This window comes from Hydrogenophaga sp. Root209 (genome assembly GCF_001428625.1).
In the GTDB taxonomy this organism is placed as follows: Bacteria; Pseudomonadota; Gammaproteobacteria; order Burkholderiales; family Burkholderiaceae_C; genus Hydrogenophaga.
Genome location: NZ_LMIE01000029.1, coordinates 320,381 through 433,760, shown reverse-complemented (window position 1 = coordinate 433,760; position 113,380 = coordinate 320,381). Strand labels below are relative to the sequence as shown.

The 113,380-nt window shown below is 62.5% G+C and carries 108 protein-coding genes, 4 tRNA genes and 1 other annotated feature; of the genes, 78 read left to right on the top strand and 34 right to left on the bottom strand.

Annotated elements, in window-relative coordinates; all coding sequences use genetic code 11:
* Positions 1-139: 139 nt before the first annotated feature.
* From ASE11_RS15585 to earP, 4 genes are all read right to left on the bottom strand, one after another.
* Entirely contained in the window at positions 140-1,009 is an 870-nt protein-coding gene (locus ASE11_RS15585; protein WP_056273389.1) for a TIGR00730 family Rossman fold protein, read from the bottom strand.
* 40 nt (positions 1,010-1,049) lie between these two features.
* Entirely contained in the window at positions 1,050-1,928 is an 879-nt protein-coding gene (locus ASE11_RS15580; protein ID WP_056273387.1) for an AEC family transporter, read from the bottom strand.
* A gap of 74 nt (positions 1,929-2,002) precedes the next feature.
* Positions 2,003-2,557, bottom strand: coding sequence for an elongation factor P (gene efp / locus ASE11_RS15575; RefSeq protein ID WP_056273384.1), 555 nt, complete (start codon positions 2,555-2,557; stop codon positions 2,003-2,005).
* A 164-nt stretch (positions 2,558-2,721) separates the two neighbouring features.
* Positions 2,722-3,786 carry an elongation factor P maturation arginine rhamnosyltransferase EarP gene (gene earP / locus ASE11_RS15570; protein ID WP_082585795.1) on the bottom strand — a complete coding sequence of 355 codons (1,065 nt, stop codon included), beginning with the start codon at positions 3,784-3,786 and terminating at the stop codon, positions 2,722-2,724.
* Between the two features lie 50 nt (positions 3,787-3,836).
* Between earP and uvrC the strand changes: the two genes are divergently transcribed.
* Genes uvrC through ASE11_RS15555 form a run of 3 tightly spaced genes read left to right on the top strand, consistent with a single transcriptional unit; the run spans position 3,837 to position 7,401 of the window.
* Positions 3,837-5,882: an excinuclease ABC subunit UvrC gene (uvrC, locus tag ASE11_RS15565; protein ID WP_056273379.1), complete on the top strand. Its 2,046-nt coding sequence runs from the start codon at positions 3,837-3,839 to the stop codon at positions 5,880-5,882.
* A gap of 48 nt (positions 5,883-5,930) precedes the next feature.
* Positions 5,931-6,500 (top strand): CDP-diacylglycerol--glycerol-3-phosphate 3-phosphatidyltransferase, encoded by a 570-nt coding sequence (gene pgsA, locus ASE11_RS15560; RefSeq protein ID WP_056273377.1) that lies wholly within the window; start codon positions 5,931-5,933, stop codon positions 6,498-6,500.
* A 10-nt stretch (positions 6,501-6,510) separates the two neighbouring features.
* Positions 6,511-7,401 (top strand): DMT family transporter, encoded by an 891-nt coding sequence (locus ASE11_RS15555; protein WP_056273374.1) that lies wholly within the window; start codon positions 6,511-6,513, stop codon positions 7,399-7,401.
* 31 nt (positions 7,402-7,432) lie between these two features.
* On the opposite strand, the gene ASE11_RS15550 is transcribed toward ASE11_RS15555, so the two are convergent.
* From ASE11_RS15550 to ASE11_RS15540, 3 genes are all read right to left on the bottom strand, one after another.
* Entirely contained in the window at positions 7,433-10,096 is a 2,664-nt protein-coding gene (locus ASE11_RS15550; RefSeq protein ID WP_056273371.1) for a GNAT family N-acetyltransferase, read from the bottom strand.
* A 25-nt stretch (positions 10,097-10,121) separates the two neighbouring features.
* A complete protein-coding gene (locus ASE11_RS15545; RefSeq protein ID WP_056273368.1) occupies positions 10,122-10,520 on the bottom strand; it encodes a hypothetical protein in 399 nt (132 codons plus the stop codon).
* A gap of 140 nt (positions 10,521-10,660) precedes the next feature.
* Positions 10,661-11,626 carry a LysR family transcriptional regulator gene (locus ASE11_RS15540; protein ID WP_056273364.1) on the bottom strand — a complete coding sequence of 322 codons (966 nt, stop codon included), beginning with the start codon at positions 11,624-11,626 and terminating at the stop codon, positions 10,661-10,663.
* 92 nt (positions 11,627-11,718) lie between these two features.
* On the opposite strand from ASE11_RS15540, the gene ASE11_RS15535 reads away from it, so the two are divergent.
* The 5 genes from ASE11_RS15535 to ASE11_RS15515 all read left to right on the top strand — a co-directional run bounded on the left by ASE11_RS15535 (position 11,719) and on the right by ASE11_RS15515 (position 15,587).
* Positions 11,719-12,810: a tartrate dehydrogenase gene (locus tag ASE11_RS15535; RefSeq protein WP_056274255.1), complete on the top strand. Its 1,092-nt coding sequence runs from the start codon at positions 11,719-11,721 to the stop codon at positions 12,808-12,810.
* Positions 12,811-13,045: 235 nt separating this feature from the next.
* Entirely contained in the window at positions 13,046-13,336 is a 291-nt protein-coding gene (locus tag ASE11_RS15530) for an HU family DNA-binding protein (RefSeq protein WP_268766309.1), read from the top strand.
* Positions 13,337-13,358: 22 nt separating this feature from the next.
* Positions 13,359-13,434: transfer RNA gene (locus tag ASE11_RS15525), tRNA-Val, on the top strand.
* 87 nt (positions 13,435-13,521) lie between these two features.
* A complete protein-coding gene (locus ASE11_RS15520) occupies positions 13,522-15,450 on the top strand; it encodes a SurA N-terminal domain-containing protein (protein ID WP_056273359.1) in 1,929 nt (642 codons plus the stop codon).
* A gap of 61 nt (positions 15,451-15,511) precedes the next feature.
* Positions 15,512-15,587, top strand: a tRNA-His gene (locus ASE11_RS15515).
* Between the two features lie 95 nt (positions 15,588-15,682).
* On the opposite strand, the gene ASE11_RS15510 is transcribed toward ASE11_RS15515, so the two are convergent.
* On the bottom strand, positions 15,683-16,027 hold the full coding sequence (locus tag ASE11_RS15510; protein ID WP_056273356.1) for a hypothetical protein: 345 nt from the start codon (positions 16,025-16,027) through the stop codon (positions 15,683-15,685).
* A 414-nt stretch (positions 16,028-16,441) separates the two neighbouring features.
* Between ASE11_RS15510 and ASE11_RS25945 the strand changes: the two genes are divergently transcribed.
* A complete protein-coding gene (locus ASE11_RS25945; protein ID WP_156406373.1) occupies positions 16,442-16,786 on the top strand; it encodes a hypothetical protein in 345 nt (114 codons plus the stop codon).
* Between the two features lie 134 nt (positions 16,787-16,920).
* On the opposite strand, the gene ASE11_RS25440 is transcribed toward ASE11_RS25945, so the two are convergent.
* Positions 16,921-18,152, bottom strand: a protein-coding gene (locus ASE11_RS25440; protein WP_156406372.1) for an IS3 family transposase whose coding sequence is annotated in 2 segments (ribosomal slippage) — positions 16,921-17,864 and positions 17,864-18,152 — 1,233 coding nt in all. Because the reading frame shifts where the segments join, the coding sequence is not laid out codon by codon here.
* Positions 17,755-17,874: a sequence feature (AL1L pseudoknot), on the bottom strand. (Overlaps the previous gene by 120 nt.)
* A gap of 1,554 nt (positions 18,153-19,706) precedes the next feature.
* On the opposite strand from ASE11_RS25440, the gene ASE11_RS15485 reads away from it, so the two are divergent.
* The 6 genes from ASE11_RS15485 (at position 19,707) to ASE11_RS15470 (ending at position 28,981) form a co-directional block, all read left to right on the top strand.
* Positions 19,707-20,789, top strand: coding sequence for an alpha/beta fold hydrolase (locus ASE11_RS15485; protein WP_056273340.1), 1,083 nt, complete (start codon positions 19,707-19,709; stop codon positions 20,787-20,789).
* Entirely contained in the window at positions 20,786-22,741 is a 1,956-nt protein-coding gene (locus tag ASE11_RS15480; protein ID WP_056273337.1) for a hypothetical protein, read from the top strand. The genes ASE11_RS15485 and ASE11_RS15480 overlap by 4 nt, the downstream gene beginning before the upstream one ends.
* Positions 22,742-23,068: 327 nt before the next feature.
* Positions 23,069-23,962 (top strand): DUF2272 domain-containing protein, encoded by an 894-nt coding sequence (locus ASE11_RS25435; protein WP_162258054.1) that lies wholly within the window; start codon positions 23,069-23,071, stop codon positions 23,960-23,962.
* Between the two features lie 369 nt (positions 23,963-24,331).
* Positions 24,332-24,964, top strand: coding sequence for a hypothetical protein (locus tag ASE11_RS15475; RefSeq protein ID WP_056273334.1), 633 nt, complete (start codon positions 24,332-24,334; stop codon positions 24,962-24,964).
* A 97-nt stretch (positions 24,965-25,061) separates the two neighbouring features.
* Entirely contained in the window at positions 25,062-26,501 is a 1,440-nt protein-coding gene (locus ASE11_RS25940; protein WP_156406371.1) for a hypothetical protein, read from the top strand.
* Positions 26,502-27,244: 743 nt separating this feature from the next.
* On the top strand, positions 27,245-28,981 hold the full coding sequence (locus ASE11_RS15470) for a 7TM diverse intracellular signaling domain-containing protein (RefSeq protein WP_056273331.1): 1,737 nt from the start codon (positions 27,245-27,247) through the stop codon (positions 28,979-28,981).
* An 18-nt stretch (positions 28,982-28,999) separates the two neighbouring features.
* Here ASE11_RS15470 and ASE11_RS15465 read toward each other — a convergent pair whose 3' ends face one another.
* The 3 genes from ASE11_RS15465 to metK all read right to left on the bottom strand — a co-directional run bounded on the left by ASE11_RS15465 (position 29,000) and on the right by metK (position 33,239).
* Positions 29,000-29,782 (bottom strand): SDR family oxidoreductase, encoded by a 783-nt coding sequence (locus ASE11_RS15465; RefSeq protein ID WP_414842457.1) that lies wholly within the window; start codon positions 29,780-29,782, stop codon positions 29,000-29,002.
* Between the two features lie 43 nt (positions 29,783-29,825).
* On the bottom strand, positions 29,826-31,874 hold the full coding sequence (locus ASE11_RS15460) for a PAS domain S-box protein (RefSeq protein ID WP_056273326.1): 2,049 nt from the start codon (positions 31,872-31,874) through the stop codon (positions 29,826-29,828).
* A gap of 183 nt (positions 31,875-32,057) precedes the next feature.
* Positions 32,058-33,239 (bottom strand): methionine adenosyltransferase, encoded by a 1,182-nt coding sequence (gene metK, locus ASE11_RS15455; protein ID WP_056273324.1) that lies wholly within the window; start codon positions 33,237-33,239, stop codon positions 32,058-32,060.
* Between the two features lie 159 nt (positions 33,240-33,398).
* On the opposite strand from metK, the gene ASE11_RS15450 reads away from it, so the two are divergent.
* Both ASE11_RS15450 and ASE11_RS15445 read left to right on the top strand, forming a co-directional pair.
* Complete coding sequence (locus ASE11_RS15450; protein WP_056273321.1) at positions 33,399-34,235, top strand: lysophospholipid acyltransferase family protein; 837 nt, start codon at positions 33,399-33,401, stop codon at positions 34,233-34,235.
* Positions 34,235-35,158: a lysophospholipid acyltransferase family protein gene (locus tag ASE11_RS15445; RefSeq protein WP_235501315.1), complete on the top strand. Its 924-nt coding sequence runs from the start codon at positions 34,235-34,237 to the stop codon at positions 35,156-35,158. Before ASE11_RS15450 ends, ASE11_RS15445 begins: the two co-directional genes overlap by 1 nt.
* A 10-nt stretch (positions 35,159-35,168) precedes the next feature.
* On the opposite strand, the gene ASE11_RS15440 is transcribed toward ASE11_RS15445, so the two are convergent.
* Together ASE11_RS15440 and yihA are read right to left on the bottom strand one after the other, a co-directional pair.
* The gene (locus ASE11_RS15440; protein ID WP_056273318.1) at positions 35,169-36,089 is read right to left on the bottom strand and encodes an alpha/beta fold hydrolase; all 921 of its coding nucleotides are present in this window, start codon (positions 36,087-36,089) and stop codon (positions 35,169-35,171) included.
* 30 nt (positions 36,090-36,119) lie between these two features.
* Positions 36,120-36,920: a ribosome biogenesis GTP-binding protein YihA/YsxC gene (gene yihA, locus ASE11_RS15435; protein ID WP_082585764.1), complete on the bottom strand. Its 801-nt coding sequence runs from the start codon at positions 36,918-36,920 to the stop codon at positions 36,120-36,122.
* Between the two features lie 103 nt (positions 36,921-37,023).
* Between yihA and ASE11_RS15430 the strand changes: the two genes are divergently transcribed.
* The 5 genes from ASE11_RS15430 (at position 37,024) to ASE11_RS15410 (ending at position 43,160) form a co-directional block, all read left to right on the top strand.
* Complete coding sequence (locus ASE11_RS15430; RefSeq protein WP_056273315.1) at positions 37,024-37,638, top strand: c-type cytochrome; 615 nt, start codon at positions 37,024-37,026, stop codon at positions 37,636-37,638.
* A 182-nt stretch (positions 37,639-37,820) separates the two neighbouring features.
* Positions 37,821-39,980, top strand: a complete 2,160-nt coding sequence (locus tag ASE11_RS15425) for a cytochrome c biogenesis protein ResB (RefSeq protein WP_056273313.1) — start codon at positions 37,821-37,823, stop codon at positions 39,978-39,980.
* Entirely contained in the window at positions 39,977-41,344 is a 1,368-nt protein-coding gene (gene ccsB / locus ASE11_RS15420; RefSeq protein WP_056273310.1) for a c-type cytochrome biogenesis protein CcsB, read from the top strand. Before ASE11_RS15425 ends, ccsB begins: the two co-directional genes overlap by 4 nt.
* Before the next feature lie 137 nt (positions 41,345-41,481).
* Positions 41,482-42,495, top strand: coding sequence for a protein-methionine-sulfoxide reductase catalytic subunit MsrP (msrP, locus tag ASE11_RS15415; protein ID WP_056273305.1), 1,014 nt, complete (start codon positions 41,482-41,484; stop codon positions 42,493-42,495).
* Positions 42,495-43,160: a sulfite oxidase heme-binding subunit YedZ gene (locus ASE11_RS15410; protein WP_056273301.1), complete on the top strand. Its 666-nt coding sequence runs from the start codon at positions 42,495-42,497 to the stop codon at positions 43,158-43,160. The genes msrP and ASE11_RS15410 overlap by 1 nt, the downstream gene beginning before the upstream one ends.
* A gap of 9 nt (positions 43,161-43,169) precedes the next feature.
* Here the strand turns inward: ASE11_RS15410 and lysA are convergent, their stop codons facing one another.
* Both lysA and lptM read right to left on the bottom strand, forming a co-directional pair.
* Positions 43,170-44,465 carry a diaminopimelate decarboxylase gene (gene lysA, locus ASE11_RS15405; protein WP_056273298.1) on the bottom strand — a complete coding sequence of 432 codons (1,296 nt, stop codon included), beginning with the start codon at positions 44,463-44,465 and terminating at the stop codon, positions 43,170-43,172.
* A 63-nt stretch (positions 44,466-44,528) separates the two neighbouring features.
* Positions 44,529-44,729 (bottom strand): LPS translocon maturation chaperone LptM, encoded by a 201-nt coding sequence (lptM, locus tag ASE11_RS27130; protein WP_082585763.1) that lies wholly within the window; start codon positions 44,727-44,729, stop codon positions 44,529-44,531.
* A 12-nt stretch (positions 44,730-44,741) separates the two neighbouring features.
* Between lptM and cyaY the strand changes: the two genes are divergently transcribed.
* Positions 44,742-45,071: an iron donor protein CyaY gene (cyaY, locus tag ASE11_RS15400; protein WP_056273295.1), complete on the top strand. Its 330-nt coding sequence runs from the start codon at positions 44,742-44,744 to the stop codon at positions 45,069-45,071.
* On the opposite strand, the gene ASE11_RS15395 is transcribed toward cyaY, so the two are convergent.
* A complete protein-coding gene (locus tag ASE11_RS15395) occupies positions 45,061-47,475 on the bottom strand; it encodes a penicillin-binding protein 1A (protein ID WP_056274246.1) in 2,415 nt (804 codons plus the stop codon). The two genes, cyaY and ASE11_RS15395, sit on opposite strands and share 11 nt — an antisense overlap.
* A gap of 268 nt (positions 47,476-47,743) precedes the next feature.
* On the opposite strand from ASE11_RS15395, the gene ASE11_RS15390 reads away from it, so the two are divergent.
* From ASE11_RS15390 to hisF, 29 genes are all read left to right on the top strand, one after another.
* Complete coding sequence (locus ASE11_RS15390) at positions 47,744-48,823, top strand: pilus assembly protein PilM (RefSeq protein ID WP_056273293.1); 1,080 nt, start codon at positions 47,744-47,746, stop codon at positions 48,821-48,823.
* Positions 48,820-49,431: a PilN domain-containing protein gene (locus ASE11_RS15385; RefSeq protein WP_056273288.1), complete on the top strand. Its 612-nt coding sequence runs from the start codon at positions 48,820-48,822 to the stop codon at positions 49,429-49,431. Before ASE11_RS15390 ends, ASE11_RS15385 begins: the two co-directional genes overlap by 4 nt.
* Before the next feature lie 15 nt (positions 49,432-49,446).
* Positions 49,447-50,118: a type 4a pilus biogenesis protein PilO gene (locus ASE11_RS15380; RefSeq protein ID WP_056273284.1), complete on the top strand. Its 672-nt coding sequence runs from the start codon at positions 49,447-49,449 to the stop codon at positions 50,116-50,118.
* 50 nt (positions 50,119-50,168) lie between these two features.
* Positions 50,169-50,669, top strand: a complete 501-nt coding sequence (locus ASE11_RS15375; RefSeq protein WP_056273281.1) for a pilus assembly protein PilP — start codon at positions 50,169-50,171, stop codon at positions 50,667-50,669.
* Entirely contained in the window at positions 50,666-52,798 is a 2,133-nt protein-coding gene (gene pilQ / locus ASE11_RS15370; RefSeq protein WP_056273277.1) for a type IV pilus secretin PilQ, read from the top strand. The genes ASE11_RS15375 and pilQ overlap by 4 nt, the downstream gene beginning before the upstream one ends.
* A gap of 20 nt (positions 52,799-52,818) precedes the next feature.
* Positions 52,819-53,370, top strand: coding sequence for a shikimate kinase (locus ASE11_RS15365; RefSeq protein WP_082585793.1), 552 nt, complete (start codon positions 52,819-52,821; stop codon positions 53,368-53,370).
* Positions 53,371-53,416: 46 nt separating this feature from the next.
* Positions 53,417-54,538 carry a 3-dehydroquinate synthase gene (aroB, locus tag ASE11_RS15360; RefSeq protein ID WP_056273272.1) on the top strand — a complete coding sequence of 374 codons (1,122 nt, stop codon included), beginning with the start codon at positions 53,417-53,419 and terminating at the stop codon, positions 54,536-54,538.
* Positions 54,538-55,722 carry a deoxyguanosinetriphosphate triphosphohydrolase gene (locus ASE11_RS15355; protein ID WP_056273269.1) on the top strand — a complete coding sequence of 395 codons (1,185 nt, stop codon included), beginning with the start codon at positions 54,538-54,540 and terminating at the stop codon, positions 55,720-55,722. Before aroB ends, ASE11_RS15355 begins: the two co-directional genes overlap by 1 nt.
* Positions 55,723-55,750: 28 nt before the next feature.
* A complete protein-coding gene (locus ASE11_RS15350) occupies positions 55,751-56,962 on the top strand; it encodes a CynX/NimT family MFS transporter (protein WP_056273266.1) in 1,212 nt (403 codons plus the stop codon).
* A gap of 64 nt (positions 56,963-57,026) precedes the next feature.
* Positions 57,027-57,728: a transposase gene (locus ASE11_RS15345; RefSeq protein WP_056273263.1), complete on the top strand. Its 702-nt coding sequence runs from the start codon at positions 57,027-57,029 to the stop codon at positions 57,726-57,728.
* Positions 57,729-57,915: 187 nt separating this feature from the next.
* Positions 57,916-62,694 (top strand): glutamate synthase-related protein, encoded by a 4,779-nt coding sequence (locus ASE11_RS15340; protein ID WP_056273259.1) that lies wholly within the window; start codon positions 57,916-57,918, stop codon positions 62,692-62,694.
* A 26-nt stretch (positions 62,695-62,720) separates the two neighbouring features.
* Positions 62,721-64,187, top strand: a complete 1,467-nt coding sequence (locus tag ASE11_RS15335; protein WP_056273255.1) for a glutamate synthase subunit beta — start codon at positions 62,721-62,723, stop codon at positions 64,185-64,187.
* Positions 64,188-64,274: 87 nt separating this feature from the next.
* Complete coding sequence (locus ASE11_RS15330) at positions 64,275-65,111, top strand: ABC transporter ATP-binding protein (RefSeq protein WP_056273252.1); 837 nt, start codon at positions 64,275-64,277, stop codon at positions 65,109-65,111.
* Positions 65,108-65,890: a lipid asymmetry maintenance ABC transporter permease subunit MlaE gene (mlaE, locus tag ASE11_RS15325; protein WP_056273250.1), complete on the top strand. Its 783-nt coding sequence runs from the start codon at positions 65,108-65,110 to the stop codon at positions 65,888-65,890. The genes ASE11_RS15330 and mlaE overlap by 4 nt, the downstream gene beginning before the upstream one ends.
* A 27-nt stretch (positions 65,891-65,917) precedes the next feature.
* Entirely contained in the window at positions 65,918-66,397 is a 480-nt protein-coding gene (mlaD, locus tag ASE11_RS15320; protein ID WP_056273247.1) for an outer membrane lipid asymmetry maintenance protein MlaD, read from the top strand.
* A 108-nt stretch (positions 66,398-66,505) separates the two neighbouring features.
* Positions 66,506-67,243: a VacJ family lipoprotein gene (locus ASE11_RS15315; protein ID WP_056273244.1), complete on the top strand. Its 738-nt coding sequence runs from the start codon at positions 66,506-66,508 to the stop codon at positions 67,241-67,243.
* A 118-nt stretch (positions 67,244-67,361) separates the two neighbouring features.
* Positions 67,362-67,985 carry a phospholipid-binding protein MlaC gene (locus tag ASE11_RS15310; RefSeq protein WP_056274244.1) on the top strand — a complete coding sequence of 208 codons (624 nt, stop codon included), beginning with the start codon at positions 67,362-67,364 and terminating at the stop codon, positions 67,983-67,985.
* Positions 67,986-68,001: 16 nt separating this feature from the next.
* Entirely contained in the window at positions 68,002-68,286 is a 285-nt protein-coding gene (locus ASE11_RS15305; protein WP_056273241.1) for a lipid asymmetry maintenance protein MlaB, read from the top strand.
* Between the two features lie 137 nt (positions 68,287-68,423).
* Complete coding sequence (locus ASE11_RS15300; RefSeq protein WP_056273238.1) at positions 68,424-69,362, top strand: ABC transporter ATP-binding protein; 939 nt, start codon at positions 68,424-68,426, stop codon at positions 69,360-69,362.
* The gene (locus ASE11_RS15295; RefSeq protein WP_056273235.1) at positions 69,359-70,114 is read left to right on the top strand and encodes an ABC transporter permease; all 756 of its coding nucleotides are present in this window, start codon (positions 69,359-69,361) and stop codon (positions 70,112-70,114) included. Before ASE11_RS15300 ends, ASE11_RS15295 begins: the two co-directional genes overlap by 4 nt.
* A 2-nt stretch (positions 70,115-70,116) precedes the next feature.
* Positions 70,117-70,356 carry a BolA family protein gene (locus ASE11_RS15290; RefSeq protein WP_056273231.1) on the top strand — a complete coding sequence of 80 codons (240 nt, stop codon included), beginning with the start codon at positions 70,117-70,119 and terminating at the stop codon, positions 70,354-70,356.
* Between the two features lie 14 nt (positions 70,357-70,370).
* Positions 70,371-71,651 (top strand): UDP-N-acetylglucosamine 1-carboxyvinyltransferase, encoded by a 1,281-nt coding sequence (murA, locus tag ASE11_RS15285; protein ID WP_056273229.1) that lies wholly within the window; start codon positions 70,371-70,373, stop codon positions 71,649-71,651.
* Positions 71,648-72,298: an ATP phosphoribosyltransferase gene (gene hisG / locus ASE11_RS15280; RefSeq protein WP_056273226.1), complete on the top strand. Its 651-nt coding sequence runs from the start codon at positions 71,648-71,650 to the stop codon at positions 72,296-72,298. The genes murA and hisG overlap by 4 nt, the downstream gene beginning before the upstream one ends.
* Positions 72,295-73,686, top strand: coding sequence for a histidinol dehydrogenase (gene hisD / locus ASE11_RS15275; RefSeq protein WP_056273223.1), 1,392 nt, complete (start codon positions 72,295-72,297; stop codon positions 73,684-73,686). Before hisG ends, hisD begins: the two co-directional genes overlap by 4 nt.
* Positions 73,683-74,771 (top strand): histidinol-phosphate transaminase, encoded by a 1,089-nt coding sequence (gene hisC / locus ASE11_RS15270; RefSeq protein WP_056273220.1) that lies wholly within the window; start codon positions 73,683-73,685, stop codon positions 74,769-74,771. Before hisD ends, hisC begins: the two co-directional genes overlap by 4 nt.
* On the top strand, positions 74,768-75,397 hold the full coding sequence (gene hisB, locus ASE11_RS15265) for an imidazoleglycerol-phosphate dehydratase HisB (protein WP_056273217.1): 630 nt from the start codon (positions 74,768-74,770) through the stop codon (positions 75,395-75,397). The genes hisC and hisB overlap by 4 nt, the downstream gene beginning before the upstream one ends.
* Positions 75,398-75,410: 13 nt before the next feature.
* Entirely contained in the window at positions 75,411-76,070 is a 660-nt protein-coding gene (gene hisH / locus ASE11_RS15260; RefSeq protein WP_056273215.1) for an imidazole glycerol phosphate synthase subunit HisH, read from the top strand.
* A gap of 18 nt (positions 76,071-76,088) precedes the next feature.
* On the top strand, positions 76,089-76,829 hold the full coding sequence (hisA, locus tag ASE11_RS15255; protein ID WP_056273212.1) for a 1-(5-phosphoribosyl)-5-[(5-phosphoribosylamino)methylideneamino]imidazole-4-carboxamide isomerase: 741 nt from the start codon (positions 76,089-76,091) through the stop codon (positions 76,827-76,829).
* Positions 76,830-76,837: 8 nt separating this feature from the next.
* A complete protein-coding gene (gene hisF, locus ASE11_RS15250) occupies positions 76,838-77,617 on the top strand; it encodes an imidazole glycerol phosphate synthase subunit HisF (RefSeq protein WP_056273210.1) in 780 nt (259 codons plus the stop codon).
* Positions 77,618-77,626: 9 nt separating this feature from the next.
* On the opposite strand, the gene ASE11_RS15245 is transcribed toward hisF, so the two are convergent.
* Complete coding sequence (locus ASE11_RS15245; protein ID WP_056273207.1) at positions 77,627-78,121, bottom strand: LapA family protein; 495 nt, start codon at positions 78,119-78,121, stop codon at positions 77,627-77,629.
* 121 nt (positions 78,122-78,242) lie between these two features.
* On the opposite strand from ASE11_RS15245, the gene hisI reads away from it, so the two are divergent.
* From hisI to tatC, 7 genes are all read left to right on the top strand, one after another.
* The gene (gene hisI, locus ASE11_RS15240) at positions 78,243-78,641 is read left to right on the top strand and encodes a phosphoribosyl-AMP cyclohydrolase (protein ID WP_200959373.1); all 399 of its coding nucleotides are present in this window, start codon (positions 78,243-78,245) and stop codon (positions 78,639-78,641) included.
* Positions 78,642-78,648: 7 nt separating this feature from the next.
* Complete coding sequence (locus tag ASE11_RS15235) at positions 78,649-79,029, top strand: phosphoribosyl-ATP diphosphatase (RefSeq protein ID WP_056273201.1); 381 nt, start codon at positions 78,649-78,651, stop codon at positions 79,027-79,029.
* A 12-nt stretch (positions 79,030-79,041) separates the two neighbouring features.
* Positions 79,042-79,431, top strand: coding sequence for a DUF4870 family protein (locus ASE11_RS15230; protein ID WP_056273199.1), 390 nt, complete (start codon positions 79,042-79,044; stop codon positions 79,429-79,431).
* Positions 79,432-79,452: 21 nt separating this feature from the next.
* Positions 79,453-79,815, top strand: a complete 363-nt coding sequence (locus tag ASE11_RS15225; RefSeq protein WP_056273196.1) for a histidine triad nucleotide-binding protein — start codon at positions 79,453-79,455, stop codon at positions 79,813-79,815.
* 134 nt (positions 79,816-79,949) lie between these two features.
* Complete coding sequence (gene tatA / locus ASE11_RS15220) at positions 79,950-80,192, top strand: Sec-independent protein translocase subunit TatA (RefSeq protein WP_056273193.1); 243 nt, start codon at positions 79,950-79,952, stop codon at positions 80,190-80,192.
* Between the two features lie 94 nt (positions 80,193-80,286).
* The gene (gene tatB, locus ASE11_RS15215; protein WP_056273191.1) at positions 80,287-80,781 is read left to right on the top strand and encodes a Sec-independent protein translocase protein TatB; all 495 of its coding nucleotides are present in this window, start codon (positions 80,287-80,289) and stop codon (positions 80,779-80,781) included.
* Positions 80,781-81,578 (top strand): twin-arginine translocase subunit TatC, encoded by a 798-nt coding sequence (gene tatC / locus ASE11_RS15210; protein ID WP_056273188.1) that lies wholly within the window; start codon positions 80,781-80,783, stop codon positions 81,576-81,578. Before tatB ends, tatC begins: the two co-directional genes overlap by 1 nt.
* A gap of 6 nt (positions 81,579-81,584) precedes the next feature.
* Here the strand turns inward: tatC and ASE11_RS15205 are convergent, their stop codons facing one another.
* Positions 81,585-82,742 (bottom strand): trypsin-like peptidase domain-containing protein, encoded by a 1,158-nt coding sequence (locus ASE11_RS15205; protein WP_056273186.1) that lies wholly within the window; start codon positions 82,740-82,742, stop codon positions 81,585-81,587.
* A gap of 183 nt (positions 82,743-82,925) precedes the next feature.
* Between ASE11_RS15205 and ASE11_RS15200 the strand changes: the two genes are divergently transcribed.
* The gene (locus ASE11_RS15200) at positions 82,926-83,711 is read left to right on the top strand and encodes a Nif3-like dinuclear metal center hexameric protein (RefSeq protein WP_056273184.1); all 786 of its coding nucleotides are present in this window, start codon (positions 82,926-82,928) and stop codon (positions 83,709-83,711) included.
* A 6-nt stretch (positions 83,712-83,717) separates the two neighbouring features.
* Positions 83,718-84,767, top strand: a complete 1,050-nt coding sequence (pdxA, locus tag ASE11_RS15195) for a 4-hydroxythreonine-4-phosphate dehydrogenase PdxA (RefSeq protein WP_056273182.1) — start codon at positions 83,718-83,720, stop codon at positions 84,765-84,767.
* Here pdxA and mscL read toward each other — a convergent pair.
* Positions 84,757-85,185: a large conductance mechanosensitive channel protein MscL gene (gene mscL / locus ASE11_RS15190; protein ID WP_056274241.1), complete on the bottom strand. Its 429-nt coding sequence runs from the start codon at positions 85,183-85,185 to the stop codon at positions 84,757-84,759. The genes pdxA and mscL overlap by 11 nt on opposite strands.
* 250 nt (positions 85,186-85,435) lie before the next feature.
* Here mscL and petA point away from each other — a divergent pair, with 250 nt between their 5' ends.
* From petA to ASE11_RS15130, 11 genes are all read left to right on the top strand, one after another.
* The gene (petA, locus tag ASE11_RS15185) at positions 85,436-86,044 is read left to right on the top strand and encodes a ubiquinol-cytochrome c reductase iron-sulfur subunit (protein WP_056273180.1); all 609 of its coding nucleotides are present in this window, start codon (positions 85,436-85,438) and stop codon (positions 86,042-86,044) included.
* A gap of 37 nt (positions 86,045-86,081) precedes the next feature.
* Complete coding sequence (locus ASE11_RS15180) at positions 86,082-87,482, top strand: cytochrome b (RefSeq protein WP_056273177.1); 1,401 nt, start codon at positions 86,082-86,084, stop codon at positions 87,480-87,482.
* Between the two features lie 31 nt (positions 87,483-87,513).
* Complete coding sequence (locus ASE11_RS15175; protein ID WP_056273174.1) at positions 87,514-88,269, top strand: cytochrome c1; 756 nt, start codon at positions 87,514-87,516, stop codon at positions 88,267-88,269.
* A gap of 115 nt (positions 88,270-88,384) precedes the next feature.
* Positions 88,385-88,996 (top strand): glutathione S-transferase N-terminal domain-containing protein, encoded by a 612-nt coding sequence (locus ASE11_RS15170; protein ID WP_056273171.1) that lies wholly within the window; start codon positions 88,385-88,387, stop codon positions 88,994-88,996.
* 52 nt (positions 88,997-89,048) lie between these two features.
* On the top strand, positions 89,049-89,570 hold the full coding sequence (locus ASE11_RS15165) for a ClpXP protease specificity-enhancing factor (protein WP_056273170.1): 522 nt from the start codon (positions 89,049-89,051) through the stop codon (positions 89,568-89,570).
* Positions 89,571-89,588: 18 nt separating this feature from the next.
* Positions 89,589-89,664: transfer RNA gene (locus tag ASE11_RS15160), tRNA-Thr, on the top strand.
* A gap of 408 nt (positions 89,665-90,072) precedes the next feature.
* On the top strand, positions 90,073-91,023 hold the full coding sequence (locus ASE11_RS15150; protein ID WP_200959372.1) for a M23 family metallopeptidase: 951 nt from the start codon (positions 90,073-90,075) through the stop codon (positions 91,021-91,023).
* Between the two features lie 164 nt (positions 91,024-91,187).
* Complete coding sequence (gene secA / locus ASE11_RS15145) at positions 91,188-93,944, top strand: preprotein translocase subunit SecA (RefSeq protein ID WP_056273161.1); 2,757 nt, start codon at positions 91,188-91,190, stop codon at positions 93,942-93,944.
* A gap of 65 nt (positions 93,945-94,009) precedes the next feature.
* Positions 94,010-95,257: a bifunctional glutamate N-acetyltransferase/amino-acid acetyltransferase ArgJ gene (gene argJ, locus ASE11_RS15140; RefSeq protein WP_056273157.1), complete on the top strand. Its 1,248-nt coding sequence runs from the start codon at positions 94,010-94,012 to the stop codon at positions 95,255-95,257.
* 10 nt (positions 95,258-95,267) lie between these two features.
* A complete protein-coding gene (locus ASE11_RS15135; RefSeq protein ID WP_056273154.1) occupies positions 95,268-96,146 on the top strand; it encodes an ATP-binding protein in 879 nt (292 codons plus the stop codon).
* The gene (locus ASE11_RS15130; RefSeq protein ID WP_056273150.1) at positions 96,143-96,604 is read left to right on the top strand and encodes an NUDIX domain-containing protein; all 462 of its coding nucleotides are present in this window, start codon (positions 96,143-96,145) and stop codon (positions 96,602-96,604) included. The genes ASE11_RS15135 and ASE11_RS15130 overlap by 4 nt, the downstream gene beginning before the upstream one ends.
* Before the next feature lie 15 nt (positions 96,605-96,619).
* Here the strand turns inward: ASE11_RS15130 and ASE11_RS15125 are convergent, their stop codons facing one another.
* From ASE11_RS15125 to ASE11_RS15090, 8 genes are all read right to left on the bottom strand, one after another.
* Entirely contained in the window at positions 96,620-96,823 is a 204-nt protein-coding gene (locus tag ASE11_RS15125) for a DNA gyrase inhibitor YacG (RefSeq protein WP_056273147.1), read from the bottom strand.
* 19 nt (positions 96,824-96,842) lie between these two features.
* The gene (zapD, locus tag ASE11_RS15120; RefSeq protein ID WP_056273144.1) at positions 96,843-97,598 is read right to left on the bottom strand and encodes a cell division protein ZapD; all 756 of its coding nucleotides are present in this window, start codon (positions 97,596-97,598) and stop codon (positions 96,843-96,845) included.
* Positions 97,599-97,640: 42 nt separating this feature from the next.
* Entirely contained in the window at positions 97,641-98,246 is a 606-nt protein-coding gene (gene coaE, locus ASE11_RS15115) for a dephospho-CoA kinase (RefSeq protein WP_235501312.1), read from the bottom strand.
* An 8-nt stretch (positions 98,247-98,254) separates the two neighbouring features.
* Positions 98,255-99,115, bottom strand: a complete 861-nt coding sequence (locus ASE11_RS15110) for a prepilin peptidase (protein WP_056273137.1) — start codon at positions 99,113-99,115, stop codon at positions 98,255-98,257.
* Positions 99,115-100,332, bottom strand: a complete 1,218-nt coding sequence (locus ASE11_RS15105) for a type II secretion system F family protein (RefSeq protein WP_056273134.1) — start codon at positions 100,330-100,332, stop codon at positions 99,115-99,117. The genes ASE11_RS15110 and ASE11_RS15105 overlap by 1 nt, the downstream gene beginning before the upstream one ends.
* A gap of 32 nt (positions 100,333-100,364) precedes the next feature.
* Positions 100,365-102,098 (bottom strand): type IV-A pilus assembly ATPase PilB, encoded by a 1,734-nt coding sequence (gene pilB, locus ASE11_RS15100; protein ID WP_056273128.1) that lies wholly within the window; start codon positions 102,096-102,098, stop codon positions 100,365-100,367.
* A gap of 171 nt (positions 102,099-102,269) precedes the next feature.
* Positions 102,270-102,346 (bottom strand) — tRNA-Pro (locus ASE11_RS15095).
* A gap of 49 nt (positions 102,347-102,395) precedes the next feature.
* Positions 102,396-103,325 carry a polyprenyl synthetase family protein gene (locus ASE11_RS15090; RefSeq protein ID WP_056273125.1) on the bottom strand — a complete coding sequence of 310 codons (930 nt, stop codon included), beginning with the start codon at positions 103,323-103,325 and terminating at the stop codon, positions 102,396-102,398.
* A 274-nt stretch (positions 103,326-103,599) separates the two neighbouring features.
* On the opposite strand from ASE11_RS15090, the gene rplU reads away from it, so the two are divergent.
* The 4 genes from rplU to proB all read left to right on the top strand — a co-directional run bounded on the left by rplU (position 103,600) and on the right by proB (position 106,578).
* Positions 103,600-103,911, top strand: coding sequence for a 50S ribosomal protein L21 (gene rplU, locus ASE11_RS15085; protein WP_056273123.1), 312 nt, complete (start codon positions 103,600-103,602; stop codon positions 103,909-103,911).
* A 13-nt stretch (positions 103,912-103,924) separates the two neighbouring features.
* Positions 103,925-104,182 carry a 50S ribosomal protein L27 gene (gene rpmA, locus ASE11_RS15080; protein WP_056273119.1) on the top strand — a complete coding sequence of 86 codons (258 nt, stop codon included), beginning with the start codon at positions 103,925-103,927 and terminating at the stop codon, positions 104,180-104,182.
* 140 nt (positions 104,183-104,322) lie between these two features.
* Positions 104,323-105,393 carry an Obg family GTPase CgtA gene (gene cgtA, locus ASE11_RS15075; RefSeq protein WP_056273116.1) on the top strand — a complete coding sequence of 357 codons (1,071 nt, stop codon included), beginning with the start codon at positions 104,323-104,325 and terminating at the stop codon, positions 105,391-105,393.
* Between the two features lie 21 nt (positions 105,394-105,414).
* Entirely contained in the window at positions 105,415-106,578 is a 1,164-nt protein-coding gene (gene proB, locus ASE11_RS15070) for a glutamate 5-kinase (RefSeq protein WP_056274238.1), read from the top strand.
* A 21-nt stretch (positions 106,579-106,599) separates the two neighbouring features.
* Here proB and ASE11_RS15065 read toward each other — a convergent pair whose 3' ends face one another.
* Both ASE11_RS15065 and ASE11_RS15060 read right to left on the bottom strand, forming a co-directional pair.
* A complete protein-coding gene (locus ASE11_RS15065) occupies positions 106,600-107,097 on the bottom strand; it encodes a CNP1-like family protein (RefSeq protein ID WP_162258053.1) in 498 nt (165 codons plus the stop codon).
* A 29-nt stretch (positions 107,098-107,126) separates the two neighbouring features.
* The gene (locus tag ASE11_RS15060; RefSeq protein ID WP_056273108.1) at positions 107,127-107,771 is read right to left on the bottom strand and encodes an RNA pyrophosphohydrolase; all 645 of its coding nucleotides are present in this window, start codon (positions 107,769-107,771) and stop codon (positions 107,127-107,129) included.
* A gap of 196 nt (positions 107,772-107,967) precedes the next feature.
* On the opposite strand from ASE11_RS15060, the gene ASE11_RS15055 reads away from it, so the two are divergent.
* Both ASE11_RS15055 and ASE11_RS15050 read left to right on the top strand, forming a co-directional pair.
* On the top strand, positions 107,968-109,713 hold the full coding sequence (locus ASE11_RS15055; RefSeq protein ID WP_056273105.1) for a proline--tRNA ligase: 1,746 nt from the start codon (positions 107,968-107,970) through the stop codon (positions 109,711-109,713).
* Entirely contained in the window at positions 109,710-110,339 is a 630-nt protein-coding gene (locus ASE11_RS15050) for a lytic transglycosylase domain-containing protein (RefSeq protein WP_056273101.1), read from the top strand. Before ASE11_RS15055 ends, ASE11_RS15050 begins: the two co-directional genes overlap by 4 nt.
* Positions 110,340-110,434: 95 nt before the next feature.
* On the opposite strand, the gene ASE11_RS15045 is transcribed toward ASE11_RS15050, so the two are convergent.
* The 4 genes from ASE11_RS15045 to ASE11_RS26710 all read right to left on the bottom strand — a co-directional run.
* Complete coding sequence (locus tag ASE11_RS15045; RefSeq protein WP_056273099.1) at positions 110,435-111,439, bottom strand: AAA family ATPase; 1,005 nt, start codon at positions 111,437-111,439, stop codon at positions 110,435-110,437.
* A gap of 189 nt (positions 111,440-111,628) precedes the next feature.
* Positions 111,629-111,952, bottom strand: a complete 324-nt coding sequence (gene grxD / locus ASE11_RS15040) for a Grx4 family monothiol glutaredoxin (RefSeq protein ID WP_056273096.1) — start codon at positions 111,950-111,952, stop codon at positions 111,629-111,631.
* Positions 111,953-112,005: 53 nt separating this feature from the next.
* Complete coding sequence (prmC, locus tag ASE11_RS15035; protein WP_056273092.1) at positions 112,006-112,842, bottom strand: peptide chain release factor N(5)-glutamine methyltransferase; 837 nt, start codon at positions 112,840-112,842, stop codon at positions 112,006-112,008.
* A partial coding sequence (locus tag ASE11_RS26710) for a peptide chain release factor-like protein (RefSeq protein ID WP_235501311.1) occupies positions 112,839-113,380 on the bottom strand: 542 nt, incomplete at its 5' end. The genes prmC and ASE11_RS26710, both read right to left, overlap by 4 nt.

Genomic DNA, 113,380 nt, shown 5'->3' with positions numbered 1-113,380 from the left:
GGGGGGCGCGCCGGAAGCACGCCGGCTAAAGGTCACGTTCCGAAGCGCTGTGTCTTGTCCAGGGCTCCCGAGGATCCGGCTTTGCCGGCCCCAGGGTGCGCCCCCCTCCAAGGGGGGACGCGCGAAGCACGGCGGGGGGTCAAGTCGTCAAGTCGTAGAACTTGACGATGTGCTCCCAGGCCACCTGCGGATCGTCCACGTACTGGAACAGCTTCAGGTCTTCGGGCGAGATCGCGCCTTCTTCCACCAGCACATCCAGATTGACCAGGCGCTTCCAGTAGTCCGATCCGAACAGCAGGATGGGTACCGGCTTGGCCTTCTTGCATTGCACCAGCGTGATCACCTCGAACAGCTCGTCGAGCGTGCCGAAGCCGCCGGGGAACGCCAGCAGTGCCTTGGCGCGCATCATGAAATGCATCTTGCGCAGCGCGAAGTAGTGGAACTTGAAACTCAGCTCGGGTGACACATACGGGTTGGCCGCCTGCTCGTGCGGCAGCGCGATGTTCAGACCCACGTTGAGCGCGCCTTCGTCGTGCGCACCGCGGCTGGCAGCTTCCATGATGCCGGGGCCTCCGCCGGTGCAGATGAAGAGCTGGTCGGCCTTGGGACAGCTTGCGCTGTAGCGTGCCACCATGCGTGCAAACGCGCGTGCATGGTCGTAGTAGGGCGCGTTGCGCACCATGGCCTTGGCGCGCACGATGTCCGCGACCTCACCGCTGCGCTCGGCGCGCACCAGCATTTCCTGGGCTTCGCTGGCCTCGCGAAAACGCGCGCTGCCGAACACCACGACAGTGTTCTCGATGCCGGCGTCGCGTTGGGCCAGATCGGGCTTGAGCATCTCGAGCTGGAAACGGATGCCGCGCGTTTCGCGGCGCAGCAGAAACTCCGGGTCGGCAAAAGCCAGCCGGTAGGCGTCGGCATGCAGGGCATTGCCTTCGTTGGCGTGGGTCTGCAGCTCGGCCCACGCGTCCGCCAGACGGCGCTCGTTGATGTTCTGTGTGGTTTCCATGAGGGGCTCCTTGAGACTTCAGTGTCTTCGAATTGTGTGGCTACAAACCCAGCGCAAGAGCCAATGGCACGAACAGGATCGCCAGCGCATTGCCCAGCATGATCATGGCGCCGACCTTGTCGGGTTCCTGGTGGTATCGCTCGGCGAGCATGAACTGCATCACGGCCGGTGGCAGGGCGGCAAACAACAGCAGCTGGCCGCGCGCCGCGCCCTCCAGGCCCAGTGCCCAGGCCAGCGGAATGCCGATGGCCAGACCGATCATGGGTCGGGCGAGGGCGCCCAACATGCCCAGCGCCAGGCCTGGGCGGGTCAGGGCGGTGAGCCGCACCCCCAGGGCAAACAGCATCAAGGGCAGCAACGCGTCGCCCAGCAGCTTCAGGCCGGAGAGCACCACGTCGGGTGGACGCACATCGCTCAGCGCGCTGATGAAGCCCAGGGCGGTGCCGATCATGAGCGGGCTGGTGAGCAGGTCGCGCGTGCGCGCCATGCGGCTGGTGATGCGCGCGCCCAGCGAAAAATGCAGCAGGTTGCTCACCGAAAACAACGCCACCGCCGCGCCAAAATGGGCCGGGCCGAAAGCCAGCAGGGCCAGCGGCAGCCCCATGTTGCCGCAGTTGTTGAACATGACCACCGGCACCAGCGTGCGCGGCTGCGCGCCAAAGGCCCTGGCCAGCGGCCAGGCCAGCAGACCACTGAGCAGGATGAGCACCGTGCCCCCGATCAGCAGCGCGGTGTGCTCGGCCATGCGGAAATCGCGCGAGGCCAGCGCCGAATACACCAGCAGCGGCGCCAGCACATCGAGCGCGATGCGGTTGAACGTCGACATGTCGGGCACACCGCGGCGCGCGTAGCCGTAGCCGATGGCCACGATCAGGAAGACCGGGATGATGACGTCGGTGATGCGGCTGATCAGGTCCATGGCGGCAGGTGTTGGATGCAAAAAACGCAAGAGGCTCCCGCAGGAGCCTCTTGAGCCAAACGATCAGTGTCTGATCAGACCCGTTTGCGGTACTCGCCGGTGCGGGTGTCGATCTCGATCTTGTCGTCCTGTGCCACGAACAGCGGCACGGCCACTTCGAAGCCGGTGGCGATCTTGGCGGGCTTGAGCACCTTGCCGGACGTGTCGCCCTTGACGGCGGGCTCGGTCCAGGTGATCACGCGCTCGACGCTGGTGGGCAGTTCGACCGAGATGGCCTTGCCGTCGTAGAACACCACTTCAACGGTCATGCCGTCTTCCAGGTAGTTCAGGGCGTCGCCCATGTTCTCGGCTTCCACCTCGTACTGGTTGAAGTCGCTGTCCATGCACACGTACATCGGGTCGGCGAAGTAGGAGTAGGTGCACTCCTTCTTGTCCAGGATGATCTGGTCCATCTTGTCGTCGGCCTTGCAGACGACTTCGGTGGCCATGTTGTTGAGCAGGGCCTTGAGCTTCAGGCGCACGGTGGCGGCACCACGGCCACCACGGCTGTATTCGGTTTTCAGGACGATCATCGGGTCCTTGCCGTGCATGATGACGTTGCCGGCGCGGAGTTCTTGAGCGATTTTCATAAGGGTTCCAACGGTTGGGCCGCGCGTTCCCGGCGTGGGCTGGACACCCGGGAACCGATCTGATGGCTGCGATCTGTGCGGCGAGACAGATGGCTGGCAGGAATGGAGCGCCAGGTTGAGCCTGAGCCGATTTCTGCAAAGCCTCGCATTTTATCGCTTTTCGCTCACTGCTTCTGCGCCACGAAGTCGACCAGCTGGCTGCACAGGTCGGGCTGAGCCAGCAGCCTCGCGCGGGCGGCCTGCACGCACGTGCGCCAGTCGTCGAGATCGTTCGGCCCTGGCCAGACCGCGGGCTGGCCGCCGATGCCGTTCCAGGCGCGGTGAAATGCCCGCAGGGAGGCGGGCGCTTGCAGCCAGTCGAGGAAGGCCTCGAGCTTGGCGTGGTGGGCGTCGTCGAGCTGCGGGTAGATCTGCCAGACGAAGGGCTGACCGGCCCACAGCGAGCGCACCAGCGAGTCTTCGCCACGCACGAAATTGAGGTCGCAGGCCCACAGCAGGTGGTCGAAGTCAGGCTGACTGAACAAGGGCAGGGCGTGCAACCGGCCGGCCGGTGCGGCCTGCGCCGCTTGCCACGCGCGTCCGGGCGTCACCAGCCAGTCGGTGCCCAGCGGGTCGCTGGCGGCCTGCCGCAGCACATCGGGCAAGGCGGTGGGCTCATAACAAAACAGGCTCACCCGGCGCTGTGCGGGGGGCAGCCCCAGGGCCTGCAGCCACGCGGCAGTGTCGAACCTGGCCTGTCGCTGCAGCAGGTCAGGCTCGCGCAGCAGCCCGCCCGTGCGCTCGGTGAAGCCGGGGTAGAAGAACCACTTGGTGAGGCCACGCAGCGGCCCGCTCATGACCGGCGAGGGCAGGCGGTGTGAGCGCTCCACGTAGGGTTCGGCGCTCAGGTATTCGAGGTTGATCCACACCGGCGCGGGCTGCCCTGCGGCCACGCGGCTGGCCAGAGCGTCGATGCACTCGGCGGGCGGTTCGCAGCCGAAAGCCTCGATCCACACATCCGCAGGCGGCAGACTGCCCAGCCTGGCGGCCAGCGGGGTGGTCCAGTGCAACACATCGATGCCGGGCCAACCGCCTTCCAGAGCGCCGGGCGCCATCCAGGTCAGTGCCTGTGGGTCGTCCAGCCACAGGCGCACCTGTTCGCCGCGGCGGGCGAGCTGCGCGCAGAGCCGCCAGCACACGCCGACGTCACCGAAGTTGTCGATCACCCTGCAGAAAATGTCCCATCGCATGGGCGCCATTGTCGTGGCAAGGGTTTCAAGGCCGCGCACAATACGCGCCCATGTCCGACACGCATTCCGATCAACTGCTCAGCGAAGTGGCCGCGTTGCCCTCGCTGCCAGGCGTCTACCGTTATTTCGACGCGCAGGGCCAGCTGCTCTACGTGGGCAAGGCGCGCAATCTCAAGAAGCGCGTGTCGAGCTATTTCCAGAAGAGCCACGACGGCACGCGCATCGGCCACATGATCGGCAAGATCGTGCGCATGGAAACCACGGTGGTGCGCTCCGAGGCAGAGGCCTTGCTGCTGGAAAACAACCTGATAAAGACCTTGAACCCGCGGTTCAACATCCTGTTTCGCGACGACAAGAGTTACCCCTACCTCAAGATCACCGGCACGCGCGAGACCTTCCGCACTTCGGCAAAGATGCCGTCGCCCTCGCTGGCGTTTCCGCGCATGGCGTACTACCGCGGCGTGGTGGATCGGCGCCACAGTTACTACGGGCCTTACCCCAGCGCCTGGGCGGTGAAGGAATCCATCACGCTGCTGCAGAAGGTCTTTCACCTGCGCACCTGCGAAGACTCGGTGTTTGCCAACCGCACGCGGCCCTGTCTGCTGTACCAGATCAAGCGTTGCAGCGGTCCGTGTGTGGACCTGATCGACACCGAGGATTACGCGCGCGACGTGCAGGACGCCGAGCGTTTCCTGCGCGGTGAAACGCAGGCGGTGCTCGACGCGCTGGAGCAGCGCATGATGGCGCACGCCGAGAAGCTGGAGTTCGAGCAGGCCGCCGAGCTGCGCAACCAGATGACCGCGCTCTCGCGCGTGCTGCATCAGCAGGCCATCGACAACGTGTCCGACAAGGACGTGGATGTGCTCGCCGTCAAGGTGCACGGTGGGCGCGCCTGCGTGAACCTGGCCATGGTGCGCGGTGGTCGGCACCTGGGCGACCGACCGTACTTCCCGGCCCATGTGGACGACGCCACCGCCATCGACAACGCGCTCTCCGAAGAAGGTGATGCCCCCACCGGCGACCCGGTCGAGCGGGTGGCCGTGCAGGTGCTCGAAGCCTTCATCGCCCAGCATTACCTGGGCATCGCCATGCCCCACATACTGGTCACCAGCCACCCGGTGGGCAAGCCGCTGCTGGACGCGCTCTCGGAGCAAACGGGTGTCAAGGTGAATGCGGTGCACAACCCGCGCGAACACCGTCGCATCTGGCTGGAGATGGCGCAGAAGAACGCCGACATCGCGCTGGCGCGCCTGCTGGCCGAAGAAGGCAGCCAGCAAGCCCGCACCCGCGCGTTGGCCGATGCCCTGCAGCTGCCGGACGACCAGCTTGACGCCCTGCGCATCGAATGCTTCGACATCTCGCACACGGCTGGTGAATCCACCCAGGCGTCGTGTGTGGTGTTCGAAGGCCACAAGATGCAGAACAGCCAGTACCGACGCTACAAGATCGAGGGCATCACCCCGGGCGACGACTACGCAGCGATGAAGCAGGTGCTGCTTCGGCGCTACGGGAAGATTGCCGAGGCGATGCGCTCGGACGACACGCCACCGGCAGCGCCCGCCGCAGTGGCGGTGTTGGTCGGTGTCGCTGCGGAGCCGCTCGATGACGCCGCCACCGAACCCACCGCCGAATCCATCGCCGGCCCGCGCATGCCCGACCTGGTGCTCGTCGACGGCGGCAAGGGCCAGGTGAGCATGGCGCGCGATGTCTTCCAGCAACTGGGCCTGGACCTCTCGCTTATCGTGGGTGTGGAGAAGGGGGAGGGTCGCAAGGTGGGCCTGGAGGAACTCGTTTTCGCCGATGGCCGCGAGAAAGTCTATCTCGGCCACGATTCCGCCGCGCTGATGCTGGTGGCGCAGATCCGCGATGAAGCCCACCGCTTTGCCATCACCGGCATGCGTGCCCAGCGCGCGAAAGTGCGCACCGGTGGCAGCAAGATCGAAGACATTCCCGGTGTGGGGCCGAAGAAGCGCGCGCGCCTGCTGCAGCGCTTTGGCGGTGTGCGCGGCGTGGCCTCGGCGAGCGTTGAGGACCTCTGCACGGTGGAGGGAATTTCGGCCGAGCTGGCCGATGCCATTTACAGGGCCCTGCACTGATGGCCCCGCGCCGGACCGAGTCTGCGGTGGTCAACGCATAATCAGCCCATGTTTTTCAACATCCCCACCCTGCTCACCTGGGCCCGCATCGTGGCCATCCCGTTGATCGTGGGGGTGTTCTATCTGGAAGACATGAGCGTGGCGCAGCAGAACCTGATCGCCACGGTCATGTTCATCGTGTTCGCGCTGACCGACTGGGCCGACGGGTATCTGGCCCGCAAGCTCAACCAGACCTCGGCCTTCGGCGCCTTCCTGGACCCGGTGGCCGACAAATTCCTGGTGTGTGCCGCGCTGCTGGTGCTGGTGCACCTGGAGCGCGCCGACGTGTTCGTCGCGCTCATCATCATCGGCCGCGAAATCGCGATCTCGTCGCTGCGCGAATGGATGGCCATCATCGGTGCCACCAAGAGCGTGGCGGTGCACATGATCGGCAAGGTCAAGACCACCGTGCAGATGGTGGCCATTCCGTTCCTGCTGTTCGACGGGGTGCTGTTCAAGGTGATCGACACGCAGCTCTGGGGCACCTGGCTGATCTGGATCTCGGCGGTGCTGACGGTGTGGTCGATGGTGTACTACCTGCAGAAGGCCATCCCCGAGATCCGTGCCAAGTCGCGCTGAAGGCTTGGCCATGCATTCACCGACGCAAGACAACGCGTGGCTGCGCGCCATGCCCTGGGTGTTCGTGCTCATCTGGAGCACCGGTTTCATCGTGGCGCGCTACGGCATGCCTTACGCGCCGCCCATGAAGTTCCTCGCCGTGCGCTATGCGCTGTCCATCGCCTGCTTCCTGCCCTGGATTCTTCTGGCCGGCGTGAAGTGGCCCACGAACCGAACGCAGTGGATTCACCTGGCCGTCACGGGCGTCTTCATGCACGCGGGTTATCTGGGCGGGGTGTGGGTGGCGGTCAAGGCCGGCATGGGTTCGGGCTTGTCCTCGCTCATCGTCGGCCTGCAGCCGGTGCTCACCGCCATCTGGCTGTCGGGCACCGGCTCCAAGGTGTCCAGGCGCCAGTGGCTCGGTCTGGTGCTGGGCTTTGCCGGGCTGGTGCTGGTGGTTTCGCGCAAGTTCGGCGCGGGTGGCCCGGGCGATCAAGCCACCTGGTTCAACCTGTCGCTGGCGGTCATGGCGCTGTTCTCGATCACGATCGGCACGCTCTACCAGAAGCGCTTTGTGGCGGCATGCGACGTGCGTACCGCCAACGCGGTTCAACTGCTGGCCGCGCTGCTGGTCACATTGCCGCTGACCTTGCTGGAGGCCGAAACCATGCAATGGAATGCCCAGCTCATGGGTGCCATGGCGTGGTCGGTGCTGGGTCTCACGCTGGGCGGCAGTTCGCTGCTGTACATGTTGATCCAGCGCGGTGCGGCGGCCTCGGTCACCAGCCTGATGTACCTGGTGCCGCCGTGCACCGCGCTGATCGCCTGGGTGCTGTTCGCCGAGCCCATCACCGCCGTCACGCTGGCCGGCACCGCGCTCACCGCTTTTGGCGTGAGCCTGGTGGTGCGCGCGGCGCGATGAAGGCGCGCCGCGCGTTGCGGCCGATTCAGACCTACTTCCTGGGCCAGGCCGAACTGAGGTGGAGGTGCGTGGCTTCCAGCAGATGGCTGGCGCCATCGGTTTCTGGCAACGCCATCTCGACCAGGACCTCATTCTTGAACTGAGCTTTGATCACCGGTTTTCCAAGGGCGTCAAGCAGCTTTTTCGTGCCCACGTTTGTGCTGTCGTACTTCAGTTTCATCAGACGCACACCGCGGTTGCGTGCCCGGCACATCGCCCATTGCATGGCCAGCTTGGCCACACCTTTCTGCCGGTATGCCGGCAGCACGCTCAGGCCGACGTCCAGGGACGCCACCTCGGCTGCCACCGCGAAGCGAGCCAGGCCAAGGCCCACCATAGTCTTGCCGGTCGGATCGAACACGCCGAAGTGGCCTGACTTGGCCGAGAGCAGCTGGGACAGGGCCGCCTGGAGGTTCGATACCTCAAAGCGCAGGTAGCGGTCGTCGTCGCTCAGGGCGGCCAGATGTGCTTCGATCAACGCCTTGTCGTGGTCGAGAGAGAGCTCGCGAACCACCCAGGCGGGTGCCGGGAGCGGTGCCGGCTTGGCCCCGAGCTGGTCAAGGAAGGTCTGCTCGTTCTTTCGAATGGTCTCGGCCAGCTTGGTGTCACCGTCCTGGCGGGCCTTGATTTCGGCAGCCGCGTCCTTGGGCGGGTGGCGGTCCACGTCGGGCGGGTAGGTGCCCGGTGTGCCTGGCGCGGCGTTCGACCATCCGCTCAGCTGGCCCAGCGCCAGGAACGATGCCGGATGCCGCTCGACGCGCTGCTTGTCCTTGTTGTACACGCTGCCTGCGCGGCGCATGCGGTCCAGCACTTCCGGGTCGGTGTTGGGCATGAGCCCCGCCTTCAACAGGATGCCCGCCACGTCGACCAGGTCCATTGCCTCGCTGTAGTTCACGCCCTGCAGCGCTGGCGCACGTCCCGCCAGCAGCGCCAGGATGGTCATGCGACCACAGTTGTTGGTGTAGAGCCCCGGGGTGAAATCACCTTTGGCGCCGGGTGGAGGCAGCTTGGGGTGGTGCGTCGGCGCACGGTCGCAGCGCAGCATGGCCAGTTTCAAGGGCGTGAGCTGCAGCTTGCCGGACTTGACGTCGGTCGCCAACTGGGCCAGCGTCTGGTTGGGGTCCACCCCATACAGCCACTGCCGCCCGAGGGGCCCTTGCCCCTGTGCCGCCATTTGCACATTGAATGTCTCGAACGCCGCAAAGTCGTTGAGCAGCGTGAACGTCACCATGGGTGGCCCCGACGCGGTGTACGACTTGACGATGGGCAAGTCCGTCGGAGCGATGTGCTTGTCCGGTGCGCGGTTTTGCAGGTGGTTGTGCAGATCGGCCGTGTTGTAGCTGGCCGAGGGGATGCCCAGCGTGCCGATCGCCAGACCGTCGACCATCGCGGGTTTGTCGCTGATGGGAATGGACTCGTGGTGCGAGATGGACACCGCGCCTTTGCCGGAGAAGCCGATGACGGACACGTGTGTGATGCGTCCGGGATAGGTGTCGCGGTGGTATGACACCGCGGCCACGCCCTGCTGATCGGAGCAACCAGACAGACGCTCGCCCAGCCCCTTGAAGAACGTCGTGCCCCAGGCCAGATCGGCGGGCGATGCAAAGATGCTGTCGAAGATGGAAGCGTCTTCATGCAGCGCTTTCGCGATGGCATCGAAGACCTCGGGCTTGCCACCAAAGGCCTTGGCAAAGCTTGCGTAGTTGGCCGTCTTGCGCAACGCGTCCCCCTTGTCGTTGACCAGTTTGGCGTCTCGTGTTTCTACCGCTGCTGCAAAGGAGGCCCAGGCTTCTTCTTCCTGGCTCAACTCGCGTTCTGGCTCCGGTGGCTTCGGTGGCTTGGGCGCAGGCGCTGAAAACGACAGGAAGCCCTCGCTGTCCGGCTTGAAGTAGGCGATGGCCAGTTCGCTCAGGTCCTGGGGTTGCGTGGCGAACCCGAGCTGGTACAGAAAAGCTTGCAGGCCCGGGCTGTCGGGGGCCTCGTAGCGCGCCAGTGCCACCAGGCAACGCTTGATGAAGTCGACGCAGTTGTCCTTTCCCGCGGGTGCGATACCCGTCATGAAGAAGTCGGTGAACTCTTCCAGCGTCCAGAGGCCTTCCGGAGGGGGCTTGTCCCTGCCGCCCAGCGAGTAGTCGCGCTGCAACTGTTCCCGGCAGATTTTGTACAGCAGCGCGAGGTGGGCGGCCCGAAGATTGCCGAGATCGTTCGACTTGAGACCCTTGGTGTCTGTGCCGAAGTAGTCGGTGTACCAGGGAAGCGCCTTGAATTCCATGTTGTTGTATTCGACGCCCATGCTGCCCATGGTCCTGAAAGTGCGCTTCAGATGTTCGGGCGCGGTTTCCGGCATGTGTCCCATGGTCAGCTTGTCGTCGATGCCCAGCCTCGCCAAGACCTCGGACAACTTGGGATGGTCTTTCAGGTCGGGGTCGAAGTCGGTCCTGGCGAGGGCGAGGTCCGGCGCCGACAGGCTGACTTCGACGTGGCCTGGCAAGAAGGACACGACCTCGCCGGAGCCCCCGCGCCCTATTTGTGTGGGCGCGTGGCGCAGGAAGATGGGGCGCTTGAACGTCACAGGTGGAAGCGCGAACTTTTCCTTGGTGAAATTCGTGAGCTTGGAGGCGTCGATGACTCTCCGGAGGACGGGATTTTTGTACATGGTGTGCTCCTGTGTCCCGTGGCGGTTATTGCGTGGCCAGTTGCAGCTGTGCCTTGGCCACGGCCACCGTGCGCACGATCGCGGTAGCGAGGTCGGCGCCCTTCATGGGCGCCGCGCCCACATGCAGGTGGGAGCGGTAGGCCACCGTGCCGCTGTCCTTCCACTTGCAGAAGCAGCCCAGGCCATCGGCCTCGGCGGGCAGGGCGGCATTGGCCCAGAGCAATTGGCGGTCGATGCCCAGCGATGCTGCGCCCAGGTCGACATAGATGAACAACGTGTCGGGGGCCTGTGCTTCGTCGAACAGCACACCCACGGTGTGTCCTTCGATGTCGACATGGTTCGCCAAGTCATCGGGTTTTTGGTTCTGGATGCCGACGGATTTATAGAAGTCGGTGACGAGATTGAGGTAGTCCTGTTTTTTCATGCTGTGCTCCGTAGGAATCGTTGCCCCGAGATGGGGAGATGGCGCCATTGCCCAGGTGCTGTCGGCACTCGGCGATGACGGGATTCAGTCTAGGAACGCAGGCGCGGTCAGGCCATACGGTCTGGGCCGCAGGATGGCTGTCAGCCTGGCTTGCGAGCAGTTGATGTGCGGCGCGTGCGCACAGGTTTCCAGGGCTCGTGGCGGAACCGTTCCACCAGAAAGTCCACCAGCAGGCGGATGCGCCGCGGCGCCTGAGACCGGTAGGGCGCGAGCCAGTGGATGTCGGCGTCCTGCATGGCGTGATCTGGCAGCACGCGCACCAGTTCGCCGCTGGCCAGTTGCGGAGCGATGTCCCACAGGCTGCGCAGCATGATGCCGTGGCCGGCCAGACACCAGTCGCGCACCATCTCGCCCGAGTTGCTGGAGAGCGGGCCGCTCACCGGCACGTGTTTCACCTGCGCGTGGCCCGAGAGCTGCAGACGCCAATGGTCGAAGCGCTGGCCCGGTCCGCCACCGTTTTCGCGCACCACCAGGCAACTGTGCCCGACCAGTTCCTCCAACGTGCGTGGTGTGCCGTGCTGCCGCAGATAGCCAGGTGCGGCCACCAGCACACGCTGGTTGGCCGCGAGTCGGCGTGACACCCATTCGGCCGCGCGTTCACTCGGCGCGTTCCAGAGCCAGACGGCGCCGTCGAAGCCCTCCACAGCAAGATCGGGCAAATGCTCGGTGAGCTGCAGCTGGACCTGTATGCCGGGATGCCGGGTCTGGAAATCGGCCAGTGCGGGCCCCACCCACCGTCGGCCAAAGCCGAGCGTGGCCGCCAGGCGCACCGGCCCGGCCGGCTCGGCCTGGCGTTCGCGCAGCTCGGCTTCCACCTCGTCGAATGCGCGCAACAGGTGCACCGCGCGCTCGCACAGCGTGTCGCCCTCGGCCGTGGGACTCACGCGCCGCGTGGTGCGCTGGAACAGGCGAAGACCCAGGCGCGCCTCCAGCGCGGCCAGGCGCTTGGTCACGGCCGAGGGTGCCACGCGCAGCGCGCGAGCGGCCATCACCAGGCTGCCATGCTGACGCACAGCGAGCACGAGTTCCAGATCGGGGCGGTCCAATTGTTTCCTTTTGAGAATGAATCAATTGCCGGATTATTGCCGCAATGCGGGCTATGCTGGCGGCCTTTCCAGTCCGTTCCGAAGGAGCCACCATGAGCAAACACCGCATCGCAGTCATCGCCGGAGACGGTATCGGCACCGAAGTCATGCCCGAGGGCCTGCGCGTGCTCGAAGCCGCCGCCACGAAGTTCGGCATCGACCTGCAGTTCGATCACTTCGACTTTTCCAGTTGCGATTACTTCGAGCGCCACGGCAAGATGCTGCCCGACAACTGGAAGGACCAGATCGGCGGCCACGACGCGATCTATTTTGGTGCGGTGGGCTGGCCCGACAAGGTGCCCGACCACATCTCGCTGTGGGGCTCACTGCTGCTGTTCCGCCGCGAGTTCGACCAGTATGTGAACGTGCGGCCCGCGCGCCTCATGCCTGGCGTGATCGCCCCGGTGGTGCGGCGCGACGGCAGCGCGCGTGCGCCCGGCGAGATCGACATGGTGATCGTGCGTGAGAACACCGAAGGCGAGTACTCCAGCATCGGTGGGCGCATGTACCCGGGCACCGAGCGCGAGATCGTGATGCAGGAAACCGTGATGTCGCGCATCGGCGTGGACCGTGTGCTGCGTTATGCGTTCGAGACGGCGCGCTCGCGCCCCAAAAAGCACCTCACCAGCGCGACCAAGAGCAACGGTATCGCCATCACCATGCCGTACTGGGATGAACGCGTGGCGGAGATGGCCAAGGAGTACCCGGACATCAAGGTCGACAAGTTCCACATCGACATCCTCACCGCGCACTTCGTGCAACGCCCCGACTTCTTCGACGTGGTGGTCGGCAGCAACCTGTTCGGCGACATCCTCTCCGACCTCGGCCCCGCCTGCACCGGCACCATCGGCATCGCGCCCAGTGCCAACCTCAACCCCACGCGTCAGCATCCTTCTTTGTTCGAGCCCGTACACGGATCGGCGCCGGACATTGCAGGCAAGGGCATCGCGAATCCGATCGGCCAGATCTGGTGCGGCGCGCTGATGCTCGATTTCCTGGGCCACAAGGCCGCGCACGATGCGGTCATGAACGCCATCGAGTCCGTTCTGCAGCCCGGCAGTGGTGCGCCCCGCACCGGTGACCTCGGCGGACAGGCGGGCACGTCGGATGTGGGCCGCGCGATCGCGCAGGCGATCAAGGGTTGATTCCGGGTGCTCCGCGCGAGGGTGCGGGGCTTGAAAGCGTCTAGAATCCTGCCTCTTGTGCCGTCGGGATTGGGCGCGCGACCCTCGTGTATTGACAGGGGTTGCAGCCCATGGGTCTAATCACTTTTCGTGCGCCACGGTCATCACCGTGTCCAGCGATCAACAGAACCAGTCCCACGGCAGCCAACCGCTCCGTTCCAGGACAAGCTTTGTACCAACGGAACAACTCATCTCAATTCAAGAGGGGCCATTTGTGAACAAAACAGAACTCGTCGAACACATCGCCAAGAACGCCGACATTTCCAAGGCGGCCGCCACGCGTGCACTCGATTCCACCATCACCGCGATCCGCACCACGCTCAAAAAAGGCGGCACCGTGTCGCTCGTGGGCTTTGGCTCCTTTGCCGTGACCAAGCGCCCGGCCCGCAAAGGCCGCAACCCGCGCACCGGCGACGAGATTAAGATCAAGGCCGCCAAGGTGCCGAAGTTCCGTCCGGGCAAGGCCCTCAAAGACGCGCTGAACTGAAGGTGACGCCCCTTTCCCGGTGGGGTGCTTAGCTCAGTTGGCAGAGCGGCTCCTTTACACGGAGTAGGTCGGCGGTTCGACCCCGTCAGCACCCACCACCATCGAAAAGGCGAACCCGGGTTCGCCTTTTTTGTTGTCCCACAGACAACGCTTTACATTCCTTTTGAAGCAGCAGGGTTCCAGGCATGTTCGATACCATCCGCAACCACAAGAAGTACCTCATGGGCTTCTTGATGATCCTGATCATTCCCTCGTTCGTCCTGTTCGGCATCGAGGGATACACCCGGTTCAACGAGAGCGGCGAAGCCGTGGCGTCGGTGGACGGACAAGAGATCACCAAGGCCGAATGGGATCAGGCACACCAGAACGAATCCCGGCGCCTGCGCGAAGCCATGCCCACGCTGGACGCCAAGCTGCTGGACAGCGACGAGGCGCGCTACGCGACGCTGGAGCGTCTGGTGCGCGATCGTGTCATGGGCACCGCTGCACAGAAGCTCAACCTCTTCACCAGCGATCAGCGCCTGGCGCGCGAGCTGCAGCAAAACGAATCCATTGCCGCCCTGCGCAAGCCCGACGGCTCGCTGGACGTGGACGCCTACCGCTCGCTGGTGGCGCGCCAGGGCATGACGCCCGAGATGTTCGAAGCCCGCGTGCGCGCCGACCTGTCGCAGCGGCAGGTTTTGCAGAACATCGTGGGCTCGGGCTTTGCGCCCGTGGGGCTGGCATCCGTGTCGCTCAACGCATTCTTCGAACGCCGCGAAGTTCAGGTTGCCCGTTTCAACGCCGCCGACTTTGCCGCCCGCGTGAAGCCCACCGATGCCGAGATCGAAGCGTTCTACAACGCCAACGGGCCGCTGTTCCAGGCGCCCGAGCAGGTCGACATCGAGTACCTCGTGCTGGATGCCGGTTCGCTGCAGGCATCGCTCTCACTCAACGAAGCCGATGTGCGCGCCTATTACGACCAGAACGCCGGACGCCTGGCCGGCACCGAAGAGCGCCGCGCCCGCCACATCCTGCTGAGCGTGCCCGCGGGCGCGCCCGCCGCCGACAAGGAAGCCGTGCGTGCGAAGGCCGTTGCCTTGCTGGAGCAAGTGCGCAAGGACCCCGCGAGCTTTGCCGACGTGGCCAAGGCGCAGTCGCAAGACCCGGGCTCCGCCGCCAACGGTGGCGATCTGGACTTCTTCGCCCGTGGCGCCATGGTCAAGCCGTTTGAGGACGTGGCGTTCTCGCTGTCCAAAGGGGCCATCTCCGATCTCGTGGAGACAGAGTTCGGCTTTCACATCATTCAGCTCACCGACATCAAGACCCCGCCACAGCGCAGCTTCGAATCCATGAAGCCCGAGATCGAAGCCGAGCTCAAGCAGCAGCAGGCGCAGAAGCAGTTCGCCGAAACCGCCGAGACCTTCAGCAACCTTGTGTACGAGCAGGCCGACAGCCTCAAGCCCGCGGCCGATCGCCTGAAGCTGGAGATCCGCACTGCCCAGGGCGTGCAACGCCAGCCCCAGGGTGCGACCGGTGTCCTGGCCAACGAAAGGCTCCTGGCCGCCTTGTTCACGCCCGACGCCATCGACAAGAAGCGCAACACCGAAGCCATTGAAACCGGCTCCAACCAACTGGTGGCCGCCCGCGTGGTCAAGCACTCGCCCGCCCGCACCCGCCCGCTTGACGAAGTGCGCGAAGCCGTGCGGACTCGCCTGGTGGCGCAGCGCTCGGCCGAACTGGCGCGTCAAGAGGGTGACAAACAACTGCAGGCCTGGAAAGCGGGCGGTGCGGCGACCGGACTCTCTCCTGCCCAGACCGTTTCTCGTGAGAACGCACAGGGTCTGGCGCAGCCCGTGCTGATCGCGGCACTCAGCGCAGATCCCAAGAGCCTGCCGGCCTGGATCGGTGTCCCGCTTGGTGACGAGGGCTATGCCGTCGTGAAGGTTCAAAAGGTGCTGCCGCGAGAAACGCGACCCGCGCAGGCCTTGACCCAGGAAGTGCAGCAGTACAGCCAGTGGTGGGCCACGGCCGAGAGCCTGGCCTATTACGAGACGCTCAAAACGCGTTTTGATGCCCGCATCCTGGTGAACGAGCCCAGCAAGCCCGCCGTTCCGGCGGTGCCCGCCCGCTGAGTTTTCTCGATCGACTGCCGGAAGGCGCTGCGCGACTTCCGGCTATAATCTGCGGCTTGCGGTGGCTGTAGCTCAGTTGGTAGAGTCCAGGATTGTGATTCCTGTTGTCGTGGGTTCGAGCCCCATCAGCCACCCCAAAATTTATCGACCCCTGTAAGTGCTTGATTTTCAAGGCTTCCAGGGGTTTTGTTTTTGGGGCATGGGTACATCGCGTGGGTACATCATGGGTACATCAAACCGGGGGTGGTTGGTGGTCCCGAGTGTCGTAGTGCAGTGTCTCCCCATAGAGCGATTCGTGGCTTATGCGGATGCTGAACCGCTTGATTTCCTTGTCGAAGTCACTGCTTGGATTCATGACCACGAACGAAACCAGCTCGACCTCTTTGCCCACCTGTACGGCATGCTCTCTGTTCAATTTGAAGAACGCCACAGAAGAGCCGAGCTGAACACCAGGAAAGACTCGTTCCAGCAACGGCTGAACGTCTTCAGAGGACTCAACGGGCAGGGGAGCACCATCAAGCATCACCTGTGAGCTTTTGACCACTGCGGGACCGAGGCCCACGTTGGTGAGGGTCATGCGAAACTCAACGGTATGCGTGGAGCCGTCGAGATACGTGGTTCGGTTTGTCGATGTTTCCGTAGTGAGCCGAGGCTTCACAGAGAGCTTGTTGTGCTCTCGTGTCGTCTTGTTGCTCTGAACGGTAAGGTAAAGCGCGCAGAGAGCAACGAGCAGAGCGGCAGCGTCCCAGCTTGCGGTAGACAGGTCTGGCATCGATTGAGCACCTCGGATGTTGAGATGCTGCCCACTGTACTGGGTGCTTGCTGAACGCTCCGAACTCCCCACTTTCAACTTCACCCCTTCTCTCAGCCTGCGGGCCTTGATCATCGAGGGTCAGCCCTGGTTCGTCGTCAAGGATGGGCTGCGGACAACTTTCCTCATCATCCGAGTTATCCTCCTCCGCCTGAACTATGTGGGGGAACGGCTATGTGGATGAAGTGGCCCAAGGTCAAGTTGCGCTGGAGCTACTCACGAGAAGATGTTGTGCTCGCACTGGTTGCAGTTTTTGGACTGCCATTGGCTTGCGTTGCCTTCTGGATGCTGGTGCGAAATGACGCTCTTGAGTTCCCTGGTCATTGGGGCCAACTGGGCGATTTCGTTGGTGGCTTTCTCAACCCGGTCGTCGCACTTGCCGCCTTATACATGTTGGCGCAGTCGGTGCGGATTCAACGAAAGGAGCTGGCAGAAGCGCGAGATGCGTTGCGTGGCCAAGCTGCCAGTGCCCAAGTGTCAGTGGAAATTGCCGGCTACACAGCGGCTATCAATGCGGCTGTATGAACCGCCCCGCGTTTCGTGGAGGCTTGTTGGTTTAAGTCAGGCAGCGGTTGCCACCTGATTGGCGAGATGCCGGTAATAGTTTGCCTCAGCTTCANTGAACCGCCCCGCGTTTCGTGGAGGCTTGTTGGTTTAAGTCAGGCAGCGGTTGCCACCTGATTGGCGAGATGCCGGTAATAGTTTGCCTCAGCTTCAGCCGGAGGTATGTAGCCGATGGGCTCCAGCAGCCTGTGGTGGTTGAACCAAGACACCCATTCCAGGGTGGCCAGCTCCACCGATTCCTTGGTCTTCCAAGGCGCTCTTCGGTGGATCAGCTCGGCCTTGTACAACCCGTTGATGGTCTCGGCCAGCGCGTTGTCGTAGCTGTCACCCTTGCTGCCCACTGAAGGCTCAATGCCCGCCTCGGCCAGGCGCTCGCTGTAGCGGATGCTGACGTATTGCGACCCCCTGTCGGAGTGACAAACCAGGCTGCCATCGCGCTCGGGCTGCCTGGCATACAGCGCCTGCTCAAGTGCATCGAGCACGAAGTCCGTTCGCATCGAACTGCTCACGCGCCAACCGACGATGCGCCGCGCGTACACGTCGATCACGAAGGCCACGTACAGCCAGCCCTGCCAGGTCGAGACGTAGGTGAAATCAGAGACCCATAGCTGGTTGGGCCGATCGGCCTTGAAGACCCGGTTGACCCGATCCAGCGGGCATGGCGCCTTGCCATCACTGATGGTGGTGCGCACCACCTTGCCACGGCTCACACCCTGCAAGCCCAGGCGCTTCATCAAGCGTTCGACCGTGCAGCGGGCAATGGAGATGCCCTCTCGGTTGAGCTGCTTCCAGACCTTGTCGGCACCGTAGACCTGCATGTTGGCTCGCCACACACGTTCAATGTGAGGAGCCAATGCACCGTCACGCTGTGCGCGCTGACATCGCAGGGCCGGGTTGCGTTGCTGGGCGGCGTGGCGCCAATAGCCAGACGGGGCGATCTGCAGCACCTTGCAGATCGACTCGACCCCGTAGGCCTGTCGATGCTGATCGATGAAGCCCTTCAGGACTTCAGACGGCGGCGGTCGAGCTCCGCCTGGGCGAAAAACGCGCTGGCCAGCTTCAGGATCTCGTTGGCCTTGCGCAGCTCCTTGTTCTCGCGTTCGAGCTCCTTCAGGCGCTGCAGGTCGGTCGTCGTGACGCCAGCCCGGGTGCCGGTGTCGATCTCATCGCGCTTGACCCATTCGTTGAGGGTCTGCGGCACGCAGCCGATCTTGGGGGCGATGGACTCGATGGCGGCCCACAGCGAGGGGTACTCGCCTCGGTGCTCCTGCACCATGCGAACGGCGCGTTCGCGGACCTCAGGTGAAAAGTGGTTCGACTTCTTCATGGCTCAATCCTCTCAGAGAAAAGAGCCTCCTCAAAATACGGGGCGGTTCANGGCGCGTTCGCGGACCTCAGGTGAAAAGTGGTTCGACTTCTTCATGGCTCAATCCTCTCAGAGAAAAGAGCCTCCTCAAAATACGGGGCGGTTCAGTTTGGGGTCGAAAGACAGTTCGAAATCGCGGCAACAGACGATCTGGGTGCCGCCTGCGGCGACATGCCTCCAATGTCGGCTGCAGCTTTTAGAACAGCCGTCAAGCTGGCGAGGGCGCTGGCTTCCGTGTGACCTTTGTTCGACAAAGGCCGTGGAGTCACCGTGCGCCCGCAGCCGACAGCAAACGGCCTCATCGTGCTCACCCGTTGGTAGTTTCTACCCGTGCAGAGTCAAAGGAAGAATAGTTCCGTAAATGCACTTCGACTTGTTCGGCCATATGCGATGAAGCCATACACGTCGGCACTTAAGCTGGCCACCACTGCGGAGCCTCGAAATATGTGACTGCTGTGCATCACCCAATGCGACTTCGGCCAAGAAAATGGTTCGGGAATCTAGGTGAGGATGAGCGTACTTGAAAGAAATTATCACATTGGTGGATTCAGTGACTTAAGTCGACAGGCGGCTATTGCACAGAAGACACCCCAAGATACGATCTATGACATTCGGGAAACTGGAGGGTGGATGTATGGGGAGAATTGCTCTAGCGTCGCTTCTATGCGCTTCCTTGTGTATTGGTTGCTCTTCAATAGTTCCTGCGTTGAATGACAGTCCTCGCGTTAGTGCTCAGGACGCCAGCCGAACGCAGTTAAACGCAACGACAAAGGCAACAATTGCAGGCGACGGTACCACTCGTATATTTTCATGTCCAACCGGGCACCTTGTATACGTTCCTCTCCCTCCTATAGCGACCTGGGGGTACACCGAAGTGGCGGTTGGAGCAAATAACGCTGTCTCAACCAAGTCCACGGCTTGGCCTGCCGGAGCGGCAGCTGTACACAAGCTTCTCACAAATATTTCAACGAATATCACCCAGACGTCTGACGAATTTTCTGGAGTTGTTACAGGAATCGGCACAGGTTCTCGCCGCAATAGGAACTACGTGATCGACTTTATGAAATGGCGAGCAGAGCCCCTTACTGACAGTAATGGACAAGCTCTTGGTTGGGCTCGAGTCGGAGTAGGCCTTCGCTTGGTAGTAGTCGTGACATCTGGAGATGTTGATCTCTCGGGCAGCCTGCTCAGTTTGGCTGCTGGTGCAAAGTCGGGACGTGTCAGTGGGTCAATTAGTGTGGAGCTAATTGGTCTTGACGACTCCCAAATCGCTCAAGCGGTGCCGTTTAATGTCGACCTGTCTGAGTCGAATATTCAGAAAATTGCCGAGGCTCTCGCGATCGTGAAAGCCAAGATGTATGACGCAAGCACTACCGTGAGTCCTAGTGCCATTGCGCGCATGCAGTGTGGCGCTGAAACCTCAAAGTAGTGGCTCCTTAAGGATGAAGAAGCGAAGCACCACGCAGAGTGCTGCAAGTCAGTGCAACAGCCGGCCAGGAGAAGGAAACCGCCAGGATGAAGACTGTCGTACTTGTCCACGGAATTCGGACACGCGCCTGGTGGCAGGGGTCGGTCTCCGCAATCCTCGCTGCCGAAGCAGGCTGCAACGTCGTTCCCCTGAAGTACGGCTACTTCGATCTGATCCGGTTCCTGTTTCCCGGGCAACTCTTCCGTCGCGGGCCGATCGACCGCGTGCATCAGAAGCTCCGGACGGTCATCGCTAGGTACCCGGACGACGATATCGTCGTAATCGCGCACAGCTTTGGGACCTACGCGATGGCCAATGTGCTCAAGACGTATTCAGACATCAAGATCCACGGATTGATTCTCTGCGGATCGATCATCCACGAGGATTTCCCCTGGGACAGAATCGCCTCCCAAATCAAGCCTGCGCCCGCCAGGGCGCGGGCCATCAACGAGTGCGGGACGCGCGACATCTGGCCTCCGTTTGGGCAGGCGATCACATGGGGTTATTCGGCGACGGGAACCTATGGATTCGGTTCGGCAGACATCCAAGACCGAGTACACCAGATGCCACACAGCGGGTATTTCGACAACGAGTTCGTCCGGCGGTACTGGGTGCCCTTCCTGAAGGACGGATCCATCGTCGCTTCCGAGTACCAGGCCAGTGGCGCTGGAACGCCTGCTTGGTTCGAGATCTTCAATCTTCCACTGCGGTGGATCGTGGCCGCTTTGTTGGCGGTTCTGGTGGCCTGGCCGGCCTCAGCGCAGCTTTTCAAGCTCCTCCAGCAACCGACCATTGTCGCGGGTAGCTTCGCTTGCATGGCCGATGGCAAGCCCTTGACGAACTGCTCCGTCCAGAGAGCCGGCGAGGTCTTCGTCCTCACCTTCGACGGACCTGAAGCCGCCCCGGGCGTGCTGGTTGACAGGTACCGAGGCACGATGGTCAGCGACGGTCCGACGCTGATCGTCAACCTGTCGAACGAGTTCAATCCGAAACCCGGCGAAGGCGGGCTCTCAGATGCCGGTCCGCCTTCTGACCTGCGCCTGAGCGCCGAGCCCAGTGGGTATGCTGGGCAATGGACCTTCCAGCAGCGCACGTATCGGTTTGCAATGTCGAGAAAGGCAACGCAATGAAAACCGTGAATAGGACGCTCTGGCAAGTGCTTGTGGCGATCGCACTGTTCGGCTGTTCGGCAGCTGCCACCGCGGCACCGACCTTCGCGGTCGTAAAGCAAGGCGAACAGGAAGTGACGATCGAATCCTTGCGCAAGAGCGTGCAGCGGGAGTTCGAGGGTTTTGGGCAGTTCGACGAAAGCGAAGAGCTAGCACTCAGCGACCAGATCTCCGAGCACCGGGCAGTGCTTCCCTGCCGCTCGGTTGCGGAGGTCATCGATGCAATCCGCGGCGTATTCCCTACGCTTGGTCTGCACGAGTTCGCGGTTTCGCGCCAGTACCCGCGAAATGCGGTTTATTTCAGGAGAGCGTCCAGTCCGGAGGCTGGAAGAGACATCGTCAACTTCTACTTCCTGCTCCAGAAAGGCACTGGACTGGACTGCAACTTCACCTTTGGCGCATTTGCGAAAACCGTCATCTCGAGAAAGAGCGAGTTCGTAAAGTCCAAGGACCAGCTGTTCCAGAAATTGATCGCCGACATTGCCTCGGCCATCTCTTCGATCGAGAGCAGGCTCAAGAAGCCGCGAGCCGGCGCCCTGTTCGAACCAAGGCCAGCAACAGTCTCCGAAACGCAGAACAAGGCGCTGCAATTGCTGCGCGATCGCGGGCATCGGGATAACATTGCCGACAAGGCTGTGGAACGCGCACAGGCGATGCTGAAACGCGAGCTTGTCGACTATGGCGCGAAGAACGTCGACATCGATATGTTCGTCGTGAAGATGGAAGAACCTCCGCCTGCGGAGCTTGAGAAGTTCCGGACTCGCAACTGCATCGCTGTCCCTCATGATCTCCCGAGGCCAACCATTGTCTGCAATGCCGACTACATCGCAGAGATCGAGGCCGTACTGCGATTCTTCGAGGATCCGCGATCTGGGATTAGAAGCACGGATGGCCTGAAGTTCTTGGCACGACGGTTCAGCGATGACGCTGTGCGTACTCTGTCTAGACTGCGCGCCAACGAGGAGTTTCGCAAGCTCAATGGCCAGGACGATGAGCATGTCATCGATCACATGTCGATGGCCATGCTTTACGTCCTCTCGCACGAGGTGGGACATCTGCTTTCGCCTGACTCGGACTCGAACGCGGCGATTGACAGTGTTCCGCTCGATTCGACGCCAAGCTACCGGGCGGCAATCCTGCGCCTTTGCAAGCACGCAGACTATTTCAAGAGCTCGAATTTCTATCTGGATATGTTCGACGAGATCGTCATCGATCCCACTAGCCAGCAACGCGGGTTCATCGACAAATTCAAGGCCCAGGACAAGCAACTCGAGTCCACGGAGAGGATGTTCAGGGAGGAGGCTCTGGCCGACCTGTTCGCGACCGATTTCTCCTTGAAGTATTTTGCCCGGCTCGGTCGAAACGACAAGGAGTCGGCAGCTTACCAACAGTACCTTTTCCTCGAAAATGTCGAGGCCCTGGCAACCTACTTCTGGTACCGGAGCTACTTCCAATTCGCTGACTCGGTCTGTCAAGGCGTCCACAACACCGCACAGTTTTCAGCGTGCCTCGGGTTGGACACGGCCAACTGGATCGCAGCATCGGATGTTTTCGGGCGCTCCCACCGAAATTTCCTGCTGCGCGCCGTGGAAACCTTCTCGGTATTCGTGGCTGAGCGAACGACGTTCTACGATATCCCACTGGCAGATCGGATCGTAGCCCCGGACGACGAAGCGCTGCGGGCCATGCTCGAAACCGATCGACAGGCCGCCGTCCGCGTCATCTCCACCCTGCAGCGCCACTTCTTTCTCAGGGAGCTTGTCGACACCCCGCTGAAGCTCGCTTACACGGGCTGCACCATAGGCTGGGCCAAGGAAGTCAGCGGCAACAACAATGCGCCGGGGATGATAATGAACTTCCTCTCATACGAGGAAGAGATGGAGAGGCTGACGCGCAAGCTTTCAGGCCAGTAGAAGTGACCGTCGTCGGTATCTTTCGCCAACACCGATCGCTGCATCCGAGATGCATTCAGTTTATAGGTTCTCGACGCTTTCCTTCGCTCATCTTTAGGTGCAGGCTGGTTACTTTTTTGAATTCCGCTGCGTGGATGCAGCTTATTGACATGAAGCGTCTTATTGACTAGTCTCCGCTCGAAAATGCTTTGACTAAACCGACTTGATCTTCTTTACCTGTCAGCCCCTCGAGCACCGCGACATCCTGTAGGGGTAATGCCGCGCAATTGCGGCAGTCTCGTAGTCGGGATCATTGTCGAAATTGGCCTTTCCCACCCAGGGGTGTCTATGAACGCAATTCTCAAATGCTGGATACCACTTTTCAATGCGTTGGGTATTCTTGCAATTTTGCAAGGTTGTGCCTCTAAAGGACCTCCAAGAGTCAAGGTGGCGCCCACAATCGTGACGCCTACGCAAATTGCCGATTTGGTTTTCCATTCAAATACTGAATGGGAACGATGGGGCAAGCGAGTGGTGCGCGCTATGCCCGGTTCTCCCACGTGCTTGGTTCAAGCTGATGGAAGTTGCGAAGTAGTTGCCGAAGGCTGCGGAGACGAGCAAACCCGAGCGCTGTGCCCAATTGTTAACACATACTGGGCAAACGTCTCCAATGGCAAGGCCGGACATTCTTGCAATTTGAACGATGTATGCGAGGTCAAATGGCCTCCCGGTGACACGAGGAGTTTTGAAATGACTGCTGCATGGTCCGCCGCATTTGTGAGTACCATGCTCAAGAAAGCAAAATTCTCGACTTCTGAATTTTGGCCATCGGGGGTTCATGCTGAATACATATTTGCTGCTCGTGACGGCTATGCATCTGCATTCGAAGTTGTGCCGATTCCCGCATATCCTCAAGTTGGAGACATTATCTGCGCCAACCGCGTGTTGGAGCCGAAACCTGGGGAACAACGACGTAGACCCCTAAAACCTGAAGAAATATTTCAAATCCGTGCTAATGGCCCAGCTATGCACTGCGATATTGTCGTTCAAGTTGATCTGACAAGTAAGATGGTCCACGCCATTGGAGGCAATGTGCAGCAAACGGTGGCGCGGACCCTCACGCCGCTTGATGACCAAGGATTGCTTCAATACAATGCAGATTCAGGTAGGCCCTGGATGTTAGTTATGCGAGCACGACGATCCAGCTCTGCGCCCCAACCGCTGTCTGGTAACCCGGGTTGAACCTAATTCGAAGGCTTCCTAAGGCTCTTTGCTTTAGGCCCTTCCGTGCGTTGATTGCAATTCCAAAGCAGAATGCATCCGCTGATCACAAGACGGCAAGATCTTCCAAGTCAACTTCGCGTCTGGAGCGGGCCCAAAGGGCTTGACGAGACTCTCGCGGTGGGATAGACACGACTATTGGAAGCAGCCAACGTAAGGTTGACCAGCTTATTGTGATCTTTCGGCCGCGAATGCGGCGACTTTGGGAGGGCTATGGACAACATTAAGTGGGCCATATGGGGAGCAATAGTGTCCCTAGCGATCGCTGCAGGCGCCTTCTATTTGGGACGAAAGGAATGCCCAAAATGTGGTGAGGTTGACCGAGCCAGAGTGCTTACCGAACTCTTGATTCCGACTCAGAAGCTATTACTCGCTGAATCGTCCTCCACACAACGCTACAACTGGGAGTTGGTTAGCACTTGGCCTAGAGTTGCAAAGCTGCTGTCGAACCTAGGGGCGCGCGAGAAGGCAAAAGGCTACCTGCAGTATCAGGTCAAGAACTATTACGGCTACGACCTTGCGCGTCAGGCATCTTGGTCATTGAAGCGGGAGGGTACCAAAATCATCTTCGAAGCCCCACCGCTTCGACTTTTAACGTGCCCGGCGGTGCTGACGCAGAGCCTGATGTTTGTAGTGGAGGGCGGAAGCCCCTTCGTCGGAGAGTTGAGCAGGCAAGACGAAGTGATTCGCGTCGCTACTGCCCAAGCGCTTGCCGTTGCACATGAAGGGCTCCGCGATCCAGACAAGTTCAAGCGCATCAAGGAGACAGCCGATCAGGATCTTAAATCCCTGCTAATGAGCCTTGCGCGGCCGATGGGGTGGGACTTGAAAGGCGCTGACATAGTGATTACGAATCCGGAAGGGCAAGTAGATTTGCCTCCTCCTTGGCAACCGGCACTCGGGGCAGGCGGGAATTTGGATCTTACTTCTGTCACACAGCTGAAGAATGCTGGTTGCATGTAGTCCGCGGTGCAACGCAACTGCGGATCTCTGGTCGCGTGGCAGGGGAGTACGTCACACACCCGATCAGGTAATGTTTGGAGAGAGTGAGGTGCACTCCATGAGAGCGAAGTTTTCCGTCAGCCGAATCAACGTTTGCGCTGCAGTAATGCTTTCAGCATTGCCAATGCTTTCCCCATCTTTGGCGGATGCCAGTCCCGTGTGCAACACAAGGGGTGGCTATATTGCGAATCAACCGGAGACTCCAGCGATAGAACGCTCAAGTGACACAACAAACGTTGAAGGAACTGAGGCGATCTCGTCGAGATCAATGGGGGCACGGCAGCTAGAGACTATCCCGATCGATTTATCGCGACTAGACGACCTTATTAAGTTCAATGGCCGATATACCTCAAAGGTGCCAGTTCTAGGCGTTAGAATTGAAAACTATCCAACCTTCGATCCAACGAAGCACTGTAATCGAGTTGCTATCAATATTGTAAAGCCCCGGATCGAAAGAGTAAACACGAATGTTTGGCGAGCCTCAGTTGAGAATGGCCGCTTCAGTATCGATTTCGATGATGAAGCTCAGCGTCAAGGTCTTATTGCAGATCGGGATCCATCCAACAGGTTCTTTTGGATCTTTCCCAGTCATTTCGGGAAAAAAACGATTTCACAGAACCCGTGGGCTCTGACAAAGAGCTATGACGAGGCATTTCGAAAGGCTCCGGTTGGATCGGTGCAGCGCAGATGGATTGCTGAAGCTTACCTTACTCTGGCATTAAGAACTTACAGAATGAGACAGTTGGTCGCAGCGTTCCCGGAAGGTGGAACTCCGACTAAACAGGAATTGCACGACCTTCTAAAGGCTGACCTCAAGGTTGAGTGCAAACACAATGCCGTGGAGCTACCGTGCGTCACAGCTGATCTCATCGAGATGAATGAAGCCGCAGGTGAAGGGAATTCTCTTTCTTCCGATGCGTTTCGAACCGGTGACGCCTTGCTTCAGAACTCTGGGATAAGCACAGGACTTCGTCAACTCGACTTTGCATCTTCGAACGACCAAGCGGCAAGCATTGGACCCAAAGTGACGAAGGCTTTGTTTCTTTCAAAGCGGGGTTATGGTTATCTCCGTCCGATTCGGACTTGGGAAGTTGACACTTTGGCCAGTTGGTATGCAAAGACAGGGTACGATGTAAACAGGGAGCTTTCTCGACCTGAGGCCAAGCACGTTCTTTTGAGATCCCACGTTGCGTTCATTGGTTCTGCCGTCGCACGGTGGAGTAAGACCATTGAAAGTATGTATCCCGGGTGGTCGGAGGCAGAGCGATCGTTTTTAACGATCGTCGCCATTGATCTCGAGAATGTCAGCGGATTCAGAATTTCGACGCCGAGGGGCGCGAAGAGCGCGTGCGAGGTGCTGAGCAAACGCAGCGCCTCTCCCGGCCGATCCAACTCGTCTGTTGCAAGCAGTCAATCAAAGCGGGTTGCAAACGCCGCCTTACTTGCGAAGGATCGCTTCGGAACACTGTCAAATCTCTCATGTATTGATCGGCAATAGTGGGCGGTGTTAGCTGCTGTTTGCTGGTTCCGCCTAAGGTCGACTCGAGGCTAGACCATCCCCATCCTTAGCACCTGTATCGGTGACAGAAACGGCCCCTGAACATACAGAGGAGCCAAATTCTGAACCAGCAACGCTGACCGAACCGGCGCACAGCCGGCTCAGGTGCTGGCGGCCAAGCTGGAGGTGTCCTTGGCCACCGAGGATGACTTCATTAAGAAGATTGCGCTACTGCTGATCTGAGTTGTATGCAAGGTACTGGCTTGACCCTGCTGCTGCTGGCGCTGGAAGAATAGCTGCTGGCGCAATGTTGGTGCGTGGGGGGGCAACAGATCAACGACCAGGAATTTCAACCGGGGTGCGCCCCGTCGCGACACCCGTGTTCGATGCGACGGGCCCCGTTGTCCCTGGCATCAATGCTACTGCTACGACGCATGCGTTCGCCGGTGGGGTAGTGCGTGACGCGGTGTTGCCCGCGGTGTGCGAAGAGCACCGTCGAGTGAGTCTTAGGCAGCCTCAAATGAACCCGCTCCGAAGGCACTGAAAAAGTGATTGTTCAATGGCAAGAAAACCTCAAAAGAGAGACGTTGGTGGCCGACAAGTAGAAAGCCTCGTGGCACATTTGGCACGCACCCTTAACAAAATCAACGCTTGTTCAATCCGAGCGAGGGAATGTCGAGTGACTTTCCGCAATGAGGCCGCCCCTTCTCTGGACGGGTGGCGCGAACATTTACGATCCTGGGATGGATCGATTCACCTCATCACCCGATCCGACCACTCGTTTTGCTTTCCTGTTCCGCCGCCTGGCGGGATTGGCCGTCCTGTCGTGCGGTCTCTGGTTGGCTCTGTGGCCGGACTTCGCCCGCGCTTCGTCTGGCGAAACCGACATCACCTTGCAGGCCCGTCACTGGATCGACACTTCCGGCGGCCAGACCATCGAGGAGGTGGTGCGTCGGCCAGCCGGAGATTTCGAGCCCATGGAGGGCTACCGCAGCTTCCAGCTCGACGGCGCCGCGCTGTGGTTGCGCCTGGAGCTACCGCAGCGCGACGCCGGGCGCCGCTGGTACCTGATGCTGAGCGCCGCGGCCTTCACGAATCGGGCCACGCTGTACACCGCGAGCCCGTCGGGCGTTTGGACGGCCCAGCAGGCCGGTGACCACCTGCCGGTTTCGCAATGGGCTCACCCGGACCAGACGCCGGTGTTTGCGCTCGACCCCCAGGCCACCGGCCCTGCCTGGCTGAGGCTGGCGAACCGGCCCGCACCGCTGAGTCCGCGCCTGAGCCTGCTGGATGAGCGGCAACTGCAGGAAAAGCGTCAATGGACCATTCTCATGGTGGGCGGCTACCTGGGCTTCGGTCTGCTGGTGCTGTTCATCGGCTGGGTGCATGCACGCCTCTACGCCGATCGGGCGTTCATCGCCTACTGTTGCTACGTGGCCTGCATGCTGGGCTTTCAGGCCGCTTTCACCGGCATCGGCGGCCTGTTTTTCTGGCCAGACCATGCCGCATGGAACGATGCGGCACCGGCCGTGTTCATGCTGTGGTTGACGGCTTCCGGCATCTGGTTCGTGCGCGAGGTCTGTGTGGTCTCGCGCCACCACCGTGGCGTCGACCGCCTGGTGCTGGCCTGGTCGGTGTTCGGTCTGCTGTTCCCCGCGGCCTACCTGATCCTGCTGAACCAGCCAGCCTTCATCGTGCTCAACCTGTATGGCCTGCTGTCGGTCGTGCTGAGCTTCGGGTTGTGCATCTGGACCTGGCGCAGGGGCGAGACCTACGCTGGCTGGATGGCGCTGGGCTTTCTGCCGGTGCATCTGGGTTATCCCTTCCCCGCCTTGCGCAGCGCTGGCGTGCTGCCGGACAGCTGGGCAACGCAGTACGCCGTGCTGATCGGCTCCGCGATCGAGATTCCACTGTTGCTCTACATCCTGCATCGGCGCGCCAAGGATTTCAGCGAGAACCGCGCCCGCCTGCGTGCGATCGAAAGCACCGATCCCTTGACTGGCCTGACCATTGCGCCGGTGCTCCTGCTGCGCCTGCGCGATGCGCTGCGCCGTTCTCGTCGCTACGGTCACCGCTGCGGTCTGGTGCTGGTGGAGCTCTCCAACCACACCACCATCATTGAGCGCGAAGGACGCGAGGCCGGCGACAGAGCATTGGTGGTGGCCGCCTCGCGCCTGTCGGCTGTGGTGCGCGATGTGGACACGGTCAGCCGCGTGGCCGAAACGCGCTTCGCGATGCTGGTCGAGGGGCCCGAGGATCTCAAGCTGCTGGGTCAGCACATCGTGGCCAAGGGACTGGAGCGGGTGCCGTTGCTGCCAGCGGACCTGCCACTGCGTTTTCGCCTGGTCTCGGCGGCGCTGCCCGACGAAGACGACGAGTCGCTCGACGACACCCGACTGATGGACCGCCTGCATCGCGCGCTGGATCAATTCGCCGAAGATCCGCGCAGGGTCGTGCTGCACCTGACGCAAACCGCGTAGGGCCGGTCGACGGTGGAATCAGAAATGGGCCAGGTAGCCACCGTCGACCGCCAGCGTCTGACCGGTCACGTAGCTGGCTGCGGGCGAAGCCAGAAACAAGGCGGCGCCCGCGATCTCTTCCGGTTGGCCCCACCGTCCGAGTGAACTGCGCTGCTGCAGCCAGGCCAGGGTCTGAGCGTCTTCGACCATGTCTGTGTTGGCTTCGGTGGCAAAGAAGCCCGGGGCGATGGCGTTGACGTTGATGCCGTGCGGGCCGAGCTCGGCCGCCAGGGCGCGCGTCAGGGCTGCGAGCGCGCCTTTGCTGGTGGTGTAGGCGGCGTCGCCGGCTCGGGCGATCGGCCCGGCGATGGAGGTCACGTTGATGATGCGGCCGAATCCCTGGGCGCGCATGGGGCGCGCGGCTTCCCGGCACAGGTGCCAGGCCGACACGAGATTGGCCTCCAGGACCTCGCGCAAGGCCTGGGCGGGCAGCTTGTCCAGCGGCTGGCGGCGGCGCTGGCCCACGTTGTTGATCAGGACGTCCAGGCGACCGCTTTCAGCCAAGACACGGGTGACGGCGGCGGTGGCGGCGGCTTCGTCGGTCACGTCGAACGGGAGTGCGTGAGCGAAACCGCCGCCCGCTTGTCCAGCGGCGCGGGCTTCTTCCACGGCCATGTTGAGGCTGTCAGCGTCGCGGCCATTGAGCCAGACCTCGGCCCCGTGGGCGGCGAGCGCACGGGCCATGGCCAGGCCCAGGCCACGGCTGGCGCCGGTGACCAGGGCCACGCGGCCTTGCAAGGAGAAGAGGGAGGTTGAGGTCAAGCGCGAATTATCGACGGGCATCACGCCCACCGATCGACGCGCCTCAGGCCGTGAGTTCGACCATCGACGATTCCGGGAAGGCCAGGTCGGGTTCGATGTTCTCCAGCGGCAGCGTGAAGTAGAAGGTGCAGCCGGCGCCTGGAGCGGTTTCGGACCAGATGCGACCGCCGTGCCGGTCGATGATGCGTTGCGCCAGGGCCAGACCCGTGCCGGTGCCCTCGAAGTCCATCGAGTGGTGCTGGCGCTGGAACATCACGAACAGGTTGTGCGCTTTCTCCAGGTCGAAGCCGGCGCCGTTGTCGCTCACGTAGAAGGTGCGCCCGCCCATGGGGTTGACTTTCCAACCCACCTTGATGACGGCATCCGTGCGCTTGCCGGTGTACTTCACCGCGTTGTCGAGCAGGTTGCCCCAGGCCTGGGCCAGCAGCATGGCATCGCCACGAACCACCGGCAGATCCGGATCGATCGACCATTCAATGGAGCGATTGGGGTTTTCTTGCTTGAGGTGGGCGACGACGCCGTGCAACAGTGGCGTGAGCGGCACGGGCTGGCCATCGACCGACACACGGCCCAGGCGTGCGTACTCCAGCAGGCCTTCAATCATCGAGCTCATGCGTTTGGCCGCCTTGGCGATCGAGGTCTGGTACTGGCGGGCCAGGTTGTCGGCGGATTCACCGGTCTGCTCCTGAAGCAGGCTCACGAAGCTGGCGATGTGGCGCAGCGGTGCGCGCAGATCGTGAGAGACCATGTGCGAGAACACGTCCAGATCCTTGTTGGCCGCCACCAGTTGCTGCGTGCGTTCGGCCACGCGTTTTTCCAGCTCGCGGTTGAGGTCGTTCATGACATCTTCCAGGCTCTTGGCCGCGGTCATGTCGCGCGTGATGCTCGACAAAGCCTGCAGTTCGCCGGCTTCGTTGCGCAGCGCGGTGAGCACGGTGTGCGCCCAGAAGCGCGAGCCATCCTCACGCAGGCGCCAGCCGCGCGATTCCCATTGGCCATGGTCCTTGGCCAGGCGCAGCACCTGGCTGGGGTCCACTTCGTCTTCGCCCGCGTTGTCGGTGCACATCAGCGTCTCGTACGACTGGCCGACGATCTGCGAGCGCTGGTGGCCGTGCAGGCGCTGGGCGCTCTCGGTCCACTCGGTCACGGCGCCGGTCTCGTCCACGAAATAGATGCAGTAATCCTGGATGGCGTCGACCATCAGGCGGTAGCGTTGTTCGCTGGCAAACAGCTCTTCAGAGCGTTCGCGCACCCGTTCTTCCAGATCCTGGTTGGCGTGCAACACGAACTCTTCGGTGCGGCGACGCTCGGTGATGTCGTGCAGCTCGATGAACAGGCCCTCGACCGAACCATTCTGCAGGTCGGGGATGTAATGGATGTCGAAGTAGTTCAGCTCGCCGTCGGCTCCCTTGCGTGCGGCTTCGAAATTTTGCGCCTGGCCGCTGAGCGTGGCCAGCACGCGCGGCATGATTTCAGGCAGCACCTCAGGGCGCACCACCTCGCTCAGGTGGGAGCCCACCATGTCTTCGGGTTCCTTGGCGTAGCGCTGGGCGTGCGCGTTGTTGGCAAAGCGGCAGATCAGGTTCTTGTCGTAGTAGGCCAGCCGCGCAGGGATGCGGTTGGTGATGCTGCGCAAGATCGTGTCCTTCGGCCCGTCGATGACGTGGTTGACCGATACGTTGCCCTGGTCCGCCACCATGGTGCTGGTGTGCAGGAACTGGCCTTCGGCGTCGTAGATGGCAGTCGAGGTGAGCCGGGCCTGCAGGAAGTCGCCGTTGGCCCGGAGCAGCATCAGCGAGAGCGGTTCGGTGCGGCCGCTGATCAACAGTTGCTCCACATGCGTGGACGCCAGGCTGCGGCACTCTGGAGCGGCCAGGTCCACGAGCGTCATGAACATGACCACGTCTTCCCGGTCCATGCCGAGCCAGTCCAGCAGCGTCTGGTTGACGTTCACGCAGCGCAGGTCGGCGTCCAGCGCCAACAGGCCGCAAGGCGCGTTGTCGTACAAGGCGCGGGCGGCGTTCAGGGCTGCCATCAGTTCGTCGGTGATGGGTGCCAGCTGCTGCTCAGGGGTCGGTGCAGAGGTGTCCATGGGAAGGGCTCCAGGTCGGTTCGGATCGGGGCAAGGAATTGCTCGTACTTCCTTATCGGATGCTGGCGGCAAAAATTCAGGGCGTTCGATCACTGGAATGCGGGGTGAATCCAGCCCATTTCTGGCGAAAAAAAACCCCGGGGCCTGCGCGCCGGGGCTTTTTTTTGATTTGCAAGTGATTGCTTACAGTCCGGCACCCTTGCGCAGGGCGGCAGCACGGTCGGTGCGTTCCCAGGTGAATTCGGGCTCTTCGCGGCCGAAGTGGCCGTAGGCGGCGGTCTTGGTGTAAATCGGACGCAGCAGGTCCAGCATCTGGATGATGCCTTTGGGGCGCAGGTCAAAGTGTTCATTCACCAGGGCGGCGATCTGCTCGTCGGAAATCACACCGGTGCCTTCCGTGTAGACGGTCACGTTCATCGGGCGGGCCACACCGATGGCGTAAGCGACCTGGATCTGGCATTGCTTGGCCAGGCCCGCGGCCACCACGTTCTTGGCCACGTAGCGCGCGGCGTAGGCGGCCGAGCGGTCGACCTTGGACGGGTCCTTGCCGGAAAACGCACCACCACCGTGCGGGCAGGCGCCGCCGTAGGTGTCCACGATGATCTTGCGCCCGGTCAGACCACAATCGCCCTGCGGGCCGCCGATGACGAAACGGCCCGTGGGGTTGATCAGGTACTTGGTGTCCTTGAGCCACTCCTTGGGCAACACCGGCTTGATGATCTCTTCGATGATGGACTCAATGAACGAGTCCTTCATCTTGTGCGGCGTCTCGCTCTGGTCCGGGCTGTGCTGGGTCGAGAGCACCACGGTGTCGATGCTGTGCGGCTTGCCGTCGACGTAGCGCATGGTCACCTGGCTTTTTGCGTCCGGGCGCAGGAATGGCAGGCGGCCGTCCTTGCGCAGCTGGGCCTGGCGCTCCACCAGGCGGTGGGCGTAATAAATGGGCGCGGGCATGAGTTCGGGCGTCTCGTCGCAGGCGTAGCCGAACATCAGGCCCTGGTCGCCTGCGCCGATGTTCAGGTGGTCGTCGCTGGCGTGGTCCACGCCCTGCGCGATGTCGTTGGACTGCTTGTCGTACGCGACCAGCACCGCACAACCCTTGTAGTCGATGCCGTATTCGGTGTTGTCGTAGCCGATGCGTTTCAAGGTGTCGCGCGCGACCTGAATGTAGTCGACGTGCGCGTTGGTCGTGATCTCGCCGGCCAGCACCACCAGGCCGGTGTTGCAAAGCGTCTCGGCCGCCACGCGGCTGCGCGGGTCCTGCTCGAAAATTGCATCAAGAATCGCGTCGGAAATCTGGTCGGCAACCTTGTCGGGGTGGCCTTCAGAGACGGATTCGGAGGTGAAAAGGAAATCGTTCGCCATGTATAAACTCCAAGTTGGTGGATCGGCGTTGCCGGTCTGTCAGAGTTCGGCGAACGCTTTAGCGGAATTTATGAATCGCCCCGCAATTAGTTCAGTAACTCGGCGATGGGTGAATTCTAGACCAAGGTCCGTGCCCCGTCCCGTTCACCCACCACCGCCTTGGCCCCGCCGATCCAGTTCCTTTTTCGCACCCTGAGTCTGCTGCCGTTGCCAGTGCTGCATGCGCTGGGCTGGGTGCTGGGCTGGGCGAGCTTTCTGCTTTCGGCCCGCTACCGCCGTCGCCTGCTCGCCCATGCGAAGCAGGCGGGGTTTTCCTCAACCGTTGCGCTGGCTTCCATTGGTGAGGCGGGCAAATTGGTGGCCGAGTTGCCACGCCTGTGGCTGGGCCGACCGGTGCGCGTGGATTGGGACGGCGCCGAGCTCATTGAGGCAGCGCAGGCGCAGGGCTCGGGCGTGCTGTTCCTGACGCCGCACCTGGGCTGTTTCGAGATCACCGCCCAAGCCTACGCTCAGCGCTTTGGCGCCCGGCGTCCCATGACGGTGCTGTTCCGCCCGGCGCGCCAGCCCTGGCTGCGCGATCTGGTGGCGGGCGCCCGCCAACGCCCTGGTTTGTTGGCCGCACCCACCACCTTGGCCGGTGTGAAGCAACTCATCAAGGCGCTCAAGGGCGGCGATGTGGTGGGCCTCTTGCCCGATCAGGTGCCGCCTGATGGGCAGGGCATATGGGCGCCGTTTTTCGGGCGCGACGCTTACACCATGACGCTCTCGGCGCGTCTGGCGCACAGCGGTGGCACGAAGATTCTGGTGAGCTGGGGCGAGCGCTTGAGTTGGGGCAAGGGCTACCGGGTGCATGTGCGGCCGTTCGGTCCGCTGGACACCGACGCCGCAGCGGCGGCGCGGCAGATCAATCAAGCCATGGAAGCGCTGGTGCGAGAATGCCCGGCCCAATACCTCTGGTCTTATGACCGCTACAAGAGCCCAACGCCCTTGCGCTGATGTCTGATCCATCTCCCGTCTCCGCCCACCAACTGCCGCCTGGCGGCATGGCCAACAGGTTGGGCGTGATGTTCATGCATGTGCTGGCTGCGCTGCCCCTGTCGTGGGTGCGAGCGCTGGGCTGGATGCTCGGTCAGGCGCTGCACTTGGTCGCGGCACGCCGTCGCCGCATTGCCCGCACCAACTGGGGTCTGTGTTTTCCGGAGCACAGCACGGCCGAGCGAGATCACGCCGTGCGCAGGCATTTCGTGTATTTCGCCCAGGCCTGGATGGACCGCAGCTGGCTGTGGGAAGCCAGCGATGCGACCATCCGTCGGCGGCTGAAGCTCACGGGTGACCTGCAGGCGCTGGCCGGCAACGAACCCACGGTCCTGTTTGCACCGCACTTCGTGGGCATGGATGCTGGCTGGACCGCCCTGACTGCCCACATGGAGCGTCGCTTTTGCGGCATCTACGCCGAACAGCTCAATGCCGACGTGGACCGCTGGATGTCCAAAGGGCGCCAGCGCTTTGGCGCGCCCCACATCGTGGCCATGCGCCAGGGGCTCAAACCGCTCGTGGCAGCGCTGCGCCAGGGTCTGCCGCTGTACCTGCTGCCCGACATGGACTACGGCATGCGCGATTCGGTCTTCGTGCCCTTCTTCGGCGTGCAGACCGCCACCATCACCTCACTCTCGCGGTTTGCACGCATGGCCAAGGCACGGGTTGTGCCCGTGGTCAGCCGCCTGACCAAGGATGGGTACGAGGTGACGGTGCATGCCCCCTGGCCGAACTACCCCACAGGCGACGTGGAGGCCGACACGGCCACGATGAACACCTACCTTGAGGGCTTCATCCGCGCCACGCCCGAGCAGTACTACTGGGTGCATAAACGCTTCAAGACGCGGCCTGACGGCGAACCTTCTTTCTACGCCAACCTCTGAGCACGCTTGCTCAGGCCCTCAGGAAAGCCCCGATCAGCGCTGCCACCTGCTGCGGCTGTTCGTGCACGATCCAGTGCGTGGCGCGCGGCACGCGCTCGATGCGCAGATCGCCTACATAGCCGTCGAGCCCGTCCAGCAAGGCCTCTGGCAAGGCGGTGTCACCCAGTCCCCAGATCACCAGCGTGGGCACGTTGACAGCGGCGCGCTCGCGCGGCAACTGCACGGCCGTTGCGCCGGGATCGCTGGCGGTCGGTGGGCGCAGCGGTGAGGCCGCGTAGTAGCCACAGGGACCATGCAGGCCCAGGCACCAGACCTCGCGGTAGCGTGCACGTGTGGCGCCGTCGAGCCAGGCCATCGGGCCACGGTCGGCGGCCATGTTGGTGAAGAAGGGCCACAGTCGTGCGAAATCGTTCTCTGCCAGCAGCGCGGGTGCGTCGGGGCGCGCAAGGAAGTTCATGTACGCACTCGACGCCTGCTGTGCCGGCGAGTTCGCCAGCTCGCGCTGGAAGGTGGCGGGGTGGGGCGCATTCACGATGGCGAGCTGGCGCATGGCCGCCGGCAGTTGCGCAGCCACGCTCCAGGCCAGCGCTCCGCCCCAGTCGTGCGCCACCAGACACGCGAGTTGCCCTGGCGTGGGGCTGTCCTGTGTGATGACCTCGATCAGCGCGGCAAGGTCCTGCACCAGCGGCTTGGCGCGGTAGGCCGCCACCTCCGTGGGCGCGCTGGAGTGTTCGTAGCCCCGCAGGTTGGGCGCCACGCAGCGGTAACCGCCGTGTTGGGGCTGGGCGAAATGTGCCAGCAGCTCGTCCCAAACGAATGCGGCTTCGGGAAAACCGTGGAGAAACAGGAGGACCGGTCGACCCGGCTCGCCCGCAGCCCGGCAGCTCAGCGTGATGCCGTGCGGCAGGACCTGTAGAAATGTTTCGATCATCGCGGGCGGTCTCCTGGGGCCCGCGCAAGGTCAATCAAGGGCGGGCGGTTCGTCTTCGGGCGCATCTTGAGGCTGGGCGGCAGGTGTGGCCACGGCCGCACCGTCGTCATGCGTCCAGCGCCAGAGCATCTGCGCCACCTCGTCCAGGCCCTTCTTCTTCAGAGCGGAGAAGAGTCTGGCTTCGCCGCCGCCCGATTGCAGTCGCGCAATCGACAGCGCTTTTTGCGCTTCGGCGTGGTTGAGCTTGTCGGACTTGGTGAGCAGCACCAGGAACTTCAGGCCTTCCTCGACCCGCGGGCGGATCACTTCAAGCAGGATCTCGTCGAGCTCGGTCAGGCCCAGGCGTGGGTCGATCAGCAGCACCACGCCCTTGAGGTTCTCGCGCGTTAGCAGGTAGTTGCCCATGACGCGTTGCCAGCGCAGCTTGGCTTCGCGCGGCACGGCTGCGTAGCCGTAGCCAGGCAGGTCGGCCAGCACGGCGTCGGTGATGCCCTGCTTGCCCAGCGAGAACAGGTTGATGCTTTGCGTGCGACCCGGTGTCTTGGAGGCGAACGCCAGACGCTTTTGCTGCGTCAGAGTGTTGATGCAGGTGGATTTGCCAGCGTTGGAGCGGCCCACGAAGGCCACTTCGGGCACATCCAACGCGGGCAGGTGCTCAAGCTGGGGGGCAGTGGTGAGAAAACGGGCGGTGTGCAACCAGCCGTGAGCGATCTTGACGTCAGGGGTCAGCGAATCGGGCGATTTTCCAGCGTTGGGTTTGCGGGCTTGGGGGCTCTTGGCGTCCGCAGACGGGGAAGCAGGGGTGTTGGCTGGAGTGTGGTTCTGGGTCATTGGGGTTGTTTCCCGAGAGGGCATTGTAAAATCGATTGGCTGTATCCAGACATCCCGCGAAATTCTTCAACCCGAACACGTCGCACGCGACGCCCGTCCCGTCATGAAATTGCCTGTTTCCCTTCTTTGCGCCGCCGCTGCCGCGGCTTTGTCGTTCAGTGTCCAGGCGCAGTCGGTCAAACCCGATCTGGCCAAGGGCGCGGCGGTGTTCGGTCAGGTTTGTGTGGCTTGCCACGCGGCAGACGGCAACTCCACCACGCCAGCCAACCCCAAACTCGCTCAGCAGCACCCGGAATACCTGGTGAAGCAACTGCAGGAATACAAATCGGGCAAGCGTGACAACGCCATCATGAAGGGCATGGCCGCTGGCTTGTCTGACGACGACATGCGCAACGTCGGCTTCTGGCTGGCGGCTCAGAAGGCCACGCCCGGCGCTGCCACCGACAAGGATCTGGTGACCCTGGGCGAGCGCATCTACCGCGGCGGCATCCCGGACCGCCAGATCGCCGCATGCGCCGGCTGCCACAGCCCCAACGGTGCCGGCATTCCCGCGCAGTACCCTCGCCTGTCCGGTCAGCATGCCGACTACACCGCTACCCAGCTCAAGCTTTTCCGCGACGGCACCCGTGCCAACAACCTTCAGATGGCGGGTGTGGCCGCGAAAATGAACGACCGCGAAATCAAGGCGGTGTCCGACTACATCGCCGGTCTGCGCTGAAATACATCCCGGGGCTTGCCCTGGGTCGGTTGCTGGGATATAAGCAAACGTTAATATTTGCCGGCACAATGCGATAAAGCCTCCCGGCGGTGAACCGCCAGCGAAAAACAACATCACAACAGGGCGCGTTCCGGGATCACTGGAAGCGCCCTTTTTGTTGAACCGTTTTCCCCCACTTCTCCATGACCGTTTCCACCCAAGGCCTGCACATCCGCACCGGCTCGCGCATCGTCAGCGAGACGGTGGAGTTGTTGTCGTCGATGCGGTTCTCCATCTCGCTGCTCACGGTCATCTGCATCGCGTCGGTGATCGGCACTGTGGTCAAGCAGCACGAGCCGGTCAACAACTACGTCAACCAGTTCGGCCCGTTCTGGGCCGATGTGTTCGCCAGCGCCAACCTCTTTTCGGTGTACAGCGCGTGGTGGTTCCTGCTGATCCTGGCGTTTCTGGTGACCAGCACGAGCTTGTGCATCGCGCGCAATACACCCAAGATCTTTGCCGACTTCAAGGCCTACAAGGAAAACATCCGCGAGCAAAGCCTCAAGGCGTTTCCACACCGCGCCGAAAGCACGCTGGTGGAAACGCCGCAGGCCGCGGCCAATCGCATCGGCCAGACGTTGCTGGGTTCCGGGTGGAAGGTCAAGCTGCAGTCGCGCGACACGCCGCAAGGGCAGGGCTGGATGGTGGCGGCCAAGGCCGGCGCGGTCAACAAAATCGGCTACATCGCGGCGCACAGTGCCATCGTGCTGGTGTGCATTGGTGGCCTGCTTGACGGCGATCTGATGGTGCGCGCCCAGACGTGGTTCAACGGCAAGTCGGCGTTCAGTGGTGGTGGACTCATTGCCGATGTGCCAGCCAAACACCGTCTCTCCTCCAGCAACCCGACCTTTCGCGCCAACTTGCTGGTGACCGAGGGCACGACCGCCAGCACGGCCATCCTGGCACAGCCCAACGGCGTGTTGCTCCAAGACCTGCCGTTCTCGGTCGAGCTGAAGAAGTTCATCGTCGAGTACTACGAGACCGGCATGCCCAAGCTGTTCGCCAGCGACATCGTGATCACCGACTTCGAGACCGGCGAGAAGAAGGAAGCGCGCGTCGAGGTGAACCATCCGGCCAGTCACCGCGGCATCAACATCTACCAGTCGAGCTTTGACGACGGTGGTTCGCGCGTGAAACTGCAGGCTGTTCCGTTGAACCGGCCCACTCGGCCATTCGAGATCGAAGGCACCATCGGCAGTTCGAGTGCTTTGAGCAACGGCGACGACAAGCTGGTGCTGGAATACACCGGCCTGCGCACGATCAACGTCGAGAACTTCGCCGGTGTGAACCCGGCCGCTGGCGTGGACGTGCGCAAGGTCGACCTGCGCAGCTCGATCGAGAGCCGCCTGGGCAGCGGCCACAAGACCACCACCGAGAAGACCCTGCGTAATGTGGGGCCGAGCATCACCTACAAGCTGCGTGATGCGGCCGGCCAGGCGGTGGAATACCACAACTACATGCTGCCCATGGAGATTGAAGGCGCGCGCATGTACCTGCTGGGTCTGCGTGAAACGCCCTCCGAGCCGTTCCGCTACCTGCGCATTCCGGTGGACGAGAACGACAGCATGGACGGCTTCGTGCGGTTGCGTGCGGCGCTCGACGATCCGCAGATGCGCGAACTCGCGGTGCGTCGCTACGCTGTTTCGGCGGTCGAAGACGGGCGCCCGGAGCTGGCTGAAGCCCTGGTGGCCTCGGCCACGCGCGCACTGGCTTTGTTTGCCGGCGCGGAACCCACGGCCCGCATCACGCCAGTGGCTGAGGTGAACGGTGTGGCGACCACCAAACCCATGGCGCGGGGCGGCTTGCAGGCCGTGTCGAATTTTCTGGAAACCAATGTGCCGCAAGCCGAACGCGAGCGTGCCAGTGAAGTGCTGGTGCGTATCCTGAACGGCACCTTGTTCGAGCTGTTGCAGGTCAGCCGCGAACGTGCCGGATTGCCGCCACTGGAGCGCAACGACGCGACACAACAGTTCATGACGCAGGCGGTGATCAGTCTGAGCGACACCTTCTTCTATCCTGCGCCCATGACATTCCAGCTCAAGGACTTCACGCACGTGCAGGCCAGCGTGTTCCAGGTCGCGCGTGCGCCGGGCCAGAACATCGTTTACCTCGGCTGCCTGTTGCTGATCGTGGGTGTGTTTGCCATGCTCTATGTGCGCGAGCGCCGCCTCTGGGTGTGGCTCTCACCCTCGGGTGAGCAGGCTTCCCAGGCCAGTATGGCGCTGTCGTCGAACCGCAAGACGATGGAAGCCGACCGCGAATTCGAACTCTTGAAGACCCAATTGTTGAAGGTGCAAGCATGAATACCGCCACCGCGAACCAGACCATCGAACTGAAGAAGGGCCGCGGCGGTCAAGGCCTGGAGCCGAGCTACTTCGCTCGCCGCAATGTCTGGGACTGGCTCTTCGCCGCGCTGGTCGTGGCGGGCACCGCCATCGCGTTTGCGCTCTATGGCTCGGTCATGGATGGCTATGAGAAGGCCATCCTCGCTGGCGTGGCGCCCTCGTTGATCTGGCTGGGCTGGTTCTGGCGGCCGCTGCAGGCGCTGGGGGTGGCCGTTGCGGCATTCGCACTGTTGGCAATCTGGCTGTACCAGACGCCTGCGGGCACCGCCGATCTGGCGCGTGCCGATCAGATGTTCATGCTGAAGTACTTCATCTCCAGCCAGTCGGCCATCCTGTGGATGAGCATGCTGTTCTTCATGAGCACGGCGTTCTACTGGACGGGCATGTTCACCCGCGCTGGCGACACTTTCGAGTTGCTTGGCTCGCGCCTGGCCTGGGTGGCTGTGACCCTGGCGCTCATCGGCACCATGGTGCGCTGGTACGAGAGCCACCAGATCGGGCCTGACATCGGCCATATCCCGGTGAGCAACCTGTACGAGGTGTTCGTGTTGTTCTGCTGGATGACAGCGGCCTTCTACCTGTACTACGAAGACCAGTACAAGACCCGCCGCATGGGCGCGTTCGTAATGCTGGTGGTGAGTGCCGCAGTGGGATTTTTGCTCTGGTACACGGTGATCCGCGAGGCGCATGAGATCCAGCCGCTGGTGCCTGCGCTGCAGAGCTGGTGGATGAAGCTGCATGTGCCGGCCAACTTCATCGGCTACGGCACCTTTGCCATCGCGGCCATGCTGGCTTTTGCCTACCTGATCAAACAAAGCGCAAGCGAAACCCGCTGGTACAAACTTGCCCCGCTGTGGGTCCTGGGCCTGGTGCTGTGCCTGGAGCCGATCGTGTTCCGACAGTCGGCGGCCGAGAAGGGGGGCAGCTACTGGTTCGTGTACTTCGGCGTATCGGCCCTGATCGTGGCCACCATCATGTTCGGACGCAAGCGCATTGCCGAGCGCCTGCCCAGCTTCGAGGTGCTGGATGACGTGATGTACAAAGCCATTGCGGTGGGTTTTGCCTTCTTCACCATTGCCACCGTGCTGGGTGCCCTGTGGGCGGCCGAGGCCTGGGGCGGTTACTGGAGCTGGGACCCGAAGGAAACCTGGGCGCTGATCGTCTGGCTGAACTACGCGGCGTGGCTGCACATGCGCCTCATGAAGGGCCTGCGCGGCACCGTGGCAGCCTGGTGGGCGCTGGTGGGTCTGGCGGTCACGACCTTCGCGTTTCTCGGCGTGAACATGTTCCTCTCGGGCCTGCACAGCTACGGCGAGCTCTGATCCCTGCGGTGGGGTCAAGCGGGCAGGCCAACGCGGCCTGCCCCGGAACTTTGTAAGAATCGCAGCTGTCCGACGACTCACGGCAAGTCCTGTGCGGCATCTTCCGCGCAGGGCGTTGTATCAGCCAGGACCGCGCCATGATCATCCGCACCGCCCAAGACGGCTTCAACCACCCCTTCCCGAGTGAAATCACGTCCAGGGCGGCCTACCAGAACCGCCGGCAGTGGCTGCAACGCAGCGCCTTCACCGCCGCTGCGCTGGGTGGCGTGGCTTCGCTGGTCACGCCCGATGCCTGGGCGCAGACGGCCGGCACCACGCCCCGCCCTGGCAAGCTGCCGCCGCTGCCCGGCAAGGCCTCCAGCGTGCCCGGTGCCACCACGGTGGAGAAGCTGACCTCGTACAACGACGCGAGCAGCTACAACAACTACTACGAGTTCGGTACCGACAAGTCGGACCCGGTGGACACCGCCAAGACGCTCAAGCCGCGACCCTGGACGGTGGCGGTGGAAGGCTTGGTGAACAAGCCGGGCACCTTCGACCTGGACGCTTTGCTCAAGCTCAGTCCGATGGAAGAACGCATCTACCGCCTGCGCTGTGTCGAGGGCTGGTCCATGGTGGTGCCTTGGGTGGGTTATTCGATGGCCGAGCTGATCAAACAGGTGCAGCCGCAGGGCAGCGCGAAGTTTGTGGAGTTCGTGACGCTGGCCGACAACAAACAGATGCCGGGCTTGAACTCGAACGTGCTGGAGTGGCCGTATGTGGAAGGCCTGCGGCTCGATGAGGCCATGCATCCGCTCACGCTGCTGGCCTTTGGCATGTACGGCGAGTTGCTGCCCAATCAAAACGGTGCACCGGTGCGCTTGGTCGTGCCATGGAAATACGGTTTCAAGAGCGGCAAATCGATCGTGAAAATCCGCTTCACAGACAAGGAGCCGCGCACCGCGTGGAACCGCGCAGCACCGCAGGAATACGGCTTCTATTCGAATGTGAATCCGCAGGTATCCCACCCGCGCTGGAGCCAGGCCACCGAGCGCCGCATCGGCGAAGAGGGGGGCCTGTTTGCCAAACGCCGCCAGACGCAGATGTTCAATGGCTATGAGCCGCAGGTGGGTCAGCTTTACGCGGGCATGGATCTGCGCAAGTTTTTCTGATGGATTCCATTCGCGCGCCAGGGCGGCCGGCCGGAACGCGTCCGGCGGGTTCGCGCATCAACCGCTGGCTCGGTCACCGCGCCGCCAAGCCGATCGGTTTCACGTTGGCCTTGCTGCCGTTCGTCTCGTTGGTCTGGGCGGCGTTTTCCGACCAGCTCGGCGCCAACCCGGCCGAGGCCTTGATTCGCTCGCTGGGCGACTGGACCATCCGTTTTCTGGTGCTCGTGCTGGCCGTCACTCCGCTGCGCACGGTAACCGGCTGGGTGGCGCTGGCGCGGCTGCGCCGCATGGCGGGACTGTTCGTGTTCTTCTACGCCTGCATGCACCTGCTGGCGTACGCCTGGTTCGACATGGAATTCAGCGTGCCAGGCATCGTGGACGACGTGATCAAGCGGCCCTTCATCCTGGTGGGCTTCCTCAGCTGGTTGCTTTTGCTGGCGCTGGCCGCCACCTCGTTCAACCGCGCCATCCGAGCGATGGGTGCCCAACGTTGGCAGTTGCTGCACCGCGCGGTCTATGCCATCGCCGGTTTGGCAGTGCTGCATTTTTTCTGGATGCGCAGCGGCAAGAACGACTTTGCCGAGGTCGCGGTCTATGCCACCCTCTTTGCTGCGCTGCTCGGCTGGCGCCTCTGGCGGCGGCTCTCGAAGCCGCGCACCGCCTGACACACCGCCTTAGACCGGTGGCAGCAAGGTTTCCAGGCGCAATTGATCAGCCGCTGACTCGCGCGCCCTGATCAGGGTGGCGGTGCTTCCATCCACCAGCACCTCGGCGGCCCGTCCGCGCGTGTTGTAGTTGCTCGCCATGCTCATGCAGTAGGCACCGGCCGAGAGCACCGCCAGCAGATCGCCCGCCTGCGCGGCCAGAGCGCGGTCGCGGCCCAGCCAGTCGCCGCTCTCGCACACCGGGCCCACCACATCCCACGTGACAAGTGCTTCGTCACGGGGAGAGACTTCCACGATGCGGTGAAAAGCCTGGTACATGGCCGGGCGCGGCAGGTCGTTCATGGCCGCATCCACGATCAGAAAGTTCTTTTGCTCGCCAGGCTTCTGGTAGAGCACCTCGGTGAGGCACACGCCCGCGTTGCCCACCAGCGAGCGCCCGGGTTCGATAAAAATCTTGCGGTCGCCAAAACCGCGTTCGTCCAGGCGCTGCAACAGCTGCTGCCAGAGTGCATCGGCCTGTGGCGGGGCGTCGCCGTGGTAGTCGATACCCAGGCCGCCGCCGAAGTCGATGTGTTCGATGGGAACACCCGCGGCTTCGACGCTTTCCACCAGATCGATCACACGGTCCATGGCGTCAAGGTATGGCCCGGTCTGCGTGATCTGCGAGCCGATGTGGCAGTCGATACCGACCACGCGCAAACCGGCGCAGCCGGCCGCATGCCGGTAAGTGGCCACCACGTCTTCATGCGCGATGCCGAACTTGTTGCCCTTGAGGCCGGTGGAAATGTAGGGGTGGGTCTGGGCATCCACGTTGGGATTCACGCGCACGCTGACCGGAGCGCGCAGGCCCATGCCACGGGCCACTTCATCGAGCACGTCCAACTCCGCCCGGCTTTCGACGTTGAAACACCCGATGCCGACTTCCAGCGCGCGGCGCATTTCGGCGCGCGTCTTGCCCACGCCGGAGAAGATCACCTTGCCTGGCTCGACACCCGCGGCCAGCGCGCGTTCGAGTTCTCCGCCCGAGACGATGTCCAGCCCGCAACCTGCGCGCACCAGCGTCTGCAGGATGCCCAGCGTGGAGTTGGCCTTCATGGCGTAGCAGATCTGGTGTGAGCGTCCCGCCAGTCCACGCTGGTAGGCAGCCAGCGCGTCCAGTATGGCGGCGCGGCTGTACACGAACAGCGGGGTCCCGTGCTCAATGGCCAATTGTTTGAGCGGCACGCCCTCCATCACAAGATCACCCGCCTGGTAAACGATGAAGGGAGGCAGGTTCATGGGTGGCGGGCCGGGCAGGGTGGTCATGCTGGGAAAGAGGGGGTGCGGATGGATCTGATGAGCCTGTCGGCGGAGGACCCGCTCGGCATTTCAACGCGGGGCTGTGGTGTCAGGTGTTGCCGGGGTGGCCTGCGCGGGGGGTGCGGAGGTCGGTGCTGGTGCTGGTGCTGGATTGGGCAGGTACAGGGGGCCCTTTTGACCGCAAGCCGTCAGCAACAGCACGCTCAACACCATGCCCACACCACGAGCGAGTGAAGGTGCGCGGCCTAAAATGCGTGTCGTTCTCAACATGCACCCATTGTAATGACCGACACCGAGTACCAAGACCTGGCGGAATCGCTGCTGCGGTCGATCGAACTGGCCTGCGACCGCATCAACGATCGAACCGAAGCCGATGTCGACAACCAGCGAGTGGGCGGCATGATCACCATGACGTTTGCCAACGGCAGCCAGATCATCATCAACCTGCAAAAGCCGTTGCAGGAAGTCTGGCTGGCGGCCCGTGCTGGGGGTTTCCACTACCGCCACGACGGGGCGGCGTGGATGGATACCAAGGGCCAGGGCGAACTGTTGGCCCACCTCTCCCGTTTCGCTTCCGAACAATCCGGGCAGGCGCTGGACTTCAGTTCCTGAACAGATCCAGGATGCCGCGCCGGTCCTCCACCTGGGGGGGTGGCGCAACTGGCGGGATTGCCGGGTCCGGCGCCGGTGGAGCGGCGCCTGGCCAAGGATCCTGCAGTCCCAGACCGTGCACTCCGTTGCCGGGACCAAACTCTTCGAAGTACCACTCGCCGCCCACATTGATGACCCCCGGAGGGGGCGTGTACGCTGCGACCGGCACATCTTTGAGTGCCTGTGACATGAACGAGATCCAGATCGGCAGGCTCAAGCCGCCACCTGTTTCCCGACTGCCCAGGTTGCGCGGTGCGTCGTAGCCCACCCAGGCGGCTGCCACCACCGTCGGCTGGTAGCCCACGAACCAGGCGTCGACCGAATCGTTGGTGGTGCCGGTCTTTCCGAAAAGATCGGTCCGCTTCAAGGTGGCCTGCGCGCGCGCAGCCGTGCCGGAGCGTGTGATCTCCTGCAGCAGGCTGTTCATGATGAAGGCGTTGCGCGGCTCGATGGCCCGTTGGGCATCGGTGAGCGTGGGCTCAGCGGCCTCGTAGATCACCTTGCCTTTGTGATCGGCAACCCGGGTGATCAGCGTCGGGGCGACGCGGTAACCGCCGTTGGCGAACACGCCGTAGCCCACTGCCATCTGCATCGGCGTGACCGAACCCGCGCCCAGAGCCATCGTGAGGTAGGGCGGATGCTTGTCGATGTCAAAGCCGAAGCGCCCCACCCACTGCTGTGCGCTCTGCGTGCCCACCAACTGGAGCACGCGGATCGACACCATGTTCTTGGACTTGGCCAGCGCGCGACGCACCGACATCGGTCCCTCGAACTGCCCGTCGTAGTTCTTGGGCTCCCAGGGCTTGCCTCCGGTGGCGTCGGCGCTGTAGAACAGTGGCGCGTCGTTGACCACGGTCATCGGTGTCAGCCCTTTTTCAAGTGCAGCGGAATAGATGAAGGGCTTGAAGCTGGAGCCCGGCTGGCGCCAGGCCTGGGTCACATGGTTGAACTTGCTCTTCTGAAAATCGAAGCCGCCCACCAGTGCAAGGACTTTGCCGGTGCGAGGATCCATGGCCACAAAAGCCGACTCCACGTCAGGCAACTGCGTGATCCGCCATGCCTTGTTGGTGGTTTGCACCACCCTGATCACCGCACCAGGCCGGATCTTGATGTTGGGCCCGGCCTTGTCCGACAGGCCGGACTGAACCGGCTTGAGACCATCACCTGTGATCTCGAAGGGTTCTCCATCCTGCCGCACCGCTAGCACACGCTTGGGTCCTGCTTCAAGCACCACAGCAGACAACAGATCGTCGTTGTCCGGCCTTTCCGTCAGTGCGTCGTCCACTGCTTCATCCAGGGCAGCCTTGTCGGTGGGTAGATCGATGAACAGCTCGGGCCCCCTGTAGATCTGACGCCGTTCGTAGTCCAGCACTCCCTGGCGCACGGCTCGGTAAGCCGCCAACTGCTCCGCCTGTTTGAGGGAAGTCGTGACCACCAACCCGCGGGTATAGGCCTCCTCACCGTACTGAGTGACGATGGATTGCCGAACCATCTCTGCCACGAACTCCGCATGCACCTGGGGGACACTTCCCACTGGACGCAGCCTCAGATCCTCGGATTTGGCCTGTTCAGCCTGCTCAGTCGTGATGAACCCGTTCTCCACCATGCGGTCGATGATGTGCAGCTGGCGAGCGCGAGCCCGCCGCGGGTTCCTGATCGGGTTGTAGGCCGAAGGCGCCTGAGGCAGGCCCGCCAGCATGGCGGCCTCGGCGATCGTCACGTCCTTGAGCGCCTTGCCGAAATAGACCTGGGATGCCGACGAGAACCCATAGGCTCGCTGACCCAGGAAGATCTGATTCATGTAGATCTCGAGGATCTGCTCCTTGGTGAGCATGTGCTCCAGCTTGAAGGTGAGCAGCACCTCGTAGATCTTGCGCGTGTAGCTCTTCTCGGCAGACAGGTACACGTTGCGTGCAACCTGCATGGTGATCGTCGAGGCGCCCTGGCTCTTGGCCTGACGCAGGTTGGCCAGGGCGGCACGGATCATGCCTCGGTAGTCGACGCCGCTGTGCTCGAAAAAGCGAGCGTCCTCAATGGCCAGCACTGCGTTCTTCATCACCTCGGGAATTTCGTTGATTGTGAGCAGGTTGCGGCGCTCTTCGCCGAACTCGCCGATCAGTTGTCCTTCCGCAGTCAGCACACGCAGTGGCAGCTTGGGTCGGTAGTCGGCGAGCCCCGTGACATCAGGAAGATTCGGGTAGGCCACAGCCAGGGCAATACCCACGGCCATCATCACGCTTACAACACCTGCCGCCGCCAGTCCGGCCACAGCCACCACCAAGCGTCCCACCCAGATGAGTGCCGTGTGCCCCGCAGATACTGGCTTGGAAGATTCGGAAGGGGTGGGGGTATCTTGGGTGGGCATGCAGTCGATCAAGGCCTCAAACCCTGATTATAAAAATGGCGCGAAGCGGCCTGAGCCAGCGTTGTCGGCATATTGTGAGTTGTTGTGCATTTCGCTGACCAAAGGTTGATGACAGGGTCGGCGACCCAGCTTCAATACGTAGGATTTTGACAACGTTTCGATTTGTCGCAAAAGCAAAATTTCTTTGCTGGACAAAGGGCTTGCTGCTAGCATTCAAGTGAAGTCTTAAGTCTGATGCCCTCTGGCGTCATCATATCTGGGGGTCACCTTGATCTCATTGGGGTCGTTATTCAGCCGGGAACCGGCGCCCATGTTGGGCATTGACGTGAGCTCGTCGAGCGTCAAACTGGTTGAACTGTCCCGCAACCGATCTGGTGATCTGGTGCTGGAGCGTTGTGCCATGGAGCCGCTCGAACGTGGCTGGATCACCGATGGCAACATCGAAAAGTTTGACGAGGTGGCTGAAGCCGTTCGGCGAGTGGTCCGCAAGAGTGGCAGCAAGACGAAAAACGTGGCCTTGGCGCTGCCTGCGTCCGCGGTGATCACCAAAAAGATCATCCTGCCTGGAGGGTTGTCCGACAAGGAGCTTGAGGCGCAGGTTGAATCTGAAGCCAATCAGTACATTCCCTTTTCACTCGACGAAGTGAGCCTGGACTTCTGTGTCATCGGGCCCAGTGCCAATTCAGTGGGCGACGTCGAGGTCCTGATTGCTGCGTCGCGCAAGGAAAAAGTTTCGGACCGTCAGGGCTTGGCCGAAGCGGCCGGGCTCAAGCCGGTGGTCATGGACGTTGAGTCCTACGCCTCCCGCATGGCTGCAGGAAGGGTCATCGAGACGTTGCCCAACCAAGGTATAGATTCTTTGGTGGCGCTGTTTGAGGTGGGCGCCCTGACGACCAGCATGCAGGTCATGCGCAACGACGATGTTTTGTATGAGCGGGATCAGGCCTTTGGTGGCGCACAGTTGACGCAGTTGATTGTTCGCCAGTACGGCTTCTCCGCTGACGAGGCCGAGGCCAAGAAGCGTTCCGGTGATTTGCCGGATGATTACCGTGCGGCGGTCCTGGATCCTTTCATTGAAAGCATGGCGCAAGAGGTTGGCCGGGCACTGCAGTTCTTCTTCACCAGCACGCCCTACAACAAAGTGGACCACATCCTGCTGGCGGGCGGCAGTGCAGCGTTGCCTGGGCTGACGGAGGCGGTGACCCACCAGACTTCGTTTGCCTGCATGGTCATCAATCCCTTCGATGCCATGGAAATGGCGCCCTCCATACAGGCTCGCAAGATCTCGCGCGAAGCGCCTTCGTACTTGACGTCAACCGGGTTGGCCTTGCGGAGGTTCTACCAATGATCTTGATCAACCTGCTGCCCCATCGAGAGGCGGCGCGCAAGCGGCAAAAGGATCAGTTTTTTACTCAGTTGGGTCTGTCCGCGTTGTTGGGCGGCGTAGTTTGTGGCGCTGTGTTCACCTGGTATCAAGGGCAGATTGCCTCGCAGCAGGATCGCAACGCCTTCCTGCAGGCAGAAATAACCCGCCTGGATGCCGAAATCAAGGACATCGCAAGCCTGCAAAAGGAAATTGCATCCCTGCGGGCCAGGCAAACCGCGGTTGAGGACCTGCAGGGCGACCGCAACACACCGGTGCATCTGCTGGACGAGTTGGTAACCCAGTTGCCTGACGGCGTTTACCTCAAGTCCATGAAGCATGAGAACCAAAGTGTCTTGCTCACTGGCGTGGCCCAGTCCCAGGAGCGGGTGTCCGACCTGCTGCGCAATCTGGCCAACAACAGCCAATGGCTGGTGCGCCCCGAATTGATCGAGATTGTGTCTTCCAGCGTTGCTTTGGCTGCACAACAGAGGCGGGTATTCAACTTCTCCATCCGCGCTTCACTCAAACGCCCCTCTGCCGAAGCAGGGACCGCTCCCGCCGGCGCACCTGCCGCCCCGGGCAAGGTCTGACACAGGCAACGCATCATGGCCAAATCGCCCAGCATCAACGTGGACTTCAAAGGAGTCCAGGAAAAACTCAAAAGCCAGTTCACCGGGCTCGATCCCAACGACCCTTCGCAGTGGCCCGGCCTGCCGCGCAATCTGTTGTTTGTGGCGGTGTGTGTGGCGGTCATTGCCGGCTTGTGGTTTGCCTGGTTGAAAGACTCCGACGAGGAGTTGATCGCCGAGAAGGCCCGTGAGCAGCAGCTTCGCGAAGACTACAAGAAGAAGGCCGTGCAAGCGGTCAACCTGGATGCATTGCGCAAGCAACTGGAACAGGTGCAGCAGTACGTCACGCAGCTTGAAAAGCAACTGCCCAGCAAGGCCGAGATGGATGCCCTGTTGTCAGATATCAACCAGGCGGGCTTGGGTCGCAGCTTGCAGTTTGAGTTGTTCCGCCCAGGCGCGGTCAGCGTGAAGGAGTACTACGCTGAATTGCCGATCTCGGTACGGGTGACGGGTACTTACCATGACATCGGACTCTTCGCTGCTGACATCGCGAACCTTTCCCGCATCGTGACGCTGAACAACCTGTCACTGACGCCGGTTGCCAATCGCGAAGGCGTTCTGACGATGGACTGTATCGCCAAGACCTTCCGGTACCTGGATCAGGACGAAATTGCTCTTCAACAAAAAGCACAGGGAGCCAAGAAGTGACTTCCTCGACTTATTTGAATCGCCTTGCTGTCCTTGCAGTTGCGCTGCTGATGTCAGCCTGCACCTCTTCTGGACAAGACGAATTGCAGGCCTGGATGCAGAGTGAGCGCAACAGCATAAGGCCATCAGTCAAGCCCATACCCGCGCCCACAAAGTTTGAACCGCAAGCCTATGCAGGGGAACGGCTGACACCGCCTTTCAGCATTGAAAAGCTCACCAGTGTGCTGCGCGGAAGCCAATCCACTCCGGTGGTCAACGCGGCCTTGATCGAACCCGAACTCAACCGGCGCAAGCAGCCGCTTGAGGCCTATCCACTGGACACCATGTCCATGGTTGGCAGCTTGAATCGAGATGGGCAACTGGTTGCGCTCGTCAAGGTGGATAACTTGCTGTACCAAGTGCGTCCAGGCAACTACCTGGGTCAGAACTATGGACGCGTGACCCGGATCTCGGAGACAGAAGTGGTCATGCGCGAGGTTGTGCAGGATTCCGGCGGCGAATGGACGGAGCGCCCCGCAGCGCTGCAGTTACAAGAGGAAGCTTCTAAATGAACAAGTCAAACAAGGCTCCCGTGGTCTCAGCCGTGCAATGGGGCGTGGTCAAGGGTGCAGTCTTTGCCTGCATGGCACTCACCTCCGTCTGGGCGCAGGCTCAAAACGCCATCCAGTCGCTGACGGGAGGCGTGCAGGGCGGGATAGAGGTCATTCGCATCAACACCACCCAGCCGCTCACGGCGGTGCCAACCGGGTTCACCATTCAGTCTCCCGCCCGCATTGCGCTGGATTTTCCTGGTGTTGCCAACGCCATTGGCCGCAGCACCGTCGAAATCAACGAAGGCAATCTGCGCTCGGCGAATGTGGTGCAGGCCGGCGACAGAACCCGTGTGGTGATCAATTTGAAGCAGACGGCTTCATACGAAACCAAGATTGAAGGTAACTCCCTTCTGGTCGTGTTGCAGCGTTCCGAGGCTGTGACGGCTGTGACGGCGCCCCCTTCTTCTTTTGCAGAGAACCGCAATCGCGATGTGTCGTCGCTTCGCGACATCGACTTCCGGCGTGGCGTGGGCAACGCTGGGCGCGTGGTGGTGGAGTTGGCCAACAATCAGGTCGGTGTTGACATTCGTCAGCAAGGGCAAAACCTGGTGGTGGAGTTTCTGAAGACCTCCTTGCCCGAGGGTTTGCGCCGTCGGCTGGATGTGAGTGACTTCGGCACCCCCGTGCAGAGCGTTACAACTTCGCAAACTGGTGACCGCGTGCGCATGGTGGTGACGCCCACTGGCAACTGGGAGCATTCGGCCTACCAGAGCGACAACCAGTTCGTCCTGGAAATTCGCGAGGAGAAGATCGATTCCAGCAAGCTGACGCAAGGTCCTGGCTACAACGGTGAGAAGCTCTCGTTGAACTTCCAGAACATTGAAGTTCGCTCATTGCTGCAGGTGATCGCCGACTTCACCAACTTCAACGTGGTGACCTCGGATTCCGTGACCGGCTCGGTGACATTGCGGCTCAAGGACGTTCCTTGGGATCAAGCCTTGGACATCATTCTTCAAGCCAAAGGCTTGGGCATGCGAAAGTCGGGCAACGTGCTGTGGATTGCGCCGAAAGACGAGATTGCTGCGCGAGAGAAGCAGGACCTTGAAGCAAGGGCCTCGACGGAGAGCCTGGAGGCGTTGCGCACGCAGGGCTTCCAGATGAATTACGCCAAGGCGGTCGACATTGCGACGCAGCTGACCGCAACCGGCAGCGGTGGTGGTGGTGGTGGCGCAGCAGGCGGCAGCAACGCTCGCATTCTGTCCGAGCGCGGTAGTGTCATTTCCGAGCCGCGGACCAACCAGTTGTTCGTCACTGACATTCCGTCCAAACTGCAGCAAGTTCAAGATTTGATCGCCAAGTTGGACATTCCGATTCGCCAGGTGATCATTGAGGCCCGCATCGTTGAGGCTGACGACACCTTCGGTAAATCGCTGGGTGTCAGGTTGGGCGGTGGGGTGCGCGGCTTCGGTGCGGGCTCCATCAACGGGAATCAAGTGCAGGGCAACTTTGGTTCCACGTATGGAGCCGTCTCAACGGGACCAACAACAACATCGCAGCCGTTCGTGAGTTTGCCGGCCAACCCGGGTACGGCCTTGGCAGCCTCCTATGCGCTGTCGCTCTTCAGTCCCAACGCGTCGCGCTTCTTGAGTCTTGAGATCTCTGCGCTGGAATCGGATTCCAAGGGTCGCATCGTGGCCAGTCCACGAGTCGTGACCGCTGATGGCGTCAAGGCCTTGATCGAGCAAGGCACGGAGTTCCCATACCAGACGGCGACGTCCAGCGGTGCGACGGCCATCGCGTTCCGCAAGGCCAATCTGAAGCTTGAGGTGACGCCTCAAATCACGCCCGAGGGCAACATCATTCTGGATCTGGACATCAACAAGGACAGCAGGGGTGTGGACACACCCGATGGTGTGGCCATCAACACCAAGCACGTGCAGACCCAGGTGCTGGTCGAAAATGGCGGAACTGTCGTGATCGGTGGCATTTTCGAGCAAACGCAACGCGACACCGTGAACAAGGTCCCACTTCTCGGGGATCTGCCTGGCGTGGGCAATTTGTTCAAGTCGCGTGAACGGACCAACAACAAATCGGAGTTGCTCATCTTCATCACCCCACGCGTGCTGGGTCGATCTGCCATCAATTGAGTGCCACCTCCTGTTTCTTGATCGGCTTGCCTGGTTCGGGCAAGTCGACGGTCGGCCGGCAGTTGGCTCGCCGCGTCTCGCTCCCTTTCTTTGACTCGGATCATGTGATCGAACAACGATTGGGTTGTTCGATTCGAGAGTTCTTCGAGCGTGAGGGCGAGGAGCGCTTTCGAGATATTGAAGCGTCCGTGATCGATGAACTGACTGCTGGGCCCACCTGCGTGGTGTCCACTGGTGGTGGCTCCGTGCTGCGTTCCGAAAACCGGGAGCGGCTGCATCAGCGCGGTTCCGTGGTGTACCTGCGCTCCACACCCGAAGAAGTGTTTCGCCGCCTGAGGCACGACCGCAATCGACCTTTGCTGCAGGTGGCCGACCCTCAGCAGCGGCTGAAAGATCTGTACGCCGTGCGGGACCCGCTGTACCGCCAGACCGCCCACTTCGTGATAGAAACCGGACGGCCTTCCGTAGCCATGTTGGTCAACATGATCCTGATGCAGCTGGAACTTGGCGGCGTGGTCTCGCCCGACGTGCCCGGATCTGGCGATTCAACCGGCTCTTCGCAAGCTCGCTAGTGAGTCGAGCCGGGGCTCGTCCCGGTCAGGGCATAAACTTGGTGCCATGACGCTTCAAGCCACCTCTTCCCTCCATCAACAGGTCGAGATCGATCTCGGCGATCGCAGCTACGCCATTGACATCGGCGCGGGTTTGCTCGATGCGCAGGAGAGCTACCGCTCGCTGCCGGCAGCGCACAGTGCGATGATCATCACCAATGAAACGGTGGCGCCGATTTACGGAAAGCGCCTGGAGCGCGCTCTCTCTTCGCAGTATGCGCAAGTCCACACGGTGAGCCTGCCCGACGGCGAGTCTCACAAGACCTGGGAATCGCTGAACCTGATCTTTGATGCCCTGCTGTCCCATGGCTGCGACCGCAAGACGGTTCTCTTTGCCCTGGGCGGGGGGGTGGTGGGCGACATGACCGGCTTCGCCGCCGCAAGCTACATGCGTGGCGTGCCTTTCGTGCAGGTGCCCACCACTTTGCTGGCACAAGTTGATTCGTCGGTCGGTGGCAAGACGGCCATCAACCATCCGTTGGGCAAGAACATGATCGGGGCCTTCTATCAGCCGCAGCGCGTTGTGTGTGACCTCGAGACGCTCAATACCTTGCCCGCGCGCGAGCTCAGTGCCGGGTTGGCTGAGATCATCAAGTACGGCCCCATCGCCGACATGGCGTTTCTCGACTGGATCGAGCAACACATCGACCAGCTCATGGCGCGCGACCGCGAAGCGCTCACCCATGCGGTCAAACGCAGTTGTGAGATCAAGGCATGGGTGGTTGGGCAAGACGAGCGCGAGGCGGGTCTGCGTGCCATTCTCAACTTCGGTCACACCTTTGGTCATGCCATCGAAGCGGGCATGGGCTATGGTGCCTGGCTGCACGGCGAGGCCGTGGGCTGCGGAATGGTGATGGCGGCGCGCCTTTCGCAGGCACTGGGTGGGGTGGATGCGGCGTTTGTCGAACGCCTCACGCGTTTGGTGCGGGCGGCGGGTCTGCCTACAGTGGCGCCCGTGATTGATGCGCATGACAACGTCGGCCGCTACCTCGCCCTGATGCGGGTGGACAAGAAATCGGAGGCGGGTGAGATCAAGTTCGTTGTGATCGATCGTCCGGGCAATGCCGTGGTCCGCACCGCGCCCGATGCGCTCGTGGCCCAGGTGATCGAGGCGAGTGTGCGCGCCTGATGGAGCGAGTGCCGGAACGAACCGTCCAGACGCTGGCGCCGTATGCCAGCGACCCGGCGCAGAGCCGTGGTCGCAGATACCCCGAGGCGGAAGCACCCACACGCACGGCTTTCCAGCGTGACCGGGATCGTGTGATCCACTCCACCGCGTTTCGCCGCTTGGTTTACAAGACCCAGGTGTTTCTGAATCACGAAGGTGATCTGTTCCGCACGCGTCTGACGCACTCGCTCGAAGTGGCGCAGCTCGGGCGCAGCATCGCCAGATCGTTGCAACTCAACGAGGATCTGGTGGAGGCCATTGCCTTGGCCCACGACCTGGGCCATACGCCGTTCGGCCACGCGGGCCAGGACGCGTTGAATGCCTGCATGCAGTCGCTCACACCCACTGAAGATGCCGTGGATGGCTGGGGCTTCGAGCACAACCTGCAGAGCTTGCGTGTGGTGGACGAACTGGAGGAGCGCTACCCGTCCTTTGACGGTTTGAACCTGTGCTTCGAGACCCGCGAAGGCATCCTCAAACATTGTTCACGGAACAACGCGAAGCGGTTGGAACAGCAGGAACCGCAAGGCGTGGCCGCGCGCTTTCTCAAGGGTGGTTCGCCCAGCCTGGAGGCGCAACTGTGCAACCTGGCCGACGAGATCGCCTACAACGCGCACGACATCGATGACGGCGTGCGCTCTGGTTTGTTGACTCTGGAACAACTGGATGAAGTGCCCTTGTTCGAGCACTACCGGCAACAAGCGCTGCACGCCCATCCCACATTGGCTGGCCGGCGCCTCTTGTTCGAATCGATTCGACTGATGCTCAGCAATCAGGTGTACGACGTGATTGACCACACCCGCCTGCGCATCGCCGAACACGCGCTGGACAACGCCGATGCGGCGCGCCGCCTGCCGACGCTGGTGGCGTTTTCCCCGGCCATGCTCGATCGTTCGCAGGTACTCAAGGCCTTTTTGCTGCGCAACCTCTACCGCCATCCCCAGGTGATGGACACCACCAACCGCGCGCGCCGCGTGGTGAGCGACCTGTTCGAGCGCTACATGAACGCTCCACACGAACTCCCCGAGGCGCATGGCCGCAGCCAGCATCACGCCCGCGCCGTGGCTGACTACATCGCCGGCATGACCGACCGTTTCGCCATTCGAGAGCACGAGCGTCTGTTCGGCACGGTGGCGTTCCCTTGAGCTGACCCGAGCCGAGCTGAGCGCTTTCATGACTGCCCGAGAAGACCCCGCCTCCCGGCGAACTGCCGCGATCGTGTTCGCCGTGGGCGTCACTTGCGCGCTGCACGTGGGCAAGCTGCCTGTGGCCATACCCGTGTTGCGAGAGGCTTTGGGCTTGCCACTGGTGCAGGCGGGCTTCCTGCTGTCGTTGGTGCAACTGGCCGGCATGACGCTGGGGTTGGCCGTGGGCTTGACTGCGGATCGATTGGGCCCACGGCGCGTGATGTTGGTTGGGCTGGTGTTGCTGGCGCTGGGCAGTGCGCTGGGTTCGGTGGCACCGGGAACGGGTGTGCTGCTGCTCTCCCGCGTGGTGGAGGGCATGGGTTTCCTCCTCGCCGTGCTCCCTGCGCCGGGTCTGTTGCGCCAACGTGTGCTCCATGCGCCCACCCTGTCACGCGCCCTGGGTTGGTGGGGTGCCTACATGCCACTGGGCACGGCGCTGGCCCTGTTTTTCGGCGCGGCACTCATGGGGGCGGTTGGGTGGCGGTGGGCTTGGGCCTTGCTGGCGCTGTTGTCGTTGTGTGCGGCTGCGGTGCTCGCGCACTGCGTCTCGGTCGACGTGCAATCGGATGGGCATGACACAGTCCCGCGCCTCGCCAAATGGGGTCCGCGGCTCAAGAGAACCCTCGCGGCGCCTGGCCCGTGGTGGGTGGCGCTGGCGTTTTTCCTGTACTCGGGCCAATGGCTGGCTGTGGTCGGTTTTCTGCCCACCATCTATGCGCAAGCCGGATACGGCGCGGTGGCGGTGGGTGCCTTGAGCGCACTTGCAGCCGGCATCAACATGGCCGGCAACATCGGCGCTGGGCGGTTGCTGGCGCAGGGGGTGCGCCCCGGCGTGCTGCTCGCCGCAGGCTTTTGCGTCATGGGGCTGGGCTCCATGATCGCGTTCACCGCGGTGGGATACCCCCTGTGGCAATACGTTGCCGTGCTGGCCTTCTCGGGCGTGGGTGGCCTGATTCCTGGCACCTTGTTCGCCCTGGCTGTGGTGCTGGCGCCGGGTGAGGACACGGTGTCCACCACCGTGGGCTGGATGCAGCAGTTCTCGGCGATGGGACAGTTCATTGGCCCACCACTGGTGGCCTGGGTGGCCACCCAGACCGGTGGGTGGCAGTCCACTTGGTGGGTCACCGGCACCTCGTCGGTGCTGGGTTTGCTGCTTGCGGGTCGGCTTCAGGCCGCTTGGCACCGTCGGGTTGAATAGTCAGATAATCGGGGTCGGATTCCGATTTCGCAACCTCGCGCTGCCCTCAACGCGCTCAACCACCATGGCCCGTCTGCCCCGCCTCACCGTTGCCGGCTATCCCCATCATGTGATCCAACGCGGCAACAACCGACAAGCGATCGTCAAAACCGATGCTGACCGCGAAGTGCTGCTCGAATTGCTGGGCGAGAACGCCAAAAAGCACCAGGTGGCGATCAACGCGTACGTGCTGATGGACAACCATTTCCACTTGCTGCTCACACCCGAAACAGGGGAGGGTGTACCGTTGATGATGCAGGCGGTGGGGCGTCGCTACGTGCGCTATTTCAACGACTTGCACCAGCGCACCGGCACCCTCTGGGAAGGACGCTACAAGTCCACGCTGATTCAGTCCGATCGTTACCTGCTGGCCTGCATGGCTTATCTGGACCTCAATCCGGTGCGTGCGGGCATCGTTGGCGACCCGAGGCAATACGTCTGGTCCAGCCACCACCATTTTGTCGGTCAGACCAACGACCGGCGCGTCACACCCCATTCCTTGTACTGGAGTTTGGGGAACACGCCCTTTGCAAGGGAGGCCGCTTACACCGAATTGGTGCGCGCGGGACTGACCGCCGATGAACAACATGCCATCACGCTCGCCACGCTGCACGGTTGGGCACTGGGCGATGCCCGTTTTGTGGAGGCCCTTCAAAAGCAGACGCCGCGTCGAATTAGCAAAGCGCGTGCCGGCAGGCCGGCAGGCCGCTCTCTAAAAAGAGGTTGATCACCAACTGCCCTCTACGCCAAATTGCGTGCGCATCAAACATGTCCCCAATTAATGAGAGACTGAAGATCGACGCATGTAATTAGAATCTGACCCCATTTAATCTGCTTGGCATTGTTGTTGCGATGCAATATGCTCCGCAGTCCCACGTTTTGAATCAACGCCCCCGAACCGAGAAGGAAGCGCCATGACCACGGCAGCCGAAAAACAGCACCTCCAGCAACACGGTCTGTACGACCCGGCCCATGAGCACGACGCCTGTGGCGTGGGCTTCGTGGCGCACATCAAGGGCGAAAAGAGCCACGGCATCGTGCAGCAGGGCCTGAAGATCCTGGAAAACCTGGACCATCGGGGTGCGGTCGGCGCCGACAAACTCATGGGAGACGGCGCTGGGTTGTTGATTCAGTTGCCCGATGCGCTGTACCGGGAAGAAATGGCCGCGCAGGGCGTGACTTTGCCGCCGGCGGGCGAATACGGCGTCGGCATGATCTTCATGCCCAAGGAACACGCCAGCCGCCTCGCTTGCGAGCAGGAAATGGAGCGCGCCATCGCGGCCGAAGGCCAGGTCCTTCTGGGTTGGCGCGACGTGCCGGTGAACCGCGACATGCCCATGTCGCCCACCGTGCGCAAGAAGGAACCCATCATCCGCCAGGTCTTCATCGGCCGGGGCAACGACGTGATCGTGCAGGATGCGCTGGAGCGCAAGCTGTACGTGATCCGCAAGACGGCCAGCGCCCACATCCAGAGCCTCAAGCTGACCCACAGCAAAGAGTATTACGTGGTCAGCATGAGCAGCCGCACCGTGGTCTACAAGGGCCTGCTGCTGGCCGATCAGGTGGGCACCTATTTCCGGGATCTGCAGGACGAGCGTTGTGTCTCGGCCCTGGGCCTGGTGCACCAGCGTTTCTCGACCAACACCTTCCCCGAGTGGCCACTGGCCCACCCCTACCGCTACGTGGCCCACAACGGCGAGATCAACACCGTCAAGGGCAACTACAACTGGATGAAGGCGCGCGAGGGCGTGATGTCCTCGCCCGTGCTGGGTGCCGACCTGCAGAAGCTCTACCCGATCAGCTTTGCCAGCCAGTCCGACACCGCCACCTTCGACAACTGCCTGGAACTGCTCACGATGGCGGGTTACCCGCTGGCGCAGGCCGTGATGATGATGATTCCCGAGCCGTGGGAGCAGCACACCACCATGGATGAGCGCCGCAAGGCCTTTTACGAATATCACGCCGCCATGATGGAGCCGTGGGACGGCCCGGCCTCCATCGTGTTCACCGATGGTCGCCAGATCGGCGCCACGCTGGACCGCAATGGCCTGCGCCCTTCGCGCTACTGCATCACCGACGACGATTTCGTGATCATGGCCTCCGAGTCGGGCGTGTTGCCGGTGCCGGAAAACAAGATCGTGCGCAAGTGGCGCCTGCAGCCCGGCAAGATGTTCCTGATCGATCTGGAGCAAGGCCGCATGATCGACGACGAGGAACTCAAGGCCAACCTCGCCAACAACAAGCCCTACAAGCAGTGGATCGACAACCTGCGCATCCGCCTGGACGACGTGGACACGCCAGTGGCCGGTGAATCCGCGCAGGAGCAAGGCATTGGCGCGACCGAGCCGCAGACTGGCGGCATGGGGAGCGTCACGCCCGAACTGCTGGATCGCCAGCAGGCATTTGGCTACACGCAGGAAGACATCAAGTTCCTGATGAGTCCGATGGCCGCCAATGGCGAAGAGGGCATCGGCTCCATGGGCAACGACAGCCCGTTGGCTGTGCTGTCCGACAAGAACAAGCCGCTGTACAACTACTTCAAGCAGTTGTTCGCGCAGGTGACCAACCCACCGATCGACCCGATCCGCGAAGCGATCGTGATGTCGCTGGTGTCCTTCATCGGCCCCAAGCCCAACCTGCTCGACATCAACCAGGTCAACCCGCCCATGCGGCTGGAAGTGAGCCAGCCCGTGCTGGACTTCGCCGACATGGCCAAGCTGCGCGACATCGAATCGGCCACGCAAGGCAAGTTCCGCAGCCACACGCTGGACATCACCTACCCCGCCGACTGGGGTCGCGCCGGCGTGGAAGCCAAGCTGGCCTCGCTGTGCGCCAGCGCGGTCGATGCGATCAAGGGTGGCAAGAACATCCTGATCATCAGCGACCGCGCCATCAGCGCCACGCAGATCGCCATTCCCGCGCTGCTCGCGCTCTCGGCCATCCACCAGCACCTGGTGCGCGAGGGCCTGCGCACCACCGCCGGACTGGTGGTCGAAACTGGCACCGCGCGCGAAGTGCACCACTTCGCCGTGCTAGCGGGCTACGGCGCCGAGGCCGTGCACCCCTACCTCGCCATGGAAACGCTCACCGCGATCCACAAGGGCCTGCCGGGCGACCTGAGCGCTGACAAGGCGATCTACCAGTACGTCAAGGCAATCGGCAAGGGCCTGTCCAAGATCATGTCCAAGATGGGTGTGTCGACCTACATGTCGTATTGCGGCGCCCAGCTGTTTGAAGCCATTGGCCTCAACACCGAGACCGTCAACAAGTACTTCACCGGCACGGCCAGCCGCGTGGGCGGCATCGGCGTGTTCGAGATTGCAGAAGAGGGCATCCGCATGCACAAGGCCGCCTTTGGCGACGACCCGGTGCTTGCCACCATGCTCGACACCGGCGGTGAGTACGCCTGGCGCGTCCGTGGCGAAGAGCACATGTGGACGCCCGACGCCATCGCCAAGCTGCAGCACAGCACGCGCGCCAACAACTGGAACACCTACAAGGAATACGCGCAGCTCATCAACGACCAGAGCCGTCGCCACATGACTCTGCGCGGCCTGTTCGAGTTCAAGATCGATCCGGCGAAAGCGATTCCGATCGACGAGGTCGAGTCGGCCAAGGAGATCGTCAAGCGCTTCGCCACTGGCGCCATGTCGCTGGGCTCCATTTCCACCGAGGCACACGCCACGCTGGCCGTGGCCATGAACCGCATCGGCGGCAAGAGCAACACGGGCGAGGGCGGTGAAGATGCGCTGCGTTACCGCAACGAGCTCAAGGGCATCCCGATCAAGCAGGGCCAGACGATGTCCGACCTGCTGGGCAAGGACACCTTTGAAGTCGACTACGTGCTGCAGGCCGGTGACTCCATGCGCTCCAAGATCAAGCAGGTGGCCTCGGGCCGCTTCGGTGTCACGGCTGAGTACCTCAACAGCGCCGACCAGATCCAGATCAAGATGGCGCAGGGTGCCAAGCCCGGCGAAGGCGGCCAGTTGCCCGGCGGCAAGGTCAGCGACTACATCGGCAAGCTGCGCCACAGCGTGCCGGGCGTGGGCCTCATCAGCCCGCCGCCCCACCACGACATCTACTCCATTGAAGACCTGGCTCAGCTCATTCACGACCTGAAAAACGTCGCGCCGCATTCAAGCATCAGCGTGAAACTGGTGTCCGAAATCGGCGTGGGCACCATCGCCGCGGGCGTGGCCAAGTGCAAGGCCGACCACGTGGTGATTGCTGGCCACGACGGTGGCACGGGCGCTTCGCCCTGGTCTTCCATCAAGCACGCCGGCAGCCCCTGGGAAATCGGCCTGGCCGAAACGCAGCAGACGCTGGTGCTCAACCGCCTGCGCAGCCGCATCCGGGTGCAAGCCGACGGTCAGATGAAAACGGGTCGCGACGTGGCCATTGGCGCCTTGCTGGGCGCGGACGAGTTCGGCTTCGCCACCGCACCGCTGGTGGTCGAGGGCTGCATCATGATGCGCAAGTGCCACCTCAACACCTGCCCGGTGGGTGTGGCCACGCAAGATCCGGCGCTGCGCAAGAAATTCAGCGGCAAGCCCGAGCACGTGGTGAACTACTTCTTCTTCATCGCAGAAGAAGTGCGTCAGATCATGGCGCAGCTGGGCATCCGCAAGTTTGACGACCTGATCGGCCGCGCCGACCTGCTCGACATGAAACAGGGCATCGAACACTGGAAAGCACGCGGCCTCGATTTCAGCCGCCTGCTGGCCCTGCCCAACGTGCCGGCCGACGTTCCGCGCCTGCACACGCAAGAGCAGGAACATGGCCTGGACAAGGCGCTGGACAACATCCTGATCGCCAAGTCTCGCGCGGCCATCGACAAGGGCGAGCGCGTGCAGTTCATCGAGGTGGCGCGCAACGTCAACCGATCGGTGGGGGCCATGCTCTCCGGCGCGGTCACCAAGGTGCATCCCGAGGGCCTGCCGGACGATTCCATCCGCATCCAGCTCGAAGGCACGGGAGGCCAGTCGTTCGGCGCTTTCCTGGCCAAGGGCATCACGCTGTATTTGATCGGCGACGCCAACGACTACACCGGCAAAGGCCTCTCGGGCGGCCGCGTGGTGGTGCGTCCCAGCATCGATTTCCGCGGTGAAGCGGCGCGCAACATCATCGTGGGCAACACCGTGATGTACGGCGCCACCACCGGTGAAGCCTTCTTCAGCGGCGTGGCCGGCGAACGTTTCGCAGTGCGCCTCTCGGGCGCCACAGCGGTGGTGGAAGGCACGGGCGACCACGGTTGCGAATACATGACCGGTGGCACCGTGGTGGTTCTGGGCAAGACCGGGCGCAACTTCGCCGCCGGCATGAGCGGTGGCGTGGCCTACGTGTACGACGAGGACGGTCAATTCGCCAAGCGCTGCAACATGGCCATGGTCAGCATGGAAAAAGTGCTGCCCGCCAAGGAGCAGGAGGCCACCATGGACGCCGCCATCTGGCACCGTGGCCTGAGCGACGAGGCCCAGTTGAAGAAGCTGCTCGAAGAGCACAACCGCTGGACCGGCAGCAAACGCGCACGGGAACTGCTCGACACCTGGGCGCAGGCGCGCGAGAAGTTCGTGAAGGTCTTCCCGAACGAGTACAAGCGCGCGCTGGGTGAGATCCACGCCCGCAAGAACGCCGCCGAAGTGACCACCAAGGCCCAGGCCACGGCGAAAAAAGCCACCGTCGCCGCCAAATAAGCCAACGCAATCGAAGGACACGCATCATGGGAAAAGTCACCGGCTTCATGGAATACGAGCGTCTGGAAGAGGGCTACAAGCCCGTGCCCGAGCGCCTGAAGCACTACAAGGAATTCGTCGTTGCGCTGGATGACCAGCAGTCCAAGGTGCAGGCCGCTCGCTGCATGGACTGCGGCACGCCGTTCTGCAACAGCGGCTGCCCGGTCAACAACATCATTCCGGATTTCAACGACCTCGTGTACCAGGGCGACTGGAAGAACGCGATCACGGTGCTGCACAGCACCAACAACTTCCCCGAGTTCACCGGCCGCATCTGCCCCGCGCCCTGCGAGGCCGCGTGCACGCTCAACGTTAACGACGACCCCGTCGGGATCAAGTCGATCGAACACGCCATCATCGACCGCGCCTGGGCCGAGGGATGGGTGCTGCCGCAGCCGCCGCGTCACAAGACCGGCAAGAACGTGGCCGTGGTCGGCTCGGGTCCTGCCGGCATGGCGGCAGCCCAGCAACTGGCGCGAGCCGGCCACAGCGTGACCCTGTTCGAGAAGAACGACCGCGTGGGCGGCTTGCTGCGCTATGGCATTCCCGATTTCAAGATGGAGAAGACCCACATCGATCGCCGCGTAGCGCAGATGGAAGCCGAAGGCGTGGTGTTCCGCACCGGCGTGATGGTCGGCACGCTGCCCAAGGACAGCAAGGTCACCAACTGGGCCAAGGAAACCATCACCCCCGAACAGCTGCAAAAGGACTTTGACGCCGTGCTGCTGACAGGCGGCTCCGAGCAAAGCCGCGACCTGCCGGTGCCCGGCCGCGACCTCGACGGCATCCATTTCGCAATGGAGTTCCTGCCACAGCAGAACAAGGTGAATGCGGGCGACAAGGTCAAGAGCCAGCTGCGCGCCGACGGCAAACACGTGATCGTGATCGGTGGCGGCGACACCGGCTCCGACTGCGTGGGCACGAGCAACCGCCACGGCGCCGTCAGCGTCACCCAGTTCGAGGTGATGCCGCAGCCGCCGGAAGAGGAAAACAAGCCTCTGGTGTGGCCGTACTGGCCGCTCAAGTTGCGCACCAGTTCCAGCCATGAAGAAGGCTGCACCCGCGAGTTCGCCATTTCCACCAAGGCCTTCGTGGGCGAAAAGGGCAAGGTCACTGGCCTGACCACCGTGCATGTCGAGATGAAAGACGGCAAGCTGGTCGAAATTCCAGGTACCGAAAAGGAGTACAAGGCCGACCTGGTGCTCCTGGCGATGGGTTTCGTGAACCCGGTCGCCAGCATCCTGGAGGGCTTCGGCGTGGACAAGGATGGCCGCGGCAACGCCAAGGCCAGCACCGAGTTCAGCGGCGGCTACGCCACCAACGTGCCCAAGGTCTTCGCCGCCGGCGACATGCGCCGTGGCCAGAGTCTCGTGGTGTGGGCCATCCGCGAAGGCCGTCAGGCCGCGCGCTCGGTGGACGAATTCCTCATGGGCTTCTCCGATTTGCCACGCTGACATCAAACGAAACACACCGAGGCTTGGGGTTTACCCCGAATCTCGTATCATCGAAAAACCGGGCACCCATTGCCCGGTTTTTGTTTGATGTCCACTGAAAACGCTTCTCCTCTGGTCGAACTGCGCAATCTCACCTTCGGGTACGGCGAGCGCGCCATCCTCGACAACATCACGCTGACCGTGCCCCGCGGCAAGGTCACGGCGCTCATGGGCGCGTCTGGTGGCGGCAAGACCACCGTGTTGCGCCTCATCGGCGGGCAGCTGCGCGCACAGAAAGGCCAGACCCTGTTTGACGGCCAGGACATCACCGTCATGCGGGCCGAAGCACTGTACGCCGCACGCCGGCGCATGGGGATGCTGTTCCAGTTTGGCGCGCTGTTCACCGACATGAGTGTGCTGGACAACGTGGCATTCCCCTTGCGCGAGCACACGAATCTGCCCGAGGCCCTGGTGCGCGACATCGTGCTGATGAAGCTCAACGCGGTGGGCCTGCGTGGTGCGCGCGACCTCATGCCCAGTGAACTTTCGGGCGGCATGGCCCGGCGCGTGGCGCTGGCCCGCGCCATTGCGCTCGACCCCGAACTCGTGATGTACGACGAGCCCTTTGCCGGCCTCGACCCGATCTCGCTGGGTACCGCCGCCCGGTTGATCCGCCAGCTGAACGACGCCATGGGCCTGACCAGCATCGTGGTCTCGCACGACCTGGATGAAACCTTCCACATCGCCGACCAGGTCATCGTGCTGGCCAACGGCAAAATTGCCGCGCAAGGCACGCCCGACGAGGTGCGCCACAGCGAAGATCCGCTGGTCAAGCAATTCGTCAACGCCTTGCCCGATGGCCCGGTGCGCTTCCATCACCCTGGCCCCAGTCTGGAAGAAGACTTCGGTAATGGCGACCTGGCTGGCCTCAAGGAGCGGGCATGACAACGGCGTGGATCGCCCGCCTGGGCTTCGCGGTACGCAGCCAGATCACCGACATCGGCACCGGCACGCGCCTGATGGCGCGCCTGCTCTGGCTGCTGGGCGCGGCACTGCGCCGCCCGGTGCTGCTGCGCGACCAGATCCACTTCCTGGGCAACCACTCGCTGGCCATCATCAGCGTCTCCGGCCTGTTCGTCGGCTTCGTGCTCGGCCTGCAGGGCTACTACACGTTGCGTATCTATGGCGCCACCGAAGCGCTGGGGCTGCTGGTCACGCTCTCGCTGGTGCGCGAACTCGGCCCGGTGATCACGGCGCTGCTGTTTGCCGGGCGCGCCGGCACTTCGCTCACGGCCGAGATCGGCCTCATGAAAGCCGGTGAACAACTCAGTGCCATGGAGATGATGGCGGTGGACCCGGTGCGCCGCGTGTTGGCCCCGCGTTTCTGGGCCGGCGTGATCGCCATGCCTCTGCTCGCCGGCATCTTCAGTGCGGTGGGCGTGATCGGAGGCTGGGTGGTGGGTGTGCTCATGCTCGGCCTGGACGGTGGCGCCTTCTGGAGCCAGATGCAGGGCGGGGTGGACGTCTGGGCCGATGTCGGCAACGGCGTCGTCAAGAGCGTGGTGTTCGGCTTCGCCGTGACCTTCATCGCCTTGCTCCAGGGCTACAGCGCACACCCCACGCCCGAAGGCGTTTCGCGCGCCACCACCCGCACCGTGGTGATGGCGTCGCTGTCCGTGCTGGCGCTGGACTTCATCCTCACCGCCACGATGTTCAGCATCTGAGGCCACAACCCTTCAGCGGAGATCAACATGCAAACTTCCAAAAATGACATCTGGGTCGGCCTGTTCGTGCTGATCGGTGCGGCCGCCATTTTGTTCCTGGCCCTGCAATCGGCCAACCTGCTCAGCCTGAACTTCGAGAAGACCTACCAGGTGGTGGGCCGTTTCGACAATGCCGGTGGCGTCAAACCCAAAGCCGCCGTGCGCAGCGCCGGCGTGGTGGTGGGGCGCGTGGAGTCCATCACCTTTGATGACAAGACCTTCCAAGCCAACATCACGCTGGCACTGGAGTCACGCTACGCCTTCCCCAAGGACAGCTCACTCAAGATCCTCACCAGCGGCCTGCTGGGCGAGCAGTACATCGGCATCGAGCCAGGCGGTGACGCCGAGAACATCGCCGCTGGCGCCGTGATCACGCAGACGCAGTCGGCGGTGATCCTGGAGAACCTGATCAGCCAGTTCCTGTTCAGCAAGGCCGCCGACAGCGGCGATGCCAAGCCCGCCGAGTAGGCCCGACAGGGCTTTTGGCGGAGCGTTCATACAAGACGCTGCAACCTGACAAGAATGCAAGCTGCTCAAGCAACAACGATTCGGGCGATGCGCCCAGGGGGTTCCAAGATGAAAGACACATTCGCCAAGACCAGTCGGTCCACAGGGCTGCTGGCGGGCGGCATTGCGTTGGCCGTGCTGACGGGCTGCGCCACCGGTCCCGACGCCAATCCGCGCGATCCGCTGGAGCCGTTCAACCGCGGTGTCTACCGCTTCAACGACGCCGTGGACACGGCGGTGCTCAAGCCGGTGGCCACCGTCTACAAAGACGTCACACCCAGCCCGGTTCAAACCGGCGTGAACAACTTCTTTGGCAACATCGGCGACCTGTGGTCGGCGGCCAATGCGGCGTTCCAGCTCCGTCCCCGCGAAGCCACTGAAAACCTGATGCGTTTCAGCGTCAACACGGTGTTGGGTCTGGCAGGCTTGCTCGATATTGCGACCGAAGCCGGTATTCCCCGCACCCGCCTGGACTTCGGCCAGACCTTGGGTCGTTGGGGCGCGCCGTCCGGCGCTTACCTGGTGTTGCCGATCTTCGGTCCCTCGTCGGTGCGCGACGGCACCGGCCTGTTGGTGGACATGAGCGTGGACCCGGTTTCCGGCCTGAACGATGTGCCGGCCCGCAACTCGCTCACTGCGTTGCGCGTGGTCGACACCCGCGCCGGCTTGCTGCGTGCGTCATCGCTGCTGGAAGACGCTGCGCTCGACAAATACAGCTTCACCCGCGATCTCTACCTCAACCGCCGCCAAAGCCAGATCGACGACATGATCGACAAAGGGATCGGTCTGGGCGGCGGGGACCAGTGACGCGCTGATACGTATCGCAACGAATGAAGTGGAACTGCTTCATATTTGTACGGTTCTGATGAAATACGCTGCATTGTCTGCAGCAGGGCCTCTGGCCGCGAAAGGAAACAACCTCATGATGAAACGCCGCTCCTGGCTCACTGCCCTCGTGATCACCGCCGCTGGTGTGATGTCCGTGCCTGCCATGGCGCAAGACGAAGCCCCCGATGCCTTGATCAAGCGCCTTTCCAGCGACGTGCTTGCCTCCGTGAAGGCCGATCCCGCCATCCAGGCGGGTGATGTGAACCGCATCGTGGCGCTGGTGGATTCCAAAATCCTGCCCAGCGTCAACTTCACCCGCATGACCTCCTCGGCGGTCGGCCGCTTCTGGCGTCAGGCCACACCCGCGCAGCAGAAGCAGTTGCAGGACGAGTTCAAGATCCTGCTGGTGCGCACCTACTCCGGCGCGCTCGGCGAGGTGAAGGACCAGACCGTGACCTTCAAGCCCATGCGCTCCAAGCCCGAAGACACCGAGGTGGTGGTGCGCTCCGAAGTGCGCGGCAAGGGCGATCCGATCCAGCTCGACTACCGCATGGAAAAGACCGCCAGCGGCTGGAAGATCTACGACATCAACGTGCTGGGCGTCTGGCTGGTGGAAACCTACCGCACCCAGTTCGCGCAGGAGATCAATGCCAAGGGCATTGATGGCCTGATCGCATCGCTGGTGCAGCGCAACAAGTCCAACGTGGCCAAGACCAGCTGACCACGTGACGACTGCCATGTCCCCGGCCGCGGTGTCCGCGGCCCTGCCAGCACAGGTCACTCTGGCGGAAGCCGGCAAGACCTTGATGGAGCTGAAGCAGGCTCTTGCGCAGCAATCCGGCCCGGTGGTGATGCTCGATGCCGCTTCGCTGCGCGTGTTCGACTCGTCGGCGGTGGCTATTCTGCTGGAGCTGCGCCGTCAGCTCCGGGCTGAAGGCAAGACCCTGCAGGTGAGCAACTGGCCGCGACGGCTGGAGGACCTCATGGGTCTGTATGGGGTGGGCGAACTGCTTGCCCCCTGACGGCTCGCCATCGCATCTGGCGCCGGGCCTTGTCCCGTGCGCAGTGCGGGCAACCCACCGAGCATAAAATACGCGGTTCCCCAACCGCTGCCAGATGTCCTGTGCGCGGCCAATGACCTCAGTGGTTTTCCCCGCGCATGCCCGCAGTTTCCTTCTCTGACGTCTCCAAAAGCTACCCGTCCTCGCGCGGCGCCGTGCAGGCCCTGCAGTCGGTGTCGTTCGACATTGAGGCCGGTGAGTTCTTCGGCCTGCTCGGGCCCAACGGTGCTGGCAAGACCACCCTGATCAGCATCCTGGCCGGACTGGCCCGCGCCACGTCAGGCCGTGTGCTTGTGCATGGCTGCGACGTGCAGGCCGACTACCAGGCAGCCCGTCGCCAGCTCGGCGTGGTTCCCCAGGAACTGGTGTTCGACCCCTTTTTCAACGTGCGCGAAGCCCTGCGCATCCAGTCAGGCTATTTCGGCATCCAGCGCAACGACGCCTGGATTGACGAACTGCTGGAAGGTCTGGGCCTCACGGACAAGGCCAACGCCAACATGCGCCAGCTCTCCGGCGGCATGAAACGCCGCGTGCTCATCGCGCAGGCGTTGGTGCACAAGCCACCGGTGATCGTGCTCGACGAACCCACCGCGGGTGTGGACGTGGAATTGCGCCAGACCCTGTGGCATTTCATTTCCGATCTGAACAAACGCCTGGGCCGTACCGTGCTGCTGACCACGCACTACCTGGAAGAGGCCGAAGCGCTGTGCGGGCGCATCGCCATGCTCAAGCAAGGCAGGGTGGTGGCCCTCGAATCGACCTCGGCGCTGCTGTCGCGCGCCGCGTCCAACGTGCTGCGTTTCAAGACCGACTCGAGCCTGCCGCCCGAGCTGGCCGTTCAGGCGCGCATCACCGGTCGTGTGGTGCAGTTGCCGGCCAACGATGCGCTCGCCGTCGAGCACATTCTTGCGAGGCTGCGCGAGAGAGGCGTTGTGCCCGAAGACATCGAGATCCGCAAGGCCGATCTTGAAGACGTATTTCTGGATTTGACGGGTGCACAACCTCGCACCGCCACCCAGGTGAAAGTGCCTGCATGACCGGTTGGCAAACCCTTTTTTACAAGGAAGTGCTGCGCTTCTGGAAGGTTGGCTTCCAGACCGTGGCCGCACCGGTGATCACCGCCATCCTGTACCTGATGATCTTCGGCCATGTGCTCGAAGACCGGGTTCAGGTCTACGATTCGGTGAGCTACACCGCCTTCCTGCTGCCTGGCCTGGTGATGATGAGCGTGTTGCAGAACGCGTTTGCGAACAGCTCGTCTTCGTTGGTCCAGAGCAAGATCATGGGCAATCTGGTGTTCCTGCTGCTCACACCACTCTCGCACCGCGCCTGGTTCGTCGCCTACGTCGGCTCGTCCATCGTGCGGGGTCTGGCCGTGGGCATGGGCGTGATGGCGGTGACCTGGTGGTTCGCCCAGCCGTCATTGGTGGCGCCGTTGTGGATCCTGGCGTTCGGCTTCATGGGCGCGGCCTTGTTGGGTGCGCTGGGGTTGATCGCGGGTCTGTGGGCCGAGAAGTTCGACCAGATGGCCGCGTTCCAGAACTTCATCATCGTGCCCATGACCTTCCTCTCGGGCGTGTTCTACTCAATCCACTCCCTGCCCGAGTTCTGGCAGAAGGTGAGCCACCTCAACCCGTTCTTCTACATGATCGACGGCTTTCGCTATGGCTTTTTTGGTGTGAGCGACGTGTCGCCCTGGATCAGCCTGGCCCTGGTGGGTGGGGCACTCGCCATCGTGAGTGCAGTCGCGCTGCACCTGCTCAAGACCGGCTACAAAATTCGCCACTAGACATGACCGCTGAACAACTGCAAACCCTCATCGCCGCCGGCCTGCCGTGTGAGCACATCGAAGTTACCGGCGATGGCCGGCATTGGGCCGCCGTGATCGTCTCGCCCGCGTTCGAGGGCCTGCGCCTGATCAAGCGCCACCAGGCCGTGTACAGCACGCTGGGCGAGCGCATCCAGAACGACGAGGTACACGCCCTGTCGATGAAGACCTACACCCCCGCCGAATGGGCGGCCCAACCCTGAACCGATAGCCAGGCATGGACAAACTCCGAATCACGGGTGGCCGTACCCTCCATGGCGAGGTGACCATCTCCGGTGCCAAGAACGCCGCACTGCCCGAGTTGTGCGCTGCGCTGCTCACCTCGGAGCCAGTGATCCTGAACAACGTGCCGCGCCTGCGCGACGTGGCCACCATGCGCCAACTGCTCGACAACATGGGCGTGCAGACGCAGACCCATGGCGATCGTGGTGGCATCACGCTGCAGGCGGCCGACCCCATCCAGGCTGAAGCGCCGTACGAGCTGGTCAAGACGATGCGCGCTTCGGTGCTCGTGCTCGGGCCGCTGCTCGCGCGCTTCGGACACGCCCGCGTGTCGCTGCCGGGTGGTTGCGCCATCGGCTCGCGCCCGGTCGACCAGCACATCAAAGGCATGCAGGCCATGGGCGCCGAGATCGTGGTCGAACATGGTTACATGGTCGCGCGGCTGCCCGTGGGCAAGACGCGCCTGCACGGCGCGCGCATCGCCACCGACATGGTCACCGTCACCGGCACCGAGAATTTCCTCATGGCCGCCGCGCTGGCCGAGGGCGAGACGCTGCTGGAAAACGCCGCGCAGGAGCCGGAGATCGGCGACCTGGCCGAGATGCTGATTGCCATGGGCGCGAAGATCGAAGGCCACGGCACCAGCCGCATCCACATCCAGGGCGTGGAGCGCCTGCACGGCTGCACTCACCAGGTGGTGGCCGACCGCATCGAGACCGGCACCTTCCTGTGCGCGGTGGCCGCCACCGGGGGTGACGTGGTGTTGCGTCATGGCCGCGCCGACCACCTCGACGCCGTGATCGACAAGCTGCGCGACGCCGGGGCGGAGATCGAAGCCGGCAAGGACGCTGGCGGCGATTTCATTCGCGTGCGGGCCACCGGCCGCATGAAGGCGCAGAGCTTTCGCACCACCGAATACCCGGGCTTTCCCACCGACATGCAGGCCCAGTTCATGGTGCTCAACTGCATCGCCGAAGGCACGAGCAAGGTCACCGAGACCATTTTTGAGAACCGCTTCATGCACGTCAACGAGCTGGTGCGCCTGGGCGCGCACATCCAGGTCGACGGCAAGGTGGCGGTGGTCGAAGGCATCTCGCGCCTGTCCGGCGCCACGGTCATGGCCACCGACCTGCGGGCGTCGGCCAGCCTGGTGATCGCCGGCCTGGTGGCCGAGGGTGAAACCATCGTGGACCGCATCTACCACCTGGACCGTGGCTACGACCAGATGGAAGAAAAACTGCGCGGCATCGGCGCCGACATCGAAAGAGTCAAATGATCACGCTGGCATTGTCCAAAGGCCGCATCTTCGACGAGACCCTGCCGCTGCTCAAGGCCGCCGGCATCGAGGTGCTGGAAGACCCCGAGAAGTCGCGCAAGCTGATTCTCGGCACCAGCAACCCGCAGGTGCGTGTGGTGCTGGTGCGCGCCAGCGATGTGCCCACGTATGTGGAACACGGTGGTGCCGATCTGGGCGTGACCGGCAAGGACACGCTGATCGAGCACGGTGGCCAGGGCCTGTATCAGCCGCTTGATCTGAACATCTCGCGCTGCCGCGTGAGCGTGGCGGTGCGCGCGGACTTCGACTACGCCTCGGCCGTGCGCCAGGGCTCGCGCCTGAAGGTCGCCACCAAGTACACCCACATCGCGCGCGAATTTTTTGCGTCCAAGGGTGTGCACGTGGATCTGATCAAACTCTACGGCAGCATGGAACTGGCGCCGCTGACTGGTCTGGCCGACGCCATCGTCGATCTGGTCTCCACCGGCAACACGCTCAAGGCCAACCACCTGGTCGAGGTCGAACGCATCATGGACATCAGCGCCCGGCTGGTCGTCAATCAGGCCTCGCTCAAGCTCAAGCAGGCCGCCATCCGCCCCATCATCAACGCCTTTGCGCAAGCCATCGAGCAAGGCTCACCCGCATGACATTCACCGCCCGTCCCGCCCGTCTGTCCACCACCCATGTCGATTTCGAGGCGCAGTTCGCGGCCCGGCTGCATTGGTCGGCCGAGACCGACGGTGCGATCGAGCAGCGCGTGGCCGACATCCTGGCCGACGTGCGCGGGCGTGGTGATGCGGCCGTGCTCGAGTACACGGCGCGCTTCGATGGCCTGGCCGCGAGCAGCATGGCCGATCTCGAACTCACCCAGGCCGATTTCAAGGCGGCATTCGACGGCCTGTCCGCCGCTCAGCGCGAGGCCCTGCAGGCCGCCACGCGCCGCGTGCGCAGCTACCACGAGGCGCAGAAGAAGGCCGGCGGGGAGAGCTGGAGCTACCGCGACGAGGACGGCACGCTGCTCGGCCAGAAGGTCACGCCGCTGGACCGCGTGGGCATCTACGTGCCCGGCGGCAAGGCAGCGTATCCGTCGAGTCTGATCATGAACGCCGTGCCCGCACACGTGGCTGGTGTGCAGGAGATCATCATGGTGGTGCCCACGCCGGTGCGCGGCAGCGTGGCCACTGGCGGCAGCGGCGCGGCCACCTCGGCGCGCGGCGAGCGCAACGACCTGGTGCTGGCCGCTGCCTTTGTCGCCGGCGTCACGCGCGCCTTCACCATCGGCGGCGCGCAGGCCGTGGCCTCGCTGGCCTACGGCACGGCCACCGTGCCCAAGGTCGACAAAATCACCGGCCCCGGCAACGCCTACGTGGCCAGCGCCAAGAAGCGCGTGTTCGGCACCGTGGGCATCGACATGATCGCCGGCCCGAGCGAAATCCTGGTGCTGGCCGACGGCAGCACGCCCGCCGAGTGGGTGGCGATGGACCTGTTCAGCCAGGCCGAACACGACGAACTGGCGCAAAGCATCCTGCTGTGTCCCGATGCTGCCTACATCGACGCGGTGCAGTCCGCCATCGACCGCCTGCTCAACACCCTGCCGCGCGCGGCCATCATTGCCAAGAGCCTGAACGATCGCGGCGCGCTGATCCACACGCGCAGCATGGAGGAGGCCTGCGCCATCAGCAACCGCATCGCGCCCGAGCACCTCGAAGTGTCCAGCAGCGAGCCGCACCGTTGGGAACCCTTGCTCAAACACGCCGGCGCCATCTTCCTCGGTGCCTACACCAGCGAAAGCCTGGGCGACTACTGCGCCGGTCCCAACCACGTGCTGCCCACCAGTGGCACCGCGCGCTTCTCCTCGCCGCTGGGCGTGTACGACTTCCAGAAGCGCAGCAGCCTGATCGAGGTGAGCCAGGCCGGCGCCCAGAGCCTGGGTCTCATCGCTGCGGAGCTGGCTTATGGCGAAGGTCTGCAGGCCCACGCGCGCGCCGCCGAGCTGCGGTTGGACGAAGTGCCAGCGATGCGGGGTTCCCAATGAGCCGAAATCCTCTGGACGTGATCCGCCAGGACGTGCAGTCCATGCATGCCTACGCCGTGCAAGACGCCACCGGCATGGTCAAGCTCGACGCGATGGAGAACCCGTTCGCGCTGCCGCCCGATTTGCAGGTTGCGCTCGGCGCCCGACTGGGCGCCGTGGCCGTGAACCGCTACCCCGGCCCGCGCATCGACGATCTCAAGGCCGCCTTGTCCCGCTACGTGGACCTGCCTGCGGGCTGCAGCCTGATGCTGGGCAATGGCTCGGACGAACTTATCTCGTTGTTGACCCTGGCCTGCGACCTGCCGGGTGCGACTGTTCTGGCCCCTTTGCCGGGGTTCGTGATGTACGCCATGAGCGCGCAGCTGCAGGGCCTGAAGTTCGTCGGCGTGCCGCTCACGGCCGACTTTGAACTCGACGAAGCCACCATGCTGGCCGCGATGCGCGAACATCAGCCCGCCATCACCTACATCGCCTACCCCAACAATCCCACCGCCAACCTCTGGAGCGCCGACACCATCCGCCGCCTGATCGCCGAGGCCGCGGGTTTCGGAGGTCTGGTGGTCATGGACGAGGCGTACCAGCCGTTTTCCAGCCTGAGCTGGCTCGACGAGATCCGCGCCCACCCCGCGGCCAACGCCCACGTGCTGCTCATGCGCACGCTCTCCAAGTTCGGGCTGGCCGGCGTGCGGCTGGGCTACATGCTTGGGGCCCAGGCGCTGGTGCACGAAGTTGACAAGCTGCGCCCGCCGTACAACGTGAGCGTGCTCAATGCCGAATGCGCGCTTTTCGCGCTGGAGCACGCCGACGTGTTTGCGCAGCAGGCGGTGCAGATCTGCGAACAACGCGCCGTGTTGATCGACGCCCTGCGCCAGATGCCGGGCTTCCAGCCGTTCCCCAGCGAAGCCAACATGGTGCTGGTGCGTGTGCCCGATGCGCAACGTTGTTTTGACAGCCTCAAGGCCCAGGGCATTCTGGTGAAGAATGTTTCTAAAATGCACCCACTGCTGACGCACTGTCTGCGGCTGACGGTGGGCACACCGTCGGAAAATGCCTCGCTGATCCGCGCCCTACAAACCTCTCCATGACTTCCACGCCTTCCGCATCCGCCCCCGCAGCACCCTTTGAGCGCATCGCGTTCGTGCAGCGCAACACCTCGGAAACGCAGATCGGCGTGCGCGTCAACCTCGACGGCACCGGTGCCGCCACGCTGTCCACCGGCATCGGCTTTTTTGACCACATGCTCGACCAGATCGCCCGCCACGGGCTGATCGACCTCGAGATCAAGGCTGTGGGCGACCTGCACATCGACGGCCACCACACGGTGGAAGACGTGGGCATCACGCTGGGCCAGGCCTTTGCGCAGGCCGTGGGCGACAAAAAAGGCATCCGCCGCTACGGCCATGCCTACGTGCCCCTGGACGAAGCGCTCTCGCGCGTCGTCATCGACTTCTCGGGCCGCCCGGGCCTGCACATGCGGGTGCCGTTCAAGAGCGGCATGGTCGGCGGTTTCGACACCCAGCTCGCCTTCGAGTTCTTCCAGGGGTTCGTCAACCACGCCGGTGTCACGCTGCACATCGACAACTTGCACGGCGAAAACGCCCACCACCAGGCCGAAACCGTGTTCAAGGCATTTGCCCGCGCCGTGCGCATGGCGCTGGAGCGCGACCCGCGCATGGGCGACGTGATTCCCTCGACCAAAGGTTCGCTGTAACCCCTTCCCGGCCATGAAACGCAAGACAGTCGCCGTGGTGGACTACGGCAGTGGCAACCTGCGCTCCGTGTCGCAGGCCGTGCAACATGTGGCACGCACCGAAGACGTGGAGGTGTTGGTCACCTCGCGTGCGCAAGACGTGTTCGACGCCGACCGGGTGGTGCTGCCCGGTCAAGGCCACATGGCCGACTGCATGAACGAGCTCGCCGCATCCGGCCTGAAAGACGCCGTGCTGCACGCTGCGGCCAACAAGCCGCTGTTCGGCGTGTGCGTGGGCATGCAGATGCTGCTCGATCGCAGCGAAGAGGGCCCCACCGACGGGCTGGGTCTGATTCCCGGTGAGGTGGTTCGCTTTCGGCTGGAAGGCCGTTTGCAGGCCGATGGCAGCCGTTTCAAGGTGCCGCAGATGGGCTGGAACCCGGTGTTCCACGACCTCGGTCGCCCGGTGCACCCGCTGTGGGCCGGGATCAGGGATGGCTCCTATTTTTATTTCGTGCACAGCTTCTATGCTCGCCCTGCCCAGGCCGTGCACTGTGTGGGCGAAGCCGACTATGGTGGCCGCTTTGCCGCTGCCATCGCCCGCGACAACATCTTTGCCACCCAGTTTCACCCCGAGAAAAGCGCCGACCAGGGGCTGGCGCTTTACCGCAACTTCCTCTCCTGGAAACCCTAGGCCTTTCACCACACCATCATGCTGCTGATTCCTGCCATTGATCTGAAAGACGGCCAGTGCGTTCGCCTCAAACAGGGCGACATGGACCAATCCACCGTGTTCGGCGAAGACCCGGCCGCCATCGCACGCAGTTGGGTCGACAAGGGCGCGCGCCGCGTGCACCTGGTGGACCTCAATGGCGCCTTTGCTGGCAAGCCGAAGAACGAGCAGGCGATTCGCGCCATCCTGAAAGAGGTGGGCTCTGAAGTGGACGTGCAGCTCGGTGGCGGCATCCGCGACCTCGACACCATCGAGCGCTACCTCGATGCCGGCTTGCGCTACGTGATCATCGGCACGGCCGCGGTCAAGAACCCCGGTTTCCTGCAGGACGCCTGCACCGCGTTCGGTGGTCACATCATCGTGGGCCTGGACGCCAAGGACGGCAAGGTCGCCACCGACGGCTGGAGCAAGCTCACAGGCCACGAGGTGGTGGACCTGGCCAAAAAGTTCGAAGACTACGGCGTCGAAGGCATCATCTACACCGACATCGGCCGCGACGGCATGCTCTCGGGCATCAACATCGACGCCACGGTGAAGCTGGCACAGGCGCTCTCGATTCCCGTCATCGCCTCGGGCGGCCTGTCCAACCTGGAAGACATCCGCGCGCTGTGCGCGGTGGAAGAAGAGGGCGTCGAGGGCGTGATCTGCGGACGCTCGATCTACAGCGGCGATCTCGACTTCGAGGCCGCGCAGCAGCTGGCCGACGAACTCAACGGCTAACCGATCCCATGCTCGCCAAGCGCATCATTCCCTGTCTGGACGTGACCGGCGGCCGAGTCGTCAAGGGCGTCAACTTCGTGGAATTGCGCGACGCGGGTGACCCGGTGGAGATCGCGGCGCGCTACAACGAACAGGGCGCCGACGAGCTCACCTTCCTCGACATCACGGCCACGTCCGACGGACGCGACCTGATCCTGCACATCATCGAAGCCGTGGCCTCGCAGGTCTTCATTCCGCTCACCGTGGGCGGCGGCGTGCGCACCGTGGAAGACGTGCGCCGCCTGCTCAACGCCGGGGCCGACAAGACCAGTTTCAACTCCGCGGCACTCGCCAACCCCCAGGTGATCCGCGACGCCTCGGCCAAGTACGGCGCGCAGTGCATCGTGGTGGCCATCGACGCCAAACGCCGCCATGGCGAAGACCTTGCCCTGCGTGGCGAAGGCTGGGACGTGTACAGCCACGGCGGGCGCAAGAACACCGGTCTGGACGCGGTGGCCTGGGCACGCCAGATGGCCGAACACGGCGCCGGCGAGATCCTGCTCACCAGCATGGACCGTGATGGCACCAAATCCGGCTTCGACCTCGCGCTCACGCGCGCCGTGGCCGATGCGGTGGACGTGCCGGTGATCGCCTCCGGCGGTGTGGGCACCCTCGACCACCTGGCCGACGGTGTGCAACAGGGTGGCGCCGACGCCGTGCTGGCCGCCAGCATCTTTCACTACGGTGAGTTCACCGTGGCCCAGGCCAAGGCCCGCATGGCCGAACGCGGGATCCCCGTCCGGCTCTGAGGTCGTGCATCAGATGCGATCGCTGCGCGGCTGAAACTGCCGTTCAAGGCGGTCTTCCAGCTCACCCAGGCTCGCGCTCAGGCCGTTGCCGTTCTGTTCGATCACCTCTGTCATGGCCGCCTGCAGGCGGTCCACCTTCTGGTGCAGTTTTTCGGCCAGATCGATTTCACGCGCCGCCGTGGCTTGCATCTCGGCTTGCAAGAAGGTGCGCAGTTCGGTAAAACGCGAGGCCTCGGCTTTGTCGGCCAGGGTGCGTTGCTCCGAGGCTTCGCGGGTGATGCGGCGCACTTCCATCATGTGCGTCGTCTGCTGGAAGACGAGCGCAGCGAGAAACACCACGAGCACCAGTGCCAGCATGCCCAGCAGCACCAGGCCCAGCGGTGCCTGCACCTCGGTGAAACCGAAATTCAACGCGGTGGGTTGCAGGATCTGGGCGAAGTTGAGCGCCACGAATCCGGCGACCAGCAGGATGAAGACAACGAGGAGCAGGGTGCGGAGTTTCATGAGGGTTCCTTTGCGCGGGCGCGGTGGCAAGAGATCGGGGTGACGTCGGTCTTGTCAGAACCGGCTTCATCGTAGCGGCTTTGCCTTGACTGCTGCGCTGTCCTGCAAATGCCCATGGTAGATTCCCCGGATGAACTGGTTGGACGATGTGAAATGGGACGCGCAGGGCCTCGTGCCCGTGATCGCGCAGGAAGCGGCCACGGGCGATGTGCTCATGTTTGCCTGGATGAACCGCGAGGCGCTGCAGAAGACCGCCGAACTCGGTCGCGCGGTGTATTTCAGCCGCTCGCGCAACAAGCTGTGGTTCAAGGGCGAAGAGTCGGGCCATGTGCAGACAGTGCACGACATCCGGATCGACTGCGACAGCGATGTGGTGCTGCTCAAGGTCACCCAGCTTGGCCACGAGCCCGGCATTGCGTGTCACACCGGCCGCCACAGTTGCTTTTTCCAGCGCCTGGACAACGACCAGTGGCAGGTCGTCGAGCCCGTGCTCAAAGACCCCGAATCGATCTACAAGTGAGCCAACGATGAACCCCACCGATGCCCTGGCGCGTCTGGCCGCCGTGATCGAAAGCCGCAAACCGGCCAACGGCGGCGATCCCGAGAAAAGCTATGTCGCCCGACTGCTGCACAAGGGTCCCGACAGCTTCCTCAAAAAAATCGGTGAAGAAGCCACCGAGGCTGTGATGGCCGCCAAGGACCTGGACCACGGTGGGGATCCGCAGAAGCTGGTGAACGAAACGGCCGACCTCTGGTTCCACTGCATGATCGCGCTGGCCCACTACAACCTCAGCCCGGCCGATGTGGTGGCTGAGCTGGTGCGCCGTGAAGGCCTCAGCGGCCTGGAAGAGAAGGCCATGCGCAAGGTGCTCGCGCGCGAAGCGGCGCCCGGACCCGAAGCCAATTGAAAGGAGACTGCCATGAGCGACATCATCGACGTCGAGCCGGTCGACAGCGAACGGGCCCAGTCCCTCAAGACCGTGGGTTGGGTCAGCTACATCCTGCACCTCATCGTGGCCGTGGGTGCGGTGTTGCCCGGCACCCAGCCGGGGGTGGCCTTGTTGATCGTGGCACTGATCATCGATCTGGTGAAAAAGAGCGATGCAGAGGGCACCTGGCAGGCCAGTCATTTCTCCTGGCGCATCCGCACGGTGATCTGGGCCGCCGTGCTCTACCTGGTCACATTGCCGCTGTGGCTGCTCTTCTTCGTCCCCGGCTGGATCGCCTGGGGCCTCATCTCCATCTGGTTCCTCTACCGCATCGTCAAGGGCATGGTGCGCATGAACGCCAGCCAGCCCATGCCCGATTGAACTGACCCACTCGCATTCGACATGACCGCACACGATCCCAACTGCATCTTCTGCAAGATCATTGCAGGACAGATTCCATCAAAGAAGGTGTACGAGGACGAAGACCTCTTCGTTTTTCACGACATCCACCCTTGGGCGCCCGTGCATTTCCTGCTGGTGCCCAAGGTGCACCTTGCGTCCATGGCACAGCTGGGGCCTGAACACGAAAGGCTCATGGGCCGCCTGATGGTGCTGGCGCCCAAACTGGCCATGGAACTGGGGTGCAATCCGTATCCCGAGGGTGGCTTTCGCATGGTGTGCAACACCGGCACCGAGGGTGGGCAGGAAGTGCACCACCTGCATGTGCACGTGATGGGCGGTCCCAGGCCCTGGTTGCGAGGCTGATGGTCCCGCACCCGGTACCACGCGTCCCATTGCACCGGTGCTGGAATTGGTTGCCCACAGGGCTTGAACTACTGCACGGGCTTAGAATCCCACCCACAGCGCACTGCGCGACACCTCAATATCTGGAGTAAACCATGGGTTCGTTTTCTATCTGGCATTGGCTCATCGTGCTGCTCATCGTGGTGATGGTCTTCGGCACCAAGAAGCTCAAGAACATTGGATCCGACCTGGGTGGCGCCGTCAAAGGCTTCAAGGATGGCATCAAGGAAGGCGGTCAGAACCCCGCTGACGCGAATGCGGCGCCTGCAAGTCAAGTGACTCAGGAAACCCGAGCTGACAAAAACGCCATCGACGTCGAAGCCAAGCAAAAAAGCTGATTTCTTCCGTGCGCTGCGGTGACCACCATCGCTGCCCGAGCGCCCACCTCCAGGCTCTTCCAGAGCCCGAACTCGCCCGCAGGATGGCCAACACATGATTGATTTGGGCATTTCCAAACTCGCCCTCATCGGGGCCGTGGCGCTGATCGTCATTGGCCCCGAAAAGCTGCCGCGTGTGGCGCGCACCGTCGGGGCCCTGCTGGGCAAGGCACAGCGTTATGTGGCCGACGTGAAGTCCGAGGTCAGCCGCTCCATGGAGCTCGAAGAACTCAAGAAAATGAAGGACACGGTGACCAGCGCGGCGCGCGATGTCGAGCAGTCGGTCCAGAGCGGTGCCAGCGATTTCGAGAAGTCGTGGTCCGACGCCACCGCCGGTCTGGATGGCAGCGGCAGTTCGTCATACGGTTCGAGCGACACCCTCGGTTCACTCGAACCGCCTGTTTACAAACACCCCAAAAAGAACTGGCGGCTCAAGCAGAAAGCCATGCCCCAGTGGTACAAGGCCCGCACCGGGGTGCGCACACGCACCCAATCCGGCGCGGCCCGCGTGGCCCGTTTCCGGCCCCGCTCCTCTTCTGCTCCCCGCTGATGTCCGACACCGATAAAACCACCGACGAACTCGCCGGTTCAGAACAACCGTTCGTGCAGCACCTCATGGAGCTGCGGGACAGGTTGCTTTATGGGGTGATCGGGCTTGCGATCTGCATGGCCCTGCTGGCCTTCTGGCCCGGCCCCAGCGGCTTGATCGATCTGATCGCCGTGCCGATCCGCGCACACATGCCGCCGGACGCGAAGCTGATCGCGGTGGGCGTTTTCTCGCCTTTCTTCGTGCCGATCAAGGTGCTGGCCATGGCCGCGCTGCTGCTGTCGTTGCCGTGGTGGATGTACCAAGTATGGGCCTTTGTGGCACCGGGCCTCTACAGCCATGAAAAGCGTTTCGCCATCCCGCTGATCGTGCTGGGCAGCTTGCTGGCTTACGTGGGAATTGCCTTCGTCCAGTTCTTCGTGCTGGACAAGATGTTCGGTTTTATCCAGCAATTCACACCCGCCAGCGTGGCTGCCACGCCCGACATCGCCTCGTATGTGGAGGCCATCCTCTCGCTCTACCTTGCCTTTGGCCTGGCCTTCCAGGTGCCCATCGTGGTGGTGTTGCTGGTGAAGATGAACATGGTGACGGTGGACAAGCTCAAGGAGTTCCGCGGTTACTTCATCGTGGTGGCGTTCGTGATTGCAGCGGTGGTCACGCCCCCCGACGTGATCTCGCAACTGGCACTCGCGGTTCCCATGTGCGTCTTGTACGAGCTCGGCATCTGGGGCGCTCAGTGGTTCATCAAGGCCTCGGCACCCACCGACGCTGAGGCAGCTGAAAAGGAATCGGCTTCCTGAGTCGGTTCAGCGCGCCGCCGCCTGGCGCGCAATGTTGCGCCGGCCGGGCGTCACCTGAAGCTGAATCTTGCCGTCGCGCCGGGTCACATCCAGGGGCGATGCGGCGCCAGGCTGGAGTGCCGCCACGGCGGACAGGAGTTGCGGCACGTTGGTCACGGCTTTGCCCCCCACCGCGGTGATCACGTCGCCGGGTCGTATGCCGGCCTGAGCGGCGGGCCCGTTTTGCAGCACCCCCGTGATGACCACGCCGGTCCCGGGTTGCAAGCCAAAGCTCTCGGCCAGTTCGACCGTGAGCTCCTGTGGCTCCACCCCGATCCAGCCGCGCGTCACTTGCCCATCGCGCACGATCGCGTCCAACACGCTGCGGGCCGTGGAGGTGGGAATGGCAAAGCCGATGCCCATGGATCCACCCGAACGCGAATAGATGGCCGTGTTAATGCCCATCAAATGCCCGTTCACATCGACCAGTGCGCCGCCGGAATTGCCTGGATTGATGGCTGCGTCGGTCTGGATGAAGTTCTCGAAAGTGTTGATGCCCAGCTGCGTGCGCCCCAGTGCGCTCACGATGCCACTGGTGACCGTCTGGCCGACACCAAACGGATTGCCGATGGCCAGCACCTGATCACCGATTTCCAGGGCATCGGAGTTGCCCAGCGTGATCACCGGCAGGTCTGTGAGCTCGATCTTCAGGATGGCGAGATCGGTTTCCGGATCGGTGCCGATCACCTTGGCTGCGCTCTTGCGCCCGTCGTTGAGGATCACCTCGATCTCGTCAGCTTCCTCGATCACATGGTTGTTGGTCAACACGTAGCCCGCCGGGCTCACGATCACGCCCGATCCCAGGCCGCTTTGCGGCTGGCTCTGGCCTTGATCACCGAAAAAGAACCGAAACCAGGGGTCCGCGTTCTGGGCGCCATTGACCGCGGCCTTGCTGGTGTTGATGCTGACCACAGCAGGTGACGCCGAGCGCGCTGCGTCGCGAAAGCTGGTTGAGCCGGCCCCACCGGAAGGCGCAACGCCCACCGCAGGGGCCTCCAGCACGGGCACCACCGAAGCGACGGAGGTAGCGCGCCCGAGCCACTGGGGTTGAAGGGTGGCCACCACAAACAAGGCGGCCACCAGCAAGGTGACGGTTTGGGCGAACAGGAGCCAGAGACGTTTCATGAGGGGGCTGGATGGAGGTTGGGCACGAGCGATCTGCGAGCAACGCCATGGGCCGGAATGGCCATTGTCCCGCAATTGGGTGCTGACATGCGGTCTTCAAGTCATGCGCAGCGAATGCCGGGGCAAGCATTGACCCGGTGTCAGAATGGGCAGCTGTTGTTGCTTCTGTGGAACCCGGACCTCATGACGACCCCTCTCTCATCGCCATCGGCAGTCACCCGCGCCGCCCTGACCGAGGCCCTGGACCAGTTGCTTCAACCCGCGCAGTTCAAAGACTACGGCCCCAACGGGCTGCAGGTGGAAGGTCGCCCCGAGGTGCGAAAGCTCGTCAGTGGCGTGACGGCCAGCCGGGCCCTGATCGACGCCGCCATCGCTGAAGGGGCCGACGCCATCCTGGTGCACCACGGTTTGTTCTGGCGCGGACAGGATGGACGGGTCACGGGTTGGATGAAGCAGCGTCTGTCCCGCCTGCTGGCCCACGACATCAACCTGCTGGCCTACCACGTGCCGCTGGACGCCCACGCCGAGCTGGGCAACAACGCCCAGTTGGCGCACCGGCTGGGCGTGGCGCTCTACGCCGATGCGCGTGGCCGCTTTGGCGATCAGGCCCTGGGGTTCATGGGTCACAGGCCGTCGGCATCGGCCGCGGAGCTGGCCGACCATGTGACGGCGCAACTGGGCCGCGCCGTCACGCTGGTGGCCGAACCGGATCGGCCCGTGCAGCATGTGGCGCTGTGCACCGGTGGGGCGCAGGGCTACTTCGAAGCCGCCATTGCCGCTGGGGCTGATGTGTTCATCACCGGTGAAATCTCCGAGCCGCAGGCCCACTATGCGCGCGAGTGTGGTGTGGCTTACATCGCTTGTGGCCACCATGCGTCCGAACGCTACGGCGCCCCTGCGGTGGGCGCGCATGTGGCCGCTCAGCTCGGGCTGGAGCACGTGTTCATCGACATCGACAATCCGGCTTGAATCCCGATGAAGCAAACCATTCCCAACCATCCAGCCTGCGTCAATCCCATGGTCCTGACCATGGGAGATCCGGCCGGCATCGGCCCGGAAATCATCGCCAAGGCCTTCCGGGAGCGACCCGAGCTGCTTGGGCAGATCGTGGTGGCTGGCGACGTTGATATCCTGCGCCGGGCGGCGCAGCTGGTCGCGGCCAGATCGGCTCCGTTGATGGTGGCCGAGATCGCTGACCTCGCGGATCTGGCGGCTGTGCCGCCGGGCTGCATGGCGGTGGTGCAGGCGTGCCGTCTGGCGCGGTCGGTGGAGTTCGGGCACGTCAGCGCGCACGCAGGGCGCGCAGCCGCCGATTGCATCGAGTGGGCAGCGAGGGCCGCACTGGAAGGGCGGGCGCGTGCCGTGGTGACCGCGCCCATCCACAAGGAGGCCCTGGCCGCGGCGGGCGTCGAGCATCCCGGGCACACCGAACTGCTGCAGGCGCTGAGCGCGGCGTACCTCGGCGTGGCTGTGTCTGCGCTACCCGTGCGCATGATGCTGAGTTGCCCGGGCCTGAGCACGGTGCTGGTGAGCATTCACGTGTCGCTCAGACGGGCGCTGGATGCCGTGACCACCGAGCAGGTGCTGCAGACGATCCGCATCACCCATGCGCACTTTCAGCGATCCGGTCTGGCGCAGCCGCGTATAGCGGTGGCGGGGCTGAACCCGCATGCGGGAGAGGGCGGCCTGTTCGGGCTGGAAGACAGGGATGTCATTGCACCGGCCATCGAGCGGGCGCGGCAGGAAGGCGTGGACGCCAGCGGCCCGCACGCACCGGACACCGTGTTCATGCGTGCCCGGCAAGGTGGCTTTGACGTTGTGGTGGCCATGTACCACGACCAAGGGCTGATCCCCGTCAAGCTGCTGGGCCTGGACGATGGCGTGAACACCACGCTGGGCCTGCCGTTCGTGCGCACCAGCCCCGACCATGGAACGGCCTTCGACATCGCAGGTACGGGGCGCGCCAGCGCCAGCAGCTTGCTGGCTGCGATCGACGCTGCCTTGGCAACAGCCGCTACTTCTTGAGACTGTCGCGGATCTCGCGCAACAACACCACGTCTTCGGGTGTTGCCACGGGCGCTGGGGGCGCCGCGGGAGTTTCGCGCTTGAGTCGGTTGACCTGCTTGACCATCATGAAGATGATGAACGCGAGGATGGTGAAGTTGATGGCCACGGTGATGAAATTGCCATAGGCCAGCGTGGGCACGCCAGCGGTCTTGAGTGCCGCCAGCGTGGGAGCCGTGCCCTCGGGCACCTTGCCCAACGCCACATACAGATTGGTGAAGTCGAGGTTGCCGAAGATCGAGCCCACGATGGGCATGATGATGTCGTCCACCATCGACGTGACGATCTTGCCGAACGCACCCCCGATGATCACGCCCACTGCCAAGTCGATGACATTGCCCTTGACGGCGAACTCCTTGAATTCCTGCATCACGCTCATGGTGTTTCCCCTCGTTAGATGGTTGTTGGCGATGACCATCATCCGGCTGGGTTGATGGGCGAAATTGATTCTCACACAAGGGCTGGGCTCGAAGCTGACAACCGAGCATTGAGACCGACTCGACAGCACTGGCCCTCACCTCCAATAGCCCACTCCTGTACCCCGGCAAGCTCTGGAAGGCCCTATGTGCTCCAGTACAATGCCGGGTTGTCCCGAATGTCCTGACCTGAAATCTCATTGAAAGAGTTCCATGAGTGAAGCAACCGTCCACGCGCCTGCGAACAGCAGCCGCCGTACCTGGCTGATCACCTCCTGCGCCATGGGTGGCGTGGGTGCAGCCGCTGTCGCTGTGCCCTTCGTGAGCACATTCCAGCCATCCGAGCGTGCCAAAGCCGCAGGTGCAGCGGTCGAAGTGGATGTCTCGGGCATCCTTCCTGGTGAGAAGATCGTGGTCGAGTGGCGTGGCAAGCCTGTATGGATCATGCGCCGCACCCCGGAGCAACTGGCTGAGCTGGAAAAAATCGCTGACCAACTGGCAGATCCTGAATCGGCTCGCAATGCGGTGCCCACACCCGAGTACGCCAAGAATCACCATCGCTCCATCAAGCCCGAGCTCCTGGTGACCGTGGGTATCTGTACCCACCTGGGTTGCTCGCCCGGGGACAGGCTCACCCCCGGGCCTCAACCGTCGTTGCCCGACGACTGGCAGGGCGGTTTCCTGTGCGCCTGCCATGGCTCCACCTTTGATCTGGCGGGTCGTGTGTTCAAGAACAAGCCCGCGCCCGACAATCTGGAAGTGCCGCCGCATTACTACATCTCCGACACGAAACTGCTGGTCGGCGAAGACAAGCAGGCCTGAGCGGCGCTGACAGACAACGGATCACAGAGGCATCCCCATGGCTGAATTCAAAGAAATTTCCCCCGACGCACCGATCGGTCAGAAGGCACTGAACTGGGTCGACAACCGGTTCCCGTTGTCCAAGCTCTACAACGAGCACCTGGCCGAGTACTACGCACCGAAGAACTTCAACTTCTGGTACTTCTTCGGCTCGCTGGCACTGCTCGTGCTCGTGATCCAGATCGTCACCGGCATCTTCCTGGTGATGCACTACAAGCCCGACGCCGCGCTGGCCTTTGCATCGGTCGAGTACATCATGCGGGATGTGCCCTGGGGCTGGCTGATCCGCTACATGCACTCCACAGGCGCTTCGGCGTTCTTTGTGGTGGTCTACATGCACATGTTCCGTGGCCTGATCTACGGGAGCTATCGCAAGCCGCGCGAACTGGTGTGGGTGTTTGGCTGCGCCATCTTCCTGTGTCTGATGGCCGAAGCCTTCATGGGTTATCTGCTTCCGTGGGGTCAGATGTCCTATTGGGGCGCCCAGGTGATCGTGAACCTGTTCGCTGCCATTCCCTTCGTGGGCCCCGACCTGGCGCTGCTGATTCGTGGCGACTTCGTGGTAGGTGACGCCACGCTGAACCGCTTCTTCAGCTTCCACGTGATTGCCGTGCCGCTGGTCCTTCTGGGCTTGGTGGTTGCACACATCATCGCGCTGCACGAAGTGGGTTCCAACAACCCGGACGGCGTGGAGATCAAGGCCAAGAAGGATGCCAAGGGCATTCCCCTGGATGGCATTCCATTTCACCCGTACTACACCGTGCACGACGTGCTGGGTGTGTCCGTGTTCCTCATGATCTTTTCGGCGATCATCTTCTTCGCTCCCGAGTTCGGCGGCTATTTCCTCGAATACAACAACTTCATCCCGGCCGATCCGTTGGTCACGCCGTTGCACATCGCACCGGTCTGGTACTTCACGCCGTTCTATTCGATGCTGCGTGCCATCACCAGCGAGATGATGTACGCCTTGATCGCCTGTGTGCTGCTGGGGGCCGTGCTGGGCGTCATCAAGACCCGGTTGTCTGCCATCCTGAAGGCGGTGGTTCTGGGCGGCGCTGTCGTGCTGGTGGCGTTGATGCTGGCCATCGATGCCAAGTTCTGGGGCGTGGTCGCCATGGGCGGCGCTGTGATTATCCTGTTCTTCCTGCCTTGGCTGGATCACAGCCCGGTCAAGTCGATTCGCTACCGCCCCACCTGGAACATGTGGCTGTACGGCGTGTTCGTCATCAACTTCCTTATCCTGGGCTACCTCGGCGTGTTGCCCCCGTCTCCCATCGGCGAGCGCGTGTCGCAGGTCGGCACTTTGTTCTACTTCGGCTTCTTCCTGCTGATGCCATGGTGGAGCCGTCTGGGCGAGTTCAAGCCCGTGCCCGACCGCGTCACCTTCCAGCCCCACTGAACCCGAAGAGCCAATTCAGAGAGTCAAGCAAATGAAAAAAATCCTCTTGGGCTTCGTGATGGCATTGGGCATGTCTGGCGCTGCCGTGGCCGCTGGCGGCAGCATTCCACTGGACAAGGCGCCCGAGCGCACCAACGACATGGCCGCTCTGCAGAACGGCGCCAAGCTGTTCGTGAACTACTGCCTGAGCTGCCACTCGGCGGCTTTCATGCGCTACAACCGCCTGCGCGATATCGGCTTGAACGACAAGCAGATCGCCGAAAACCTGACCTTTGCCACCGACAAGATCGGTGACACGATGAAGGCCTCCATTGATCCGAAGCAGGCCAAGCAATGGTTCGGCGTGAACCCGCCCGACCTGACCTTGATCGCCCGCTCGCGCTCGAGCCATGCAGGTACAGGTGCAGACTACGTTTACACACTGCTGCGCACCTACTACCGCGACGACACCAAGCCGACGGGCTGGAACAATCTGGCTTTCCCCAACATCGGCATGCCCAACCCCTTGTGGGAACTCCAGGGTGAGCAACGCCCGGTGGTCGAAAAGGTCATGAGCCATGGCCACGAAGTCGATCGGGTCAAAGGTTGGGCGCCGGTCAAGGCCGGCACCCTCAGTGCTGCCGAGTACGACCAGAACGTGGGCGACCTCGTCGCGTATCTGCAGTGGATGGCCGAGCCCGCCCAGAACAGCCGGGTCCGCGTTGGCGTGTGGGTGATGTTGTTCCTGGCCGCCTTCACCGTGGTGGCCTGGCGCCTGAATGCATCCTTCTGGAAAGACATCAAGTAATCCCACCCGACAAGGCTGGTGGTGTGAGCCACCAGCCTGTCTGTTCCGCAGTGGTTTGCAGTGTCCGTATGACACGAAAGCAAACCACTGTTTTTTGCTTTAAGGAGACTCCCTCATGATGGTCTTGTACTCGGGCACCACTTGCCCGTATTCCCACCGCTGCCGCTTCGTGTTGTTCGAAAAAGGCATGGACTTCGAGATCCGGGATGTCGACCTCTACAACAAGCCTGAAGACATCAGCGTGATGAACCCCTACGGCCAGGTGCCCATCCTGGTCGAGCGCGATCTCATCCTGTACGAGTCGAACATCATCAACGAGTACATCGACGAGCGATTTCCTCACCCGCAGCTGATGCCCGGTGACCCGGTGGACCGCGCTCGTGTGCGGTTGTTCCTGCTGAACTTCGAAAAGGAGCTGTTCACGCACGTCTCCATGCTCGAGTCGCGTGCCACCAAGGGCAACGAAAAGGCGCTTGAGAAGGCTCGGGCCCACATCCGCGACCGCCTCACGCAGCTGGCCCCCGTGTTCCTGAAGAACAAGTTCATGCTGGGCGACAATTTCTCCATGCTCGACGTGGCCATTGCGCCGTTGTTGTGGCGTCTGGATTTCTACGGCATTGAGCTCAGCAAGAATGCGGCTCCTCTGCTCAAGTACGCCGAGCGCATCTTCTCGCGCCCGGCCTATATTGAAGCGCTGACGCCATCCGAGAAAGTGATGCGCAAGTGATGACGTACCCGGTCGCACACGACCGGGTCGTCTTCAGCCTCAGCGTCCGGTTATGAGTCCTGTCGACACCGATATCCCTTCCACTCGGCCCTACCTGATTCGTGCCTTGCACGAATGGTGTTCGGACAACGGGTTCTCCCCCTACATTGCTGTGCAGGTGGATGCCTCTGTGCAGGTGCCGATGGAGTTCGTGAAGAACGGCGAGATCGTGCTCAACGTGGGCGTGGACGCCACCAGCTCCTTGCGTCTGGGCAACGATTTCATCGAGTTCAAGGCCCGTTTCGGGGGCGTGGCGCGCGAAATTGTCGTGCCCATCAGCCATGTGATTGCCATCTATGCGCGCGAGAACGGCCAGGGCATGGCCTTCCCCGCGCCGGCGCCCGCCACGCTGTCCGCCGTCAAAGAGGACGCGACGACCGATGCGCCCGAGCCGGCAACAGACACCACGTCGCGCAGCCCGCTGCGCTCAGTGACGAGCGATGATGCGCCAGGCGAGGACGACGAACCGCCAGAGCCACCGTCCGATGGCCCAGGCCGCGCGGCAGGCCGGCCGCAACTCAAACGCGTCAAGTAAACTCGCACCCTTCCCAGGGCCGCTTTAGCTCAGTTGGTAGAGCAATCGCCTTGTAAGCGATAGGTCGTCTGTTCGAGTCAGACAAGCGGCACCAACCCCAGGCATTTGCCATCGGCCTGCGCCCAGCGCGCATTCATCGCCCCGGCACTTGGACTTTGATCCGGATTGCGTTAATCTGCGCACCGCTTTGGGTCAATGCCTGCTGGATGGCTGGCAACAGTTGCCTCAGCTTGGTGGACGCCGCCGCGCTGCCCACCAGCAAGCACCACTCCTGGTCCTGCAAAGGGCCAGCCACCACCTGCTGACGCATGGCAGCCGGGATCAGATGTCGTATCTGATCCATGTACCCTTGGGACTGGCGAATGCGCTCCTGCAGCAAGGCCAGCGACGGTGCGGCCCCCACGGCCTGTTCAAGGCTGTAGAGCGTGCGGGGTCGTTGGTCGATGGCCATATGAATTGGACGGATGGGCACTCGCGGCTCACCGCAAGGAAAGGTTTCAGAGTGCACATCATTATCACGGACGCCTGGTTGGCCAAGAGCAAGGCGCTGCACCTCAACGGTTTCAAGCTGATCGGTGCGGGCATGTTGGCCTCCGTGGTGCTGATGCTTGTGTCGATCGGCTCATACCAATGGTTCTTTCTCGAGGGCGTGCGTCAGGGATGGCCCGGCTTTGCCTCAGTCGCCCGCTTGGTCCACCAAAGTGAGGTTGATTCCAAAGACGCCTACATGCGCGCCAATCTCGACGCCATGGCCCGCAAGCTCGGGGAAATGCAGGCACGCATGATTCAGATTGATTCGCTGGGTGAGCGTGTGGCGGGTCTGGCGGGGCTCAATCCGGCCGAGTTCAAGAATGCACCAGGATCCGGTGGCTCCCTCGTGGCCAGCCGTGACATCAGCATGCAGGAGCTGATGCAGGCGCTTGACACGGTCGAGGTCTCCAGTGGCTCCCGGGTGGACTGGCTCACGGTCGTGGAATCGCGGTTATTCGATCAGAAAATCCGGCAGACGCTGATACCTACCGAAAAGCCCGTGGACGGTGTCCGGGTCGGGTCGCCTTTTGGCTTCCGCATCGATCCGATCACCGGCCGTTCGGCCCTGCACACCGGGCTGGACTTTCCTGCCGATGTGGGCACGCCGATCCTGGCGGCCGCCGGTGGCGTGGTGGTGGTGCAGGAGTACCACGCTGCCTACGGCAACATGATCGAGGTTGACCACGGCAACGACCTGATAACTCGCTACGCCCATTCCTCCCAGACCTTCGTGAAGAAGGGCGACATCGTCAAACGCGGGCAGAAGATCGCCAGTGTGGGTTCTACCGGTCGTTCCACCGGTCCACATCTGCACTTTGAAGTCTGGGTTGCCGGTGTGCCACAGGACCCGCAACGTTTCCTGGCGGCTGGTGAAAAGATTGCTGCGGCCCGGCCCGCGGCGGTGGGCCCTCGCAAGCCCTGAACAGGGCCGGGTCTCGCCAGTTAAAATCGCGGCTTTGCTCTTGAAAGCTCCGCGTTCGCCGGCACCTCAGTGCGCTCGGTGTATGCCCTCCAGGTTCGCAAGAGCCCTCCTCATTTCTTTTGCCTGCCCGGCGCCTTCAGGGTGTCTGGCGTGGGACTGCATGTATGGCCACAAACTTCCTCACCAAACTCTTTGGTAGCCGCAACGACCGTTTGCTCAAAACCTACCGCAAAACGGTGGAGCGCATCAATGGTCTGGAGGCGCAGTTTGAAAAACTCAGCGATGACGAGCTTCGTGGCCAGACCGAATTGTTCAAACAGCGCATAGCGCAGGGCGAGGGCCTGGAGTCCGTGCTGCCCGAAGCCTTCGCAGTGGTGCGTGAAGGCAGCAAGCGCATCATGAAGATGCGGCACTTCGACGTGCAGTTGGTGGGTGGCCTCGCGCTGCACCACGGCAAGGTGGCCGAAATGCGCACGGGTGAGGGCAAGACCCTGACCGCGACCCTGCCGGTCTACCTGAACGCGCTCACGGGCAAGGGCGTGCACGTGGTCACCGTCAACGACTACCTGGCCAGCCGTGATGCGCAATGGATGGGACGTCTGTACAACTTCCTGGGCCTGACGGTTGGCATCAACCTGCCTCAGGCACCGCGCGAAGAGAAGCAGGCGGCCTACCGCTCCGACATCACCTACGGCACCAACAACGAATACGGGTTCGACTACCTGCGCGACAACATGGTGTACGAGTCTGCCGACCGTGTGCAGCGAGGCTTGAACTACGCGATCGTCGACGAGGTGGACTCCATCCTGATCGACGAGGCCCGCACGCCGTTGATCATCAGCGGTCAGGCCGAAGACCAGACCCAGACCTACATGGCCATCAAGCAACTGGTTCCACACCTGGTGCGCCAGGAAGGTGAAGCCGATGTGCGCACGGGTGAGGGTGTCATCAAACCGGGTGATTTCACGGTGGACGAAAAGGCCCATGCCATTCACATGACCGAACAAGGTCATGAGCATGCGGAGCAGTTGCTGAGCCAGGCGGGCCTGCTTCCCGAGGGCGCGTCGCTTTACGACCCGGCCAACATTGCATTGCTGCACAACTTGGTGACGTCGCTCAAGGCGCACCACCTCTACCACCGCGACCAGCACTACGTGAATCAGAACGGCGAGATCGTGATCGTCGACGAGTTCACTGGCCGCTTGATGACGGGCCGGCGTTGGAGCGACGGCCTGCACCAGGCGGTCGAAGCCAAGGAAGGTGTGGCGATTCAGCCCGAGAACCAGACGCTGGCCTCCATCACCTTCCAGAACTACTTCCGCCTGTACGGCAAGCTCGCCGGCATGACCGGCACGGCCGACACCGAAGCGTATGAATTCCAGGAGATATACAGCCTGGAAACGGTGGTCATTCCGCCCAACCGGGTGAGCAAGCGGGTTGACCAGCTTGATCGTGTCTACAAGACGACGAAAGAGAAGTACGTTGCCGCCATCGAGGACATTCGCGAGTGTCATGAACGGGGTCAGCCCGTGCTGGTGGGCACGTCATCGATTGAAAACTCGGAAATCATCGCCGAGCTGCTGGCCAAGGAAGGCCTGCCCCATGAGGTCCTGAACGCCAAGCAACATGCGCGCGAGGCCGACATCATCATTCAGGCGGGTCGCCCGGGCGGCATCACCATCGCCACCAACATGGCAGGTCGCGGTACCGACATCGTGCTCGGCGGCAACCTGGAAAAGATGGTCGACGCGGTGCAGAACGACGAATCGCTGGACGAGGCCACCAAGGTTTCGCGCATCGAATCGCTGCGCCAGCATTGGCAGGCCGACCACGACAAGGTCAAGGCACTCGGTGGCCTGCGCATCATCGCCACCGAACGCCATGAATCGCGGCGCATCGACAACCAGTTGCGAGGTCGTTCAGGCCGCCAGGGCGACCCGGGTTCCTCTCGCTTCTACCTGAGCCTGGATGACTCGCTGATGCGAATCTTTGCCGGCGATCGCGTGCGAGCGATCATGGACCGACTGAAGATGCCTGAGGGTGAGGCCATCGAGGCTGGCATCGTCACGCGAAGCATCGAGAGTGCGCAACGCAAGGTCGAGGCTCGCAACTTCGACATTCGCAAGCAACTGCTCGAATACGACGACGTGTCCAATGATCAGCGCAAGGTGATCTACCAGCAGCGCAACGATATTCTGGATGCCGAGTCGCTGCGGGCCCAGATTGATTCGCTGCGCGACGGCTGCTTTGCCGATCTGGTGCACGAATACGTGCCCGAAGGCAGCGTCGAGGAACAGTGGGACTTGTCCACGCTGGAGCGCGTGTTGCGCGAGGAGTGGGCAGTTGATGTGCCCGTGACGACCTGGGTGTCGGATGCGGAGTCGATCGACGCCGAAGAGGTTGCCGAGCGTGTGGTGGCCGCTGCCAAAGCGGTGTTCGATGGCAAAGTGCAGATCGTGGGCGAAGAGAACTTCACCCAGTTCGAGCGTGTCGTGCTGCTGCAGACCATCGACGGGCAATGGCGCGAGCATCTGTCCGCTCTCGACTATCTGCGTCAGGGCATTCACCTGCGTGGCTACGCCCAGAAGCAACCCAAGCAGGAGTACAAGCGCGAGGCCTTCGTGCTGTTCGGCCAGTTGCTGGACACGGTGAAGAACGACGTGACGCGTGTCCTGATGAACGTGCGTGTGCAGTCGGCTGAACAAATGGCCCAGGCGGCCGAGCAACTGGAGGAGCGTGCCGAGCAGATCGCCAACGTGACCTACACAGCGCCCACCGAAACGGGTGAAGCGACAACGGTGGGTGCGGCCGCCAGTGCCGCGCCTCGTCCCGCTGGCGATGTGCCACGCGTGGGACGCAACGACCCCTGTCCCTGCGGCAGCGGCAAAAAATACAAGCAGTGCCACGGCAAGCTGGACTGACGCAGCGGGGCCTTCGGTCCCGCGCGTCCCGCTGACTGACCTCACCCTGAATACACGGAGTTCACATGCCCGTTCAACTCGACACGCCTTCTGCCTCGGACCTGCTCCCCATCGGGGGCGTGCGCATCGGTGTGGCTGAGGCAGGCATTCGCAAGGCCAATCGCAAGGATCTCACGGTCTTTTTGTTGGACGAGGGTTGTGCGGTTGGCGCGGTGTTCACCCAGAACCGTTACGCCGCCGCCCCGGTGCAGGTGTGCCGTGAGCACCTGGCGGCGGGGCAGGGTGTTCGTGCGCTGGTGATCAATACCGGCAACGCCAACGCGGGCACGGGTGCGCCTGGCTTGGCCCATGCGCGCCAGACTTGCACTGCCTTGGCCCGCTCGTTGGGCCTGCACCACGAACAAGTGCTGCCGTTCTCCACAGGCGTGATCATGGAGCCACTGCCGCTTGATCGACTGCTGGCGGGATTGCCCGGTGCGCTGACCGATGCGGCCTTGTCGCAGACGGACAGCGGCGCGCAGTGGCTCTCGGCAGCCCAGGGCATCATGACCACTGACACCTTGCCCAAAGCTGTCAGCAAGTGTATGTCGATTGACGGGTGCGTCGTGAGTGCCACGGGTATCGCCAAGGGCGCCGGCATGATCCGCCCCAACATGGCCACCATGCTTGGTTTCCTGGCCACCGACGCCGCCGTGGCCCCCGCGCTCATGAACGATCTGGCCCGTCGTCTAGCCGATGCATCGTTCAACCGCGTCACGGTGGACGGCGACACCAGCACCAACGACTCCTTCGTGGTGGTTGCCACGGGTCAAGCCGGAAACACGCCTGTGACGGATCTGCACAGCCCGGCCGGTACCGCCCTGCTGGAGGGTCTGACGCAGGTGGCGCGGCACCTCGCGCACGCCATCGTGCGTGACGGAGAAGGCGCCACCAAGTTCATCACCATCCAGGTTGAAGGTGGGCGCACCGCCGCTGAATGCTTGCTGGTGGCGTACGCCGTGGCCCACTCGCCCCTGGTCAAGACCGCCTTCTTCGCCAGCGATCCCAATCTGGGCCGCATCCTCGCGGCCGTGGGTTACGCCGGCATCGACGACCTGGAGGTGAGCGGCATCGACCTGCACCTCGGCGATGTGCATGTGGTTACCCAAGGAGGCCGTCACCCCGACTACCGCGAGGAAGACGGTCAACGCGTGATGAAGGCGGCCGAAATCCTGGTTCGCATCGGCCTGGGCCGTGGCACTGCCACCGAGACGGTGTGGACCTGCGATTTCAGCCACGATTACGTGACCATCAACGCCGACTACCGCTCTTGATCTGCGTGCCATGAACGAACATTTCGAACGCCTGTTGGAGCGCGCCGAACAGCTGATGGCCCGCATTGAATCGGTGTTGCCACAGCCCATGCAGGCGCCCGACTGGTCTGCTGCGGTGGCCTGGCGTTACCGCAAGCGAAGTAGCGGGCATGGCGCGCTGGAGCCGGTGCGCCAGGTTGGCGCCATGCGCCTGGCCGATCTGCAGGAAATCGATGGCCAGAAAGAGAAAATCCAACGCAACACCCTGCAGTTCGTGCAGGGCCTTCCGGCGAACAACGTGCTGCTCACGGGCGCGCGCGGCACGGGCAAGTCCTCGCTGATTCGGGCCTGTCTCAACGAATACCGACCTCAAGGCCTGCGCCTGATCGAGGTCGACAAGGCTGATCTGGTGGACCTGCCGGACATCGTCGATGTCGTCACCGACCGCCCGGAACGGTTCATCGTGTTTTGCGACGACCTCAGCTTCGAAGACGGCGAACCCGGCTACAAGGCGCTCAAGTCGATCCTGGACGGTTCGGTGTCAGCGGCCAGCCCCAATGTGTTGATCTATGCCACCAGCAACCGGCGCCATCTGTTGCCCGAGTACATGAAGGAGAACCTCACCTACACGCACACCGCCGAGGGCGAAGTGCACCCGGGCGAGGTGGTGGAAGAGAAGATATCGCTCTCGGAGCGCTTTGGCCTGTGGGTGAGCTTCTATCCTTTCAGCCAGGATGAGTACCTCACGATCGTGGCGCAATGGTTGTCCTCGTTCGGTGTGTCCTCCATCGACATCGCGACGGCGCGACCCCAGGCGCTGGTCTGGGCGCTGGAGCGCGGTTCGCGCAGTGGGCGCGTGGCCTACCAGTTCGCCCGCGACTACGCCGGCACGCACGCATCGAAGGCATGAACGGCCAAGTCCTTGTCGTGGACGCTGAGCCCGGCACTGTGCGACCGATTGACCGACCTGTGGTCGATGTTGCGGTGGGCGTGCTGATCGCGCCCGATGGCCGTTTCCTGCTCACGTCACGTCCGATGGGCAAGGTGTACGAAGGCTATTGGGAATTCCCGGGTGGCAAGCTTGAAGCGTGCGAGTCGGTCGAGCAGGCCCTGCGGCGCGAACTGCAGGAAGAAATCGGCGTGACCATCGGTGCGGCACACATTTGGCGCGACAGTCTGGTGGACTATCCCCATGCACTGGTCCGCTTGCACTTCTGCAAGGTGTATGACTGGACGGGTGAACTGCAGATGCGCGAAGGTCAGCAGTTCAGTTGGGAAGGTGTGCCAGTGCGATGCGAGCCGATTTTGCCTGGCACCGTGCCGGTGCTGGAATGGCTTGTGCAAGAGCGCGGGTCGGCACCCAACTGAGCCGAGGTCGACCGTTCAAGAAGCCCCGAAGTCAGGGTCGTTCTGGCTGTCCTGCTCGGGCAGTTTGAAGCTCTCCGTGGCCCAGGCCCCGAAGTCCATGTTCTTGCAGCGCTCGCAGCAGAACGGGCGAAAGGCATTGCTGGGTGCGTAGATGCTCGGCCCGCCACATCCCGGGCAACGCACTGTTTTCAATGGGTTGGTGTTGGCGTTCGAGGACATGGCAAGTGTCAGAGAAAACTCAGGCACAGAGGGTGAGTTCGAACGCCGTGTCGTCTTGTGCCGAGTGCAGGCGGTCGTCGTCCCCCTGGCGCATCAAGCGCACCGACAGCATCAGGCGGTTGCCGCTGATTTCCGGAATCAGGCCGGTGCTCGGGTCCATGCGCAGGCGCAGCAGCTGGAAGGTGCGACCCTGTGGCAGGGTTTGCTGGAACTGACCACCGGGTGCCACTACCTTTTGAGGAGAGCCTGAATCCCGCAACATCTTGAGCAGCAGAACAATGGATTCAGCCAGCGGCGCCAACGGCACTGACCAGCGTTGCAAGTCGGCTTGACGCTCCTCGGCGCTGTGGTGCTGCCAACTGTAGTAAGCGGGCAGGTCAAATTCGCAGGTGCCCGCGGGGATACCGATGCGGCTGCGGATGCTCATCAACCAGTCGTTTTCGGTCAGCGCCTGACCCGTCTTGCCCGCCAGCCCGCTGAGCTGCGAAAAGCAATCTTCCAATTGGCCAATGGCCTCATTGAGTGCCTGCTCCGAGATCATCGGGTTGCCGCGGTAAGCGATGAGCTGCTGCTTGTGCCGGTCGATGTCCTTGAGCACATCGGACTTCATGTCCGCTCGAGAGGCGACTTCGATGATCTCGAAGATGGTCTGAATCGCGAAGTGGTGGTCCAGCGGATGCTGGCGCGGCACCAGTTCGACCATGCGACGGAACAGTTGTTCAAGTCGCAGGTAGGTGCGGATGCGTTCGTTGAAAGGGTATTCGTACAGGATCACAGCGGCTTGGGTGCGCAGGGCGGTGCAGCGAGCGGGTCTTCATCATAGCCCGAACCGATTCGCCAACGCCTGCGCCAGATGTTGCAGGTTGTCGATGCTGTCGGAGTCGTTGAACACCACAAAGTCCGCCGCAGCCAACCGCGTCTCGCGCGCAGCTTGGCTGCGCATGACGGCCTCGATGGTGAGCAGGTCCCACCCACTGCGCAGGGTCACCCGACGGACCTGTGTGGCGGGTAAGCAGTCCACCACCAGCACCCGATCCAGCTGCGGTCGCCAGTGTGGCGACTCGACCAACAGGGGGATATCAAACACCACCACGCTGGCCGTTGCGAGTGAGGTTTTGCGGCGGATCTCGCCGCCCACCAACGGATGGACGATGCGTTCAAGCACTTTGCGCGCTTCGGGTTGGGCAAACACGTGTTCGCGCATGCGCTGCCTGTCCAGGGCGCCGTCGGTCGTGATGAACGCATCGCCGAACGTTTCAGCAATCGCGTGGATGGCCGAGCCACCGCTTTCGGTGCAAGCGCGCGAAATGGCGTCTGCATCGATCAAGTCTGCGCCCATCCCCTGAAGCAGCCGCGCCAAGGTGCTTTTACCGCTGCCAATGCCACCGGTGAGCCCCAGCCGCAGGCGGGGGTTTGACTGCAAAGAGGCGTTCACAATCCGATGACAGCCAGGATCGCCGATGGTCCGAAAATCATGGCGGTCAATCCCGCCAACGCGAGGAAGGGGCCGAACGGGACATAGCCCCCCTCGCGCAGCTCACCTTTGAGCTTGATGCCAACCCCGATCACGGCGCCGATCACGGAGGCCATCAGGATGATGGGAATGAGTGCCTGCCACCCAAACCAGGCGCCAAAGGCCGCGAAGAGTTTGAAGTCCCCGTAGCCCATGCCCTCCTTGCCCGTGGTCAGTTTGAAGGCCCAATAGACTAACCACAGCGACAGGTAGCCTCCCACCGCGCCCCACAACGCATCAGGAAGCGCCGTATCGGTGAGCCTAAGCCCCGCAGCGCACAATCCTGCCCACAACAAGGGCAGCGTGATGTCATCGGGCAGCAAGGTGGTGTCCCAGTCGATGCCGGCCAGCGAGAGCACCGCTGCCGAAAACCCGCACCACGCAAAGGCTTCCCAACCCAGGCCCCATCGCCAGCCGCACCAGGCGAAAAGCGCTCCACACGTGAGTTCCACCGCTGGATACCGCAGGCTGATCGGCGCAGCGCACTGGCTGCACTTGCCGCGCAGCGCGAGGTAACTGAAGACCGGGACATTTTCAAACCATCGAATCTGGTGTCCACAGTGGGGACAGCGCGAGCGCGGCACCATGAGATTGAAAGGTTCGGCTGCGGGAGCGGACTGTTGCACGACGTCTTTTCCCACTTGGAGGTCCGCGCATTCAGCCGCCCAATGCAACTCCATCATCTTTGGCAGCCGGTGGATCACCACATTGAGAAAACTGCCCACCAACAGGCCCAGAAGCCCCAGCAGCGCCGCCTCCGGCGCGCCCGCGCTCAGCATCAAACCACCTGACCCAGCTTGAAGATGGGAAGATACATAGAGACCACGATGCCGCCAATGACTGTGCCGAGCACCACGATGATGATGGGCTCCATCAGGCTGGAGATGCCGGCCACCATGTCGTCCACCTCTGCTTCATAAAAGTCTGCGGCCTTGCCCAGCATATGGTCGATTGAGCCGGACTCTTCTCCGATCGCGCACATCTGCAGCACCATGGACGGGAATATGTTGGCGTTGGTCATCGCGTTGGTCAGGCTGGTACCCGTCGACACTTCCTGTTGAATTCGCTCTGTGGCAATCGAATAGACCGAATTGCCCGAGGCGCCGCCCACCGAATCGAGCGCTTCCACCAAGGGCACGCCTGCTGCGAACATCGTGGAAAGCGTGCGGGTCCAGCGGGCAATGACCGACTTCTCGATCAGCACACCGAAGATCGGCAGTTTCAGCAGGACGCGATCCATGAATCTTTGGACCTTTTCATTGCGGCGCCACGCCTGCATGAAGAAATAAAACCCTCCACCCAATCCGCCAAAGATCAGCCACCAGTACTCGGTGAAGAACTCGCTCATGGCGATGACAAACAAGGTGGGAGCAGGGAGGTCAGCTCCGAACGAAGAAAACACTTCCTTGAATGAGGGAATCACGAAAATCATGATCACCGCAACCACGACGAATGCGACGATGACCACTGCGATCGGGTACATCAGCGCCGATTTGATCTTTGACTTGAGTGCTTCGGTCTTCTCCATGTAGACCGCCAAGCGATCCAGCAACTCTTCAAGAATACCGGCTGCTTCACCCGCCTCGACCAGATTGCAGTAGAGGCTGTCGAAGTAGAGTGGGTTCTTGCGGAATGCGGCACTGAGCGACGTGCCCGTTTCCACGTCAGAGCGGATGTCGTTCAGCAGCTTGGTCACGCTGGCGTTGGGGTTGCCGCGTCCGACGATGTCGAAGGCCTGAAGCAGAGGCACACCGGCCTTCATCATGGTGGCCAGTTGGCGCGTGAAGATCGCAATGTCCTTGGGCTTGATGCGTTTGCCCGAACTCATCCGGCGTTTTTTTACTTTGCCCGGAATGATGCCTTGGCGTCGCAATGCGGCAAGCACCTGGTTTTCACCCACTGCGCGCGTCTCGCCGCGCACGGTCTTGCCGTTGCGGTCTTTGCCTTCCCACTCGAAAACTGCGTCTTTGACGCTTTTGGTTGCAGCGGTTGCCATGGTGTCCTCTCAGGCGTATGTCTGGCTCAGCGTCACTCGTTGGTCACGCTGAGCACTTCTTCCAGCGACGTCATGCCCAGCTTCACCTTGAGCAGGCCGGACTCTCGCAGCGTGCGGACGCCCTCCTTGCTGGCTTGCTGGGCAATGTCCAGCGCGCTTCCACCGCGCAGGATGATGCGTTGAATTTCTTCCGTGATCGGCATTACCTGGTAGATGCCGACCCGGCCCTTGTAGCCGTTGTTGCAGGCCGAGCAGCCTACGGGACGGTAGGGCGTCCAGGTGCCGTCGAGATCATCGGCCTTGAAGCCTGCGTCGATCAGCGCCTTGCGGGGTACGTCCAGGGGCGCCCTGCACACAACGCACAGCTTGCGGGCCAAACGCTGGGCGGTGATCAGGATCACGCTGGACGCAATATTGAACGTGGGAATGCCCATGTTCATCATCCGTGTCAGCGTGGTCGGCGCGTCGTTGGTATGCAACGTGGAGAGCACCATGTGCCCGGTTTGCGCAGCCTTGATGGAAATGTCGGCAGTTTCCAGATCCCGGATCTCGCCGACCATGATCACGTCAGGATCCTGCCGCAGGAAAGCCTTCAACGCCGCAGCAAACGTCAAGCCGGCTTTCTCATTCACGTTGACTTGGTTCACCCCAGGCAAGTTGATCTCGGATGGATCTTCCGCCGTTGAGATGTTGATGCCGGGCTTGTTGAGTATGTTCAGGCAGGTGTAGAGCGAAACAGTCTTGCCCGACCCTGTTGGACCGGTTACCAGCACCATGCCATATGGACGAACAATGGCCGCCATAAGCCGCTCTTTTTCTTCTGGCTCATACCCCAGCGCATCAATGCCCACTTTGGCACTGCTGGGGTCCAGGATACGGATCACGATCTTTTCGCCGAAGAGGGTTGGCAATGTGCTCACCCGGAAATCGATTACCCGATCCGGTCCGATCTTGAGCTTCATCCGCCCATCTTGCGGCACCCTCTTCTCGGAGATGTCCATGCGGGAGATCACTTTGATGCGGGAGGCCAATTTGTCCTTGATCGCTATGGGCGGCGAGGCAATTTCGCGCAGCTCGCCGTCGACCCGGAACCGAACGCGGTAGCTGTGCTCGTAGGGTTCAAAGTGCAAGTCTGAGGCGCGCATGTTGAATGCGTCGATCAACATCTTGTGCAGGAACTTGACCACCGGGGCGTCATCGACTTCCGACGCCTTCTCGGTCGAGTCCGTGACCACAGTCTCGGTGGCCATTTCGTCGAACTCGAACTCCCCGCCGATGATGTTGTCCATCGTTTCGGAGACGCTGGTGGTCTGCGACTCCACCAGCTTGCTGAGCTTGTCGTACTCGGCGATGACCCAGTCCACACCCATCTGCGTTGCGAACTTGATTTTCTCTGCAGCTTGCTGATCGGCTGGATCGGCCGTGGCCACCATCAAGCGGTTGTTGCGCTTGCTGAGAACCACGATTCGGTAGTCGGCGCAGATTTTTGCATCCAGCAAACCAGTGGGCAGACGCGGAATATCGATCGCATCCAGATCAAGCAAAGGTGCAGAAAACGCCACCGACATGGTGTGCGCCAGATCCGAAGCAGACACAGCGCCAGAGCCCGTGAGTTCTGCGATGAAACTGGATCTGCCGCTCTGGGCTTTTCGGTAAAGATCCTCTGCGGCCTTTTGTCCGAGCTTTCCTGCCGACACCAATGCACGACCCAAGCCGGGCAGGGCCATGGACGGAGTTTCCTGAGTGACAGATTCGACGGACGCCATAGACCCGTAATCTAGCGTAAATCAACGACTTGGCCGTCAATATTGAGGCAAGTTGTGTTGAATATGCGTATTCGCGCCGATCGGCGTTGTAACGAGGTCGCGCTGTCTGCGCTGGTCGCTTGAAATGCCCCGTTCATCGGTGCCTGTTTCGGCCTGACATGGGGTGAATTTTGGTCGGGGTGAGAGGATTCGAACCTCCGGCCTCTACGTCCCGAACGTAGCGCTCTACCTGGCTAAGCTACACCCCGATGGGCCCGTTGGGCCATGCAAAAAGCGGCTTCTGAATCGCCTTGAAAATCAGGAGCGGCGTTCCAGCAATCCCGCCGCTAATTGTAGCAAAGCGGCACTGTAGACATTCTCGGGAAGCTGCGCTGCAGCGTCCATCGCTCGCTGCGCTTCAGCATCTGCACTCGCTCTTGCTTCTCTTAGGGCGCCGGTGTCGAGAATGATCGAGCGGATGTCATCCAGATGGGCCACATCCCCTTGCTCGATGGCCTGGCGGATCAGGTGCTTCTGAGCTTCAGATCCGGTTCTCAGTGCGCAAATGATCGGCAAAGTCACTTTTCCTTCCCTCAGGTCATCGCCCAGGTTCTTTCCCAGTTCCTCTGCACTGCCCTCGTAGTCAAGTACATCGTCGATCACTTGAAACGCAGTGCCCAACGCCTGTCCGTAACTGGCGCACAAAGCCTCGGTGGATTCGTCCGCGCGGGCAAGAATGGCAGCGAGTCGGGAGCTGGCTTCAAAGAGCTTGGCGGTCTTGGATCGAATCACCTTCAGGTAGGCCCCCTCGTCTATGGAGGCGTCGTGCATGTTCATGAGTTGCAGCACTTCCCCTTCTGCGATCACATTCGTGGCGTCCGATAGCACTTGCATGACGCGCATGTCATTCACATCCACCATCATCTGAAAGGCGCGCGAATACAGGAAGTCACCGACCAGAACGCTTGCTGCATTGCCGAAGCGCTCATTGGCCGTTTCACGGCCGCGTCGCAGCGTGGACTCGTCCACAACATCGTCGTGCAGCAAAGTCGCCGTGTGAATGAACTCCACAACCGCAGCTAATGCGTGTCGGTGTGGGCTCTGGCTGCCGATGGCGCCACTGAGCATCAGCAGAAGGGCGGGGCGCAAACGTTTGCCTCCCGCCGAGATGATGTACTGAGCGACTTCCCTGACCAGCGGTACCTCGGTTGTCAGCCGCTCATGGATCACTTCGTCGACCCGATGCATGTCGGGCTGGATCAGTTCTAGCGGGTTGCCAGTTGTGGGGGTGGAGATCGTCAAGATGCGAGCCGGAGGAAGGGAGTGGCTGGGTATGCCGCTGCAGGATGGATTATAGGAAGAAGGTTGCGCCCCCTCCCCCGGGAGCCAAAGAGCAGTCGTTGGCTTGCTTGTGCGCTGAGCGGTGCTACTTGTTGTCCAGACTGCGCCATGCTAAAATCACGGGCTCAGCGGAATTTGGTTCGCTGGATTTCCATTCGTGGATTTTTTACAAGAGGTTCATATGTACGCGGTCATAAAAACCGGTGGCAAACAGTATCGTGTTGCTGCTGGCGAAAAAATTAAAGTAGAACAGATTGCTGCGGATGTGGGCCAAGAGATCGTGTTTGACCAGGTTCTGGCTGTCGGCAACGGCACCGAGATCAAGGTCGGCACTCCCTTGGTTTCCGGCGCAACGGTCACGGTCACGGTGTTGGCTCATGGTAGACACGACAAAGTGCACATCTTCAAGATGCGCCGTCGCAAGCACTACCAGAAGCGCCAGGGTCACCGTCAAAATTTCACCGAACTGCAGATTTCGTCGATCGCAGCCTGAGGAGTAAGTCAACATGGCACAGAAAAAAGGCGGCGGCTCAACGCGAAACGGGCGCGATTCCAAGCCCAAGATGCTCGGCGTGAAAGCGTTTGGCGGTGAACTGGTCAGCGCAGGCTCGATCATCGTGCGTCAGCGCGGCACCAAGTTCCACCCCGGCTTGAACGTCGGTCTGGGCAAGGACCACACGATCTTTGCCACGGTGGATGGTCACGTGAGCTTTGCCGTGAAGGGCGAACTCAATCGCCAGACCGTCAGCATCACGCCCGTTTGATCGGGTGATTGCGATCGCTGCCGGCTTGTAGAGCGTGGGTAGCGTTTGCAGAGTGCTGACGCGTTGAATGCAGAAGGCCCGCTCAAGCGGGCTTTTTGTTTTGGTTTCTTTTGTGGGGATGCGTCCCTGGAAAGCATGTCATGAAATTTGTGGATGAAGCCACCATTGATGTCGCCGCGGGCGATGGCGGCAATGGCTGCGCATCTTTCCGGCATGAAAAGTACAAGGAATTCGGCGGCCCCGATGGCGGTGACGGTGGACGCGGTGGGCACGTGTACGCCGTGGCCGATGCCAGCCTGAACACGCTGGTGGACTTCCGCTTCACGCGCCGCTTTGAAGCCGAGCGCGGGGAGCATGGCAAAGGCTCCGACATGTTCGGTGTCAAGGGTGACGACATCATTCTCAAAATGCCGGTTGGCACCATCATTGCCGATGCCGAGACCGGCGAAGTGCTGCATGAACTGTTGCAGCCTGGCGAGCAGGTCACCATTGCCAAAGGCGGCGACGGGGGCTTTGGCAACATGCATTACAAGAGCTCGACCAACCGGGCGCCGCGACAGAAAACGCCGGGCTGGGCTGGCGAGAAACGGACCCTCACGCTGGAGCTCAAAGTGCTGGCCGACGTGGGCCTGCTGGGCATGCCCAACGCTGGAAAGTCCACTTTGATTTCAGCCATCTCGAACGCCCGCCCGAAGATCGCCGACTACCCGTTCACGACGCTGCATCCGAACCTGGGTGTGGTTCGAGTGGCGCCCGAGAAGAGCTTTGTGGTAGCCGATGTTCCAGGCCTGATCGAGGGTGCATCGGAGGGCGCGGGCCTGGGGCATCAGTTCCTGCGACATCTGCAGAGAACGCGTTTGCTGCTGCACATGGTGGACGTCGCACCTTTTGACGAAGGTGTGGATCCCGTCGTGCAGGCCAAAGCCATCGTCGCCGAGCTCAAGAAGTTCGACCAGGCGTTGTATGAGAAGCCGCGCTGGCTTGTGCTCAACAAGCTGGACATGGTTCCGTTGGATGAGCGCGAAGCGAAGGTCAAGGACATCGTCAAGCGTCTCAAGTACAAGGGCCCTGTGTTCGAGATATCCGCGCTCACGCGTGAGGGGTGCGAGTTTCTGGTCCAGAAGGTCTACGAACACATCGCCAAGGTCCACCAGGCCACGCTGGCACCGGTGGATATCGATCCGCGTTTTGATACGCCCCTGCCTGGCTGAACTTTCTTTCCCATGTCGACCATGCTCCTTGCAGACAACACGGGTTTGGCGCCATTGCGCGTCAATGGACCACTGAAAACGGCGCGTCGCATCGTGGTCAAGGTGGGCTCGTCCCTGGTGACCAACGAGGGTCGAGGGCTCGACGAGGATGCGATCGGGCAATGGAGTCAGCAGCTGGCGGCGCTGGTGCAGGAAGGCCGCGAACTCATCATGGTGAGTAGCGGCGCGGTGGCCGAAGGCATGAAGCGCCTGGGCTGGACGGTGCGTCCCAAAGAAGTCAATGAACTGCAAGCGGCAGCGGCCGTTGGGCAGATGGGGCTGGTCCAGATGTACGAGTCCAAGTTGCGCGAACATGGCGTTGGCAGTGCGCAGGTGCTGCTTACGCACGCTGATCTGGCCGACCGGGAGCGCTATCTGAACGCCCGCTCGACCTTGCTCACGCTCCTGCAACTGGGTGTCGTGCCGGTGATCAACGAGAACGACACGGTTGTCAATGACGAGATCAAGTTTGGCGACAACGACACCCTGGGGGCTTTGGTGGCCAACTTGGTGGAGGCCGATGTGCTTGTGATCCTGACGGATCAGAAGGGCCTGTACACGGCTGACCCGCGGCACGATCCTGCAGCGCGGTTCGTGCACGAGGCACGTGCAGGCGATCCCCTGCTCGAGTCCATGGCGGGAGGGGCTGGCAGTGGTATCGGCAAGGGGGGCATGATCACCAAGATCCTTGCTGCCAAGCGTGCGGCCGGGTCGGGAGCCTCAACAGTGATTGCCTGGGGGCGTGAGCCGCGGGTATTGCTCCGCTTGTGCGATGGAGAGGCCATTGGCACCTGTTTGGTGGCCAATACCCCGAAGAACCAGGCGCGCAAGCGTTGGATGTCGGACCACCTACAGATGCGCGGCGCAGTGGTGGTGGACGACGGAGCCGTGGGCAAGATCGTCGGCGAGGGCAAAAGCCTGCTGCCGATCGGCATGACGGGCGTGGATGGCGACTTTTCGCGGGGTGATGTGATCGCCGTTCGCGATGGCCGTGGCGTCGAGGTGGCCCGTGGTCTGGCGAACTACGCCAGCTCGGAGGCCCGTTTGCTGTGTCGCAAATCGTCTGCTGATTTTGAGCGACTGCTCGGATACGCAGCTGAACCCGAAATGATTCACCGCGACAACATGGTGCTGGCGCGCACCTGAAAGTGGCAGCCCGAAGGCGATTCAGCGGAAATCGATGCGATCGGTCTTCAAGGCCGCGAGGATTTTCTGTGGACTGCCCGTGACGGTGCGGCCTTCACAAACGCCTTGGCGAGCCAGAATCATGGCGGGGCGCGTTGGACCTCTGAAAGACAATGCCTGCCACTTGACGTCCGGACTGGTGTTCCAGCCTCCCTTGTCGCTCAAACGCGCGTAGGTCTTGGTTTCGGCGGTCGCGCAGCGTATGCCCTGGTACAGGACGTTGAGCGCTCCGCTGGCGCTGCGTGCCACCATCACAAAGCGCACCACGCCGTCGTCACCCACGCTCAGGCTGGCGGGATCGATGCCATATGTCAGGGTCGAGTTCTTCATGACTTCAAATGCCTGCAGCACTTCCGTACTGAACTCCGTTGGAGGAACCACTGCTGACTCGACCCATACCGTCTTTTCGAGGGAGGAGGGTTGCGCCTGGAGAATCGAAGCCGTTGTGCAGAGCGCTACGAACGCGAATGCCGAGGCCATCCACTTTGGCTGGTATTGAGAATGAAATGTCATTTGAAAGGGGTGTTCACTGAACGGCCATCGTTCTGTGGATCGGGGTCGAAGCTGGCGCCAGGTGGCAGTTCCAGCCCCATGGGCGCACACAGCGGCGACATGGATTCATCACCGCCATCGTCCTGGCGTTGCCGCGTGCCGCTGCGCAAATAGCGGTTTCGATGATCGGTCCTGGGCAGGTATCGCGCCAACTCCGTGAGTGCCATCTCATAGACGCCACGTTTGAATTCGACCACGACGTCCAGCGGCACCCAGTAGTCGTGCCAGCGCCATGCGTCAAATTCAGGATGGCTCGTGGCGCGCAGGTTCAGGTTCCAGTCTTGCGCCACCAGTCGCAATAGATACCAGATCTGTTTCTGGCCCTTGTAGTGGCCGCGGGCATCCCGGCGGATGAAGCGGTCCGGCACTTCGTAGCGCAACCAGTCCCGCGTGCGGGCCACGATGTTCACGTGCTCGGGCATGAGGCCCACTTCTTCGTGCAACTCGCGGTACATCGCCTGCTCAGGTGTCTCGCCCCTGTCGATGCCACCTTGCGGAAACTGCCAAGAGTGGGAACGGATGCGCTTGCCCCAGAACACTTGGTTTCGCTGGTTGAGCAGGATGATGCCGACATTGGGCCTGAAGCCTTCTCTGTCAAGCATAATCAACCCCAAATTTTTGAACTGTCTTCATTATGCATCGCTCCTTGCGAGTTGCGAAGTGATCACACACCTGTTGTCTCTCTGAGCGCTGCGGGACGCACCAAAATTGGCTCACCTGAGCCGGTTTGCCCTGCACATCTGTTCGGAGCCCTCCCTTTTTGAATCCACCGAGCTGCCTGCGGGCGGCGCTGAGCCCATGAAAGCCTCCCAGTTCTTCATCTCGACCCAAAAGGAAGCCCCGGCCGACGCCGAAGTGGTGAGCCACCAACTGATGACGCGCGCCGGCATGATCAAGAAGCTTGGCGCCGGCATCTACAGCTACATGCCCATGGGTCTGCGCGTGATCCAGAAGGTGGAAGCCATCGTGCGCGAGGAAATGAACCGTGCCGGCGCGGTCGAACTCACCATGCCGGTGATCCAGCCGGCCGAGCTCTGGCAGGAAACCGGCCGCTTTGAAAAGATGGGCCCGGAACTGCTGCGCATCAAGGACCGGCACGACCGCGATTTCATCGTGCAGCCCACCAGCGAGGAGGTGGTCACCGACATCGCGCGCCAGGAGCTGCGCAGCTACAAGCAGCTGCCGAAGAATTTTTACCAGATCCAAACCAAATTTCGCGATGAGCGTCGTCCGCGTTTTGGCTTGATGCGTGGGCGCGAATTCATCATGAAGGATGCCTACAGTTTTGATCGCACTGGTGAAGCCGCGCAGGCCAGTTACCAGGTGATGGCTGCGGCCTATCGGCGCATCTTCGACCGCTTCGGCTTGCGTTACCGCGCCGTGGCCGCTGACAGCGGCGCTATTGGGGGTGATCTGAGCGAGGAGTTTCAGGTGATCGCGGCCACGGGAGAAGACGCCATCGTGTACTGCCCTGGCAGCGACTATGCGGCCAACATGGAGAAAGCCGAGGCGCTGGCACCAGCGGCGCTGCGTCCAGCTCCCTCAAACGGAATGGCCAAAACGCCAACCCCGGGCAAGAGCACCTGCGCGGACGTGGCCACGCTGCTGGGCGTGCCGCTGGCCACCACGGTGAAGTCGCTGGTGCTGGCCACCGACGAACTCAACGAGACGGGTGAAGTCGCCAATAGTCAGGTCTGGCTGCTGCTGCTGCGCGGCGACCACGACATGAACGAAGTCAAGGTGGCCAAGGTGCCGGGCCTCAATGCCGGGTTCCGCTTCGCCACCGGAGCTGAGATCGATGCGCACTTCGGCTGCAAGCCGGGTTACCTCGGCCCTGTCGGCCTGCAGAAGCCGGTGAATCTGGTGGTGGACCGCGAAGTGGCCGTGATGGCCGACTGGATCTGCGGCGCCAACGAACCGGACTTCCACATGACCGGCGTGAACTGGGGCCGCGACCTGCCTGAGCCGGACGTGGTGGCAGATCTGCGCAATGTGGTCGAAGGCGACGCCTCACCCGACGGCAAGGGCCTGCTCGCCATCGAGCGTGGCATCGAAGTGGGCCATGTGTTTTACCTGGGTACCAAATACAGCAAGGCGATGGACGCCACCTTCCTGGGCGAAGACGGCAAGCCTGCTCACTTCGAAATGGGTTGCTACGGCATCGGCATCACGCGCTTGCCAGCCGCGGCCATCGAACAGAACCACGACGAGCGCGGCATCATCTGGCCCGACGCGCTGGCACCGTTCACCGTGGTGGTGTGCCCCATCGGTATGGACCGCAGCCCGGAGGTGAAGGCTGCCGCCGAACAACTCCACGGCGATCTGATCGCGGCGGGCATCGACGTGATCCTGGATGATCGCGGCGAGCGCCCCGGGGCGATGTTTGCAGACTGGGAGCTCATCGGCGTGCCGCACCGCGTGACCATCGGCGACAGGGGCTTGAAGGCGGGCCAGGTGGAATACCAGCACCGCCGTGAGGTTGCCGCCACCCAGGTGGCGGTGGCCGACGTGCTTGCCTTGCTGAAGGGCAAGCTCGGCGCATGAAGCCTCTGGCTTGGTCGCGACGCGACTGCCTGCTGGGGGCGGCGTCGCTGGGGCTGGGCTCGTTGCCCAATTGGGCGCACGCAGGTGGTCAGCTTGAAGAGCCGCTGGCCGATTCGGTGCGCGGTGCATTGAGTGCCGCCATCTCCAACAGCGCGCCGCCGGTGCCTGAGTTCACCAACCTGGAAAAGCGGCTGGCCTACTTGCGTTGGCTTGGCGCCAGCAGTGGGCGGCTGCAGCGGCGCAAGACCGACTTTCAGACGCGCATTGAATTCCTGCAGACCGTCTGGTACGAAACGCGCCGCGCGGGGCTGGACACCACGATGGTGCTGGGCTTGATCCAGGTCGAGAGCGCATTCCGGAAATTCGCCATCTCGCGTGTGGGTGCGCGGGGCTACATGCAGATCATGCCGTTCTGGTCACGCCTGATTGGCGATGGCGACCCCAGCCGACTCTTCAACATGCAGACCAACCTGCGCTTTGGTTGCGTGATCCTGCGCCACTACCTCGACCGCGAACGCGGCGACACTTTTCTGGCGCTGGGCCGCTACAACGGCAGCCGGGGCCGTGCTGAATACCCCAACGCCGTTTACGCAGCATCCAGGAACTGGGCACACCCTGACGCGTGAAGCATGTGCCCCCACGTTCCGCCGCTACGCAGGGCGTTGCCCCCGAAGGGCGTGCTTTTCTCCTTGCGGCGGCCCGGCGGCGAAACCGCCGAGAGCTATTGCAGAAATCCGATGCGGCTCTTGCTCGTGCCCGCTTTGGGCAGATCGTCGGGTTCCACGCGGTAGCGGTTGTCCAGCCGGGCATTGCCGAACGCCGTGACCAGCGCCCGGCGCATTTCGCGCGGTGCCAGCACCGCGAGCTGGTCCAGCACGTCGTCGGCAGGCTCCGGATCAAAGCGCTGTCCCCAGTCGTGTTCCCCGAGGATGCCGCGGTAGAGATGGGCTCCGATCTTGCGTGCGGCTTCCAGTGTGGGTGGTGCGATCTCGAAGACGTTCATGCGGTTCATGATCGGCTCGGGAATGTGGCGCTCGTCGTTGGCGGTGGTGACCCAGATCACCTGGCTGGCGTCGATGGGCACCTCGGCGAACTCGTCAACGAAGTTTTGCGCGGTGTCGTGCTCCAGCAGGCTGTAGAGCGCGCCCAGTGGGTCGTATTGCGCATCGGCATTGGCCTTGTCGATCTCGTCGACCACGATCACCGGGTTGGCGTACTGGCCGTCGATCAACGCTTCGAACACCTTGCCCGGTTTGGCGCCTTTCCATTGAGAGGATGAACCCGACAGCAGCCAGCCCGCCGTCATGGAACTCATGGGCACCAGGCTCAGGCTGGTGCCCAGCAGGTCGGCGAGCTGTTTGGCGAAGTGGGTCTTGCCAACGCCGGGGGGGCCGAGCAAGAGGATGGGGGTGACCTCCAGGCTGTCGCGGCTGTCCTGACTCAGGGCCACGTGGCGCTTCACATCGTCGAGCACCTCACCAAAATTGGGCAGCAGGTCGTAGAGCGGCGCCATGTCCGGTATGCCCGATGGTTTGACGGCGAAGCGTTGTGGGCCGCGCTCCAGCATGCGCTGCCACGTGTTGCGCAGGCTTTCGTATTCGCGCTCGTTGCCACTGGCCTGCAGTTTGGCCAGCTTGCGCTCGACTTCGTCGGCGCTGAACACGCTGCGCATCTGGGCGATGGGCAGACCAAGAGGGGGTGAAGCGACCAGGCTGCGTGAGCTCATGCGGTTCTCCTTGAAGGTTCAGTGGCGATTTCATTCAAGCACAAGATGTGCCCGCCATGAAGCCCGAAAAGCCCCGTGAAGACCCCGTTGACTGCCGGATTGACCATGTCCGTGCGAAACCGCGCAAATGGCGGGCGACGGAAACGACAAAGCCACCCGAGGGCGGCTTGTGCGGTGGCGCAGGGCTTCTCAGCTCTGACCGGTGATGACCTGTTGCAGTTCGCCCGACTGGTACATCTCCATCATGATGTCCGAGCCGCCGACGAATTCGCCCTTGACGTAGAGCTGCGGGATGGTCGGCCAGTTGCTGTATTCCTTGATGCCCTGGCGGACTTCTTCGTCTTCGAGCACGTTCACGGTCTTGAGCGTTTTGGTCTCGACGCCGCAGGCCTTGAGGATCTGGATGGCACGGCCGGAAAAGCCGCACATGGGAAAGCTCGCGTTGCCCTTCATGAACAGCACGATGTCGTTGGATTTGACCAGTTGGTCGATTCGGGTTTGGGCGTCGCTCATGGCTGAAAGGTCCTTCTGCGAATGGGTCTGAACTGACCCGGGAACGGTCTGCATTATCGCCCTTGCGGCCATTGGCCGCCGCTGCAGCGCTCGATGGCCGCAAGGTCGGTGCGGCTGCTCACCTGCTCGAATCCGGCGTCTTGCAGCAGGCCGCGAACCGCAGCGGCCTGGTCGAAGCCGTGTTCGATCAGCAGCCAGCTGCCCGGCACCAGCGCCTGCGGCGCATTGGCGACGATGGTGCGGATGTCGTCCAGGCCGTCGGCGCCGGCCGTGAGGGCCGACAGGGGTTCGTGCGTCAGGTCGGCCAGATGTGGGTCGCCCTCGGCAATGTAGGGAGGGTTGGTGACGATCACGTTGAAGCGTTGGCCCGGCACGGCGTCCAGCCACGATCCGACGTGAAAGTGCACGGACAATCCCAGATGCTGCGCGTTGTCGCGGGCGACCGCCAGGGCATCTTCGCTGGCGTCGGTGGCGCTCACCGATGCATGTGGCCGCTGCGAAGCGATGGCCAGCGCGATGGCGCCGCTGCCGGTGCCCAGGTCCAGCACGCGGGCTGGACGGGCTTGCGTATCCATCATCTCCAGCGCCCAGTGCACCAGCGTTTCGGTGTCGGGGCGTGGCACCAGCACCCGGTGATCCACGGCCAATGGCAACCCGAAAAATTCCTGTTTGCCGCACAGGTAAGCCATCGGTTCACCACGCTGGCGCCGCTGCAGCAGGGCGGCCAGCCGTCTCAAGGCATCGGGTTCAAGCGCATCGCTGTCGTGCGCCAGCAGCCAGGCGCGATCGTGCGGGTTGCGATGAAGGGCCAGCAACACGAGCATCTGTGCATCCAGCCGATCCAGGCCTTCGTGCTGCAGGCGTGCCTGCGTTTCGCGTGCGGTCGTCATGCGCCGTTGCGCTGCTCAAGTTCGGCCATCAGCTCGATGCCTCGCGCCACCTGCAGGGCATGGACCACTTCGTCCAGATCGCCCTCCATCACCTGCAGCACCTTGTAGAGCGTGAGGTTGATGCGGTGGTCGGTGATGCGGCCCTGGGGAAAGTTGTAGGTGCGGATGCGGTCGCTGCGGTCGCCGCTGCCGATCAGGCCCTTGCGGGTGGCGGCTTCCTTGGCGGCGCGCTCGCTGCGGTCTTTCTCCTGCAGGCGTGCGGTGAGCACCTGCAGGGCCTTGGCCTTGTTGCTGTGCTGGCTGCGACCGTCCTGGCATTCGGCGGTTATGCCGGTGGGCAGGTGGGTCACGCGCACGGCGGAGTCGGTCTTGTTGATGTGCTGGCCGCCAGCACCGCTGGCGCGGTAGGTGTCGATGCGCAGCTCGCTCGGATTGAGTTTCACCGCTTCCGTTTCGTCAGGCTCGGGCATCACGGCCACGGTGGCTGCGCTGGTGTGGATGCGGCCTTGCGTTTCAGTGGCGGGCACGCGCTGCACCC

Excerpts from the sequence above, each read along its gene's own strand:
- ASE11_RS15335 (WP_056273255.1), top strand. The coding sequence starts at position 62,721 with ATGGGAAAAGTCACCGGCTTCATGGAATACGAGCGTCTGGAAGAGGGC.
- ASE11_RS15535 (WP_056274255.1), top strand. The coding sequence starts at position 11,719 with ATGAGCAAACACCGCATCGCAGTCATCGCCGGAGACGGTATCGGCACC.
- hisB (WP_056273217.1), top strand. The coding sequence starts at position 74,768 with ATGACTTCCACGCCTTCCGCATCCGCCCCCGCAGCACCCTTTGAGCGC.
- ASE11_RS15305 (WP_056273241.1), top strand. The coding sequence starts at position 68,002 with ATGTCCCCGGCCGCGGTGTCCGCGGCCCTGCCAGCACAGGTCACTCTG.
- hisA (WP_056273212.1), top strand. The coding sequence starts at position 76,089 with ATGCTGCTGATTCCTGCCATTGATCTGAAAGACGGCCAGTGCGTTCGC.
- hisF (WP_056273210.1), top strand. The coding sequence starts at position 76,838 with ATGCTCGCCAAGCGCATCATTCCCTGTCTGGACGTGACCGGCGGCCGA.
- ASE11_RS15295 (WP_056273235.1), top strand. The coding sequence starts at position 69,359 with ATGACCGGTTGGCAAACCCTTTTTTACAAGGAAGTGCTGCGCTTCTGG.
- rplU (WP_056273123.1), top strand. The coding sequence starts at position 103,600 with ATGTACGCGGTCATAAAAACCGGTGGCAAACAGTATCGTGTTGCTGCT.
- ASE11_RS15135 (WP_056273154.1), top strand. The coding sequence starts at position 95,268 with ATGAACGAACATTTCGAACGCCTGTTGGAGCGCGCCGAACAGCTGATG.
- ASE11_RS15300 (WP_056273238.1), top strand. The coding sequence starts at position 68,424 with ATGCCCGCAGTTTCCTTCTCTGACGTCTCCAAAAGCTACCCGTCCTCG.
- yihA (WP_082585764.1), bottom strand. The coding sequence starts at position 36,920 with ATGACCCAGAACCACACTCCAGCCAACACCCCTGCTTCCCCGTCTGCG.
- secA (WP_056273161.1), top strand. The coding sequence starts at position 91,188 with ATGGCCACAAACTTCCTCACCAAACTCTTTGGTAGCCGCAACGACCGT.
- ASE11_RS15245 (WP_056273207.1), bottom strand. The coding sequence starts at position 78,121 with ATGAAACTCCGCACCCTGCTCCTCGTTGTCTTCATCCTGCTGGTCGCC.
- ASE11_RS15315 (WP_056273244.1), top strand. The coding sequence starts at position 66,506 with ATGAAAGACACATTCGCCAAGACCAGTCGGTCCACAGGGCTGCTGGCG.
- earP (WP_082585795.1), bottom strand. The coding sequence starts at position 3,786 with ATGCGATGGGACATTTTCTGCAGGGTGATCGACAACTTCGGTGACGTC.
- ASE11_RS15310 (WP_056274244.1), top strand. The coding sequence starts at position 67,362 with ATGAAACGCCGCTCCTGGCTCACTGCCCTCGTGATCACCGCCGCTGGT.
- ASE11_RS15170 (WP_056273171.1), top strand. The coding sequence starts at position 88,385 with ATGATGGTCTTGTACTCGGGCACCACTTGCCCGTATTCCCACCGCTGC.
- ASE11_RS15460 (WP_056273326.1), bottom strand. The coding sequence starts at position 31,874 with ATGGACACCTCTGCACCGACCCCTGAGCAGCAGCTGGCACCCATCACC.
- ASE11_RS15385 (WP_056273288.1), top strand. The coding sequence starts at position 48,820 with ATGATCTTGATCAACCTGCTGCCCCATCGAGAGGCGGCGCGCAAGCGG.
- ASE11_RS15180 (WP_056273177.1), top strand. The coding sequence starts at position 86,082 with ATGGCTGAATTCAAAGAAATTTCCCCCGACGCACCGATCGGTCAGAAG.
- ASE11_RS15230 (WP_056273199.1), top strand. The coding sequence starts at position 79,042 with ATGAGCGACATCATCGACGTCGAGCCGGTCGACAGCGAACGGGCCCAG.
- hisH (WP_056273215.1), top strand. The coding sequence starts at position 75,411 with ATGAAACGCAAGACAGTCGCCGTGGTGGACTACGGCAGTGGCAACCTG.
- ASE11_RS15050 (WP_056273101.1), top strand. The coding sequence starts at position 109,710 with ATGAAGCCTCTGGCTTGGTCGCGACGCGACTGCCTGCTGGGGGCGGCG.
- ASE11_RS15175 (WP_056273174.1), top strand. The coding sequence starts at position 87,514 with ATGAAAAAAATCCTCTTGGGCTTCGTGATGGCATTGGGCATGTCTGGC.
- ASE11_RS15470 (WP_056273331.1), top strand. The coding sequence starts at position 27,245 with ATGGATCGATTCACCTCATCACCCGATCCGACCACTCGTTTTGCTTTC.
- efp (WP_056273384.1), bottom strand. The coding sequence starts at position 2,557 with ATGAAAATCGCTCAAGAACTCCGCGCCGGCAACGTCATCATGCACGGC.
- ASE11_RS15555 (WP_056273374.1), top strand. The coding sequence starts at position 6,511 with ATGCATTCACCGACGCAAGACAACGCGTGGCTGCGCGCCATGCCCTGG.
- proB (WP_056274238.1), top strand. The coding sequence starts at position 105,415 with ATGCTCCTTGCAGACAACACGGGTTTGGCGCCATTGCGCGTCAATGGA.
- ASE11_RS15510 (WP_056273356.1), bottom strand. The coding sequence starts at position 16,027 with ATGACCCTCACCAACGTGGGCCTCGGTCCCGCAGTGGTCAAAAGCTCA.
- ASE11_RS15440 (WP_056273318.1), bottom strand. The coding sequence starts at position 36,089 with ATGATCGAAACATTTCTACAGGTCCTGCCGCACGGCATCACGCTGAGC.
- ASE11_RS15125 (WP_056273147.1), bottom strand. The coding sequence starts at position 96,823 with ATGTCCTCGAACGCCAACACCAACCCATTGAAAACAGTGCGTTGCCCG.
- ASE11_RS15200 (WP_056273184.1), top strand. The coding sequence starts at position 82,926 with ATGACGACCCCTCTCTCATCGCCATCGGCAGTCACCCGCGCCGCCCTG.
- ASE11_RS15395 (WP_056274246.1), bottom strand. The coding sequence starts at position 47,475 with ATGCCCACCCAAGATACCCCCACCCCTTCCGAATCTTCCAAGCCAGTA.
- ASE11_RS25940 (WP_156406371.1), top strand. The coding sequence starts at position 25,062 with ATGAGAGCGAAGTTTTCCGTCAGCCGAATCAACGTTTGCGCTGCAGTA.
- ccsB (WP_056273310.1), top strand. The coding sequence starts at position 39,977 with ATGAATACCGCCACCGCGAACCAGACCATCGAACTGAAGAAGGGCCGC.
- ASE11_RS15110 (WP_056273137.1), bottom strand. The coding sequence starts at position 99,115 with ATGCTGAGCGCGGGCGCGCCGGAGGCGGCGCTGCTGGGGCTTCTGGGC.
- ASE11_RS15545 (WP_056273368.1), bottom strand. The coding sequence starts at position 10,520 with ATGAAAAAACAGGACTACCTCAATCTCGTCACCGACTTCTATAAATCC.
- ASE11_RS25945 (WP_156406373.1), top strand. The coding sequence starts at position 16,442 with ATGAAGTGGCCCAAGGTCAAGTTGCGCTGGAGCTACTCACGAGAAGAT.
- ASE11_RS15380 (WP_056273284.1), top strand. The coding sequence starts at position 49,447 with ATGGCCAAATCGCCCAGCATCAACGTGGACTTCAAAGGAGTCCAGGAA.
- ASE11_RS15585 (WP_056273389.1), bottom strand. The coding sequence starts at position 1,009 with ATGGAAACCACACAGAACATCAACGAGCGCCGTCTGGCGGACGCGTGG.
- murA (WP_056273229.1), top strand. The coding sequence starts at position 70,371 with ATGGACAAACTCCGAATCACGGGTGGCCGTACCCTCCATGGCGAGGTG.
- ASE11_RS15105 (WP_056273134.1), bottom strand. The coding sequence starts at position 100,332 with ATGGCAACCGCTGCAACCAAAAGCGTCAAAGACGCAGTTTTCGAGTGG.
- ASE11_RS25435 (WP_162258054.1), top strand. The coding sequence starts at position 23,069 with ATGAACGCAATTCTCAAATGCTGGATACCACTTTTCAATGCGTTGGGT.
- ASE11_RS15580 (WP_056273387.1), bottom strand. The coding sequence starts at position 1,928 with ATGGACCTGATCAGCCGCATCACCGACGTCATCATCCCGGTCTTCCTG.
- ASE11_RS15430 (WP_056273315.1), top strand. The coding sequence starts at position 37,024 with ATGAAATTGCCTGTTTCCCTTCTTTGCGCCGCCGCTGCCGCGGCTTTG.
- ASE11_RS15235 (WP_056273201.1), top strand. The coding sequence starts at position 78,649 with ATGAACCCCACCGATGCCCTGGCGCGTCTGGCCGCCGTGATCGAAAGC.
- ASE11_RS15060 (WP_056273108.1), bottom strand. The coding sequence starts at position 107,771 with ATGCTTGACAGAGAAGGCTTCAGGCCCAATGTCGGCATCATCCTGCTC.
- uvrC (WP_056273379.1), top strand. The coding sequence starts at position 3,837 with ATGTCCGACACGCATTCCGATCAACTGCTCAGCGAAGTGGCCGCGTTG.
- rpmA (WP_056273119.1), top strand. The coding sequence starts at position 103,925 with ATGGCACAGAAAAAAGGCGGCGGCTCAACGCGAAACGGGCGCGATTCC.
- ASE11_RS15225 (WP_056273196.1), top strand. The coding sequence starts at position 79,453 with ATGACCGCACACGATCCCAACTGCATCTTCTGCAAGATCATTGCAGGA.
- ASE11_RS15480 (WP_056273337.1), top strand. The coding sequence starts at position 20,786 with ATGAAAACCGTGAATAGGACGCTCTGGCAAGTGCTTGTGGCGATCGCA.
- ASE11_RS15350 (WP_056273266.1), top strand. The coding sequence starts at position 55,751 with ATGACTGCCCGAGAAGACCCCGCCTCCCGGCGAACTGCCGCGATCGTG.
- cgtA (WP_056273116.1), top strand. The coding sequence starts at position 104,323 with ATGAAATTTGTGGATGAAGCCACCATTGATGTCGCCGCGGGCGATGGC.
- lysA (WP_056273298.1), bottom strand. The coding sequence starts at position 44,465 with ATGACCACCCTGCCCGGCCCGCCACCCATGAACCTGCCTCCCTTCATC.
- petA (WP_056273180.1), top strand. The coding sequence starts at position 85,436 with ATGAGTGAAGCAACCGTCCACGCGCCTGCGAACAGCAGCCGCCGTACC.
- ASE11_RS15485 (WP_056273340.1), top strand. The coding sequence starts at position 19,707 with ATGAAGACTGTCGTACTTGTCCACGGAATTCGGACACGCGCCTGGTGG.
- metK (WP_056273324.1), bottom strand. The coding sequence starts at position 33,239 with ATGGCGAACGATTTCCTTTTCACCTCCGAATCCGTCTCTGAAGGCCAC.
- ASE11_RS15330 (WP_056273252.1), top strand. The coding sequence starts at position 64,275 with ATGTCCACTGAAAACGCTTCTCCTCTGGTCGAACTGCGCAATCTCACC.
- msrP (WP_056273305.1), top strand. The coding sequence starts at position 41,482 with ATGATCATCCGCACCGCCCAAGACGGCTTCAACCACCCCTTCCCGAGT.
- ASE11_RS15165 (WP_056273170.1), top strand. The coding sequence starts at position 89,049 with ATGAGTCCTGTCGACACCGATATCCCTTCCACTCGGCCCTACCTGATT.
- mscL (WP_056274241.1), bottom strand. The coding sequence starts at position 85,185 with ATGAGCGTGATGCAGGAATTCAAGGAGTTCGCCGTCAAGGGCAATGTC.
- ASE11_RS15355 (WP_056273269.1), top strand. The coding sequence starts at position 54,538 with ATGGAGCGAGTGCCGGAACGAACCGTCCAGACGCTGGCGCCGTATGCC.
- ASE11_RS15375 (WP_056273281.1), top strand. The coding sequence starts at position 50,169 with ATGTCAGCCTGCACCTCTTCTGGACAAGACGAATTGCAGGCCTGGATG.
- ASE11_RS15340 (WP_056273259.1), top strand. The coding sequence starts at position 57,916 with ATGACCACGGCAGCCGAAAAACAGCACCTCCAGCAACACGGTCTGTAC.
- pilB (WP_056273128.1), bottom strand. The coding sequence starts at position 102,098 with ATGGCGTCCGTCGAATCTGTCACTCAGGAAACTCCGTCCATGGCCCTG.
- ASE11_RS15550 (WP_056273371.1), bottom strand. The coding sequence starts at position 10,096 with ATGTACAAAAATCCCGTCCTCCGGAGAGTCATCGACGCCTCCAAGCTC.
- hisC (WP_056273220.1), top strand. The coding sequence starts at position 73,683 with ATGAGCCGAAATCCTCTGGACGTGATCCGCCAGGACGTGCAGTCCATG.
- prmC (WP_056273092.1), bottom strand. The coding sequence starts at position 112,842 with ATGACGACCGCACGCGAAACGCAGGCACGCCTGCAGCACGAAGGCCTG.
- ASE11_RS15045 (WP_056273099.1), bottom strand. The coding sequence starts at position 111,439 with ATGAGCTCACGCAGCCTGGTCGCTTCACCCCCTCTTGGTCTGCCCATC.
- ASE11_RS15290 (WP_056273231.1), top strand. The coding sequence starts at position 70,117 with ATGACCGCTGAACAACTGCAAACCCTCATCGCCGCCGGCCTGCCGTGT.
- ASE11_RS15065 (WP_162258053.1), bottom strand. The coding sequence starts at position 107,097 with ATGGCCTCGGCATTCGCGTTCGTAGCGCTCTGCACAACGGCTTCGATT.
- ASE11_RS15445 (WP_235501315.1), top strand. The coding sequence starts at position 34,235 with ATGTCTGATCCATCTCCCGTCTCCGCCCACCAACTGCCGCCTGGCGGC.
- pgsA (WP_056273377.1), top strand. The coding sequence starts at position 5,931 with ATGTTTTTCAACATCCCCACCCTGCTCACCTGGGCCCGCATCGTGGCC.
- ASE11_RS15055 (WP_056273105.1), top strand. The coding sequence starts at position 107,968 with ATGAAAGCCTCCCAGTTCTTCATCTCGACCCAAAAGGAAGCCCCGGCC.
- argJ (WP_056273157.1), top strand. The coding sequence starts at position 94,010 with ATGCCCGTTCAACTCGACACGCCTTCTGCCTCGGACCTGCTCCCCATC.
- ASE11_RS15090 (WP_056273125.1), bottom strand. The coding sequence starts at position 103,325 with ATGCATCGGGTCGACGAAGTGATCCATGAGCGGCTGACAACCGAGGTA.
- mlaD (WP_056273247.1), top strand. The coding sequence starts at position 65,918 with ATGCAAACTTCCAAAAATGACATCTGGGTCGGCCTGTTCGTGCTGATC.
- ASE11_RS15410 (WP_056273301.1), top strand. The coding sequence starts at position 42,495 with ATGGATTCCATTCGCGCGCCAGGGCGGCCGGCCGGAACGCGTCCGGCG.
- pilQ (WP_056273277.1), top strand. The coding sequence starts at position 50,666 with ATGAACAAGTCAAACAAGGCTCCCGTGGTCTCAGCCGTGCAATGGGGC.
- ASE11_RS15345 (WP_056273263.1), top strand. The coding sequence starts at position 57,027 with ATGGCCCGTCTGCCCCGCCTCACCGTTGCCGGCTATCCCCATCATGTG.
- lptM (WP_082585763.1), bottom strand. The coding sequence starts at position 44,729 with ATGTTGAGAACGACACGCATTTTAGGCCGCGCACCTTCACTCGCTCGT.
- aroB (WP_056273272.1), top strand. The coding sequence starts at position 53,417 with ATGACGCTTCAAGCCACCTCTTCCCTCCATCAACAGGTCGAGATCGAT.
- tatB (WP_056273191.1), top strand. The coding sequence starts at position 80,287 with ATGATTGATTTGGGCATTTCCAAACTCGCCCTCATCGGGGCCGTGGCG.
- ASE11_RS15130 (WP_056273150.1), top strand. The coding sequence starts at position 96,143 with ATGAACGGCCAAGTCCTTGTCGTGGACGCTGAGCCCGGCACTGTGCGA.
- tatC (WP_056273188.1), top strand. The coding sequence starts at position 80,781 with ATGTCCGACACCGATAAAACCACCGACGAACTCGCCGGTTCAGAACAA.
- tatA (WP_056273193.1), top strand. The coding sequence starts at position 79,950 with ATGGGTTCGTTTTCTATCTGGCATTGGCTCATCGTGCTGCTCATCGTG.
- ASE11_RS15205 (WP_056273186.1), bottom strand. The coding sequence starts at position 82,742 with ATGAAACGTCTCTGGCTCCTGTTCGCCCAAACCGTCACCTTGCTGGTG.
- hisD (WP_056273223.1), top strand. The coding sequence starts at position 72,295 with ATGACATTCACCGCCCGTCCCGCCCGTCTGTCCACCACCCATGTCGAT.
- ASE11_RS15425 (WP_056273313.1), top strand. The coding sequence starts at position 37,821 with ATGACCGTTTCCACCCAAGGCCTGCACATCCGCACCGGCTCGCGCATC.
- mlaE (WP_056273250.1), top strand. The coding sequence starts at position 65,108 with ATGACAACGGCGTGGATCGCCCGCCTGGGCTTCGCGGTACGCAGCCAG.
- grxD (WP_056273096.1), bottom strand. The coding sequence starts at position 111,952 with ATGAGCGACGCCCAAACCCGAATCGACCAACTGGTCAAATCCAACGAC.
- ASE11_RS15520 (WP_056273359.1), top strand. The coding sequence starts at position 13,522 with ATGTTCGATACCATCCGCAACCACAAGAAGTACCTCATGGGCTTCTTG.
- hisG (WP_056273226.1), top strand. The coding sequence starts at position 71,648 with ATGATCACGCTGGCATTGTCCAAAGGCCGCATCTTCGACGAGACCCTG.
- pdxA (WP_056273182.1), top strand. The coding sequence starts at position 83,718 with ATGAAGCAAACCATTCCCAACCATCCAGCCTGCGTCAATCCCATGGTC.
- cyaY (WP_056273295.1), top strand. The coding sequence starts at position 44,742 with ATGACCGACACCGAGTACCAAGACCTGGCGGAATCGCTGCTGCGGTCG.